Below are 113,868 nucleotides of genomic sequence, written 5' to 3' on the forward strand. Positions count from 1 at the left end.
CGAACTCGGCCGTGAAAAGCCTCTGCGCCGATGGTACTGCATCTTAAGATGTGGGAGAGTAGGTCGCCGCCAGGTCACTCAGGCACAAGAGACGCCTTCCCAAACACGCTGCGCAATCATCTTCACGATCTCCATTCCCTCAGCACAGGACATCCGCGGGGTGGAGCAGCCCGGTAGCTCGTCAGGCTCATAACCTGAAGGCCGCAGGTTCAAATCCTGCCCCCGCAACCAAATCACCAAAGCCCGACGGAGCCGACGCTCCGGCGGGCTTTTGCTATGGGCGAAGTGCTACGCCGTAAGCGTAACACCGACCGACGGTGCCGCCCTTTCATGCGTCGCGGCCACCATCATCAGGCGCAACGTCGCGGCCGTTCGCCTGTCTAGGAAGGGCAAGGCAGCCCTTGTGTCCAAGCGTCGAGGCTGCCGGTTTCCCTTCCGCGCCCAGCCCGAGGCGGCGATCCGATGGACTTTGAAGCAGACTGCCTGATCGTCGGCGGCGGGCCGGCCGGCCTGACCGCCGCGATCTACCTCGCCCGCTACCGCCGCAGCGTCCTTGTGGTGGACGAGGCGAAAAGCCGCTGCGCCTGGATCCCGACCTCGCACAACCTCGCCGGCTTCACCGGCGGCATCAGCGGCACCGACCTGCTGCAGCGCATCCGCGCCCAGGCCGTCCTCTATGGCGCGCGGATCGAAACCGCATCGGTCACGGCGCTGGAGCGCCAACCTTCCGGCACCGGCTACCGTGCGCTTCTCGACGACCGGCGGGCGGTCGAGGCCGCCACCGTCCTGCTCGCCACCGGGGTGATCGATGGGCAGCCGCGCATGCCGTATCTCTACGAGGCGATGCAGCGCGGATTGATCCGGGTCTGTCCGATCTGCGACGCCTTCGAGGTGATCGACCGCCGCATCGCCGTCCTCGGCCATGCCGGGCAGGCGGTCGGGGAGGCGCGCTTCATCCGTGGCTACAGCCCGGCGGTTACCCTGCTGACCCTGGGCGAACCGATGACCCTGACACTGGAGGAGCGCCAGGGACTGGATGCCGACGGGATCGCCGTGGTCGAGGACCCGGTCGTCGCCGTCGGGATGGACGAGGACCGGTCCGCGCGCGTGACCCTGCAGGGCGGCCGCATCCTCGTCTTCGACACCCTCTACTCGGCATTGGGCATCAGCGCCCGCTCGGCCCTGGCCGGACGGATCGGGGCGGAGATGGACGTGGACGGGCGGTTGATCGTCGACCGGCACCAGCGAAGCTCGGTTCCTGGCTTCTACGCCGCCGGCGACGTCGTCTCCACCCTCAACCAGATCGCGGTGGCGATGGGCGAGGCGGCGATGGCCGCCACCGCGATCCACAACGACCTGCGCCGCCAACGCCCATCCTCATGATCCGAGGTAATGGGCGATCGCCGGAGCGGCCAGCACGTTCAGCAGGCCGACCAGCACCATGACCAGCCCGGCGATCGATCCCTCCTCCCGCCCGATCTCCAGCGCCTTGGCGGTCCCGGCGCCATGGGCGCCGACGCCGAACAGGGCGCCGCGGGCAAGCGCGGTGCGGACGGGCAGCCAGGCCAGCAGCAGCTCGCCGAACACTGCGCCGAGCACGCCGGTCACCACCACGAACACCGCGGTCAGGTCCGGGATGCCGCCGATCTCGCCGCTGACGGTCATCGCGAAGGGCGTGCTGATGGAGCGCGGCAGCAGGCTCAACCGCAGGGCACCGTCCAGCCCCAGCAGGGTCGACAGCGCCCAGCCCGTCAGGAAGGCGGTGGTGCTGCCGGCCAGCATGCCGACGGCAAGCACCGGCCAGTGGCGGCGGATGACCGCGCGCTGTTCGTAGATCGGCAGGGCGAAGGCCACCGTCGCCGGCCCGAGCAGGCCGATCAGCCAGCCGGTACCGCGGATGTAGTCGCGGTAGCTGACATGGAGCGCCAGCGCCACCAGGATCAGGGCCGCCGGGGTCACCAGCAGCGGCATCAGCCAGGGAACCGGCCGCCAGCGATAGAGCCGCTTTGCCACCACATAGAAGCCGATGGTGACGGCCGACCAGACCGCCGCCTGGGCGAGCGGTTCATCCCACAAGGGTATCGGCAGCGCCATGTTTCGATCTCCAGCGATAGAAGAGTTCGACGGTCAGCGCGGTGACGGCCATGACCGCCAGCGTGCCGCCGGCGATCACCGCCAGGATCTTCAGCCCCAGCAGGCCGAGGAACTCCCGGTGGTTCATCAGGGCCAGCACGGCCGGAACGAAGAACAGCAGCATCTCGGCCAGCAGCCATTCCGCGCCGCGCCGCATGCTTCCGGGATTGAGGCGATGGCTGGCGAGCAGCAGCAGCACGATGGCCATCCCGACGATGCCGCCGGGAAGCGGCAGGCCGGTCAGGCGGACCAGCGCCTCGCCGGCCAGCCAGAACAGGCCGATCAGTCCGACCTGCAGGATGCGGCTGTCGCGGAAGGTTCGGGATCGCGGGAAATGGGCGGAAAGCATCGGAGTGGCTGCGGTCGTCGATGAAGCTTGTCCAAATCTATGCCGCGGCGCAGTATGAGTAAAATGACTTATATGACTGCAATTCAGTCCAATAAGGAATGGACATGGAGCTCAGGACGCTGCGGGCCTTCGTGGAAGTGGTCCGCCAGGGCGGGTTTTCGCAGGCCGCCAAGGTGGTCTTCGCCACCCAGTCGACCGTCAGCAAGGCGGTGAAGCAGCTCGAGGAGGAACTCGGGGTGCCGCTGCTGGACCGCATCGGGCACCGCAGCACGGTGACCGCCGCCGGCGACATCGTCTACCGGCAGGGCCTGAGGATGCTGGCCCAGCGTGACGAACTCCTGGCCGAACTGGACGATCTGCGCGGGCTGCGGCGCGGCACCCTGCGCCTCGGACTGCCGCCGATCGGTTCCAGCACGCTGATGGCGCCGCTCTTCGTCACCTACCGGCAACGCCATCCCGGCATCGACATCCGCCTCGTCGAGCATGGCAGCGACCGGCTGGAGGAGATCCTGCTGGCCGGCGACATCGACATCGCCGGCTCGCTGCTGCCGGTGTCCGCGGAGTTCGACTGGCAGGAGATGTGCCGCGAGCCGCTGGTGGCGCTGCTCCCCGCCGGCCACCCGCTCGCCGGCCGGCCTGCGGTCACCCTGCCGGATTTGAAGGAGCTGCCCTTCCTGCTGTTCGAGCGCGGCTTCGCGCTGAACCGGATCATCCTCGGGGCCTGCCGCGGCCGCGGCTTCGAGCCGGTGGTCGCCGTGCGCAGCAGCCAGATCGACTTCCTGGTGGAACTCGCCGCCGCCCGGCTGGGTGTCGCCTTCCTGCCGCGGATGATCGCGCTGCAGCGCCAGCATCCGGCGGTGGTCCGCGTGCCGCTGGCGGAGCCGGACACCGACTGGATCATGGCCATGGTGTGGCGGCGCGGCGCCTACCTGTCGACCGCGGCCAGGGCCTGGCTCGATCTCGTCCAAGAGGAATCCCCTCTTGGCGCGGCGGGGACATCGCCGCTGATGAGGGGGTGATGGAAAAGACCAAGCCTCGTGCGGCTTGGTCGTCGCCGGTACCGGCCGGGGAGACGGTTGAAAAGCGCCTTCCAGATGGTGTCTTTGCAGCCATGGCTACAACACGTGCTGCCCGGCAGTTGACAGATGTTGTTCCCAGCCGGGCCGCCGCACGGCTGAGAGCCTTCCGCCGCGAGGTGGATCAAGCATTGCCGGGCAAGGTGGCGCGCGTGGTCTTGTTCGGGTCCCGCGCCCGCGGCGATGCGAAGCATGACTCCGACTATGACGTGGCGGTCTTCGTCAGAGATTTGACCGGGCGCCGCTCCATTGATCACGCACTGGCGGACACCGCTTATCGCCATATTCTGGCCGGTTTTCACATACGGCCGTTCTCGGTGCCGGCGGAATTCCTGGATTCCGACTCTCCGGGTACCTTGGCCAGGAATATTGCCCGGGACGGGATAGCTGTTCCGTGAGCCGCGGGAGCAACGCTCATCCGCCGAAAAAGAAGCACCCCAACCGGCCCCGGCCGGAACCGGGAATTGCATTCTCCCGTCGCGGACGATGTCGACTGAATTGAAGCGGCTCTGACGAAGGGCATGCCAAAGGCGGCCGCCGCAAAATAAAGGCGAGGTGGGATGTTGCACCCGCCTCGCCTCACATCACCTAGCGTGTGATCGTTTCAAGCGGTATCGCTTGAAACGTGACTCACACGGAAAACCAAAGCTTAGCGTCTGTCTGGTGCTTCAATAAGCACCAGACAGACGCTAATCCCGGTCTTGCCGATAGTCCGCGTTCAGGACTCACACGTCCAGGTTCGCCACCTTCAGGGCGTTGTCCTGGATGAACTCGCGCCGCGGCTCGACGATGTCGCCCATCAGGGTGGAGAACACCTCCTCCGCCTGGTCGGCGTGGCTGACGCGGACCTGCAGCAGCGAGCGCTTCGCCGGGTCCAGCGTGGTCTCCCAAAGCTGGTCCGGGTTCATCTCGCCCAGCCCCTTGTAGCGCTGGATGGTCACGCCGCGCCGGCCCAGCTCCATCACCGTCTCGAACAGGGCGCCCGGCCCGGTCAGGGCGCGGGTTTCCTTCTGCTTCTCGAACGCCTTGCCCGGCGTGCCGTAGACCCGCTTGAGGTCGGCGGCCGGGGCGTCGAGGCGGCGGGCCTCCACGCTCTTCAACAGGTCGGTGTCGAACAGGTGGCGGTGGGTGACGCCGCGACGCGTGCGGATCACCGCATAGCCGCCCTGGGGCAGCGCCTCGCCGCGCCAGCCGCCCTCGGCGTCCAGCGCGTTCATCCGCTCGGCGACGGTCTGGGCCATCGCCTGGGCGGCGGCCTTGTCCTCGGCCAGGGCGCTGGACAGGGCGCCGGCGACCGCCGCCTGCTCCACCACCATGGCGCTGCCGACCTTGCGCGCCAGCGTGTCGATCGCCGGCCGCGCGGTGCGGGCCTGCTCGACCAGCCCGGCGAGCTGCTCGCCGATCAGCAGGCTGCCGTCCGCCAGACGGACCGACAGGTCGCCCAGCGCCGCCTCGACCAGATACTCTTCGAGCGCCCGGTCATCCTTCAGGTAACGCTCCTTGGCGTTGCCGCGCTTGATGCGGTAGAGCGGCGGCTGGGCGATGTAGAGATAGCCGCGCTCGATCAGGTCGGGCATCTGCCGGAAGAAGAAGGTCAGCAGCAGGGTGCGGATGTGGCTGCCGTCCACGTCCGCGTCGGTCATGATGATGATCTTGTGGTAGCGCGCCTTGTCGGCGTTGAACTCGTCGCTGATGCCGGTGCCCAGCGCCGCGATCAGCGTGCCGATCTCCGCCGACGACAGCATCTTGTCCAGCCGCGCCCGCTCCACGTTCAGGATCTTGCCGCGCAGCGGCAGGATGGCCTGGGACTGGCGCGAGCGGCCCTGCTTGGCGGAACCGCCGGCCGAATCGCCCTCGACGATGAACAGTTCCGACAGCGCCGGATCGCGCTCCTGGCAGTCGGCCAGCTTGCCCGGCAGCGACGACATGCTGAGCGAGCTCTTGCGCGTCATCTCGCGCGCCTTGCGGGCGGCCTCGCGGGCGGCGGCGGCTTCCACCACCTTCTGGACGACGCGGCGTGCGTCGGCCGGATGCTCCTCGAAATACTGGGCCAGCGCCTCGCCGACCACCGCCTCGACGACGGGACGGACCTCCGACGAAACCAGCTTGTCCTTGGTCTGGCTGGAGAATTTCGGGTCCGGCACCTTCACCGACAGGACGCAGGTCAGGCCCTCACGGGCGTCGTCGCCCGACAGGTTGACCTTCTCCTTCTTGGCGATGCCGGATTCGGCGGCGTAGTTGTTGATGGCGCGGGTCAGCGCCGCCCGGAAGCCGGCAAGATGGGTGCCGCCGTCCTTCTGCGGGATGTTGTTGGTGAAGCAGAGCGTCGTCTCGTGGTAGCTGTCGTTCCACTGCAGCGCGCATTCCACCGTCACCAGGCCGCCATGCTCGGTCTCGCGCTCGGACTTCAGGGTGATCGCCGGCTTGTGCAGCGGCACCTTGGAGCGGTCGAGCCAGCTCACGAAGGCGTCCAGCCCGCCCTCGTAATGCAGGTCCTGCACCTTGGGCTCGACGCCGCGGGCGTCGGTCAGCACCAGCCGGACGCCGGAGTTGAGGAAGGCCAGCTCGCGCAGCCGGTGCTCCAGCGTGGCGTAGTCGAACTCGATGTTGCTGAAGGTCTCCTTCGACGGCAGGAAGGTGACCTCGGTGCCCGACAACGGCTTGCCCTTCTCCTCGACCATCGGCGCCTCGCCGACGTCCGAGAGCGGCGCCTCGGCGACGCCGTGGCGGAAGCGCATGGTCCAGGTGCGGCCGCTGCGCCAGATGCGCAGGTCCAGCGTCTCCGACAGCGCGTTGACGACCGAGACGCCGACGCCGTGCAGGCCGCCCGACACCTTGTAGCTGTTCTGGTTGAACTTGCCGCCGGCGTGGAGCTGGGTCATCACGACCTCGGCCGCCGAGACGCCCTCTTCCGGATGGATGTCGGTGGGGATGCCGCGGCCGTTGTCGCGGACCGTCACCGAGCCGTCGGCGTTCAGCAGCACCTCGACCTTGTCGCAATAGCCGGCCAGCGCCTCGTCGATGGCGTTGTCGACCACCTCGTACACCATGTGGTGCAGGCCGGATCCGTCATCGGTGTCGCCGATGTACATGCCTGGGCGTTTGCGCACGGCGTCGAGCCCGCGCAGAACGGTGATCGACTCGGCACCGTAGTCCGGCTTCTGGGAATCCGGCTGCGGGAGGTCGTTCTTCAATGCTTCCTGTGCCATGCGTCGACTATAACAGATTCGGTTGCGGATTCGGCGGTTTCGCGCGGGTCGGCGCGTATTTTTTAGGGCTCCGGCGTCCCGTTTCCGCCCCTATCCCGGCCGGATGTGGGCGTCTTCGATGCGAAAGCGCTGGGCATCCTCGCCCAAGGGGTCGAAAACCCCCTCGTCGGTGCCGGTCATCCAGGCCTGGGCCCCCAATGCCAGGATCTCGCCGAACAGCGCCTCGCGCCGGCCGGGGTCGAGATGGGCCGCCACCTCGTCCAGCAGCAGCATGGGGGCGGCGCCGCGCTCGGCCGCCAGCAGGCGGGCGTTGGCCAGCACCACGGCGATCAGCAGCGCCTTCTGCTCGCCGGTGGAGCAGAGCGCCGCCGGCATGTCCTTGGGCGCGTGGCGGACGGCAAGGTCGCTCTTGTGCGGCCCCAGGGTGGCGCCGCCGGCCTCGGCGTCGGCGCGGCGGCCGGAGCGCAGGGACGAGCGCAGCGCGTCCTCCGCCGCCAGCGCCGGGCCTTCGTCCAGCCAGCGCTCCACCGTGCCGGCGACCGCGAGGTCGGCGCCGGGGAAGGGGCCGACCGAACGGGCGCAGGCGGCGCGCAGCCGCTGCACCACCTCGCGCCTCGCGGCGGCGACGGCGATGCCGGTGGTCGCCATCTGGTCCTCCAGCGCGCCCAGCCAGCCCTCGTCGAACCGGCCGTCCTTCAGCAGTCGGGCCCGCTCGCGCAGGGCATGCTCGTAGCGCGACAGCCGCCCGGCATGGGCGGGGTCGAAGCCGAAGACCAGACGGTCGAGGAAGCGGCGGCGCCCGCTCGCCCCCTCGATGAACAGCCGGTCCATCTGCGGGGTCAGCCAGACCATGGCGACATGCTCGGCCAGCGCCGTCTGCCCCTTGGCGGCATGGCCGTCGATGCGCACCAGCCGGCGGTCGCGGTCCGACGCGCGTTCCCCCGACTGCGGCTCGCGGCCGGTGCCGATCTCCACCGCCCCGAGGGGGGTGTCGAGCATCGCCGCCACCGCCCAGCCGGCGCCGGGGGGCGAGCCGATGCGCTCGACCTCCGCCAGCCGGGCGCCGCGCAGGCCGCGGCCGGGGGCGAGGAAGCTGACGGCTTCCAGCAGGTTGGTCTTGCCGGCGCCGTTGGGGCCGATCAGCGCGACGGGCCGGCGGTCGGGCTCCAGCCGCGCGGAGTCGTAGCCGCGGAACCGCGTCAGCGTCATCCGCCGCACGGCAAGAGCCGGCGCCGGGCCCGACGCCGGGGCGCCGCTCATCGAAACTGCGGTGTGCTGCAAGGAATCCGTTCCGCCCGGGGCGGGGACGATCCCCGGACCCCTCCCAAACATGCCTTACTCAGACACGCATCGGCATCAGGACATAGAGCGCGGTCTGGTCGGCGACGTCGCGGACGATGGTCGGCGATGCGGCGTCGGCCAGCGTGAACTGGGCGCCCTCGCCCTCGATCTGCTGCGTGATGTCCAGGAGATAGCGAGAGTTGAAGCCGATTTCCAGCGGAGCCTCGGCGTAATTGACCTCCAGCTCCTCGGTGGCGCTGCCGGATTCCGGGCTGGTCGCCGACAGGGTCAGGCTGCCGCGGACCAGCGACAGCTTCACCGCACGGCTCTTCTCGGTGGAGATGGTGGCGACGCGGTCGACGGCGGCGGCGAACAGCTTGGCGTCGACCTCCATCACCTTGTCGTTGCCGACCGGGATCACCCGCTCATAGTCGGGGAAGGTGCCGTCGATCAGCTTGGAGGTGACGACGACGCTGTCGAAGCCGAAGCGGATCTTGTTGTCGGACAGCGACAGCTCGATGCGGTCGGCGGCCTCGTCGACAAGCTTGCGGATCTCGGTGACCGTCTTGCGCGGGATGATGACGCCGGGGATGCCGTCGGCGCCGTCGGGCAGGGCCATCTCGACGCGGGCCAGCCGGTGGCCGTCGGTGGCGACCGCGCGCAGCACGTTGCCCTCCAGCCCGCCGGTCTTGCTGCGGGTGGCGTGCAGGTAGATGCCGTTCAGGTAGTAGCGCGTCTCCTCGGTGGAGATCGCGAAGCGGGTGCGGTCGATCAGCGCCCGCAGGTCGGCGGCGGCGACCGAGAAATTGTGCTTCAGCTCGCCGCTGGAGAGCTGCGGGAAATCCTCCACCGGCAGGCAGGACAGCTTGAACTGCGAGCGGCCGGAGCGCAGCGTCAGGATGGTGCCGTCGCCGGCGATGTCCAGCTCCACCTGGCTGCCGTCGGGCAGCTTGCGGACGATGTCGAACAGCGTGTGCGCCGGCGCCGTGGTGCCGCCCGGCCGGCCGACCGTCGCCGGCACCGTCTCCACGATCTCCAGGTCCATGTCGGTGGCGGCCAGCGACAGTTCGCCGTCGCCCGCGCGCAACAGGACGTTGGAGAGGATCGGAATGGTGTTCCGCCGCTCGACCACACTCTGCACGTGACCCAGGGAACGGAGAAGGGCGGCGCGTTCGATGGTGATGTTCATGCTGGCGTCGTCTCGGCGGGACTGAGTTCAAGGAGCCGGCCGGGGGCGAGGGGCCGGTGACCGGCCGTACCGCCCCGAGCGGGCGCGCATCATACCACATCGACGGGGTCGTCGAACCAAATTGTTGCGGCTAGGGCTATCGTCGGAGGGGGTCGGGGGCCGGGCCGGCCGCCCGTCCGCCGGCCGGCGCTTTGCCGCCGCCGTCACCGCCGCTGTTGTCGCCGCCGCCGCTGTTGTCGCCGTCATCGCTGCGCCGCCGCGCGTCGTGCAGGCGCAGGATGTCGACGAAGTCGGCGCTCTGCCAGTTGCGCGAGCGGGCGAGCTCGCCGCGCACCGAGTCCACGAAGGCGTCGATGACCGCCCACTCGTCCGCCCCGATCTCCGCCTCGCCGTCGAGATAGCCGTGGACCATCCGGTGCAGGCCCTGGCTGACCGGGCTGATCCAGCCGTCCACCGGCTCGCCCATCGCCGCCATCAGCCGGCGGATGCGCAGCAGGTGGGCCATGCGGTGGGCGGGACGCTCCTGCTCCTCCGCCTTCATCGCCTGGACGAAGGCGACCCGGCCGGTCTCCACCGCATAGAGTCGCAGCGACTTCAGCTCCGGATTGGCGTAGCCGGCGTTGCCGAGGTAGCGGCCCCAGCGCCACACCAGCTCCAGCAGCCAGACGATGTCCTCATGGTCGGGCACCGGCATGTGGCGGGCGGCCATCGCCTCCTGCAGGCGGGCGGCCAGCGCCGGCATCACCGTGCCGGTCAGGCAGCGGCTGACCCCGGCAAGCTCGGCGCGGATCGCCGGCCCGGTCGAGCGGCTCGACAGGAAGCCGGTGCCGGCCAGCGCCGTCAGCGCCCGGTCGAGCCGCTCCACCGCCTCGTCCAGCAGCACGCGGGTCGGGCCGGGGGCCGCCAGGACCCCGCCCCGCGGGATGTCCATGTCGCCGAACATGCCGTCCACCACCTCGCGGATGGTGGTGCAGGCGGCGTTGAAGTGGCAGAGCAGGGCGCGCAGCAGCGGGTGGGATTCCCGCACCGCCGGGCCGGCATGCTCGCGCACGTGGCGCAGGAACACGTCGTAGCGGCGCTTGACGTTCAGCCCGTAGAGCGGGGCGAACCAGGCCAGGACCTGCGACTGGTCGCGGAAGGGCAGCCCCAGGTCGCGCACCCGGCGCACGAACCCGACCATCAGCGCCGACTGGCAGTCGATCTCGGCCGGGCGGGGGCCGGCCTGCGCCTCGCCGTGCCGCATCTCCCCCCGCTGCATCTCCCCCCGCTGCATCTCGTCGATGTCGCGGCGCATCCGCTCGGTCAGCGGGACCAGTGCGGCGTTGTGTTCCAGCAGGGCGCGGACGAAGCCGAGCAGGTCGCCGTCGATCGCCGCCTTGCAGCCGAGATGGCGGGTGCGCAGCGCCGCGTCGTGGTGCGCCTCCTCGTTGGCCAGCGCCAGGAAGCGGTCGGCCAGCTTGCGGTCGCCGGCCAGGGCGTAGAGGAAGTCGAGCGCCTCCTTGCGCATCAGCTCGCGCATGACCAGCGCGTCGGGGCTGGTCATCACCGCGTCCAGCATGGCGTCGCGCGCCATCGCGTCCAGCCGGCCCTGCACCTCGGCCGCCAGGCCGGGAAAGGCGAACCGCGTCAGCGCCGCCCAGATGCCGCCCATGTCGACCCGCTGGATCAGCGCCGGCACCGCCTCGGGCGCGCGGTAGAGGATGGGGTCGTCGACCAGGAAGGGCTCGAACAGGCTGGTGAAAAGCCGGCGGGCCTTCATCGGCCGCAGGCGGTTGAAATGCTCGACCAGCGCCTCGCGCAGGTGGCGGGCCCGCTCGCCGTTCGGGCTCGACGCCCCTTCCACCGCATCCAGCACCGGGCGGATGGCGTGCATCGGGATGCGGGCGACGACCTCGTCCATCTGGCGGCGGAACGCGGCCGGCTCGCCGCCGCCCGCCTTGGCGGCACCGGCGGCGGAATGGCTGGAAGTCGTGACCGTCGGCGTGCCGTCCATGCGCCAAACACCTCCCGGGATAGCCGTCGTCCCGGCACCCATGATCACGGGAGATTATTAAATAACCTTTGCCATTTCCATCCGCGGCTTGGTGGAGGTTCCATGATTGCGGGAATATGCCGCGCCCTTGCTTTGTGATCTCCGGTTGCTTTGCGCGCCGGGGGCGGTGAGGTGCCGGCCGCCGCGTCACAGCCCGGCGGCGAGCTGGGCCTCCAGCCCGGCTCGGAAGTCGGGATAGGCCAGCGCGACGCCGAGCTGCCGCTTGATCCGGTCGTTCTTCACCCGCCGGCAATCGGCATAGAAGCTGGCGGCCATCGGCGACAGGTCCGCCTGGTCGAAGGGCACCAGCGGCGGCGGCTCGACGCCGAGGAGGCGGCAGGCATGCTCGACCACCTCGTGCGACGGGCTGGGCAGGTCGTCGGCGACGTTGTAGACCGCACCCGGCGTCGGCCGGGCGATGGAGGCGCGCAGCGTGGCGGCGATGTCGGCGACATGGATCCGGCAGAAGACCTGCCCCGGCTTGTCGACCCGCCGGGCGGTGCCGTCGCGCACGGAATCGATGGCGCTGCGGCCGGGGCCGTAGATCCCGGCCAGCCGGAACAGGTGCATCGGCACGCCGTACTGCCGGTACAGGCCCAGCCAGCCGCGTTCCGCCTCCACCCGCCGCTTCTGGCGCTCGCCGGTCGGCTTCAGCCAGGCGGCCTCGCTGACCCAGTCGCCGCCAGTGTCGCCATAGACCCCGGTGGTGGACAGGTACCCGGCCCATTCCAGCGTGCGCAGGTCGGCCAGGTCGCGGGCCTGCTGGTCCAGCACCGGGTCGCCCTTGGCGTCGGGCGGGATGCTGACCAGCAGGTGGGTGGTTCCCTCCAGTGCCGCGCGGGCATCCTTCAGCGGGCGGCCGCGGTCGAACAGGAAGGCGTCGATGCCCTGCGCCTCCAGCTCCGCCTTCCTGTCCTCGCTGCGGCAGGTGGCGGCGACGCGCCAGCCTTCGGCGCGCAGCAGGTCGGCGAAGACGCTGGCGCTGTAGCCGGGGCCGAATACGAACAGGCGGGGAGCGGTCATCGCGGAGGGTTCCAGTCTTGACTCGTCTGGCCGGCCGGCCGTCCCCCGTCGTGCGGAGGCTTGCGCCGGACCCGGCGATGGCGGAGTGTAAAGGCACCATGACCCGACGCAATGCTTACCTGCCTGCCGTCCTCGCGGCTCTGTCCATGGGGGTTGCGGCAACCTCCGCCCCGGCGGTTGCCGCAACCTCCGCCGACAGCCGCCCCGGCCTCTTCCGGCCCGGTCCCGGCCGCGACCTCCAGGCCTGCGCCGCCAAGGCGGAGGCCGATCCGGACGGCGCCATGGCGGAGGCCAAGGCCTGGGGGGATCGGGGCGGCGGCGACCAGGCCAGGCTCTGCGAGGCGCTGGCGATGTTCCACAAGGGCGACTTCAAGGCCGCCGGCACCCGGCTGGAGGCGCTGGTCCCCACCCTGGGCAGGGACGATCCCAAGGCCGCGGCCTCGCTGCTCGGCCGCGCCGGCTGGGCCTGGCTGCGGGCCGGCGATGCCGGGCGGGCGGAGCGGCTCTACGGCAAGGCGCTGGAAAAGGTGCCGGGCGACGTCGACCTGCTGATCGACCGCGCCTTCGCCCGCGCCGAGGGCGAGCATTTCTGGGACGCCGTCACCGACCTCGACGCGGCGCTCGCCCGCGACCCGACGCGCGCGGACGCCTATCTCTACCGCGCCTCCGCCCACAAGGCGCTGTCGAACTACCGGCAGGCGGTGGCCGACATCGACCATGCGCTGGAACTGAAGCCGCGGGACCCGGAGGCGATCCTGCTGCGCGGCAACGTCAAGGCGCTGGCCGGCAACCTGGCCGCCGCCCGCGACGACTGGATGCTGGTCCGCCGCCTCTCCCCCGAGGGCGAATGGGGCCGCGCCGCCGCGGACAACCTCTCCCGCACCGCCGCCGGGGCGCCCGACACCGGTAAGGATGCCGGCAAGGATACAGGTAAGGATAAGGCGAAGCAGAAGGCGCCCTGACGGGGCGGTGCCCGGCGGAAAACGGCCGTTTTCCGAGGATTTCCGCCGCTGCCGCCGGCCGGGAGCTGTCCGCCCGCCCACCCCGTTTCGCCGTCCATCCTTACCCGCGCCGCCACCGTCGGGGGTGGTGACCGGGTCTTGGGAACCTGCCGGGCGCGCCGCGGTTCTCCCGGTCACCGCGCAACCACCGGGGACGGCGATGTTCGAAGGATTCACGCTCGAGACCATCGGCCTGCCCGACGCCACCCTGCGGGTCCGCCATGGCGGGCGGGGAAGCCCGGTCCTGCTGCTCCACGGCCATCCGCGCACCCACGCGACCTGGCATCGGGTGGCGCCGCTGCTGGCGGCAAGCCACACCGTCGTCTGCCCGGACCTGCGGGGATTCGGCGGCTCGTCGAAGCCGGCGGACCGGCCCGACCATGCCAACTCCTCCAAGCGGGCCAAGGCGCTGGATTGCCTCGCCCTGATGCGGCACCTCGGCTTCGAGCGGTTCGCCGTCGTCGGCCATGACCGCGGCTCCTACACCGCCTTCCGCCTGGCGATGGACCATCCCGCCGCCGTCACCCGCCTCGCGGTGCTCGACGGCGTGCCGATCCTGGAGGCGCTGGAGCGCTGCGATGCCCGCTTCGCCCGGGCATGGTGGCACTGGTTCTTCTTCGCCCAGCCGGACAAGCCGGAGCGCGCCATCCTGGCCGACCCCGACGCCTGGTACGGCGGCTCGCCGGCGGCGATGGGAGAGGAGGCCTACCGCGACTTCCGGCAGGCCATCCATGATCCGGCCACCGTGCACGGCATGCTGGAGGACTACCGCGCCGGGCTCGGGATCGACCGCGAGCACGACGCCGCCGACCGCGCGGCCGGACGGCGGCTGGCCTGCCCGGTGCTGGCCCTGTGGTCGTTGCGCGACGATCTGGAGGCGCTCTACGGCGACGTGCTGGCGGTCTGGCGGCCCTGGGCGCCGGACGTGGGCGGCCGCGGCCTGGACTGCGGCCACCACATGGCGGAGGAGGCGCCGGAAGAGCTGGCGCGGGAACTGCTGCGCTTCCTGGACGCTCCGCCGGCCGGCTGAGGCGGAAAGCCGGACCATGCGGGCGGGTTTGGGCGCTTCAGAGCGGCGCACATGAAAAAGCCCCGCCGCGGCGACCGCGGCGGGGCTTTCCCGATCCGGAAGGAGGGTCCGGAGAGACCGCCGCTTACAGCGCCGACTCGACCCACTGGAACAGCGCACCCTTCGGCAGGGCGCCGATCTTGGTGGCGGCGACGCTGCCGTCCTTGAACAGCATCAGCGTCGGGATGCCGCGCACGCCGTACTTGGTCGGGGTGTTGGGGTTCTCGTCGATGTTCAGCTTGGCGATCGTGACCTTGCCGTCGTACTCGCCGGCCAGTTCGTCGAGCGCCGGGGCGATCATCTTGCAGGGGCCGCACCATTCCGCCCAGAAGTCGACCAGGACCGGGCCGGCGGCCTGCAGAACGTCCTGCTCGAAGCTGTCGTCGGTAACCTTGATGGTGGTGCTCATGTGACCTCGTACCTGGGTTCGGAACGGCCGCGGGGTGGTTGAGAAGGCCCCGCGGACATCGGCCCGTCAGTGGAATTGAGCAAAATGTAGGGCGGAGGCGCCCGGCCGGTCAAGTCACCCCATCTTTCGCGCTGGCCGCCGGCCGGCTCTCAGCCCGGCCGCCTCGCCAGTCCCGAGGCCGCGGCGTCGAGGAGGTCGGCCGGCAGCTCCATGGTGAAGGGGCCGTCGGTCCACAGCAGCACGCAGCGGACCCGCCGGCCGGGATAGACCGCCCGCAACGCCTCGCGGTAGGCCGCCATCTGGCGCCGGTAAACCATTGGAACGTCTTCAAGATCGCGCGGCGGCGGCCGGTTGGTCTTGTAGTCGACGATCCACACCGTGTCGCCGGTCACCGCCAGCCGGTCGATGCGGCCGGCGATGGTGCGGGTGCCGTCGCCGAGGGTGACGACGCCGACCAGCGGCACCTCGGCCCGGGTGTCGGGGCCGAACAGATGCGCGAACTCCGCATGGCTCAGCACCGCCATCGTCTCGCGCGCGATGGCGTCCTGCTGCTCCTCGCTCAACTTGTGGGCGGGGCGGGCGAGGAAGCGGCGGCAGGCCGCCTCGCGCGCCGCCTCGCCCAGGGCGGGCAGGGTCTGCAGCAGCCGGTGGACCAGCAGGCCGCGGCGGAAGCGCTGCCCGTCGTCCTCGCCCAGCGGCGAGCGCACCGCCGGCTCCTCGCCGTCGGGACGCGACGGGGTGAGGGGGCGCGAGGGCTCCGGCTCGGACGGGGCGGGGGCGGCGATCCAGGGCGGCGGCGGGTCGGCGGCGACGGCGTCCTCGGTCTCGACATGGCGCGGAACCACGGCGGTCTGGGCGCCGACCAGCCGCCAGCCGTCGCCGCTCCAGCCGTCGGGGCACAGGCCGGTGAAGTCGAAGGCGTGCGGCACGCCGTTGTCGCGCATCGCCTCCTCGACCAGCCGGTACCAGCAGTCGGCCGCCGGCTCGCGCCGGCCCTGGTGGCCGCAGATGTAGAGCCGGTCCTCCGCCCGCGTCAGCGCGACGTAGAGCAGCCGGCGGTATTCCTGGTCGCGCCGGCGGTTGGCCCGCGCCCGCGCCTCGGCGCTCAGCGCGTCCTCCTGGCTCCGGCGGGCGGCGAAGAGCGGCACCGGGCAGCTTTCGTCCGGCCACAGGATCGGCGGGCTCTGCGTCGGGCTGCCCAGCGTGTCGGGCAGGAAGACGATCGGCGCCTGCAACCCCTTGGAGCCGTGGACGGTCATGATCCGCACGGTGCCGCCGCCCTGTTCCAGCTCGCGCTTGATCTCGGCGTCGCTGGCGGCCAGCCAGGCGAGGAAGTTCTGCAGCGACGGCGGCTCGGTCTTCTCGAAGGCGAGGCAGACGGCCAGGAACTCCTCCAGCGGGTCCTGGGCGTCGGGGCCGAGCCGCTTGAGGATCGCCCGCCGGCCGGAGCGGGTGTCGGTCGGGCAGGGCCGGTTCAAGAGCCCGGCGAACAGCTCGTAGGGGGCGGAGAAGTCGGTGCGCGCCAGCAGGTCGCCGAGATAGCGCCGGGCCGGGCGGAAGGCCGGCTCGGTCTCGGCCAGCGCCACCAGCGAGCGCCACAGCGTGCCGCGCCGGCCGTGGGCGACGCGGAACAGCTCCTCCTCGGTCAGGCCGACCAGCGGCCCCTTCAGCACGGTGGCCAGCGTCAGGTCGTCGTCGGGCAGCAGCAGGAAGTTGGCCAGCGCCACCAGGTCCATCACCGCAAGCTGCTCGGTCAGCACCATGCGGTCGACGCCGGCCACCGGCACGCCGCGGTCCTTCAGCGCGCGCACCAGCTCGGTGACGAAGGCGGTGCGGCGGCGCACCAGCACCATGACGTCGCCGGGCCGCACCGGGCGGCCCTTGGCCTCCAGCCGCTCGCCGCCGTCGATCCAGCGCTGCACGGTGGCGGCGATCACCGCGGCGAGGCGGGCCGAGGGCGAGTCGGCGGACTCGCGGGCCACCGGCGGCGCCCAGGCCTGGGCCTCGGCGACCTCGGCCGGCTTGACCGGCGGCCACAGCTCGACCAGCCCGGCCTGGCCGCGGCGGAAGGCGCGGTGGCGGATGACCGGGCTCGCCTCCGACGCCACGCCGTCGCTGGCGCGCTCGATGGCGAACACCGCGTCGACCGTCTCCAGCACCGCGGCGGTGGAGCGGAAGGAGATGTCGAGGGCGACGCCGGCCCACAGGCGCTGCGCCGCCTCGGCCTTGTCCTGGAAATGGCGGCGCATCCGCGCGAACTCGGCCGGGTCGGCGCGCTGGAAGCTGAAGATCGACTGCTTCTCGTCGCCGACCGCGAAGACGGTGCGGATGCGGCCGTCGGGGTTCGCCGCCTCCAGCTCGGTGAAGAACTCGCCGGCGAGCGCGGCGACGATCGCCCACTGGTCGGGGTTGGTGTCCTGCGCCTCGTCGATCAGGATATGGTCGAGGCCGCCGTCCAGCTTGTAGAGCACCCAGGGAACCCGCGGCGCGCCGTCCTCGCCGCTGAGCAGGCGGTTGGCCGCCAGGATCAGGTCGTCATAGTCCAGCAGGGCGCGGGCCGCCTTGCGCTCGCGGTAGGCAGCCAGCATCGCCTCGGCCAGCGTCAGCAGGGCGGCGGTGGAGGCGGCGACGCCAGCGGCCTTGACCCGCTCGGCGATCGCCACCAGCCGTTCCGCCTCCTTCTGCAGGCAGGTCAGTGCCTGGGGATAGGCGGTGGCCGGCTTCTTGGTGATCAGGGTCTTGCGCGGGCTGCCCTCGACCGTCAGGAACAGGCGCTTGTAGGCGTCGAAGGCGCGCACGCGGCGCTCGGCGGCATCCAGCCACTGCTGGATGGCGATGCCGCGCTCCTGGTCGCTGCCGCTGCCGCCGGACAAGGCGCGGCAGGCCTCGCGCAGGGCCGGCGCGTCACAGTCGTCGTCGTGGCAGGCGCCGGTGAGGATCGACTCCTCGGTGGTGCCGGGCGGCACCTTCAGCGTGTCGTGGATGGCGGCGATCACCCCCTCCAGCCCGTCATGCGCCTTCAGCAGCTTCTCGATCCGGCCGCGCTGGCCGGCCAGCTCGGCCAGCAGCTCGGCGAAGTCCTCGGCGCTGAGGTCGGCGGTCAGCCGCCCCATGGCGCGGCCGAGCGGGCTGTCCGGCCCGGTCCGGCCGGCATGCAGCACGGCGTCGCGCGCTTCGGTCAGCAGCCCGTCGGCGGTGCGCTCGTCCATCACGTCGAAATGCGGGGCGAGCTCGGCCTCCAGCGGGAAGCGGCGCAGCAGCGACTGGCAGAAGGCGTGGATGGTCTGGATCTTCATGCCGCCGGGGCAGTCCACCACCTGGGCGAACAGGCGCCGGGCGTTCAGCCGCGCCTCGACGCCGGGCCGCTCGCCGCACAGGTCGGCCAGCCGGTCCTCCAGCTCGTCGTCGGGCAGGGTGGCCCACAGGCCGAGCGTACGGTTGATGCGGATCGCCATCTCCGCCGCCGCCGCCTTGGTGAAGGTCAGGCAGAGGATGCGCGCCGGCGGCGTGCCGGCCAGCATCAGCCGCAGCACCCGGTCGGTCAGCACCTTGGTCTTGCCCGACCCGGCCGACGCCCCCACCCACACCGAGGCGGTCGGGTCGGACGCCCGGCGCTGCGCGACGTTGGGGTCGAGCGGCAGGCTGCGGGCGATCAGGTCGGTCATGGTCATGAGCGGGGGGTCCGGTGCCGGTACAACATGCTCCCTCTCCCGTCCCGGGAGAGGGAAGGGGCCCATGCGAAGCATGGGAAGGGTGAGGGGTGATCCAAGAAGCCCTGCGGTTCTAGCGTCTTGGGCCACCCCTCACCCTCCCCACGCCTGCGGCGCGGGTCGCCTCCCTCTCCCGGGGCTCTCAGCGGATCTTTGATCCGCCTGACGCCGTCAGCACAAACGAAGTTTGTGCGAGAGGCGGGAGAGGGCAATCTATCCTCAAACCCGACCACCCCCATCATTCCCCCTCCCCGCCGCCCGACGACCATTCCTGGACGCGGGCCAGATGGGCGTAGTCGGTGTAGCGGGGCGCCAGCGCCGGGCGGGGGCGGGAGCGGTAGGGGGTGTCCGGGTCGTCGAAGCGGTAGACCAGCGCCTCCAGCCCGGCCCTGGCCTCCTCGCCCAGCGTCGCGGGGTCGGCCTTGACCGGCTTTTCCTCGCCGGCCGGGTCGCCGCCGGACAGCCGCCAGAAGGTCAGCTCGGCCACCGGCCCGGCATCGACGCCGCTGAAGCCGCCCGCCGCGGCGATGGCGGCCTCCAGCGGGAGCTGCGGGGCGAAGCCAAGCTCGATCTCGCGGCCGCTCGGCGGCGTGCCGGTCTTGTAGTCGATCACCACCAGCCCGTCGGGCGAGCGGTCGATGCGGTCGGCCTTGGCGGTCAGCACGAAGGGGCCGCCGGGTGCCTGCAGCTCCAGCCGCCCCGGCACCTCGGTGGCCAGCGGGCGGGTGCGGGGGCGGCGTTCGCGCTCCAGCTCGAGGAACCAGGCGGCGACCCGCTCGAAGCGTGGCCACCAGAAGGCCCAGACGTCGGGATGGCTGCGCAGCAGCGGCCCGAAACGGTCGCGCCCCAGCGCGATCAGCCGGTCGAGCGCATCGAAGGGCAGCGGGCCGGGGAACTCGCGGACGAAGGCGTCGAGCGTGTCGTGGATGATCTGGCCGCGGTCGGCGGCGCCGGGATCGGCGGCGATCGGGTCTAGGGCGCGCAGCCGCAGGCAGTGGCGGGCATAGATGGCGTAGGGGTCGCGCATCCAGGTCTCGATCTCCGTCACCGACAGCTTGCGCGGCCGGGCGGCGACCGGCGGGCGTGGCTCCGGCGCGGCGGCCGGCTGCACCCGGTCCGGCTCGTCCAGCCCGCGCGCCCAGGCGAGCCAGTGCGCGCCGCGCTCCTCGATCAGCCCGTCCAGGTCCAGCGCCTTCAGCACGGTTTCCAGCCGCAGCAGCCAGCGCGACGGCACGGTCGGCGTGCCCTCCACCCGGGCGGCGCGGGTCAGCACCACCTCCGGCGCGCCGCAGGCGTGGGCGAAGTCGTGGGCCGACATGCCGACCAGCCGTTCCGGGCTGGGCAGGCCGAAGTCGCGCCGCATCGGCCGCGACATCCAGGGGTCGGCGGATGCCGCCGGCGGCCAGGTGCCCTCGTTCAGCCCGCCGAGGATGGTGAGGTCGAGATGCTGGAGGCGGGCCTCCATCGGGCCGAGGATGAACAGGCGCGGGTGCAGGCCGTAGCGCGGGCGCACCGCGCGCGCGCTCATCAGCGCATCCAGCAGGGCCGGATAATCCTTGGTGGGGATCGCCGGGAAGCCGTCGGCGGCATTCAGCAGGTCGTGGACGAAGCGCGCCGCCTCCTCGCCGTCGTCCTGGCGCCACAGGCGGGCGGCGCCCTCCATCTCGTCGTCGGCCGCCAGCGCCTCGCAGAAGGCGACATGGGCGCGCAGCAGCTCGGCCAGCGGCGTCTCGCCGCTCATCGCCTCCAGGAAGGGGGCGGCGCGGCGGCCGAGGTCGACCAGCCAGTCGCGCAGGACCTCCTGCTGCTCCTCATGGTCGAAATGCTCGGCCTGCTCCAGCGCCGACAGCACGCCGTCGAAGCCCTCCGCCGGCCGTGGGCCGCGCAGGACGACGCGCTCCAGCGCGCGGGCGGCGGCGCGGAAATCCGCCGAGTCGCGGCCGCCCGCCGCCATCGGGTGCTTGGCCAGGGCCAGCAGGGCCAGCGGGTGGACGCGGCTCGCCGCCAGCTCGGCGGTCAGGCGCAGGTAGGTGCCGACGGCGGTGTGGGCGAGCGGCTGGCCGCCCGAGTCGTTGACCTCGATGCCCCAGCGCGCCAGCGCCATGCCGACGCGGCGGCCGAGGTTGCGGTCGGGGGTGATCAGCGCCGCGGTCTTGTCCGGCGTCTCCAGCGCATGGCGCATCAGCAAGGCGATGACCTGCGCCTCCTCCTCCGAGGTGGCGGCGTCGATGCGGGTCAGGCCGGCGAGCGCCCCGGCATCCAGCCCGGTCAGCCCGCGCCAGCCCTCGGTGGTGGCGGCGGGGCGCATCGCCTCGGCGATCAGGCGGGCACGGGCGCCGCGCGGCTCCGTAGCGTCGCTCGCCGCGTCGCTCGCCGCCTCGCTCGCCGCCTCGCTCCAAGACCGCACCTCGGCACGGCTGACGCCGAGATGGCGGACAAGCTGCGACAGCCCGTGCTGCGGGTGGGATTCGTCCTGCTCGATGGCTTCCCAGATGGCGTCGTCGGCCGCCTGGTCGAGGCCGGGCAGCACCACCGAGCCGTTCGGCAGCCGGGCGATCACCGCCAGCAGGTCCGACGCCGCGGCGATCGAGCCGGTGGAGCCGGCGGCGATCACCATGCCCGGCGGCGGGGCGGACCGCCACAGCGCCGCCTGGGTCTCCAGCGCCAGGTTGCGGCGCCGCGCCGGGTCGGTCTCCGCGGTCGTCGCCAGGATGGCCGGCCACAGCTCGGTGACGATGGTCAGGAACTTCAGCGTCACCTGCCAGTGCTCGGCGTAGTCGGCCGGCACCAGCAGCGGGAGCTTCTCGAAGCCGACGCGCTCGGTCCACACCGCGTCGATCAGCCGTCCGAGGTCGCCGCTCAGCCGCACCGCCTGCGCGGTGGTCGCCGACAGTCCTTCGGCGCCCAGGATCAGGCGGGCCAGCGTCATCTGCCGGTTCAGCGGCGAGATCGCCTCGGGCAGGTCGAGCGGGACGTCGGGCAGCTCCTCCTCGGTCAGGCTGAGGTCGCCGGCGTCGAGCTCGCCCAGCGGCGCCATCCGCGGCAGCAGCGTCGGCTGCCCGCCCGAGCGGCGCAGGAAGGCCTGCTGCAGCGACCGGCAGGCGCGCCGGGTCGGCAGCAGGACCGTCACGCCGGCCAGCGCCAGCGGATCGCCCTCCACCCGCTCCATGATCCCCGCCGCCAGCGTGTCGACGAAGGGCGCGCCGGCGGGGATGCTGTAGACCTTGGGGCTGTCGGGAGTCATGGGCGGTCCGTACTTGGTGCATCATGCCGCGGCGCCGGTTCCCCCCTCCCTATCCCTTATCCGCTCTCGGCGGACCGAAGGTCCGTCCGATCGTGGTGGAGGGGACTGCCGCCGCTTTGGCGCGTGCTCCCTCTCCCGCAAAGCGGGGGAGGGGTGGGGAGGGGGCAGCCGGCGCTGCCGCTAAGAGGGATGATACCGGAACCCGGCGCTCAATGCGCGACCGTGCGCATGCCGCCGATGGCGAGCAGATCCTCCGCCTCCTTCAGCCCCTGGGGCGTGCCGACATGGAACCACAGCCCGTCATGGGCGAGGCCGTAGAGGCGGCCGGCCTCCTGGGCGCGGTCCCAGATCAGGTTGGTGGAGAAGGCGCCGTCGGGCGTGCCGGCGGCGAACAGCTCCGGCTTCACGATCTGCAGGCCGGCATAGACGAAGGGGGCGATCTCGCCCTCGCGGCGACGGGTCAGGCGGCCGAGCGGGTCCATGTGGTAGTCGCCCGCCCCGTCATAGCCGACCGCCCTGGTCGTCGCCATCAGCAGCAGCAGCGCGTCCATCTCCGCCGGGTTCCAGTGGGCGGCCAGCCGGCGCAGGGCCGGCACCGGGCCGTCCAGCCAGAAGATGTCGGCGTTCACCGTGTAGACCGGCGCCGTGCCGAGGAGGGGCAGCGCCTTCTTCACCCCGCCGCCGGTCTCCAGCAGCGTGTCCTCCGGCGACAGGACGATCGCCGGCGCGGCGCGGCCCTTCAGGTGCTCGCCGATCATGGCGCCGAGATAGTGGCTGTTGACCACGGCGGTGCCGACGCCGGACTCGGCCAGCCGGTCGAGCGCATGGTCGAGCATCGGCTTGCCCGCCACCGGGATCAGCGGCTTCGGCCGGTCGTTGGTCAGCGGGCGCATGCGCAGGCCCTGGCCGGCGGCCAGCACCATGGCGGTGGTGGGGGCAGGGAAGGGAACGGGTGCGGTCATGTCAGGTCGTCTCCGGAACGACGAAGGCGGCGCGCGCGGCGGGCGGCAGGTGGCGGTCGAACCAGGCGGCCACCGGGCCGAGCGCCGGCTTCGCCAACTGGGCCTCCAGCAGGCGCCAGACCCGCGGCAGATGGACGAGGTAGGAGCGGCGCCCCTGCGTCACGGCAAGGCGGACGAAGATGGCGACGATCCGCGTGTGGCGCGCCGCCCCCAGCACCGCCATGGCGCGCCGGAAGGTGTCGGCATCGGTTTCGGGGAAGGCGGCGAGATAGCGCGCGGCCATCGCCTCGGCCAGGTCGGGCGCCACGTCGCGGCGGGCGTCCTCCAGCAGGGACACCAGGTCGTAGGCGCGTGGCCCCCAGCCGGCGCTCTGGAAGTCGATCAGGCCGGCCGCTGCGGTGCCCGGCCGTGGCAGCCGCATCAGGTTGTCGACATGGTAGTCGCGCAGCAGCAGCGACGGCGCGCCGGCGCAGACCGGCTCCAGCACGGCGCTCCAGGCCGTTTCGAACCCGGACCGTTCATCGCCGTTCAACGGCCGGCCCAGCGCCACCGGGCAGTAGGCGTCGAGGAACAGGCGGGTCTGCTCGACGAACAGGGCGGCGTCGTAGGCCGGCAGCCGCAGGCGCGGCGCCGCCCCGGCCGGCCAGCCGCGGTGGAGGACGATCAGCGCGTCGGTCGCCAGCGCGTAGAGCGGCCGGGGGTCGGCCCCGCCGGCCAGCAGCCGGGAAAAGGTTTCGTTGCCGAAATCCTCCTGCAAAGCCAACCCACGGTCCACATCGGCGGCGAGGATCGCCGGCACCGACAGGCCGATGGCGGCCAGTTCGGCGCCGATGGCGACGAAGGGCACGAGATCCTCGGCCGGGACGGGGGTGTCGACCAGGATCAGGGTGGAGCCGTCGGGCCGGCGCAGCCGCTCGTAGCGGCGGGCCGAGGCATCGCCGGCCAGCGGCTCGCGCGCCGCGTCCGCCAGTCCATGGGCGGCCAGGAAGGCGGCGGTCTCCGCCTCCCGCGCATCGCTGCGGATGGTCATGCAAGGGTCCAGTCGGTGCCGGCGAGCCGGGCGGCGAGCGTGCCGTGGCCGGTCAGGCTGGCGCGGCGGGCATCCGGTCCGTCGTGGGAAAGCGTCACCTCCAGCCGGTCGGGCGGCAGCAGCGGCCCGAGCCGGTCCGGCCATTCCACCAGCATCACCGCCTCGGCCCGCGCCTCGTCCCAGCCGAGTTCGTAAACCTCGTCCGGCCCCGACAGCCGGTAGAGGTCGAAATGCCAGACCGGGCCGATGGCGGTGTCGTAGGTCTGCACCAGCGTGAAGGTGGGCGAGGGCACCTCGGCGTCCTCGTGGGTGACGCCGCGGATCAGCGCCCGCGACAGGGCGGTCTTGCCGGCGCCGAGGTCGCCGCGCAGCGCCACGAGGTCGCCCGGCCGCAGCAGGGCGGCCAGCCGGCGGCCCAGCGCCGCGGTGGCGGCCTCGTCGGGCAGCGGGACGGCGACGGTGAAGGAGGGGAGATCCGACATGGCGCGGATACTGTGCGAAGCCGCCGTCCGCCCGCAAGCCGGAAAGAAGGGCAGGGGGGGAGCGCCGCCTTCGCCCCGGCGGGCTCCGTCGCGGGTCCCCAGCCCTCTGCCACCGCGGAACCGTTCAGCCGGCCGCGTCCTGAAGAGCGTCCAGCCCGTCGAACGTGATCCGGCCGCCCGCCTCTTCCTTGAAGGTGACCACGGTGATGGCGAGGTCCGCCAGCACCTTCTGGAAGTTCGGGTCGCTGCGCAGCGCCGGGCAGACCAGCACCCGCCGCGGGGCCGGCGTGCTTCCGGCCCCATACACCAGGAGCTGCCCGATCGCGGTGAACCAGCTTTGCGTGTCGGACGAGGCCTTCACTTCGAAGAGCAGCGTCATGCTCTTGCCGGGGCCAAGAACATAGAGGTCGGGACGCATTTCGGAGTGGGTGCCGTTGACGGCCTTTTTGCCGAGCTTTTTCCGCAACGCGTTGACGACCCGGCCATGCACCCGCCGGATGGAGTGGATGTCACCGGGATGGCCGCTGCCGGTGCCGTCCAGGGCGTTCTCCGGTGTGAACCCTCCCTCGCCGTCGTCCTCGTCGTTTTCGTCCGTACCGGTTCCAGCGGAATTCCCGGCAGCGGACTCCCCGGCAGCGGCAGCCCTGGCTTTGGCAAAGGCCCGCAGGCGTGCGCATTCCTGCACGTAGGCGCGCAGGCGGATCAGGAAGTCGGGATCCTCAAGCGCGCCGACAACGAAGACCCGGTCTTCCCTGTCTCCCGGCAGCAGTATCGGTTCCCGCACGAAGCCCTTGATCCGGGCGGCGAATTCCTCCATGCGCATCTGACCGCCACGGCCGCCGCCCAATCCTCCCTTGTGTCCCAGATAGAGCTTGCCGGACGCGTCGACCAGGGAGCGGCCGGCGATCTGGCGGTTGCCGGGATCGAGGGGCAGGTTGATTTCGATGCTGGGTCCTATCGTCTGGCCGCTCTCGCCGATCTCTCTGCCGAACCAGCAGAGCCAGCGGGGCTGCCCGCCTTCCGGCTCTTCAGAGAAATAGGCCCAGAGTTTTTCCCGGGGACGCCAATACAGCTCGGCTTGATCGAAGGCGCCGCCGGGCCAGGTGAGGCGGCGGACGACGATCTCATGGCCGGGGGCCGCGAACAGCGACCGCAATCCATTCCTCAGAGCCTCGACCTGCCGGCGATTGACTGTGCGAAGCATCCTATCCGCTTCTCTTCCTTGCGCATCGTCCCCCGGCATGATCCCAGAAGGGAAGGCATGCGGCAATGCACAACTCACCGCTGGAGGAAGGATGGTGTCTTCGCGCGGATCGCCCGGCGCCCGCAGGCGATGCCCCCACAAGCCATGCGCCCGCAAGTCATGCGCCCACAGTCATATGTGGCCGGGAGGCTAGCGCCCGCCCCGCCGCTGCGGCGGCCGGCGGTCGGGCGCCGCCGGCCCCGCACCTGCATCCCCCGGTCCGCCTTGCATCACCAGCCGAGGCGCCTTGTTGAAGTTCATGGTGATCATCAGCGTCAGCGCACCGTTGATGAGGTGCAGCATCTTGTCCGACGCCACCGGCAGGGGAATGCGCCGGCCCATGCAGTGCCCGATCAGGGCGGCGGTCACTTCCGCCTCGGACATCACCAGCTCGGTGACGGTGCCGTCGTCGGCGGTGACGCTCAGGCGGGTTTCGATCCCGTCCCGCTCGCGATGGGCGATCCCGGACACCGTGCCGACCGGCAGGGGATCCTTCACCCGGCGCCGGCGGTCCAGCACGGCGCGGATGACCTCCTGGTCGGTGAAGACCAGGCAGCGCAGCTCCTTCATTCCGGACCTCCCTCCGCGGGCCGCGGGCCGGCCGTCCGGCGGGGAGCGCCGGGGCGTGCGGCATCCAGCGACTGTCCGCCCCACCGGAGGCGCGGGCAATCGACAAATTCAGGCAAATCCCTTCGAAATCCGGCGGACGGCCGCCTTCCTCTTGCTGGGGGTTGACCGGACGGGGAAATGCGGACAATGGAAGGGCGATCATCCATCGCCCCTCCGTCCTCCACCCGGCACACCGTCTCAAGGAATTGGCTTCCATGTCGCAGACCGCAAGCATGTCGCAGACCGCGAGCAGCAGCGATGTCCTCACCACCGACGTCGTCATCGTCGGCGCCGGCCCCGTCGGGCTGTTCGCCGTGTTCGAATGCGGCATGCTGAAGATGCGCTGCCATGTGGTGGACGCGCTCGACATGGTCGGCGGCCAGTGCACCGCGCTCTACCCGGAAAAGCCGATCTACGACATCCCGGCCCATCCCTCGATCGAGGCGGCCGACCTGATCGACAAGCTGGCGGCCCAGGCGGCGCCCTTCGCGCCCACCTACCATCTGGGCCAGCAGGTGGAGAAGCTGACGCAGCTCGACGGCGGCCGCTGGCTGGTCGAGACCAGCATCGGCACGAAGATCGACACCCGGGCGGTGGTCATCGCCGCCGGCAGCGGCGCCTTCGGCCCCAACCGCCCGCCGCTCGACGGGCTGGAGGCCTATGAGGGCAAGTCGGTCTTCTACATGGTGCGCCGCCGCCAGGACTTCGCCGGCAAGCGGGTGGTGATCGCCGGCGGCGGCGATTCCGCGGTCGACTGGGCGCTGTCGCTGGCCGACGTCGCCGAGCGGGTCTATGTCGTCCACCGCCGGCCGAAGTTCCGCGCCGCGCCGGAGAGCGTCGCCCGCATGGACGCACTGGCGCGCGAGGGCCGGATCGAGATGGTGGTGCCCTATCAGCTCTCCGGCCTCGACGGTGCCGACGGCCAGCTCTCGGCGGTGCGCGTCGCCACGCTGGACGGCGAGGAGAAGGCGCTGCCGGCCGACGCCATGCTGGCCTTCTTCGGCCTGTCGATGAATCTCGGGCCCATCGCCGACTGGGGGCTGGGGGTGGAGCGCAGCCACATCGCCGTGGCGCAGCCGGGCTGCGCCACCAACCTGCCGGGCGTCTTCGCCATCGGCGACATCGCGACATATCCGGGCAAGCTGAAGCTGATCCTCTGCGGCTTCGCCGAGGCGGCGCAGGCGGCCCACGCCATCCGGCCGCTGGTCTATCCCGGCGAGGCGCTGCACTTCGAATATTCCACCTCCAAGGGCGTGCCCGGCGCCGCCTGATCCGGCCGCGGACCGGGGGCGGGCAGGCGTCCCGCCGGCGGAAAAGCCCGCCCGCCCCGCTTGCGCTCCCCCGCGCCGCACCGCATCATCGCGGCAACGAGACCGTCGGCAACGACGAGAGGGGGGAGTTTGCCACCATGCCGATCACACCGCAGCGCCTTGCCCTGACCGCCGCCACCGCCACCGCCGTCTTCGCCGCGCTGGCGCTGACCGCCGGCAGCGGCCGGGCGCAGCCGCGCACCGACCTGGTCGTCGGCATGCAACTGGAGCCGCCGCACCTCGACCCCACCGCCGGGGCGGCCGGCGCCATCAAGGAGGTCACCTACGCCAACCTGTTCGAGCCGCTGCTGCGGGTCGACGGCGACGGCAGGCTGGTCCCCGGCCTGGCGGAGCGCTGGAGCGTGTCGGAGGACGGGCTGACCTACCGCTTCAGCCTGCGGCCGCACGCCAAGTTCCATGACGGCACCACCGCCGATTCCGCCGACGTGAAGTTCACGCTGGACCGGGCGCGGGCGGCGGACTCGGTCAACGCGCAGAAGGCCTATTTCGCCCCGATCGCCACGGTCGAGACGCCGGACCCGCAGACGGTGGTTGTCACCCTGTCGCGGCCCGACGGGCTCTTCCTCTTCCACATGGCCAGCGGCGACGCCGTCATCGTCGCGCCGGAATCGGCGGCAACCAACAAGCAGAAGCCGGTCGGCACCGGCCCCTTCCGGTTCGAGCGCTGGGTCGCCGGCGACCGCGTCGTGCTGGCGCGCAACCCCGACTATGACGGGCCGGCGCCTCGGATCGACCGCGTTTCCTTCCGCTTCATCAGCGACCCGGCCGCCCAGGTGGCGGCGCTGAAGGCCGGCGACGTCGATGCCTTCACCCTGTTCAGCACCTACGAGGCGCTGCCGGAGTTCCGCAACGATCCCGCCTTCGCGGTGACGGTCGGCACCACCGAGGGCGAGACGATCCTGTCCACCAACAACGCCCGCAAGCCCTTCGACGACGTCCGCGTCCGCCGCGCCATGGCCCATGCCATCGACCGCGGCACGCTGATCGAGGGGGTGCTGTACGGCAACGGCGTCGCCATCGGCAGCCATTTCCCGCCGCACCGCCAGGGCTATGTCGACCTGACCGGGATGTACCCCTACGACCCGGCGAAGGCCAGGGCGCTGCTGGCAGAGGCCGGCTACCCGAACGGCTTCGACACCACGCTCGCCCTGCCGCCGCCGCCCTATGCCCGGCGCGGCGGCGAGCTGGTCGCCGCCATGCTGGCCGAGGTCGGCATCCGCGCCCGGATCGAGCCGATGGAATGGGCGGCCTGGCTGGAGAAGGTGTTCAAGGGCAAGGACTACGACCTGACGATGATCGCCCATACTGAGCCGCTGGACATCGACATCTATGCCCGGCCCGACTACTACTTCAACTACAGGAGCGCCCGCTTCACCGCGCTGAACGACGAGCTGAACCGCACCCAGGACCAGGCCAGGCGCGACGCGCTCTACGGCGAGGAGCAGCGGGTGCTGGCGGAGGACGCGGTCAACGGCTTCCTGTTCATGCTGCCGTCGGTGACGGTGCAGAAGGCCGGCCTGACCGGCCTGTGGGTGAACCGTCCGGTCCAGGCCAACGACGTCACCGCCGCCGCCTGGAAGTGACGGCTCCGTGCTTGCCTTCCTGCTGCGACGGCTGTTCGGTCTGATCGTCACCGCCTGGCTGGCCACCGTCGTCGTCTTCGCGGTGCTGCAGCTCGTGCCCGGCGACCCGGCGCTGCTGATGCTGGGCGTCGACGCCCGGCCGGACACGCTGGCCGCCCTGCGCGCCCAGATGGGCCTGGACCTGCCGGTCCTTGCCCGCTACCTGCACTGGGCCGGCGGGCTGGCCGGCGGCGACCTCGGCGTCAGCCTCACCTACGGCCGCCCGGTCGCCGGGCTGGTGGCGGAGCGGCTGGCGGTCACCCTGCCGCTCGCCCTGCTGGCGCTGGCCGTCAGCACCGCGCTCGCCATCCCGCTCGGCCTGCTGGCGGCGGCGCGGCGGGGGCGGGGGGGCGACTGGGCGGTGCTGGGCTTCACCCAGCTCGGCGTGTCGATGCCCAGCTTCTGGATCGCCATCCTGCTGATCCTCGTCTTCTCGCTGACCCTGCACTGGTTCCCGGCCGGCGGCTTTCCCGGCTGGGGCGGCGGCCTCGGCCCGGCGCTGCATGCGCTGGTGCTGCCGGCGCTGGCGCTGGCGCTGCCGGAGGCCGCCATCCTCGCCCGCGTCACCCGCACCGCCGTGCTCGACACGCTGGGCGAGGACCATGTCCGCACCGCCCGCGCCAAGGGGGTGGGGCGGGCCGCCGTGCTGCTGCGCCACGCCCTGCCCAACGCGCTGATCCCGGTGGCGACGGTGCTGGGCCTGCAGATCTCCTTCCTGGTGGCGGGGGCGGTGGTGGTGGAGAACGTCTTCACCCTGCCGGGCCTCGGCCGCCTGCTCTACCAGGCGATCGGCCAGCGCGACCTGATCGTGGTGCAGGGGGTGGTGGTCCTGCTGGCGCTGTTCGTGGTGGCGGTCAACGCCCTGGTCGACATCGCCTGCGCCCTGGCCGACCCGCGCCCGAGGGGCGAGGCATGAGCATCCTCAATGCCCCCTCAACCATCCTCCATCCCCCCTCCCTAACCCTCCCCCGCCTGTCGGCGGGAGAGGGAACTCCGCCGAACGCCGACAAGCATCCCGCCCCCTCTCCCGCCAACGGCGGGGGAGGGATGGGGAGGGGGCATCGGCGATGGGCGAGGGAGCCGCTTCGGGTGGACCTGCCATGACCCGCCGCTCCCCCTGGCCCGTCTCCCTCTGGCTGGGCGCGGCGCTGACCGCGCTGCTGGTCGCGCTGGCGCTGGCCTCCTTCCTGTGGACGCCCTATCCGGCCGAGCAGGTGCGCGTGCTCGCCCGGCTGAAGCCGCCGAGCGCCGCCCACTGGCTCGGCACCGACCATTTCGGCCGCGACGTCCTGTCGATGATCATGGTCGGCGCCCGCAACTCGCTGGCGGTCGGGGCGGCGGCGGTGGGGCTCGGGCTGCTGGGCGGCGTGCCGCTCGGGCTGCTGGCGGCGGGGCTCGGCCGCTGGGGGGACGAGGTGCTGGCGCGGCTCGGCGACCTGGTCTTCGCCTTTCCCTCGGTGCTGACGGCGATCCTGCTGACCGCGGTGCTGGGGGCCGGCGCGGTGAACGTCGTGCTGGCGCTGGCGCTTTTCAACGCCGCGGTGCTGGCCCGCGTCACCCGCGGGGCGGCGCTGGCAGCGTGGCGGCGGCCCTTCGTCGGGGCGGCGCTGGCGCTGGGCCGCGGGCCGCTGTCGGTGACGCTGGTGCATGTGCTGCCCAACATCGCCGGGATCGTCGTGGTCCAGGCCACCGTCCTGTTCGCCGTCGCCATCGTCAACGAGGCGGCGCTGAGCTATCTCGGCCTCGGCATCCAGCCACCGAGCCCGAGCTGGGGCAAGATGCTGGGCGACGCCCAGACCTACCTGTTCACCGCCCCGCTGCAGGCGGTGTTCCCCGGCCTGGCGATCGCGCTCGCCGTGATGGGGCTGACGATGCTGGGCGACGGCCTGCGCGACTGGCTGGACCCCCGCCACCGCTCCTCCGGGGTGCTGTGACCGGCCGTCACGCCACCGGCCCCTTACCCGACGGGACGGGCGCGCTCCGACAGCTCGATCAGGTCCATCAGCTCGTTGCTCTTCCAATAGCGCGACTTGCCGACCTCGGCGCGGGCGGTGGCGACGAGGTCGTCGATGATCGCCCGCTCGTCCTCGCCGAAGTCGCCGCCGCGCTCCAGGCGGTGGGACAGCAGGCGCGTCATGTTGTGGCTGAAGGTGGGGATCCAGGCGCTGACCCGCTGGCCGAACACCGCGGCCAGCGCGTTGATGCGCAGCAGGTGGGCCATCCGCTCGTCGAAGGGATCGGACTCCTCGAACTTCATCGCCTTCTCGACGTTGGCGCGCAGCTCCTCCAGCAGGGTCTCGCGCCATTTGACCAGGTCGTAGGTCTCGAAGCCGAAGTCGCGGGACATCTCCTGCCAGCGCCACAGCAGCCGGTTCAGCCAGATGATGTCGGCATGGTCGATGACCGTCTGGCGCCGGGAGGCGGCGGCCTGGCTGGAGCGCTCCAGCGCCACCGCGGCGACGCGGGAGCCGATGATCCTCGCCGCCTGGGTCCAGGCGTTGCGGAAGGCCGGCTCGCTGCGCCGGTCCTCCATCAGCCCGGCGGACGTCGCGGCATGGACGAGCCGGTCCAGGCGCTGCACCAGCGCCTCCAGCCGCGCCTTCTCCTTGGCGCTGGGCCGGATGGCGGAGCCGGGGACCCGCTCGTTCAGCTTCAGCACGACGGCCAGCGCCGCGGTCAGGGCGCGGGTGACCCCGATGAAATGGCCGGTCAGCGCCGCGGTCATGGCGTCGCCGCGTCCGGGATCGACGCCGCTCAGCCGGACGTAGAGCGCCGAGACGGCATAGTTGCCCTTCACCGTCAGCACCGACAGCGGCAGCAGGCTGGCGACCTCGTCGCCGCAGCGGTCGCGCAGGGCGTCCACCGCATCGAGCAGCCGGTCGGCCAGCCGGTTCGCCTCCAGCTCCCCGGCCGCCGCCGACGGGAAGTCCTCCAGCCGGTCGGCGACCAGCTTCACCGGCCCGTCGGCCCCGCTGAGGACGAGATGCATCAGCCGCAGCGTGCCGGCGTCGACCGGGGGCGTCTTCTCCAGGAAACCCGACATCAGGCGGGTGCGCCGCGGCCGGTTGCGCGACAGGCCGGCCAGCAGCTCGTCCGTCGCCCTCTTGCTGGCCAGCACGGCGTCGAGATGCTTCACCGCCGCGGCGCGCATCCGCCCGCGCATCGCCAGCGCGACGGGGGAGCGCAGCACGCGGTCGATCACCTCGCCCCTGGCCATCTCGTCGAGCGTCTCCTGCGCCTCGACCGCCAGCAGCGGGAAGGCATCGCGGCTCAGCGCCTCCCACAGGGCGCCGACGTCGACGCGCTGCAACATGCCGGGGATGGAGACGCCGCCGTGGTAGAGCGCGTCGTCGTCGATCAGGAAGGACTCGAACAGGCTGGTGAACAGGCGCCTGGCGCGGTTGGTGCGCTGGCGGTTCAGGTATTCGATGACGTATTGGCGGACCAGTTGCAGGCGGTCGCTCGGTTCGCCGTCCATGCCCTCGATCTCGCTGAGGAGATTGTAGACGAGGCTGGCCGGCAGGCGGGTGACGAGGTCGTCGATCTTCCGCCGCAAATCGTCCTGGTGCAGCTCGTCCCGCAGGTCCGGGCGCTGGGCGCCTGAGAGGTCGTCGATCATGGGCGGGCTGCAACCCGGTTGTGGCGCGGTCGTGGCACAGGCCGGCGCATCGGACCGGCTGCGGCGCAAACCGTCCGGCAGGCCGGAGGAGGCGTCCGGAAGGCCGGGAGGCCCGGCGTTCCCGCCCGGCCCGCCCGTGCACCACCCGTTTCTAGCCCGGCAACGGTAAATTTTTGCGTAATGCCGCAGCCCGGAACGGCCCCGACGGCCCCCGCGGCCGGCGGGAGCCGTTCCGAAGCCGTCCTGCGGGCGGTGCCGCCGGCTAGCTGTTGCGCTGCTTGGCGATCGGCTGCGAGAACTGCAGCTCGATGTCCCAGGGGAAGTGGATCCAGGTGTCCTGGCTGACCTCGGTGATGAAGGTGTCGACCAGCGGCCGGCCGGCCGGCTTGGCGTAGACGGTGGCGAAATGCGCCTTCGGCAGCATCTTGCGCACCACTTCCGCCGTCTTGCCGGTGTCGACCAGGTCGTCGATGATCAGCCAGCCCTCGCCGTCGCCGGCCTTGGCGCCCTCGACGCCCTTCAGCACCGTCGCGCTGCGCTGCTGCTGGTGGTCGTAGCTGGAGACGCAGACCGTGTCGATCATGCGGATTTCCAGTTCGCGCGCGATGATCGCCGCCGGAACCATGCCGCCGCGCGTGATGGCGATGATGCCCTTCCACGGGCCACGGTCGATCAGGCGCCAGGCCAGCGCCTTGGCGTTGCGGTGGAGCTCTTCCCAGGACACCGGGAAATGCTTGTTGAAGGGGGCTTCGGCCACGGGACTGACTCTCCAAAAACAGAAGGGGACTGTATAACCCAGCCGCCGCCGCCCGGCAATCCGGGGGCTGCCGCCGGGCCGGGCCGGCGGGCGCCGGCAAATCACTGAAAAAAGCGCTTGCGCCGGGGAAATGTTTTGAGTAGGTTGCGCGCCTCGACGCCGGGGGGCTTCCACCGGTGCCGGGAACAAGGTGGTAGGACAAGGCGCCCGTAGCTCAGCTGGATAGAGCATCAGACTACGAATCTGAGGGTCAGGAGTTCGAATCTCTTCGGGCGCGCCATCCTCTCCATCCGACACAGAAGGCCACCTCCGGGTGGCCTTTGTCGTTTCCGGCGTCGTTTCCGGGCCGCCGCATCCCCGATCCGGAAACTGCGGTTCCCCTGAAAAAAAGCGCTTGCGCCGGGTAATCGTTTTGAGTAGGTTGCGCGCCTCGACGCCGGGGGCTTCCACCGGTGCCGGGAACAAGATGGTGGACAAGGCGCCCGTAGCTCAGCTGGATAGAGCATCAGACTACGAATCTGAGGGTCAGGAGTTCGAATCTCTTCGGGCGCGCCATCCTCTCCATCCGACACAAAAGGCCACCTCCGGGTGGCCTTTGTCGTTTCCGGCTTTTCCTTCCGATCCCCACCCTCCGGGCGTTCCCCGGTACGCCGCCGCAACCGGGGCTGGATAAATGGCCGGCGGCTCCTCTACACTCGTGCTCCGCATCAATGGACGCATGGCCATGCCCCGCAGCGACTTCTATCCGCCCATCGACCCGTTCCAGACCGGCACCCTCGCCGTCGACGGGATCCACACGGTCTATTGGGAGCAGGCGGGCAACCCGCGGGGCGTCCCGGTGATGTTCCTGCATGGCGGGCCGGGGGCCGGCGCCTCGCCGACGCACCGGCGCTTCTTCGATCCGGCCCATTACCGCATCATCGTGATGGACCAGCGCGGCGCCGGCCGCTCGACGCCGCTCGGCGAGACGCGCGAGAACACCACCGAACGGCTGGTGGAGGACATCGAGACGCTGCGCCGCCATCTCGGCATCGAGCGCTGGCACCTGTTCGGCGGCTCCTGGGGCTCGACCCTGGCGCTCGCCTATGCCGAGACGCATCCGGAGCGCTGCCTGGGCCTGATCCTGCGCGGCATCTTCCTGATGCGGAAGAGCGAGATCGACTGGTTCCTCTATTCCATGCGCATCCTCTTCCCCGAGGCCTGGGCCGCCTTCGCCGGCCACATCCCGGAGGCGGAGCGCGGCGACCTGCTGGAGGCCTACTGGAAGCGGCTCGACTCGCCCGATCCGGCGGCGCGGATGGCCGCCGCCCGGGTGTGGAGCGTCTATGAGGGAAGCTGCTCCTCGCTGCTGCCGTCGCCGGAGCTGATCGCCGCCAGCGGCGAGGACCGCCACGCGCTCGGTCTGGCGCGGATCGAGGCGCATTACTTCCGCTCCAACCGCTTCACGCCGGAGGACAAGCTGCTGCGCGACGTCCACCGCATCCGCCACCTGCCGGGCGTGATCGTCCAGGGCCGCTACGACGTCGTCTGCCCGACCGTCTCCGCCGACGAGCTGCACCGCGCCTGGCCGGAGGCCGACTACCGGGTCATCCCCGATGCCGGCCATTCCGCCATGGAGCCCGGCATCCGCGCCGCCCTGATCCAGGCGACGGAGCGCTTCAAGGAGTACCGGTGACGGGGGGTCCGGGGAGTCGCCGGAACGGACGCCGCTGACATGGCGGGCAGGATCGCCCTCTCCACCGACCGCTCGCCACCGGCACCCTTGCGCCGATCCCCTTCCCACCCCACAGTCTGCCGATGCCCGAACTTCCCGAAGTCGAGACGGTGTGCCGGGGCCTCGCCCCGCATCTCGAAGGCCGGCGGCTGGTCCGTGTGGAGCAGCGCCGGCCGAACCTGCGCACCCCCTTTCCCCCGCGCTTCTGCGAAAGGCTGACCGGACGCCTGGTCCAGTCGGTGCGGCGGCGGGCCAAATACATCCTGATCCACCTGGATGACGGCGGCGTGCTGATCGCCCATCTCGGCATGTCCGGGCGGATGATCATCTCGCCGGAAGCGCCCGACTCCTACGGCAAGCACGACCATGTGGTGTTCGAGACCGATGTCGGCACCGTCGTCACCTTCAACGACGCGCGCCGCTTCGGCCTGATGGACCTGACGGTCGCCGATGCGCTGGGCGACCACCCGATGCTGCGCAACCTCGGGCCGGAACCGCTCGGCAACGAGTTCTCCGGCCCGGAACTGGCGGCCCGGCTGGCGGGAAAGGCGACGCCGGTCAAGGCGGCGCTGCTCGACCAGAGCGTCGTCGCCGGGCTCGGCAACATCTATGTGTCGGAGGCGCTGTTCCAGTCGGGCATCCTCCCCACCCGCAGCGCCGCCAGCCTGACCCCCGCGGAGGCCGACCGCCTCGCCGCCGCGGTGCGCGAGGTGCTGGAACGCGCCATCGCCGCCGGCGGGTCGTCGCTGCGCGACTACCGGCAGGCGTCGGGGGAGCTGGGCTATTTCCAGCACCAGTTCGCCGTCTACGACAGGGAAGGGCAGGGGTGCCCCGGCTGCGATTGCGACCGCGCCCGCACCGGCGGGGTGCGGCGGATCGTGCAGGCCGGCCGCTCGACTTTCTATTGTGCGACGCGCCAACGATGATATAGCTGGGGCATGACGGCTTTTCCGGCCCTGCTCCGGGCGGCGTCCGCCGCTCTTCTCCTTGCCGGCCCCGCGGTCGCGGGCCTGGGGAGCCTCCCCTTTCCCATTCCCCCTCTGGTCTCCCCGGCGGCCGCGGCCGAAGCCGGCCCGTTCGTGCCGGGGCTGACCGACGTGCCGGTGATGCCGGGACTGGCCTCGGCCGAATCCGAGCCGCTGGTCTTCGACAAGCCGGGCGGGCGGATCGTCCAGGCCGTGCTGGCGGGCCGGGTGCCGCGCCCGGCGGTGCTGGCCTTCTACGACCAGACCCTGCCGCAGCTCGGCTGGCGCCGCACCAGGGACCGCATCTATGTGCGGGAGGGCGAGGAGCTGCGCCTGGAATTCCCGGCGGCGGCGCCCGACACCGCCGTCCGCTTCATCCTGACACCACGCTGACGGGGGGCCGCCCTCCGCCCGCATTCCCGCCCTCTGGCCGGGTGCGGCCGCGGGCCGGGACGCCACACGACCAACGGACAACCACGGGCTCCGGAACTAACCGGACCCGCTTCATCGGGAGAGTGCTGCAGCCATGTCGTACGAAACGATCCTCGTCGAGACCCGCGGGCCGGTCGGCCTGATCACCCTGAACCGTCCGAAGGCGCTGAACGCCCTGTGCGACCAGCTCGTCACCGAGCTGGGCCAGGCGCTCGACGATTTCGAGGCCGACGCCGCCATCGGCGCCATCGTCGTCACCGGGTCGGAGCGCGCCTTCGCCGCCGGCGCCGACATCAAGGAGATGGCCGGCTTCTCCTACATGGAGGTCTACACCTCCAACTTCATCACCGCGAAGTGGGAGCGGCTGGCCAAGTGCCGCAAGCCGACCATCGCCGCGGTCGCCGGCTTCGCGCTCGGCGGCGGCTGCGAGCTGGCGATGATGGCCGACTTCATCCTGGCCGCCGACACCGCCAAGTTCGGCCAGCCCGAGGTCACCATCGGCACCATCCCCGGCGCCGGCGGCACCCAGCGCCTGACCCGATTCGTCGGCAAGTCCAAGGCGATGGAGATGGTCCTGACCGGCCGCATGATCGACGCCGCCGAGGCCGAGCGCTGCGGCCTGGTCAGCCGCGTCGTCCCGGCGGCCGAGCTGGTCGAGGAGGCGGTGAAGGTCGCCACCAAGATCGCCTCGCTGTCCCAGCCGGTCATCGCCATGGCCAAGGAGGCGGTCAACGCCGCCTACGAGACGACGCTCGCCGAGGGCATCCGCTTCGAGCGCCGCCTCTTCCATTCGACCTTCGCCAGCGAAGACCAGAAGGAAGGCATGGCCGCCTTCGCCGAGAAGCGCCAGCCGGCCTGGAAGAATCGCTGATTCATCCGTCTGCCGTCCCCTGCATCTTGCGGGGGACGGCGCAGATCCCATCAAGATGTCGTCAGTCGTCGATTAGTCCAAGTCAATGGACGACCACGCCTTGACTCGCGATGCGGTGGCGCGTATAAGGCGCGCTCGCATCACGACAGCCGTGTCGTTCGGAGTAGGGTTTTCCATGGCCAATCATAAGTCCGCTGAAAAGCGCATTCGTCAGACCGAGCGTCGCACGGAAGTCAACCGTGCCCGCATGAGCCGCATCCGTTCCTTCGTGAAGAAGGTCGAGGGCGCGATCGAGAGCGGCGACAAGTCCGCTGCCGCCGAGGCCTTCAAGTCCGCTCAGCCGGAACTGATGCGCGGCGTGTCGAAGGGCGTTCTGCACAAGAACACCGTGTCGCGCAAGCTGTCGCGCATGTCGGCCGCCATCAAGGCTCTGTAAGAGCCTTCATACGCCGGTTTCAAAGAGCCGCGCCCGGGATTCGGGGCGCGGCTCTTTGCGTTTTAAGTAATGAACGAATATTTGGGAATTGTCTCAGATTGTCCTTGGGAATCTCCGGAAGTGCCTATGAGATCCGGCATCGGCTATATGGACAAAGCGAACGATTTTATCTTTTTACCCTGTTCGCCATCTGTCCCATTGCCAGATTTCATAAGGGCGATTAGACTTTTAAACCATTCGGAGGGGCGATACGGGGTGGTGCAACACTCTGTGGCCGGCCGAACACAGCAATGAAATACTGAAGGTCTTCCTTCGATCCGGGCTTGTTGAATCCCGGTCGGGCGCGCGATCTTCTTTTACTTACAAGCTGTCGCGCTTATGGCGGGATTTACAGTCCCGTCGACTCGGGCGCGTGCTTTTTTGGTATGTATTCCGTTCGGGGTCATCCGTGCTTGGAGTCTTCCGGGCAGGAACAAGCGGAAGGCCGGGCCACCATCTGTCTGACCACCGTCCCGCGTGACGGCCGGGATGGCGGAGCGTCCGGCGGCGGTTCCAACAGCGGGGCGATCCCGCGTCGCCCTGGCTGCCGGGCCGGCAGGCGCCGCCTGGACGGACCCAGCCGTGGGGAAGGAGCGGGGGAAAGGGAGCATGTCGGTCGGCGTGTCGTTGGATCAGCAGTGGGCGCGCATTCGCGGGCGCCTGAAGGAAGAGGTGGGCGAGATCGCCTACCGGAGCTGGCTTCAGCCGCTGTCCGTCGCCAGCCTTGTCGGCGGCGAGGTGTGCATCGTCGTGCCCACGCGCTTCATGCGCGACTGGGTGCTGACCCACTATGCCGACCGCATCCGGGCGCTCTGGGCCGGTGAGAATCCGGAAGTCCAGTCCATCGACGTGATCGTCGCCTCCACCAGCCCGCCCTCGGCCCTGGTCGCCGACAACGACGACCGGGACGACCCGGCCTCCGTCCCGGGATCGCCGGCCGGCCGCGGCGCCGACCGGCGCCCGGCGCCGTCGCGGTCCGCCGATCCCGCCCCCGGCCAGCCCGCCGGTGCCGATCCGTCCTCCGCCTTCGGCTCGGCCGTGCCGTCGGCCGCCTCCTACACCTCGGCCTCCTACGGAGCCCCCTATGGCGGCGCTCCCTATGGCGGCGCCTCCGACGAGTCGCCGACCGCCGTGCCGGCGATCCTGGAGGACCGCTCCGACCTGTCGGCGGCGCTCGACCCGCGATTCACCTTCGACAACTTCGTCGTCGGCAAGCCGAACGAGCTGGCCCACGCCGCCGCCCGCCGCGTCGCCGACGCCACCACCGTGACCTTCAACCCGCTGTTCCTCTATGGCGGGGTGGGCCTGGGCAAGACCCACCTGATGCACGCCCTGGCCTGGCAGATCCGCAAGAACGACCCGAACCGCAAGGTGCTCTACCTGTCGGCCGAGAAGTTCATGTACCAGTTCATCCGGGCGCTGCGCTTCAAGGACACCATGGCCTTCAAGCAGCAGTTCCGCTCGGTCGACGTGCTGATGATCGACGACGTGCAGTTCATCAGCGGCAAGGACAGCACCCAGGAGGAGTTCTTCCACACCTTCAACGCGCTGGTCGACCAGAACCGCCAGGTGGTGATCTCCGCCGACAAGAGCCCGTCCGACCTGGAGGGGATGGAGGAGCGGCTGCGCTCGCGGCTCGGCTGGGGCCTGGTCGCCGACATCCACCCGACCACCTACGAGCTGCGGCTCGGCATCCTCCAGGCCAAGGCCGATGCGCTCCAGGCCAGCATCCCGCTGAAGGTGCTGGAGTTCCTGGCCCACAAGATCACCTCGAACGTCCGCGAGCTGGAAGGGGCGCTGAACCGCATCGTCGCCCATGCCGAGCTGGTCGGCCGCTCCATCTCGCTGGAGACGACGCAGGAGGTGCTGCACGACCTGCTGCGCGCCAACGACCGCCGCGTCACCATCGACGAGATCCAGAAGCGGGTGGCCGAGCACTACAACATCCGCGTCGCCGACATGCATTCGGCCCGCCGCGCCCGCGCCGTCGCCCGGCCGCGCCAGATCGCCATGTACCTGGCCAAGCAGTTGACCGCCCGGTCCCTGCCGGAGATCGGCCGCAAGTTCGGCGGCCGCGACCACACCACCGTCATGCACGCGGTCAAGAAGGTGGAGGAGCTGCGGACCACCGACCCCTCCTTCGCCGAGGACGTCGAGCTGCTCCGCCGCATGCTGGAGAGCTGACCGGCCGCTCCCCCGGACGAGGACCCACTTGGGTCCGGTCCGGCCGGATTGGGCCGGATTGGGCCGAATTGGTGGGATGTGACGGCTCTATGAAGTTTGGCGAAGCCCCGGTTTAGGCCGTGGACGGAGTGCCTTCGCGCGGGCACACTCCAGGCCTTGAACGGGGCATCAGAGGTCCCGTCTCCGCAGACCCAACCGCCGCCAAGAGTCAGGGAGTATGGGCGTCATGCCGAAGACCGCATCCGAGCTGTCGAGCGCCGAGACCCAGCGCGCCGCCAAGAGCTTCACCCGCCGCCTCCTGCTGCAGGGCGCAGCGGCGGCGGCCGGCGTCGCCTCCACCGGTCCCTTCGTGCTGCGCGAAGGCCGCGCCGCGTCGGGCTCGGTGAAGATCTTCTCCTGGGCCGGCTACATCAGCCCCGACATGCTGGCCGACTTCGAGAAGAAGACCGGCATCAAGGCGACGCTCACCGAATACGGCACCAACGACGAGCTGCTCAACCAGCTCAAGGCCACCGGCGGCGCCGGCTTCGACATCATCCACCCCACCGTGGACCGCGTGCCGAACTACGTCGAGTTCGAGCTGGTGCAGCCGATCGACGAGTCGAAGGTGAAGTGGGACGGCTGCCTGAAGTCCTCGGTCGAGGGCTCCGCCGGCATGGGCGGCGTCGTCGGCGGCAAGCGCTATTTCGCCCCGGCCGACTGGGGGACCGAGGCGCTGGCCTACGACATGAAGAAGGCGCCGCTCGGCTACGGCACGGCCAGCTACGGCGACCTGTGGGCGCCGGCCAACGCCGGCAAGGTGACCGTCCGCGGCCATTCCTCGCTGATCGGCATCGCGCTGTGGCTGGAGGCCGAGGGCAAGCTGCCGCATCCCGTGCGCGAGCAGTTCCAGGACGAGAAGAAGGCGCGCGCCAACTTCGACGCCATCCTGAAGGTGGCGACCGAGCACAAGAAGTCGGTCGCCCAGTTCTGGAGCAACGAGAACGAGGCGCAGGGCGCCTTCCGCACCAACGGCTGCGTCATCGGCCAGACCTGGGACTCGACCGCGGTGGCGCTGCGCAAGGAAGGCCTGCCCGTCCGCTTCATCGCGCCCAAGGAAGGCGCGCTGGCCTGGATGGAGGGCTTCGCCATCCCGAAGAAGGCCGACAGCCTGGAAAACGCCTACGCCTGGATCAACTGGTTCTACACGCCGGAGGCGGGCGCCCTCTACACCAACCATTCCGGCATCTCCAGCACCGCGGTCGGCGCCGAGGCGCACCTGTCCGACCTCAACAAGCAGTTCTTCGCCGACGCCTATCCCGGCGACGCGCTGCAGAAGCTGTGGTGGTGGCCGATCCAGGAGGCGTGGTACGTCTCCATCCGCAATGAGTACCAGGACCGCTTCCTGGCGGCGTGATCCAGTCCTCCCCCTCCCGCCTCTCGCGCAAACGACGTTCGTGCGAGAGGCGGGACGGGGAGATACGTCTCCATTCCGGCAGGATACATGAGCCAAGACGTCCAACTCGACTCGGTCACCATGCGCTTCGGCGACACCGTCGCCGTGCGCGAGGTGTCGCTGACCATCCGGGCCGGGGAGTTCTTCAGCTTCCTCGGGCCGTCGGGCTGCGGCAAGACCACCATCCTGCGCATGATCTCCGGCTTCATGGAGCCGACCTCCGGCGCCGTGCGCATCGGCGGCAGGGACATGCGGGGGATCGGGCCGAACAGGCGCCCGACCGCCCTGATCTTCCAGAACCTCGCCTTGTTCCCGCTGATGACGGTGGCGGAGAACATCGGCTTCGGGCTGGAGGTGCGCGGCGTGCCGGCCGGCGACCGCAAGCGCCGGGTGGCGGAGCTGCTGGAGCTGGTGGCGCTGCCCGGCACCGCCGACAAGCGGGTGACCGACCTCTCCGGCGGGCAGCGCCAGCGCATCGCCATCGCCCGCGCGCTGGCGGTCGAGCCGGCGGTTCTGCTGCTGGACGAGCCGCTGTCGGCGCTCGACCTCAAGCTGCGCCAGCACATGCGGGCCGAGCTGCGCGAGCTGCAGAAGCGCACGGGCGTCACCTTCATCTACATCACCCACGACCAGGGCGAGGCCCTGACCATGTCCGACCGCATCGGCGTGATGTCGCGCGGCGTGCTGGAGCAGGTGGGCGACGGCCAAGCCATCTACGACCACCCGGAAACCGCCTTCGTCGCCTCCTTCGTCGGCGAGTCCAACCGCTTCGCCGGCCCGGTGGTGGAGGCGGCCGACGGCTGGGCGGTGCTCGACACCGGTTTCGGCCGCCTGCGCGGGCGCAACCCGCGCCGTCTGGCGCCCGGCGACCACGCGACGCTGTTCGTCCGGCCGGAGCGGCTGTCCCTGGGCTGGAGCGAAAATACCCTCAACAACGTCCTGGATGCCCGCGTCAGCCACCGCGATTTCGAGGGCGCCTTCGTCAACGCCTTCCTCGACGGCGGCCTGACCGTCCAGGTGCCGCACCTCGGTCAGGAGCCGGCCTTCGTGCCGGGCGAAACCGTCCGGCTCGGCTTCCGGGCCGAGGACGCGGTGGCCCTGCCGGGGGCCTGACACCTCTCCTGCGTCGCGGGAGAGGGAGCAAGTGCTTGTCACGACAAGCGGCGGCAGTCCCTCTCCCGCGAAGCTCTCGCACAAAGCTCCGCTTTGTGCTGACGCGGCAGGCGGACCTTCGGTCCGCTGAGAGCGGGGGAGGTTAGGAGGGGGTTAAAGTCAGCGCCCATACCGCCATCACGGGTACGAGCGGCACAAACGAAAACGCCCCGGCCGACCGGCCGGGGCGTTTCGCGTTTCGGAAGGAACTGGCGTCAGCTCGCCTGCTGGATCGCAGAGAGCTGCCACTGGCCGCCGCGCGGGCGGACGAAGGTCCACAGCTCCGTCGCCTCGGTGGGCTGGGACGGGTTGCCCTCGACCACCCGGCCGCTGGCACGGTCCACCGTGGTGTCGATCAGCGAGAAGCGCATGGCGACGGTGGCGTAGTCCTGCGCCCCCTCGCGCCAGCCCTCGGCGAGGTCGCCCTGGAGCAGGCGGACGTCGCTGATCTTGTTGACCACGCCGCGGTTGCGGTTCTCGGTCAGGTCCTCGGTGAAGTAGGACAGCATCTCCGGCGTCGTGACGGCGCGCAGCGCCTCCACATCCTCACGCCCATAGGCGGTCTGGACGGTGTTCAGCAGCCGCTCGAACGCCTCGAAGTCGGCCGCCTGGATGCCGATCTCGTCCGCGGCCTGACGGCGCTGGGCCGGGCCACCCATGCCGCTGCCGCCCATCCCGGCACCCGTGCCACCACCCATGGGGTTGTAGCGGACGTCGGCCGCATCGCGGTTCAGCGGACCGCCGGCATAGGCCGGCCGGTTGCCGCCCATCTGGCCGAGCGGCCCGCCGCCGGCCGGCGCGGTGTTCGCCGTCTGGGAGCGGTTGCGGAAGAAGCGCATGGCCAGCCGGACCAGGAAGACCACCAGCAGGATCTGCAGGAGGAAGCCCAGGATGCCGGAGAAGCTGCCCAGCCCGTCGAAGAAGCCGCCGCCGAACAGCATCGCGCCGATGCCGGCGCCGATCAGGCCACCCATCAGGCCGGACATGAAGCCGCCGCCGAAGAAGCCGCGCGAGGGCGCGGCGGCCGGGGCGGTGGCCTGCGAGCCGGGACGCTGCATGCCCGGCGACATCTGCGGGGCGGTCGACCGCTCCATCGGCGACACCGCGCTGGGGGCGGTGGTGGTGGCGGCCGGCGCATCATAGGTGCGGCTGCCGCGGCTGCCGGCCGAGCCGCTCTTGCCGGCGCGGGCGTCGGCGGTGCCGGCGGCCAGCGCCATCACCAGCGCAACGGCCACCGCGGTCGCCGCGCGGGCGCCCCGGCCGGTGGAGGTGCCGGTGGAGGTGGTGGCGGAAAGGCTCGTAGGTCGGGTCTTCTCGCTCATGGTCGTGCTCGCTCGTCGCATCTGGTCGGTTTTCCAGCCTTCCCAGATGGGGGTGTCGGCACCCCGGTTTAAGAGGCGGTCTCACTTTTTTCGAGCGATCATCCGCCTTGTCCCCTAATCGGTCTCACTTTGCAGGACATCGCCCTTCAGGGCGTCCATCGCCCGGCGGTCGCGCTTGGTCGGCCGTCCGGCGCCCGGCGGGCGGAAGGGATCCTGCAGCCGCTCCTCCGGCACCGGCGGCGACAGGTCCTCGTACAGCGCCTGCGCCTCCGGCGCCGGCCCGCGGCGGCTGCCCAGCGCCACCACCTTGATGACGCGGATGTGGCGGCCCTGCGCGAAGGTCAGCACGTCACCCGGCTTGACCGAGGCATGGGCCTTGGTCACCACCGTCCCCGACATCCGCACGCCGCCGTCGTTGCACAGCTTCGCCGCCAGGCTGCGCGTCTTGAAGAAGCGCGCGTACCACAGCCACTTGTCGATGCGCAGCCGGCCGGGGGTGCCGCTGCCGCCAGTGTCGTCGGTGTCGTCGGTGTCGGTCATGGGCGTTTCCGTGTGTAAATTCGGTTTTGGTCTTCGTCGGTTGCCCCCACCCCAACCCTCCCCCGCTCTCAGCGGACCGAAGGTCCGCCTGCCGCGTCAGCACAAGGCGGAGCTTTGTGCGAGAGCTGGGCGGGGGAGGGGGTAAGTACTTGTTGGGAACGGCGGCGGCAGTCCCTCCCCCGCCCAGCGGGGGAGGATAGGCGGGGGTCCGGCGTCATGACACTCACATTCCCGAAAGTTGCCGCAACTTGGCGAAGGGATGGTCCTCGTTCGTCGGCTTCTCGCGCCGGGTCCGCGGCCCTTGCGGGCGCCGGCGCTTCCAGGTCACGGCGCCGTCCTCAGCCACCGCGCGGACATAGCCGAGTCCGGCCAGCACCGCCCCCAGCTCCTCCGCCGACAGGCCGAGGCGCTGGCCGAGCGCGACCTCGCGGACCGGGGCTCCCGCCCTGGACGCCGTCAGCAGCTCGGTCTCCAGCCGGTCGAGCATGTCGACCCGCAAGGCCCGCCCGCCGGCCAGCGGATAGCCGATGGCTTCCCAGAAGGCGGGCGGCGCGCCGGCCGCCTCGACCGAGACGCGGCCCGGCGCCGGCACCGGGACAGGCAGAGCATGGCCCTTGGCCACCGCCCACAGCAGCCCGCGCAGCGCCACCGCCGCCGGCTTGGCCAGTGCCGTCAGGTAGAGGTGCGACACCCCCAGCCGCACGCCCAGCCGGGTCAGCGCCTTGCGGTCCTCGCGCTCCAGACGCTCGACCATGGCGGCGACGGGCTGGCGCGGCAGCACCCCCAGCCCCTCGACAAGCTGGAAGGCGAGGCCGCGGGCGGCGCCCGACAGCGCGTCGGCGGCCGACAGCGCGAAGAGCGGCTTCAACCGGGCGGCGACATGGTCCTTCAGCCAGCGCTCCAGCCGCGCCCGCACCCGGTCGCGCTGGGTCTGGTCGAGCAGCCCCTCGTCGAAGGGGACCACCAGCGGCGCCAGCACCGACGGGCCGGCGGCCAGCCGCGCCACCGCGACGCCGTCGGCGCTCAGCACCCCCTCGGGCGACAGGGCGAAGACGTCGTCGGGCTCGGCCTCGAAGGCGCGCAGCCGCTTGGCCAGCTCGTCGCGCAGCGCGCGGCGCGCGGCGGACAGCAGCGACTTGGCCTCCTCCGAGCGGTCGGGGGCGTCGGGGACGAAGCGGAAGCCCTCCAGCCGGCCGACGACGTGCCCCTCGACCACCACCTCGCCGTCGGCGCGCACGCCGCCCAGCAGCGAGCGCCCGTCCCGCAGCGTGCGGGCCAGCGTGGCGGAGCGGCGGTCGATGAAGCGCTGGGTCAGCCGCTCGTGCAGCGCGTCCGACAGCCGGTCCTCGATGGCGCGGGTGCGCTCCTGCCAGTGCAGCGGGTCCTTCAGCCAGCTCGGCCGGTTGGAGATGTAGGTCCAGGTGCGGATGTGGGCGATGCGGGCGACCAGCGCGTCGATGTCGCCTTCCGTCCGGTCGAGCCGCGCGATCTGCCGTGCCACCCAGTCCTCGTCCAGCCGGCGCAGCGGGCCGCGCAGGTTGCGGTAGACCTGCCCCAGCAGGCGGGTGTGGGCGTCGGACAGCACCTTGCGGAAGTCGGGGACCTGGCAGACCTCCCACAGCAGCCGCACGGCGTCGCGCCCGCGCGCCAGATCCATGATCTCGGGGTCGCGCACCAGCGCCTGCAGCGCCAGATGGTCGTCGGCCTCGCGCACCCGGCTCAGCTCCTGGATCGGCGCCCGCTCCTCCAGCGACTTCAGCAGGAAGCCCGGCGTGTCGAAGCGCAGGTCGCTGTTGCGCCAGGACAGCGCCTTGACCGTCTCGAACTCGTGGTTCTCGACGCGGGTGACCAGGTCGGCGTCCAGCTCCCCCACCTCGTCGGTGGTGCCGAAGGTGCCGTCGCGCATGTGCCGCCCGGCGCGGCCGGCGATCTGCGCCACCTCGGCGGCGCGCAGGCGGCGCGGGGCGAAGCCGTCGAACTTGACGATGCGGGCGAAGGCGACATGGTCGACGTCCATGTTCAGCCCCATGCCGATGGCGTCGGTCGCCACCAGGTAATCGACCTCGCCGGCCTGGTACAGCTCGACCTGGGCGTTGCGGGTGCGCGGGCTGAGCGCGCCCAGCACCACGGCGGTGCCGCCGCGCTGGCGGCGGATCAGCTCGGCGATGGCGTAGACGTCGGTGGCGGAGAAGGCGACGACCGCCGAGCGCGGCGGCAGGCGCGTCAGCTTCTTGTATCCGGCATAGGTGAGCTGCGAGAAGCGCGGCCGGCTGATGAACTCGGCCTTGGGCACCAGCCGGCGGATCATCGGCTGCATCGAGTCCGAGCCCAGCACCATCGTCTCGACCAGGCCGCGGGCGTTCAGCAGCCGGTCGGTGAAGATGTGCCCGCGCTCCGGATCGGCGCAGAGCTGGATCTCGTCGACCGCCAGGAAGTCGACGGCGCGGTCGAGCGGCATCGATTCGACGGTGCAGACCCAGTAGGCCGGGTTGGGGGGCAGGATCTTCTCCTCCCCCGTCACCAGGGCCACGGCGTTCCGGCCCTTGATCTTGACGATGCGGTCGTAGTTCTCCCGCGCCAGCAGGCGCAGGGGGAAGCCGATCATGCCGGACCGGTGGCCGAGCATGCGCTCGATCGCCAGGTAGGTCTTGCCGGTGTTGGTGGGGCCCAGCACGGCGACCACACGGCCCCCCCGCCCGAAACCGCCGCCCGCCGAAGCGTGAGAGGACGTCATGGGGTAAGCTTTGGTGTGCGGAGCCCGGCAATGCAAGCGGCAGCGCGGCTTTTGCCAACCCTTTCCCCGGAAGGGGCTACGGCTATCGCATATGGCTCCCTCTCCCGTCCCGGGAGAGGGCATGGAACCGACGGCCGCAGGCCGGACGACTGCAAGGCAGTCGTAGGTGGAATGCGGTCGCGAGCCTTGCGAGCGACCTCGGGGCCCATGCAAAGCATGGGAAGGGTGAGGGGTGATCCAAGAAACCCTGCGGTTCTGGCGTCTTGGACCACCCCTCACCCTCCCCACTTCGTGGGTCCCCTCCCTCTCCCGGGGCGGGAGAGGGCGATTATCGTCATATGCGATTGCCCTGCGGAGGGGGCTACCCGCATGACGGCGCCGGCATCCGGCAGGGGGAAGGGCCGCCCCGGCAGGCACCCCGACAAACGCCCCGACAGACCCCTCAACGGACGAGGGCCGCCGGACGGGATGTCCGGCGGCCCAGGTGTCGCGGCGGCGTGCGGTGGGGGGCGTTGCCCGCCGCCGCGAGCCCGTCTGTTACGTTAGTTCTTGGGCGCGTCCTGCGGGGCGGGCAGCGGGGCCGGGGGCGGGGCCGGCGGCATGCCCGGGCCGTGATGACGCGGGCCGTCATGGTCCCAGCCGCCCGGCCCGCCATGGTGCCCCATCCGGCCCATGCCGCCGGGTCCGCCCATCCCCTGGTGCAGGATGCGCTCGGCCTGCTTCTGCTGGTCGGGCGTCAACTGGGCGTAGAGGTCGGTCAGGGCCGGCTTGACGGTCTGGATCTGCTGCAGGTGGGCCTGCATCATCTGCTCGACGCGGTCGAGGCGCTGCGGCAGGGCGGCCGGGGGCGGCTGGTCCTTGAACTTGACGCACAGGTCCTGCATCGGCTTCAGGCTGGTGCGGGCGGCGTCGGCGAACTTGGTCCAGGCGGCGCGCTGCTGCTCGGTGATGTTCAGCTTCTTCTCCGCATAGGCCAGCTTGCCGGCCAGACGGGCTTCCTGGTCCTCGCACATGCGGGCGAAGTGGCGGTCCGGACCCGGCCCGGGACCTCCGGGCTGCGGGCCGCCCTGGGCGAAGACCGGAACGGCCACGCCGAGACCGGCAACCAGCAGGGCGGACGTCAGAAGGGCGCGTTTCATGAGGACACTCCTTTGGATGGAACCGTGCGGGACGGTTTTGCCTAAACCCCGGATGGGCGGGGTTTATTCCGTTCGGGACCCGGCGTCGTCTCCGGCGTCTCCCCGGGGCCTTGCCCTGGGCTCCCGCCGTGAGGCCGCCGCCGTCCCGATGACCAGACGATGGCCCCCCAACGTTGCCGCCGCATGTCGGCGAACCGGTCATTTGGTAACAGTGTGTAACCGCGGGCCGGCCGGTAACCGGGCGTTACACATTTCCCCTTCACCGCCGCCGCCGCTCGCCCGATCATGGCCGCCATGGACAGAACCCCGCATCTCCTCGTCGTCGACGACGACCGCGAAATCCGCTCCCTCGTCGCCCAGTTCCTGACCAAGCACGGCTTCCGGGTCACCGGCGCCAGGGACGGGGCGGAGATGATGCGCACGCTCGACGGCGCCCGCGTCGACCTGATCGTGCTCGACCTCATGCTGCCGGGGGAGGACGGGCTGTCGCTGTGCCGCCGCCTGCGCGCCACGCCGCAGACCGCGCAGACGCCGGTCATCATGCTGACGGCGATGGGCGAGGAGACCGATCGCGTCGTCGGGCTGGAGATGGGCGCCGACGACTATCTGGCCAAACCCTTCAGCCCGCGCGAGCTGCTGGCCCGCATCAAGGCGGTGCTGCGCCGCGCCCAGGCGCCGCTGACGGCGGGGGCGCCCGCCGCCGGCGCGGTGCTGCGCTTCGAGGGCTGGTCGCTCGACCTGACCAAGCGCGAGCTGCATTCGCCCGACGGGGTGCTGGTCCAGCTCTCGGCCGGCGAGTACGACCTGCTGGTCGCCTTCGCCGAGCATCCGCAGCGGGTGCTGACCCGCGACCAGCTCCTCGACCTGGCGCGCGGCCGCTCCGCCGTGCCCTTCGACCGCTCGATCGACGTGCAGGTCAGCCGGCTGCGCCGCAAGATCGAGCCCGACCCGGCGGAACCGGCCCTGATCAAGACGGTGCGCGGCGGCGGCTACCTGTTCACGCCGTCGGTGAGCAGCGGCGGGCTGGCGCCATGACGGCGCGCCCCGGAGAGGACTCCGGAAGCCCGCCGCAGGACCGGGCGGCGGCACTCGCCTCCCTCGGCCGCCGCCTGCGCCTGCGCGTCCCCGACAGCCTCGCGGCGCGGATCGCGCTGACGGTGGTGCTGGCGCTGCTGCTGACCCAGGCGATCAGCGCCCTGGTCTACCTGACCGACCGCAGCGAAGGGCCGCCGATCCACGGCCCCAACGTGCTGGTCCAGCGGGTCACCGCCATCGTCCAGCTCGTGGAAAGCACGCCGGCGCCCGGCCGCGAGCGGGTGGTGCGCGCCATCGACGACCCGGTCCTGCGCGTCGAATGGCACCCCGACCGCCCGCCGCCGCTCGCCGACTATGCCGGCATGCGCTTCGACCAGTTGAAGCGGCGGCTGCGCGATTCGCTGGACAGCCCCGACCGCGCCATCCTCGTCGAGGTCCAGCGCCTCCCCCACGACGACGACCGGCCGGCGCCGCCCTTCGCCCGCGGCGACGAGCCCCGCCGCTGGGGACCGCATGTCCGGCTGTCGGTGCGGCTGGCCGACGGCACCTGGCTCAGCTTCACCGGCGGCGACCCGCTGCCCGGCCCGTTCGGCGTCCTGCGCTTCGTGCTGTGGATGGGGGCGGTGGTGGCGGTGATCCTGCTGGTGTCGCTGCTCGCCGCCCGCCGGGTGACCGCCCCGCTCGCCGGCTTCGCCGCCGCCGCCGAGCGCCTCAGCGTCGACGGCGAGGCCGCCCCCCTGCCGGAGGAGGGGCCGTCGGAGCTGCGCGCCGCCACCCGCGCCTTCAACCGCATGCAGGCCCGCCTCGCCCGCTTCGTCGCCGACCGCACCCAGATGCTGGCGGCGATCGGCCATGACCTGCGCACGCCGATCACCCGCCTGCGCCTGCGCGCCGAGCTGGTCGACGATCCGGAGATGCAGCGGCGGATGCTGGCCGACCTCGACGAGATGGAGGCGATGATCTCCGCCACGCTCGCCTTCGCCCGTGACGACGCCCAGCGCGAGCCGCGCGGCCGCCTCGACCTCGCCGACCTGCTGCAGAGCCTGTGCGACGACCGCATCGACGCCGGCCACCGCGCCGTCTATGACGGCCCGGCCCATGTGGTGGCGGAGGGGAGGCCGGTGGCGCTGCGCCGCGCCTTCGCCAACCTGATGGACAACGCCATCGCCTATGGCGGCGGCTTCACCGCCCGGCTGGAGCCCGGGCAGGCGGATTTGGGGCGTCCGGATTTGGGGCGCGCCGACGGCCATGCCCTCATCCACATCGACGACGACGGCCCCGGCATCCCGGAGGCGGAGTTCGAGAAGGTCTTCGCCCCCTTCTACCGGCTGGAGCGCTCGCGCTCGCGCGACACCGGCGGCGTCGGGCTCGGCCTGTCCACCGCCCGCACCATCATCCGCGGCCATGGCGGCGACGTGACCCTGGCGAACCGCCCCGAGGGGGGATTGCGGGTGACGGTGACGCTGCCCCTGTGACACTGCTCCTGTGACGCTCGCCCGGTCAGGAATCTCCCTGGCCGGCGCCGTCCCCCAGATCGATCCGCCCGATCAGGAAGTCCAGGAAGGAGCGCACCTTCGGCGGCTGGATCCGCCCGCCGGGAAAGACCGCATGCAGGTCGACGTCCGATCCCCTCCAGCCGTCGAGCACCCGCGTCACCTGTCCGGCCGACCGGTAGGGCCGCATGGCGAAATCGGTGGCCAGCACCAGCCCGCCGCCGGCCAGCAGCGTCGGGACCAGCATCTCCGGGTCGTCGGCCGTCATCACCGGGTCGATGGCCGCATCGATTTCCTCCCTCTGCTCCTCCCTCTGCTCCTCCCTCTGCTCCTCCCTGGGCAAGCCCCCCCGGCCGGCCCCGGCGGTCCGGAACAGGCGCCAGCCATAGCCGGAGGGGCGCCGGGCGCTCATGTTCGCCAGGGTGAGGTGCCGGACCAGCTCGTCGGGGTGGGCCGGCATGCCATGGACGGCACAATAGGACGGGGCGGCATAGACATGGCGGCGCAGGACGCCCAGCTTGCGGGCCGCCATGCTGGAGTCCGGCAGCGTCCCCATCCGGATCGCCAGGTCGATGGTCCGCGCCACCAGATCCAGGTTCTCGTGGCTCAGCACCAGATCGATGCGGACATCGGGGCAGAGGGTCCGGAAGTCGGGCAGGAGCGGTGCGATGACCTTCATCCCGAAGGACGGCGGGGTGGTGATCCGCAGCCAGCCGCGCGGCGCGTCGCGAAGCTGGGCCACGGCGCTTTCGGCCTGCTCCATCTCCTCGGCGATGCGCCGGCAATGCTCGTAATAGACGGTTCCCGCCTCGGTCAGGCCGATGCGCCGGGTGGTGCGGTGCAGGAGCTGGATGCCGAGCCGGCCTTCGAGATCGCGCACCCTGCGGCTCAGCGTCGTCTTGGGCAGTCGCAGCCGCCGGGCGGCCTTGGTGAAGCTGCCTTCCTGCACCACCGTGACGAAGGCGACGGTGTCGTTCAGATCCTGCATCCGCCCCCGCCGATTGGATCGGAAAACGGCACAATGTTGCCCAAGCCCGACGGGTAATCAAGGCCGGCTCCGGATGCTACGTGGTGGTCCTGCGCGGCGGCAGGAACGCTGGTCGCCGCGGGAGTCGAGCAACACCCCAAGGACAGGACAATGAAACCGCATATGCTCGTGCTGGCCGCCGGCCTGCTGTTCGCGGCCATCCCGGCCGGACATGCCGCCGACACCGCCGCCCAGCCCACCCCGCAATCGGCGACCCAACCCTCCTCCGCAGGCGTCTACCGCTTCGCCGTCGGCGACCTCCGCGTCGCGGCGCTCAGCGACGGCACCCTGCCGCTCGGCATCAAGCCGCTGGTCAAGGGGCTGCCGCCGGAGCGCATCGACGCGCTGCTGGCCGAGCGGTTCGAGCGCGACCCGCTGGAGACCTCCATCAACGCCTTCCTGATCGAGGCGGGGCCGCGCCTGCTGCTGGTCGACACCGGCGCCGGGCAACTGTTCGGCCCCTATGGCGGCAAGCTTCCGGCCAGTCTGGCGGCGGCCGGATACCGCCCCGATCAGGTGACCGACATCCTCCTCACCCACATCCACACCGATCATTCCGGTGGGCTGGCGCTGGATGGGCGGATGGTCTTCCCGAACGCCACGGTCCATGTCGGCCAGGCCGACGTCGACTTCTTCCTCGACCGCGGCAACCTCGCCAGGGGATTGCAGGCCCGCCATTATGACGAGGCGGTCGCCACGGTCGGCCTCTACCTCAAGGCCGGCAAGGTGAAGCCCTTCGCCGAACAGTCCGAAATCCTGCCGGGCGTCACGGCGATCCCCACCCCCGGCCACACGCCCGGCCATGCCTTCTACCGGGTGGCCAGCCGGGGCGAGACCATCGAGTTCTGGGGCGACATCATCCATGTCGGCCCGGTGCAGTTCCCGCATCCGGAAGCCACCGTCGCCTTCGACATCGACCAGGACGCCGCCCGCGCCCAGCGCCTGAAGCGCTTCGCCGAGGAGGCCGGCAGCGGGCAGTTGACCGCCGCCGCCCATCTCGGCTTCCCCGGCCTCGGCCGCCTGCGGCGCGACGACGACGCCTATCGCTGGGTGCCGGTGGAATACCGCAACCGCGAGTGAGGCGGCCCGGCGGGGGAGGCGGGGTGCTACGGGACGCGGTCTCGCGGCGGGCCGGGGCGACCACCCTTTCACCCCCGCAATTGCGGATAGCGTCATCCTTTCGCCACGGTCGGGAGACAAATAATCGCCGGTCCGCCGCCGGCCTTCCGGGCAGGCGGCTGTGAGCGTATGAGGATCGAAGCGGGAACATTTCGTCCGTGCCCAGGCGCGGACGGGCCGATCGTCTTCCGCACTCCTCATACCGACCTGCCAGGGCTAGCGAGCGCGCCGTGACCGCCGACCGACCGGACCACCAGACAGACCGCTGGCAGACGGAGCAACGCGCGGGCCAACGCGCGGGCCAGCTCTATGCCGGCCCCCGCCCGCTCCGCACCCGCGAGGACCCGTCGCCGCTCGACCGGCTGACGGCGGGCGACGCCGCCCGCGCGCTGGCCGCCAAGGCGGTCGACCTCGCCCGCGACCGGCTGGCGGCGCTCGGCAAAGGCAAGACCCGCCGCCGGCAGCCGCCCCCCTCCGCCGCCCCGCCGCCGACCCCCTACAAGCAGCCCCGCCGGCCGCGCCGCTCCCTGCTGCCTGCTTTCGCGCTGCCATCGTTCACGCTGCCAAGGATCTCCTTGCCCAAACTCACCGCGCCCAAATTCAAGGCGCCCAAACTCGCCGCGTCCAGGCCGTCCGCCCGCCGGTCCGGCGGCTCCCAGCCGCCGCAACCCCCGGCCCTGTCCGCCGGCCGGCCCGGCCGGGCGCCGCAGCCCTCCCGCAAGGGCGGCTGGCTCAACCGGCTGGTGCAATGGGGGCTGGTCGCCGCGATCTGGTGCGGCATCGGGCTGGGCGCGGTCCTGGCCTGGTTCGCGCTCGACCTGCCGGACATCTCCAAGGTGGCGCAGTTCGAGCGGCGGGCCTCCATCACCGTGCTGGCCGCCGACGGCAGCGAGTTCGCCCGCTTCGGCGACCTGCACGGCACCACGCTCAGCGTGGCGGACCTGCCGCCGCACCTGGTCGAGGCCGTGCTGGCGATCGAGGACCGCCGCTTCTACAGCCATTTCGGCATCGACCCGCTCGGCCTGGCCCGCGCCGTCTACGTCAACTGGCGCTCCGGCCGGGCGGTGCAGGGCGGCTCCACCATCACCCAGCAGCTCGCCAAGAACCTGTTCCTGACCCCCGAGAAGTCGCTGAAGCGCAAGATCCAGGAGGCCATGCTGGCGCTCTGGCTGGAGAGCCGCTTCAGCAAGGACCAGATCCTCACCGCCTACCTGAACCGCGTCTATCTCGGCGCCGGCACCTTCGGGGTGGACGCCGCCGCCCGCACCTATTTCGGCAAGCCGGCGACCGAGGTCGACATCCGCGAATCGGCGGTGCTGGCCGGCCTGCTGAAGGCGCCGTCGCGCTACGCCCCCAGCTCCAACCCCGACGAATCGGCGGAGCGGGCGCGGGTGGTGATGGCGGCGATGCTCGACGCCGGCTACCTGACCCAGGCGCAGTACGAGGCGGCGCGCACCGCCAAGCCGTCGCCCCGGCGCAAGCCGGGCGGCGACGGCCGCTATTTCGCCGACTGGGTGACCGAGCTGGTGCCGGGCTTCGCCGGCCCCGACCACGGCGACGTCATCGTCCGCACCACGCTGGACCTGAAGATGCAGCGCGCCGCCGAACAGCGGCTGGAGGCGCTGCTGGCCGGTCCCGGCGCCGCCGCCAACGTCCATCAGGGCGCCCTGGTCGCCATGAGCCCGGACGGCGCGGTGCGCGCCCTGGTCGGCGGCCGCGACTATGACGGCAGCGAGTTCAACCGCGCCACCCAGGCGCTGCGCCAGCCGGGCTCCGCCTTCAAGCCCTTCGTCTATCTGGCGGCGCTGGAGGCCGGCTGGACCCCCGACAGCCTGATCGACGACGCCCCGGTCCAGCTCGCCAACTGGAGCCCCGGCAACTATGACGGCAAGTACCGCGGCAGCATCACGCTGGCCTCGGCGCTGGCCCATTCCTCCAACACCGCGACGGCGCGGCTGATCGACCGGGTCGGCACCGACCGGGTGCGGCGCATCGCCTCGAACCTCGGCATCTCCTCGCCGCTGACCCGCGACCTGTCGCTGGCGCTCGGCACCAGCGAGGTGACGCCGCTGGAGCTGGTGCGCGCCTATGCCGGCATCGCCAACCGCGGCGTGCCCGTCTGGGCCTATGCCATCACCGAGATCAAGAGCCGCGACGGCACCGTGCTGTACCGGCGCCAGGGCGGCGGCGGCGGCGCGGTGGTCAACCCGGCCTACGCGGTGCAGCTCGCCCAGATGATGACCGGCGTGCTCGACTACGGCACCGGCCGCAGCGCCAGGCTGAACCGGCCGGCGGCGGCCAAGTCCGGCACCACCCAGGACTATCACGACGCCTGGTTCGTCGGCTTCACCGCCGACCTCGTCGCCGGGGTCTGGCTCGGCAACGACAACAACGACGCGATGAAGAAGGTCACCGGCGGCACCCTGCCGGCCAAGCTGTGGCGCGACTTCATGACCGACGCCCATGCCGGCCGGCCCGCCCGCCCGCTGCCCGGCCTGGAGGGCGCCCCGGCCTGGACGCTCCCGCCCGGAACCGCGCCCGGCGGCGTGCCGGTGGCCGCGGCGCCCGAGGCGGTGCACGCGACCAGCGTGATGCAGCGGGTGGACAGCGGCATCGGCTCGCTGATCGACAAGCTGGCCGGCCCTGGCGGCGCCGGTGGCCGGAGCGGCGGCACTGCGCCGAAGGTGCAGTACGACTACAGCAACAGCGGCGTGCGGTAGGGCCGGCCCCATCCCCATCCCCATCCCCATGCCCGCCAACCCCACACCCGTGCCGGCCCGTTCCGCACGGTTTCGCTCACGGTGGCCGGGCTGCTATACCTCCCCGGGTTTCGCACTTCGGCAGTGTTGGCATGGGTGATGGGGACATGACGGCGGAGGAGCGGCTGGACCGGACGGCGGGGGAGACGCAGGCGCGGAACCGCCCGCCCGGCCCTGCATCGACCGGCCCCACATCGACCGGCCCGGCATCTACCGGTCCCGCCGGCCCGCTCGCAGGCCCGCTCGCCGCCGCGCTGACGGCCGCGCGGCCGGCCCCGGCGGACGGCGGGGAGGCCGAGCCGCCGCCGCGCTTCGCGCCGCGCCATGCCGACGCCCTCAACCCGCTGCTCACCATCGCCGCCCCGGTGCTGGCGCTGGCCGGCGGGCTGCGCGACCGCCCCGCTCCCGCCCCCGCCCTCGCCGCCCCCGCCATGGCGGCGCTGGAGCGGTTCGACCGCGAGGCCGAGGCCGCCGGGCTGGACCCCGGGGAAAGGCGGGCGGCCCGCGTCGCGCTGGCCGCCACGCTGGACGACGTCGCCCGCGCCGCCGGCCATGGCGGGCTCGCGGTGGGCGAGCCGGGAGCCGGGGTGCGCTTCTTCGACCTGCTCGACGGCATGCTCGGCGACCCGCGCCGCCACCGCCACGCGCTGGAGCTGTTCTACGCCTGCCTGTCGCTGGGGTTCGAGGGGCGCTACCGCGACCGGCCGGGCGGCGCCCACGACCTCGCCCACCTGCGCGACGAGCTGTACCGCGTGCTGCGCCGCGCCCGCGGCGAGGCGGCGGCGGAGCTGTCGCCGGCCTGGCGGGGCGTCGCCGAGCCGTTCCGGCCGCTGGGCGGCACGCTGCCGGCCTGGATCGTCTGGACGGTGGTGGCGCTGGCGCTGTCGGGCCTCTACGTGCATCTGGCCGCCTCGCTCGACGGGCAGGCGGCGCCGGTCGCGGCCCGCGTCGCGGCGCTGCTGCCCGACCGCCCGGTCGAGATCGCCCGCCAGGTGCCGGCCCCGCCGCCGGCCGCCGGGCCGGCGCTGGTCGCCCGCGTCACCGGGCTGCTGGAGCCGGAGATCCGCGGCGGCGCCGTGGAGGTGCTGGCCGGCGGCGACGGGGCGCTGGTGATCCGCATCCCGGCCGCCGCCATGTTCGCCACCGCCGGCGACGCGGTGAAGGCCCGCCACCGGGCGGTGGTGGAGCGGGTCGCGCAGGCGCTGGCGCCGGAGGCCGGGCGCGTCGTGGTGGTCGGCCACACCGACGCCACCATGCCCCATGGCGGGCGCCTCGCCGACCCGCAGGCCCTGAGCGAGGCGCGGGCCGAGGCGGTGCGCCGGCTGCTGGAGCGCAGCGTGGCGCCCGCCCGCCTGTCCGCCGAGGGCCGCGGCGACCGCGAGCCGATCGCCGCCGACGAGACGCCGGCCGGCCGCGATGCCAACCGGCGGATCGACATCCGCCTCTATCCGGAATAGGGCGCCGCCGATGGCCGATACCCGCAAGGCAGCCCCCGCCCGCGGCACGAAGCCCGGCCGGCGCAAGGCCGCCGCCCGCTCCCGGTCCTTGCCGCCGGCCCTGCCGCCGTCCTTGCCGCCGTCCTTGCCGTCCCCGCATCTCGGGGTCCTCACCCGCTGGGCGGTGTCGCTGGGCGGCGCGCTGGCGCTGGGGCTGATCGGCTGGCTGCTGCTGCCGCGGCTGGCCGCCGCCCTGCTGCCGCCGCTGCTGCCCCTGGTGGCGGCCGACTGGACCCTGCGGCTGCTGCCGCTGCTGCTGGCGCTGGCCGGCTGGGTCGCGGTCAACCGCGCCATCGACCGGCGCGGGCGCGCCGCCAACGCCCGCCTGGTCGAAGCGCTGGCGGCGGCGCGCGACCCCGAGCTGAAGGCGTCGCTGGAGGAGATCGCCGCCGTCCGCCAGCGGCTCGACGCCGCGCTGGCGCGGCTGCGCGGCGGCGGGCGCTACCTCTACCGGCTGCCCTGGTACCTGGTGATCGGCGCCCCCGGCTCGGGCAAGACCACGGCGCTGGCCAATTCCGGCCTGGCGTCCCTGCCGGGCGCCGGCAAATCGGCCGCCACCGAAGCGGGCGGCGGGCCGGTGCGGGGGCTGGGCGGCACCCGCAACTGCGACTGGTGGTTCACCGACCGCGCCGTGCTGATCGACACCGCCGGGCGCTACACCACCCAGGACAGCCGGCGGGCGGTGGACGGGCGGGTGTGGTCCGGCCTGCTCGACCTGCTGAAGGAGCACCGGCCGCGCCAGCCCGTCAACGGCGTGCTGCTGACGCTGAGCCTGCCCGACCTCGCCGCCTGGAGCGCGGCGGAGCGGCGCGACCACGCCATCCTGGTCCGCCGGCGCTTGGCGGAGCTGCGCACCCACCTGGGCGTCCGGCTGCCGGTCTACCTGCTGCTGACCAAGACCGACCTGGTGGAGGGCTTCGCCACCTTCTTCGACCCGCTCGACCGCGAGGGGCGGCGGCAGGTCTGGGGCCTGACCCTGCCGGCCGCCGAGCGGGCGGGCGGGCCCCTGCCGGACGTCCGCGACCTCTATGCCGGGCTGGTGCGGCGGCTGGACGAACGGCTGCTCGACCGCCTGCACCAGGAGCCGGACCTGCGCCGCCGCGCCGCCGCCTTCGCCTTCCCGCAGCGCATCGCCGCGCTGGAGCCGGCGCTGGCCGACATCGTCGACACCGTCTTCGGCTCGGAGCGGGGGGAGGAGGTGCTGCGGCTGCGCGGCCTCTACCTGACCAGCGCCACCCGGACCGACGGGCCGCTCGGCCTGGCGGAGCCGGCGCCGGACGAGCCGGCGCCCACCCATTTCCTCGCCCGGCTGCTGCCCGAACTGGTGTTCCCGGAAGCCAACCTCGTCCGCGTCGACGAGGCGGTGGAGCGGCGGCGCCGCCGGCGCACCGCGCTGTCGGGCGCGGCGGCGCTGGCGGCCGGGCTGCTGCTCGGCGGCTGGTGGCTGGCCAGCGCCCGCGGCAACGCCGCCCTGCTGGAGCGCGCCGACGCCGGCGCCGCGGCGGTGGAGGCGGCGTTGCGCCCGCTCGACACGCCGCCGCTCTCGCTGGGGCGGGTGGAGTCCGCCGACGCCGCGGCGATCCTGCCGGCGCTGGACGGGCTGCGGCGGCTGGCGGAGGACCATGGCGCGCCGGCGTCCTGGACATCGGCGTCCTGGACCTCGGTGGCCGGGGCATCGGTGTCCTGGGCGAATGGCGGCAGCGGCGGCTGGATCGACCCGGCGCTGGCCGGCGGGCTCTACCAGGGCGGCAGGATCGCCGGCCCGGCGCTCGACGCCTACCGCCGGGCGCTGCGCACCCAGTTCCTCGCCCGCATCGCCCTGCGGCTGGAAGACCGCCTGCGCGCCGACTGGGCGCTGCCCGACCAGCTCGCCCGGACGCTCGCCGCCTACCGCATGGTCGGCGGCACGGCGCCGATGGATCCGGCGGCGCTGGCGGAATGGCTGGCGCTCGACTGGCAGCGGGTGCTGCCCGGTCCGGGCAACGAGGGCCGGCGGCGGGCGCTCGGCGACCATCTGGCGGCGCTGTTCGCCGTCGGCTTCGCCCCCGTTCCGCCCGACGAGGCGCTGGTCGCCCGCGTCGGGGAGGTGCTGGCGCAGTCCACCCCGTCCCAGGGCCGGGCGGCGGCGCCATGACCGGCGGACCCGCGGCAGGCCGGGGCGGGCCGGGGAAGGGGGGGCCGGGGAAAGGGGGACTGGGCGCCTTCCTGCGGCCGCAGGACCCGAACGGCCCCGCCGCCCCCGCCGGCATGCCCGCAGAGATGGCCGCCGGCCGCGCGCCGTCAGGCGGAACCGACTCCAACCGCGTGGTCGGCTTCCACGGCAAGGTGCCGGCGCGCGGCGACTTCATCGCCCACGGCCTGCCGCCGGCGGTGCTCGGCCCCTGGGACCGCTGGCTGTCGGCGGCGCTGGGCGAGGCCGGGCGGCGGCTGGGCGGCGAGTGGGAGAGCCTGTTCGGCCAGGCGCCGGCCTGGCGCTTCGCTTTGTCCGCCGGCCTGTGCGGCCCCGCCCCGCTGGTCGGCGTGTGGATGCCCAGCGCCGACCGGGTCGGGCGGCTCTATCCCTTCACCATCGCCGCCAGCCTGCCCACCGCTGCCGACCTCGCCGGGGTGCCGGCCGCCTGCGCCGGCTGGCTGGGCCGGGCCGAGGCGCTGGCCCTCGACGCCTGCCGGGCCGGCACCGACGTCGAGGGTCTGCCGGCGCGGCTGGCCATCCTCGGCCGGCCGGAGCCGGACCGCGTGCCGGCGGCCACCCGCGCGCTGCTCGGCCGGCTGTCCGGCCCGCTGCCGGCCGGCGCCAGCCTGTGGTGGACCCGCGGCGGCGGCCGGGTCTCGCCCTCGCTGCTGTCCTGCGCCGGGCTGCCGGCCGGCCCGCGGCTCGCCGCCTTCCTCGACGGCGCCTGGGAGCGCTGGGGCTGGGAGAACGCAGGCGGCGAGTAGCCGCACCCGCCGCACCCGCCGCCCTGGCCGGAGGGCCGGTGCGAAAGGCTGTAGCCCTTCCGCTTTTCCGCTATGGTGCGCAAACCTTCCGCCACCCGTTCCCGCCGATCCGGAGCCGATGCGATGACCGACACGCCGCCCCCCACCCTGGTCGATGCGGCCAAGCGTTTCCGCAGCAACGATCTGGCCGGGGCGGAAGAGGTCTGCCGGGCGCTGCTGGCGGCCGACCCGCATGATGCCGGCGCCCTGCACCTGCTGGGGCTGGTCGCCGCCCACACCGACCATCCGGAGCGGGCGCTCGACCTGTTCGCCCAGGCGATCGCCGAGGACGGGGCCGACCCCTCCTTCCACAACAGCCGCGGCAGCCTGCTCTTCCAGCAGGCGCGGCCGGCCGAGGCGGAGGAGGCGTTCCGCGCCGGCCTCGCCCTCAACCCCCGCCTGCCGGAGCTGCACGGCAACCTCGGCAACGCGCTGAAGGCGCAGAACCGGCTGGAGGAGGCGGCCGACTGCTTCCGCGCCGCGCTGGCGCTGCGCTCCGAGTCGCCGGAGATGCACCATTTCCTCGCCGCCACCCTGCGCGACCTCGGCGCGCTGGAGGAGGCGGAGAGCCACTTCCGCCAGGCGCTGGCGCAGGCCCCCGACTATCTCGACGTCCACTACAGCCTGGCGGAGCTGCTGTCGACCGGCGGCCGGCTGGAGGAGGCGGCGGCCGAGTTCCGCATCGTGCTGGAGGCCGCCCCCCGCTTCGTCCCGGCGCAGGTCGGGCTCGCCCATGTGCTGCAGAGCCTGGACCGCGCCGGCGAGGCGATCGAGGTGATCGAGTCGGCGCGCGGGCAGGCGCCCGACCACCCGCTGGTGAAATTCACCCGCCGGCTGATCTATTCCAGCGCGGTGCCCGGCTGGCACCTGCCGATGATCAACGACTTCGAGCGCAACGAGGCCTACCGGCGCTCGCTGGAACGGGCGGTGACGCCCACGTCGCTGGTGCTGGAGATCGGCACCGGCTCCGGCATCGTCGCCATGATGGCGGCGCGGGCCGGGGCGAGGAAGGTGGTGACCTGCGAGGTCAACCCGATCCTCGCCCGCGTCGCCAAGGAGACGGTGGCCCGCAACGGCTATGCCGGCCGCATCGACGTGGTGCCGCGCCTGTCGACGCAGCTCACGGTGGGCGAGGGCGGCGACCTGCCGGAGAAGGCCGACGTCTTCGTGTCGGAGCTGATCAACATCGGCATGCTGGCCCCGCGCATGCTGTCGGTGCTGCAGCATGCCCGCACTCATCTGGTGAAGCCCGGCGGCGCCATCATCCCGCGCGCCTCCACCGTCTACGCCATGCTGGTCGAGACGCCGGAGCTGGCCCGCATCAACCCGGTGGAGACCATCGACGGCTTCGACATGGGCAGCTTCGACGTCTTCCGCTCGCCCGGCTACCAGCAGCTCGACCTCGGCGCCGACGCCCACACCCCGCTGTCGCGGCCCTTCACCGCGCTGGAGTTCGACTTCACCCGCAACATGCCGGAGGAGGGCGAGCGGGTGATCGACGTGACCGTCACCACCGCCGGCACCTGCCACGGCGTCGCCTTCTGGTTCGACCTCTTCATGGACGAGGAGGTGGTCTACAGGTCGGAAAGCCGGTCGCGCACCAACCACTGGAAGCAGGCGATGACCTTCCTGGAGAAGCCGATCACGCTGTCGGCCGGCGACCGCCTGCGCATCGTCGCCCGCTACGACAACAACCAGATCTCCTTCGGGGTGGACGGGCTGACGGGAGGCGGGCAGGGGTAGGCGGGCAAACGGCGGGCCGGCAAAACTATATGACCGCCAAACCCGTGTGAGACGTCCCTGAACCGGCTGCCGTCCTGCCGTCGCGGGAAGGACGGGTTTCCCTTGCGGAGGATCGGATTTGTCGACTGCGGTTGCCCTGCCGTCCGGGGAGGCCCCTTCCCGCCGCGCCATCGTCTCCTGGTGCCTCTACGACTGGGCGAACTCGGCCTACAACACCATCATCACCACCTTCGTCTTCGCGGTCTATTTCGCCCGCGGCGTGGTCGGCGACCCCGTCGAGGGCACCGCGCGCTGGAGTGCGGCGATGACCGTGGCCGGCGTCGCCATCGCGGTGCTGAGCCCGCTGCTCGGCGCCATCGCCGACCGCTCCGGCCGGCGCAAGCCGTGGATGGCGCTGTTCACGCTGGTGACCGTGCTGTTCACCGCCGCCCTCTGGTGGGTGCGCCCGGACCCGGCCGACGCCGGCTTCGCGCTCGCCTGCGTCGTCGTCGCCACCGTGGCGTTCGAGCTGGCCAACGTCTTCTACAACGCCACCCTGCCGGGGCTGGTGCCGCAGCGGCTGCTCGGCCGGGTGTCGGGCTGGGGCTGGGGCATCGGCTATTTCGGCGGGCTGGCCTGCCTGGTGCTGGCGCTGGTCGGCTTCGTCAAGGCGCCGGCCCCGCTGTTCGGGCTGTTCGGCCTGGAATGGGCCGACTGGGGGCCGCAGGCCGGCGTCCGCGCCACCGCCCTGCTGGCCGCCGGCTGGTACGGGCTGTTCGCGCTGCCCTATTTCCTGTGGGTGCCGGACGAGCCGTCGACCGGCCACGGCCTGCTGCGGGCGGCGCGCGAGGGGGTGGCGACGCTGGCCGCCACGCTGCGCGAGGTCCGGCGCTACCGCGAGGTGGTGCGCTTCCTGGTCGCCAGCGCCTTCTACCGCGACGGCATCAACACCATCACCGCCTTCGGCGGCCTGTTCGCCGCCGGCAGCTTCGGCATGGGCTTCGAGGAGATCCTGGTCTTCGCCATCGCGCTGAACGTGGTGGCCGGGGCGGGCGCCATCGGCTTCGCCTGGATGGACGACCGGGCGGGGGCCAGGCCGGTGATCCTGATCGCGCTGGCCGGCATGGCCGCCTGCGGCCTGCCGCTGCTTCTGGCGACCGACAGGCTGTGGTTCTGGGTCTTCGCGCTCGGGCTCGGGCTGTTCTTCGGCCCGGCCCAGGCGGCCGGCCGCTCGATGATGGCGCGGCTGGCCCCGCCGGGCATGGCGGGGGAGATGTTCGGGCTCTACGGCCTGACCGGCCGCTTCGTCGGCTTCTTCGGGCCGCTGCTGTTCGGACTGGCGACCCACCTGTTCGACAGCCAGCGCGCCGGCATGGCGACGGTTCTGGCTTTCTTCGTGATCGGCTTCGGGCTTATGCTGGCGGTCCGCGAACCGGCCCGCTGAAGACGGGGCCGCGCCACAGCGCCGCACACGAGAGCATTCGAGGGCAGAACTGTTACCTTCGTTTTTGCTGCGACGCACAAATGTCGAAGCCGAGGGATACGGACCATGCTGCACATCAAGGACATCGAGGCGTTCGCCCGCATCAACGAGGCGCTGAACGAGGACCCCGCCGCCGGATCGGCCAAGAGCGGCTCGGCCAAGGGCGGCTCGGCCAAGAACGGTCTGGAAGGCGAGGGAAGCCCTGACGCCGCCACCGGCGGCCCGGCGCATCCGGCGCTGGTGATGGCGATGCTGGCGACCGGCCGCCTTCCCCTCTCCGCCATGCCGAAGACCTCCGCTCCGTCGAGGCCGGAGATGCCGGCGCCCTGGGGCCGGCTGTTCCGCCGCTCCTGACCCGCGCCGTGCCGCTGCCGCCAGCGCTGCTGACACGCTGCTGCCAGGACGGCGGCTTGCGGATGCCTCACGCTTGCCTAGGGGTGCGCGCCGGTTTCCGCAGGGTTGGGGACTGGCCGTGAGGACGCGCCTTTGCGTGTTTTCCCGACTTTTCAAAGAGATAATTGCGGGTAAACGGCTGGCGCGGATAACTGCTTGAGGGCATGATTGTGCCCGACAGCGGGACCGACGGTGACCTTGTTCCCGGCGCTGCCCCATCCCCCACGCCAGAAAACGGCCGGGTCTGGGTGGCTGTTTCTTTGACAAAGTGAACAGAGTCAGTGCTTTACAAGGCAGAGGTTGCCCCGCACAGGCGGGGATAGACCCCCCCTCGCCGTCGTGCGCAAACTGGACCTCGAGGTTGCCCCGCACAGGCGGGGATAGACCCCGGTGCACCGCGGACTGCCGGCACCTCGAACGGGTTGCCCCGCACAGGCGGGGATAGACCCATCCGTCCTGGCTGGACGGTAAGCTCACCGAGGGTTGCCCCGCACAGGCGGGGATAGACCCCATCCCCGCACACGCAAAAGGTTTTGCCCGCGGGTTGCCCCGCACAGGCGGGGATAGACCCATCCAGGGCGCGCTGACGGATTTCGATCTGTCGGTTGCCCCGCACAGGCGGGGATAGACCCTATGCTCGCCCGCCGGCCCTCGAAACCCTGCGGGTTGCCCCGCACAGGCGGGGATAGACCCCGCGAACATGTCCAGCAGGAAAGACCGCATCGGGTTGCCCCGCACAGGCGGGGATAGACCCATGGGCTTGTTCGCGGTGTAGAAATCGCGGTCGGTTGCCCCGCACAGGCGGGGATAGACCCTTGTCATTTGCGGCATGATGTCCTTTGACAAAGGTTGCCCCGCACAGGCGGGGATAGACCCTCGGCGACGCTGATTTGCAGCGGCGTTTCCGCGGTTGCCCCGCACAGGCGGGGATAGACCCACCCCGGCGGCTGGGCAGTGGGACTACTATCTGGTTGCCCCGCACAGGCGGGGATAGACCCCACCATCGGCCGCGTGTCGGAGGCTTTGGCTGGGTTGCCCCGCACAGGCGGGGATAGACCCCAGATAGCCGCAGCAATCAGGCATCCGGAAAAGGTTGCCCCGCACAGGCGGGGATAGACCCTGAGCTAGGCTGCCGCATCCGCCTGCGCGAGCGGTTGCCCCGCACAGGCGGGGATAGACCCCGCGCCATCAAACCCAACCGTCTCATACCGACGGTTGCCCCGCACAGGCGGGGATAGACCCTGCTGCTGGACCTGGAGTGCCTGCAGGCGGGCGGTTCCCCCGCACATGCGGGGATAGGCCTATGGCGGACGCCTTGGACTCCTCGTACCGCCCGGTTGCCCCGCACAGGCGGGGATAGACCCTACGCGATGCTGCTCGCCAAGGGACCGTGCCCGGTTGCCCCGCACTTGCGGGGAAAATTCCCATCAAACTGTGCCCGCCCTGACCCCCGCACGCCCCCACCTCGTCCAGATTACCTCTTCCGCTTTGGTTGAAACGTGCTATCCATCCATCGTCTTGCGGTAACCGGATGATGGCGCAGGCTTCAATGGGCGGGAAACGGCGAGAACCCTGGGGAAAATCGGGAGAGCTGCCGGGCGACTTCCATCATCTCGCGCATCATTGCGCCGATGTCGCCGCCTGTTTCGAGGCCATCACGGCGCTTCCCACCATTCGCGCGCGCCTGGAGGCCGCCGCCGGCGCTCCGCTGTCGGCGCGTTGCCTCGCGCGGCTGACCGCCCTCGTCTTCCTCCACGACATCGGCAAGCTGCATCCTGGCTTCCAGGCCAAGGGCTGGCTGCCGGCCGAGCGGCCGGCGCTGCTGCGCGGGCATGTCGCCGAGGGGCTGGCTCTCCTGATGAGGCTATCGTCGCAGGGGGCCGGCGACGCAGCCCGCGTCCGGCTTCAGCTCGGCCTGCCCGACCTGGACTGGTGGGACGACCTCCACCCCTTCATCCTGGCGTCCCTCTCCCATCACGGCCGGCCGCTGGACGCACCGGCCGTGGCGACCGGCTGGGAAGCGGCCGCGCCATCGGGCACCACCTACGACCCGGCCGAAGGCGCCCGCATCATCGGCACCGCGATGCGGTCATGGTTTCCCGACGCCTTTGCCGGCAGCCCCGCCGCAGACAGCCCCGCCGCCGGCCTGTCGGCCGACGATGACGACAACCCGCCGCTCGCCCCCCGGCTCCAGCACCTGTTCGCCGGCCTCGTGGCGCTGTCGGACTGGCTGGGGTCGGACAGGGACTTCTTCGACTTCGAGGCGGCGTTCCGCGACGATTACATCGACACGGCCCGCGCCCGGGCGCTGAAGGCGGTGGCGGCGATCCGGCTCGACGTCGAGGCGATGCGCCGTCCGGCCGCCGGGCGCACCGGCTTCACGGCGCTCACCGGCTTCGCCGTCCCGGCCGCCCACCAGCAGGCGACGGCCGAGGTGCCGGCCGACCGGCGCCTCGTCATCCTGGAGGCGGAGACCGGGGCGGGCAAGACCGAGGCGGCGGTCTGGCGCTTCGCCCGGCTGTTCGCGGCGGGCGCCGTCGACGGCCTCTATTTCGCCCTGCCGACCCGGTCGGCCGCCCTCCAGATCCATGGCCGGGTGAACCGCCTGCTGGAACGGCTGACCGGGCCGGACGGGCTGAAGGCGGTGCTGGCGGTCCCCGGCTACCTCAAGGTCGGCGACGCGGTGGGCACGGCGCTGCCCCACTGGCGGGTGCGCTGGGACGACGAGGGCGAACGGGCCGAGGACGAGCTTGCCGCCCGCTGGGCCGCCGAAAACGCCCGGCGCTTCCTTGCCGCCCCCGTCGCGGTGGGAACCGTCGATCAGGCGATGCTGGCCGCCTTGCAGGTCAAGCACGCCCATCTGCGCGGCGCCTGCCTGTCCCGCAGCCTGCTGGTGGTCGACGAGGTGCACGCCAGCGACCGCTACATGGGCGAGATCCTGGCGAAGCTGCTGGACATCCATCTCGGTGCCGGCGGCCACGCGCTGCTGATGTCGGCGACGCTGGGGTCACGGGCGCGGACGCGCTGGCTTGGCGGCACGCGGGCACCGGATTTCGCCGCCGCGGTCGCCGCCCCCTATCCGGCGGTGTGGGCGGCCAGGGGAGCGTCGAAGGGCGCGGCCTCCGCCAGCCCCGCCGCGTCGCCCGCCGCGTCGCCCACCGCATCCGCCGACGATCCGCGGGCGCGCCGCAAGACGGTGGCGATGTCGCTGGCCCCCGGCTGGTCGGCACAGGAGGCCGCGGACCGCGCGCTGGCCGCCGCCCGGTCGAAGGCGAAGGTGCTGGTCATCCGCAACACCGTCACCGCCGCCGTGGCGACCTGGGAGGCGGTGCGCGCAGCCGGCGGTGACGACGTGTTGCTGCAACTTTCCAGCGGCCCGGCGCTGCACCACGGCCGCTTCGCCGCCGAGGACCGCGAGGCGCTGGACGACGCGGTGGAAAAGGCGCTTTCTCCGGGTCCCGAACGCCCCGACGGCGGCATGATCGTCATCGGGACGCAGACGCTCGAACAGTCGCTGGACATCGACGCCGACCATCTGGTCACCGACCTCTGCCCGGTCGACGTGTTGCTGCAACGGCTGGGCCGTCTGCACCGCCATGCCGGGGTGGCGCGCCCGACCGGCTTCGCCGCGCCCTCCTGCGTCGTGCTGGCGCCGGGCGACGGCCTGGAACCGTTGCTGGCCCCGCGCTTCGAAAACGGCCTCGGCGCCTTCCAGGCGGACAGCTCGCTGTCCGGGGTCTACATGGATCTCTCGGTGCTGGAACTGACCCGGCGGCTGGTGGCCGGCCAGGCGAAATGGACGATCCCCGACCACAACCGCCTGCTGGTCGAAAGCGCCCTGCACGAGGACCGGATCGAGGACCTGCACGCCGAGCTCGGCGGCGGCTGGAGCGCCTACCGCGACAAACTTCTCGGCATCATCGGCGCCATGGCCCAGGCAGCGCACGGGGTGGTGGTGTCGGCGAAGGCGCCCTTCGGCGAGGAGCGCTTTCCCGGCGACGATGCGGCGATCCGCACCCGGTTGGGAGCGGAGGGCGCGCGGCTGACCTTCCCCGCGCCGGTCAACAGTCCGTTCGGTCACCCGGTTTCCGCGCTGACCCTGCCCGCCCACTGGTCGCGCGGCCTCGACCCCGCCGCCCCGGTGACGGTGGAGCGCGATGGCGACGCCCTGCGGGTTGCCGTCGACGGGCGCCGATTCCGCTACGACCGCCGCGGCGTGACGAAGGAGGGCGGGAAGTAAGGGGAACGGAGCCAGAGGAAAATTCTGGGTTGAGCCTTGACGAGGGATGGCACGCCTCCGACCTTGGACTCATGCGGACCGCGCACACGTCCCTTAGGCAATTCAGACGTTCATCAAAATCAAACTCCCAGAGGCCCACCGATGATGCTGCGCTTCTCGTTCGAGGTTCATGTCGGTCACGTCAGCTTGTTCGTGTTGCTGGGCTTTCGCAAGCCCAACAAGGACGCTAAGGTTCTGCCTCCCCCGGACGATTCCGGGAATAGCCCGGTCTGCATTGAAAAGGGCTCGACTAAGGGCACGTTTCCCCCGCATTCGTGGGGTCAGGAGGCCGGCTGGGAGAGGGAGGATGACTAACCTCCTCACCCAGCCCGTCTTCACCCTGTCCCACGCCGGGCGGGCGACCAGCCGCGCCACCCTGCCGGGCGTCATGGCCGCTCTGGCCACCGATGCGGTGGACGGCTTCCCGGCGCTGCGCCCATTCCAGGAACCGTCCTGGCACATGGCCCTGGTGCAGATCGCGGCCATCGCCCTGCACCGGGCGGAGCGCCCCGACCTGCCGCCGGACGAGGAGTCCTGGCGGGACCTGCTGCGCGCCCTGACCACCGGCTTTCCCGATGACGAGCCCTGGCGGCTGGTGGTGGCGGACGGCGGCAAGCCGGCCTTTTTCCAGCCGCCGCTGCCGCCGGGGACGACGCTGCGCAATCTGGTGGAGACGCCCGACGCCATCGACCTGCTGATCACCGCCAAGAACCACGACCTGAAGCAGGCAGTGGCCCATGACGCCGGGGCGGAGGATTGGGTGTTCGCGCTGGTCTCCGTCCAGACCGGCGACGGCTACGGCGGCGCCGGCAACTACGGCATATCGAGGATGAATGGCGGATCGTCGTCGCGGCCGCTGCTGGGCCTGGCCCCGGCCGGTCCCGGCAAGCTGATGACCCCGCGCCCCGGCGCCTGGTTCCAGCGCGACGTCCGGGCGCTGCTGGCGGCCCGTGCCGACGGGCTGGACGGCATCGACCCGGCGCTGTTCGCCGAGGAGGACGGCCATGCGCTGCTGTGGCTGCCGCCCTGGCCGGAGGGCGAACAGCTCCGCCTGTCGCAGCTCGACCCCTGGTACGTCGAAGTCTGCCGCCGCATCCGCCTGGAGCGGGCCGGGGACCGCATCCTCGCCCGCAAGGGAACCTCCAAGGCGGCACGGGTGGCCGCCAAGGACCGCAACGGCGTCGTCGGCGATCCCTGGGCGCCGGTCCACAAGACCGAGAACAAGAGCCTGACCCTGTCGGAGCGTGACTTCAGCTATCGCCTCCTGAGCGACCTGCTGTTCTCCGGCGACTGGGTCCTGCCGCTGCTGGCCCGGCCCACCGCGCGTGAGCCGGCCAGAACCTCGTTCCTGCTGGTCGCGGCGGCGCTGGCGCGCGGCAACAGCACGACGGATGGATTCAAGCGCCGCGACCTGCCGCTGAACGGCCGCATCGCCCAGGCGATGGCCGACGCGCAAGGACGGCTCAGGCTCGCCGACCTCGCCAAGCGGCAGGTCGAGGAGATCCGGATGTTCGACAAGGCGCTGCGCGGCGCGCTGGCGCTGGTCGCGGCCGGCGGCGATGCGGATACCGTCGCCAAGGAGCATTTCGCCCACGCCAAGCCCGCCGCCCTCGGCTTCGACCGCGCCGCCGACGGCCTGTTCTTCCGCCATCTCTGGGACCGGTTCGAGGCGCAGGCGGCCGACCGTGAGGCTGCCTGTCATGCCGCCTTCGCCCGCGACCTGTGGGCGGCGGCACAGACGCAGTTCGAGGCGGCGTTGCCCTCCATCCCCTGCCACGCGCGTTTCCGGCCGCGGGCCGAGGCGCGGGCGCGCCGCCGGCTGTGGGGCGACCGCGACCTGCGCACCCATTTCCCCATCCTGTTCGACGCCCCGGCCGGAAAGGGGGACCCTGATGCAGACGATGCCAATGCAAACCATGCCGAAGCAGAACACGCTGACCTCGACCATGCCGACGCTTGATGAACCCGTGGCGAAGATCGCCAACCGCCTCCTGGCGCTGAAGCCCGGCTCGCTGGCGGAGCTGCGGCGCATGGAAGCCGAAAGCGGCGCAGGAACGCCTGAGTTCTGGCGTCTTGCTGCCGAACTGGACCTGCCGCAGGAGAGGAGCGACACATGGATGCGGATCGTCCGCATCATGGCGATCCTGTCGGACAAGGGGGCGCCTGGAACACGCAAGACCCTGCATGACCGGCGGCGCCCGCTCGGCGCCGCGCTGGCCGACGGCGGCGACCGGGACTGGAAGCCGCCGCCCGGCGAGGAGCCTTATCCGGTGCTGTCGGAGGCCCGCCTCACCCGTTTCCTCGCCCTGCCGGCCGGCCGGCGGGCGGAGGCTCTGGAACGGATGGCCCGCGCGCTGGCCGGCAGCCGCCGGCCCGGCCACGGCCTGGACTGTACCGACATCGCCGCCCTGCTGCTGGACCCCGCCGATCCGCGGCCCGTGCGCAAGCTCGCCCGCGCCTATTACAACCGCCTCGACGGTGCCCGGCCCCGCGCCGGGAAGGCCGAAGCCGGCAAGACCGAAAACGACAAGAACGAAGAGGAAGGAGCCGCCTGATGACCAGCCCCCGCTTCCTGCAAATCCACACGCTGCACAGCTACACCGCCGCCCTGCTGAACCGCGACGACACCGGGCAGGCCAAGCAGCTTCCCTATGGCGGCACCCTGCGCACGCGGATTTCCTCGCAATGCCTGAAGCGGCACTGGCGGATGGCCGACGACGTCCATGCCCTCTCCCGCATCGACGGTGTGGAGGAGTCCTTCCGCTCGCGCGAGCTGGTGACGAGGCTGGTGATCGACCCGCTACGCGACCGCTTCCCCGACGCCGCCGCCGCGCTGGAGCCGGAATTCCAGAAGGCGGTCTATGGCGAGAAGGCCGACAAGGGCAAGCAGAGCCGCCAGACCCTGCTGCTCGGCGCCCCCGAACTGGCGTGGCTGGCGCGCGAGGCCGAAGGGCTGGCCGCCGCGGCCCGCAACGACGCCAAGGCGGCGAAGGCCGCCGCCGCCGACTGGCTGAAGGGCTTCAAGGACAACATCAAGGCGCTGCGCGAGGCGACGGCGCTGCCCGGCGGGCTGGCCGCCGCCCTGTTCGGCCGGATGGTGACCTCCGACCCGGCGGCCAACATCGACGCCCCGATCCATGTCGCCCATTCCTTCACCGTCCATGCCGAGGAAAGCGAGATCGACTATTTCACCGCGGTGGACGACCTGAAGCGCGACGCGGACGAGGCCGGCGCCGACACCATCCAGGAAACCGAACTGACCTCCGGCCTCTATTACGGCTATGTGGTGATCGACCTGCCGGGTCTGGTCGCCAATTGCGGCGGCGATGCCGCCCTGGCCGGCCGCATCGTCCACAACCTCGTCCATCTGATCGCCGAGGTGTCGCCGGGGGCCAAGCTCGGCTCCACCGCCCCCTACGGCCGGGCGGAACTGATGCTGCTGGAGGCCGGCGACCGCCAGCCGCGCAGCCTCGCCGCCGCCTTCCGCAAGGCGATCCCCCACGACCTCGACGCCGCGGCGGCCAGCCTGTCCGACCACCTCCGGCGGATGGACGAGGCCTACGCGACCGGCGAGGCGAGGCGCCACCTGTCGCTGGCCGATGGCGCCCCGCCCGCGTCGGACCGCGGATCGCTGGTCGATCTCGCCGCCTGGGCGCAGGCTCAAACGGTCGGGGCGGCGCGATGAGCGGCGATCCGGCCGACCTGGACCGACCTGCGGACCATCCCCCCGGCCATCCCCCAACCAATTCCCCCGGCCATCCCCCCAACCATCGCTGGCTGGTCCTGCGGCTGGAGGCGCCGCTGGTCGCCTTCGGCGGCGTGACCATCGACGCGGTGGGGGTGACGCGCGACTTTCCCGCCGCCTCGATGCTGACCGGCCTGTTCGCCAACGCGCTCGGCTGGTCGCGGACCCAGGTTGCGGCGCATCAGGCGTTGCAGGACCGTCTGGTCTTCGGCGCGCGCTGGGAGCGGCGGGACCCCGCCGGCATCCTCACCGACAGCCAGAACGCGCAGCTCGAAGCACGGGAGCGCGGCTGGACCACCCGCGGCCGGCCGGAGGAGCGCGGCGGCGGCGGGCTGGGCATCCACCGCCGGCGGCGCGACTACCATCCCGACGCCTGCGTCCGGCTGGTGGTCCGGCTCGGCCCGGCGGCGCAGGCACCCGATCCCGCCGCTCCCGACCTCGACACCCTGGCGGCGGCGCTGGTCCGGCCGGCCCGGCCGCTGTTCATCGGCCGCAAGCCCTGCCTGCCCAGCCATCCGATCTGGAAGCCGGGGGCGGAGGTGACGGCGCCGACGGTTCATGCGGCGCTGGCCCTGCTGCCCCCGCTGGACCCGCCCCTTGATCCTCCCCTTGACCCGTGCCTTGACCCGTCCCTGGAGCAGCCGGATGAGGCCCGGACGGCCGCCCCGCCCTGGCCGGCGCTGTGGCCGGTGGGCGAGGGGCCGGAAACCGGCGACGGGGTCGACCGCGTCATCGCGCTGGCCGACCTGCGCAACTGGCGCACCGGCCTGCATGGCGGCACCCGTCTGGTGGTGGAGGGGCGGATCGGCCCCGCTCCGGCGGCGCTTGCCGCGGCTCCCGACGGGGGGACGCCATGACGGCGGCCCTGCACCTGATCCGCCTGCCCGTCGATGTCCGGGCGCTGTCGCGCTGGGCTGCCGAACGCCGGCTCGGCCAGACCGACGGCGGCGGTTTCGACGATGGCCGGGCGCTGCACCATCTGCTGTCGGAAACCTTCGGCAAGGGGCGGCTCCAGCCCTTCCGGCTGCTCGTCCCGCCCGGACAGGCCGGCGGGGGCGGCCGGGGCAGCCTGTACGCCTATTGCCGCGCCGATGCCGCTGCCCTGCGCGACGAGGCCCATGCCGTCGCTCCGCCGGAACATCTGGCCGTGATCGATCTGGCGGCGCTGGCGGACAAGCCGATGCCAGACGACTGGCGCGCCGGCCGCCGGTTGGGCTTCGAGATCCGCGCCCGCCCGGTGCGCCGCCTGCTGGCGCCGCTGCCCGGCGAACCGGCCGAAGGGCCGGGTGAAGGGCAGGAAAGCGGCCAGGGAATCGGGCAGCGAAGCGGACCGCCCGCCCGCCCCTTCGCCAAGGGCGACGAGGTGGACGCTTTCCTGGTCGCCGCCCTGCGCCGCTCCCCGGACGGCGGCGGCAAGGGAACCGCCGCGGCCGATGGCGATGGAACGGCTCTCAGCCGCGAAGCGGTCTATGCCGGCTGGCTGGCCGAGCGGCTGGCCGGGGCGGCCACGCTGACGGCGGTGCGGCTCGCCTCCTTCCGGCGCCATGCCGCCAGCCGCAAGGGGAACCGGCGCGGTGCGGTGACCCTGGACGGGCCGGATGCGCTGCTCCAGGGCGAACTGGAGGTCGCGGATCCCGCCGCCTTCCGGCTGGCGCTGGAAAAGGGGGTCGGGCGCCACCGCGCCTATGGCTTCGGCATGCTGCTGCTGCGCCCGGCTTCTGCCGAGCGGTTGGGGGCCGAGCGATTGGAAGCCGAGCGGGGCGTTGAACGGGCGTCGGAGCGGGCTTGATGCTGGTCGGGCGGCTCGGGCTGGAAAAGGCCCGCATTCCTCATTCCGACCGGCACGGCCTGCTCTGGCTCGACCGTGGCCGGCTGGAGGTGGAAAGCGGCTGCCTGCGCTTCGTCACCGCGGGGGGCGGCGAGCTGGCGGCCGGCGACTACCAGATCCCGCACCAGGGCGTGTCGATCGTCCTGCTCGGCCCCGGCTCCAGCGTCACCCACGATGCGCTGCGGCTGCTCGCCCGCCACGGCTGCGGCCTCGTGGCGATCGGCGAGGGAGCGGTGCGCGTCTACACGGCACCGCCGCTGATGCCGGACAGTTCCGCCGCTGCACGGGCGCAGGTGACGCTGTGGGCCGACCGCGACACGAGGATGGAGGTGGCCCGCGCGATGTACGCGATCCGCTTCGGCGAGATCGTCCGCACCCGTGACATCGAGAGCCTGCGCGGCCGGGAAGGGGCGCGGATCAAGGAGAGTTACCGTCTGGCCGCCCAGCGCTACGGCGTTCCCTGGCGGGGCCGCGACTATGACCGCGCCGCGCCGGACTCCGCCGATCCCGCCAACCAGGCGATCAACCACGCCGCCACCACCATGACGGCCGCCGCGTCGGTGGCGGTGGCGGCGGTTGGGGCGATCCCGCAGCTCGGTTTCGTCCACGAGGATTCGGGCCAGTCCTTCGTCCTCGACATCGCCGACCTGTTCCGCCACGACGTGACCCTGGACATTGCCTTCGGCGCGGCGAAGGAGTCGATGACGTCGACCGACTCCATCGACCGCCTCGTCCGCCGCCGCGCCGCCCGGCTGTTCCGCCAGAAGGCGGTGATCCCGACGATGATCGACCGCATCAAGACGCTGCTGCGACTGTCGGGGACGGATGGCGATGGCGGTCCCGACGGCGGCCCCGACGGCGACGGCATCGGGGATGGCGGCAGCGATGGCAGTAGGAGTGGCAGCATGTCTGGCAGCAGCCGGGAGGCGGGCTGATGCCGATGGTGGTCGTCGTCACCCGTGACGTCGAAGACCGCTACCGCGGCTTTCTCGGATCGGTGATGCTCGAACTCGCCCCCGGAGTCTACGCCCACCCACGCATGAGCGCGGGCGTGCGCGGGCGGATTTGGTCTGTGCTGGCCGACTGGTACGGGTCTTTGAACCGCGGCGCCATCATGATGACCTGGGCGGACCGCAGCGCCGACGGCGGCCTTGGCCTCGCCAGCCTCGGCAACCCGCCCAAGGACATCGTGGCCCATGACGCTTTTCTTCTCGTCCGCCGCCCCTTACGGGGCCAGTGGCGGCAGGTTCTTTGACAAAGTGAATGAAGTCAGTATCTTACGTGGCAGAGGTTCCCCCGCACATGCGGGGATAGACCCTGTCGGTTTCTGCGTCCCAAGCGCCGCCATGAGGTTCCCCCGCACATGCGGGGATAGACCTCTTGAGCTTCCCATTGTCTTCCTCCAACCCACGGTTCCCCCGCACATGCGGGGATAGACCCCTGCGCCTCGTAGCCGTCGGGCAGGGCGATGCGGTTCCCCCGCACATGCGGGGATAGACCCCAGTCGGCGACCTCCTGACCGGCCCGCCCGGCGGTTCCCCCGCACATGCGGGGATAGACCCTCGTCGTCAGAGAGAGCCCGGTCCCTTGGCTCGGTTCCCCCGCACATGCGGGGATAGACCCTACGCGCGGGACTTCAGCGACGCTTCGGAGGCGGTTCCCCCGCACATGCGGGGATAGACCCGGCGAAAATATGCCGGTGGCTATCAAGGAAGCGGTTCCCCCGCACATGCGGGGATAGACCTGTCGGCGACGTATGGGGCGTGGACCAACTCAAGGTTCCCCCGCACATGCGGGGATAGACCCGTCGGCAATCCGCCGACCGACGCGGAATGGCCGGTTCCCCCGCACATGCGGGGATAGACCCTCGGGGGACACGATGACGACGTAGTCCTGAGCGGTTCCCCCGCACATGCGGGGATAGACCCTCCTGGCCCAGCCGCAACATCCGCTGCTTCCCGGTTCCCCCGCACATGCGGGGATAGACCCTGGAGTGCGTCAAGGCCGCCCTTGGTCATCCCGGTTCCCCCGCACATGCGGGGATAGACCCCCGGGCGACGTGGTAGCCAGAGCCGCAAAGGTGGTTCCCCCGCACATGCGGGGATAGACCCCAGCTTGGCGTGGCTGCCGGCATGATCGCCGGGGTTCCCCCGCACATGCGGGGATAGACCCTGACGGACGCGCTGTTGACGCTGGTGCGCCAGGGTTCCCCCGCACATGCGGGGATAGACCCTGATCACACCGTGACCACGGTCACGCTGCGGCGGTTCCCCCGCACATGCGGAGATAGACCCCACTTGCGGCTCAAGCCGGCCGTAGTGCCGTCGGTTCCCCCGCACATGCGGGGATAGACCCCAGGCTGGCGGCAGCCGGCAGGACCAGAGCGCGGTTCCCCCGCACATGCGGGGATAGACCCCGCTCACCCCTGAGTAGAACAAAATAGGAACAGGTTCCCCCGCACATGCGGGGATAGACCCATGGCGCGGTAGACCTCGCTGACCTTGAAGCGGGTTCCCCCGCACATGCGGGGATAGACCCGTGACGATAAATATTTTGATATCTGTGTAGACGGTTCCCCCGCACATGCGGGGATAGACCCTGGAATTCAAAACGAGTCCGATCAACTTGAAAGGTTCCCCCGCACATGCGGGGATAGACCCAGTCAGACCCAGCACTCCAAGAGGCAAAGAAAGGTTCCCCCGCACATGCGGGGATAGACCCCAGCCGGAGAGCGTCAAAGCGATTGCCCGTCAGGTTCCCCCGCACATGCGGGGATAGACCCCGATCGGCCACGCCCGCGCATTCCTCCACCACGGTTCCCCCGCACATGCGGGGATAGACCCGAGAAGTACCAGCGAAAGCACCGGCATCATCAGGTTCCCCCGCACATGCGGGGATAGACCCTTCTTAGAACGCTTCGTATCCACGCGGATTAGGGTTCCCCCGCACATGCGGGGATAGACCCCTCATCCGGATACACACACGATGCCGAACCGCGGTTCCCCCGCACATGCGGGGATAGACCCGAATGGTTCAAGGGCACCCTGTCAGAAGCGAAGGTTCCCCCGCACATGCGGGGATAGACCCAACGCCAAAGCCCGCGTGAAGTCCTTCATCGAGGTTCCCCCGCACATGCGGGGATAGACCCAAGCTGGCGGGTGACATGGCGCAGGCTGGCGTGGTTCCCCCGCACATGCGGGGATAGACCCGTTATCGGGTGCCGATGCTGGCGACAGGTCAGGGTTCCCCCGCACATGCGGGGATAGACCCTTAATCCAATCAATGTTGAAATGTTGAGTGGCGGTTCCCCCGCACATGCGGGGATAGACCCGACGCGGTCGTGATCGATCAGATCCGCCACGCGGTTCCCCCGCACATGCGGGGATAGACCCCTCCCTTTCATCGACCGCACCGTCTGGCCTGAGGTTCCCCCGCACATGCGGGGATAGACCCCAGTCCGGATGCGTGGGCCGCGCGCCAGGGCCGGTTCCCCCGCACATGCGGGGATAGACCCGCGCTCGACCTGACCGAAGGCACGGTCAAGGTGGTTCCCCCGCACATGCGGGGATAGACCCACAGCGCCACCGGCACGGAGGGCGTTGAAGGCGGTTTCCCCGCACATGCGGGGATAGACCCGGGACGGCGCAGTGGACCAAGCGGCACATGCTGATTCCCCCGCACATGCGGGGATAGACCCGCCAAGGTGGTGGCGATGCGCCCCCTGCGTTCGGTTCCCCCGCATATGCGGGCAGGGCAATCGCATATGGCGATAATCGCCCTCTCCTGGGACGGGAGAGGGAGCCATATGCGATAGCCGTGCACATGCGGGGATAGACCCTGGGTTGTCGTCTCCCCGACTGCCCTGACGATGGTTCCCCCGTACATGCGGGGATAGACCCTTCCGGCAAGTCTCTTCGGTCAGTTTCCGGGCGGTTCCCCCGCACATGCGCGGATAGACCCCTCGCCGGCTTGATGATATGGGAAGCCGAGCCGCTTCCCCTGCACATGTGGGGATAGACCCCGGCGACCTGCTGTTCCCGAAACAGCCGCGCTGGTTCCCCCGCACAAGTGGGGATAGTCCTTGCCACGGCGCGTGCCACGGCGAATGCTATGGGTTTCCCCCGCACATGCGGGGATAGGGTCCGCCCAGGACGGCCCATGGTTCATGCCCGCCGGTTCCGCCCGACGGTGCATGGACGCAATGGGTGGTGCGACAGTTGCTCCCGCCTTCCTCCTCCTCTGGATGGGGAAGGGACCACCGCCGGCTTTCCGGACAGGCATTCACACCCGTCCACCCGGCGGTGCCGGGGGGCTTTCCCAAGCCGATGCCTGCCCTAGGCGGTGGCACCCGCCGGGGAGGCCGACCGTCCGGGACGCCGGGACGAGCCAGCCGTCTTGGTCACGACGTGCCATCGCCGGTCCCTGCTATCTTCGGCCTTGCGGCATGGTCGGCCGATGCCGTGGGGACCGTGGGGGGTGGCAGGGGCCGAGCCGGGCTCGGATCGGCTGCGTGGGATCCATCCCCCCTCCCATGCGGATCGCGGCAGCCGCGCCGGGACCATGCAACAGCAACTTGCCTCGACGGCTCTTCAGGGTGACGGATGTGCGGGACGGACGAATGAAGCGGACCCTTCGGGCCGGCATGGCGTGCCTGGTGGCTTGCGTTGCCGTCGCTGTCGGCGTTCCCGACCTCTCCGGTGCCGCGGCGCCTGTGCCAGGTCTCACGGCGCAGGATTGCGGAGACTTTCTTGCCGGGAATTCGAAGAAGCCTCCCAACCTCGTCTATGACGGATGCCTCTATCTGCCCGACAGGCAAGGCAAGCCGCTCCAGGCGACCTACCATGTGCAGGGGCGTTTCGCCGCGCGCGTGGAATCCTATTTCGTGAAGACCGTCGGGATGGACGCCTTGAAGCGGGTATGCTGCCAATGGAGTTCCAGGCCGACGCAGTTCACGGGCAAGGCGGGCGCCGAATTCTCGATCACGATGTCTTCAGGCGAAACCATCGTCGGCAGCCGGTCGGAATGGGCGAGCATTCCTCGTTTCGAGATCGTCGTGGAGACCTTTACCGAGGAGATTTGACGCCGCGCCGGAGGGGCCGCGCGGACGCGCATGGCCGCACCCGCCTGATGGTGGAGGGGCGGACCGGCCCCGCTCCGCCGGCTCCCGCCGCGGCCCCGGCCGGGAGGACGCCATGACGGCGGCCCTGCACCTGATCCGCCTGCCTGCCGATGTCCGGGCTCCGTCGCGCCGGGCTGCCGAACGCCGGCTCGGCCAGACCGAGGGCGGCGGCTTCGACGACGGCCGGGCGCTGCACCAGCGGCCACCCACTCTCTTCGGGTTAGGCTCTCAGAGAGATCGCGCCTGGGTTGACCAGATCTTTGAGATACCATAAAATTTCGACGCTATTCGAATAATGAAGATGAACTCTGTACCAGTCAAAGCCATCCATCGAGTCTTTCCCACAGAGCAAGTCATTCCGGTTGCCGCCCATCAGATAAAGGATCCGACATGCGACGCCTATCCGTTGTCCTGGTCTGCCTCGCACTTCAAGGATGCGCGGGTTCTCCCTTGTCCAATTTGGTCTCGGGCCAGCGTTATCAAACCACGTCGGACATCACGGCGTCCTGGGTGGGATCGTCCGAAGACGATCTGGTCCTCTCATGGGGCTCGCCGCAGAACAGCCACGTGATGAACAACGGATCGAAGATGATCGGCTATCAATATTCGTGGCTGACGAACGGGAGCCATTCGCAAGAGTGGGGGTACGTGCCCGATTACGCGCTTTGCGAGCAGCGCTTCCTGGTCGAAGACGGCATCATCACGCGCTGGTATTCTTCCGGCGATTGCCCCAAGCGGCCCAAGGGAGCCAAGCTGATTCCGGCCAGCACCCCGGTCCCCAAGCCGACCCTGTGACCTCGTCGCCCGAGGCGCGAAGCACCGGCCATGGTTTCCCGCCTTCACCTTGAACTGCGCGAAACCATGGCCGCAATTCTCACGGCCGGCTTTCACCCGCTCCGATCTATTCGCTGGCGAACGACCTGGCGGCGTCGGCGATCGGGCCGCTCAGGGACGGGGCGTTGGGCGGATGCGGCACGCCGTCGCAGGACAGCGGGCGGCCGAGCCGACCTATGGCGGCAGGCCCTCCACCGCCGACGCTTCGCGGCATCGGGAGAGCGCGGCCGGTGGCCGAGGGTCTGCGATGCGCGGCCGGGCAGGGGGCCGGTGCGGCCATGCCGGCCGGCGCGAAGAACGGGCTCAGCCTTGCTGCTCCGGTTCTTCCCAGGGAAGCAGGCATGTCCGGATGGTCTCGGCCAGCAGGGCATAGGTGCTCTGGCGAGGCGATGAGCGCCGCCAGACCATCATGATGTCACGGACCGGAGCGCCCCTGGTCAGGGGACGTGCCACGACCAGCTTCTCGCGCAGGACGTCCGAACGCACATACAGCGCCGGCAGCAGCGAGAGGCCCATTCCCGTCGCCACCATCTGGCGCAGGGTATCCAAGGTGGTCCCGGCATAGTCGCGGGCATGGATGGCGCCCACCTCGCGGCAGAGCGCCGCGATCCGGTCATGCAGGCGATGCCCCCGCTCCATGGTCAGGATGGTCTCTCCCGCCAGATCCTCAGGCCGCACCGTCTCCCGGGCAGCCAGGCGATGGTCGGCCGGAAGCACCAGGTGCAGAGGCTCGCGGATCAGGCGGACCGACGTGAAGTCCGCATGGTTGGGGTCGTCCGGCAGGAGCAGGACGTCATGGACGCCGTCGGACAGCTTCCTCGGCAGGGTCTCCAGCCGATCCTCGCGGACGACGACGCGCAGATGCGGGAAGGATCCGCGCAGCGAGGGCATGGCCAGCGAGAGGACGTAGGCTCCCACGGTTTGCACCACCCCCATCTGCAGCGTTCCCTGCAGGGCGTTCGGGTCGTCGCGGCGGGCGATCTCGCGGATGTCCTCCACCTCGGCGAGGATGCTTCGCGCCCGGCGGGCGATTTCCGAGCCGACGGGCGTCAGAAAGACCCGCGCGCGCGTCCGCTCCACCAGTTGGCTTCCCAGCCGCGCCTCCAGTTCCTTCACCTGCATGCTCAGTGTCGGTTGGGTGACATGGCAGAACTCCGCCGCCCGGCTGAAGCTCAGGGTGTCGGCCACGGCGACGAGATAGCGCAACTGCTGGATGCTGGGCATGCGGCTATCTTATAGAAAATCCCTATAACCAACAACGATGATATCGATTTTCCATTTCCTCCCCGCTGTGCTGTTTGTGGGACAGGGCCGCTGTTCGCCGGCCGGGCAAAGTCTCGGCGGCAAGAACGCGGCGGCAAGAACTCTATGGCCAAACCCTGTTGAAGGCGTGTGCTGCGTGCGCCGGGCGAACCCCAGAAACGGAGACGTGGATCAACCCTGTCCAGGAAGCGCAGTCCCATGTATGAAAATCAGGCATCGCAGCCGAAAGTTCATAAGGCCCGGCTCATCATCCGGCAGTTTCTTGAAAATTCATCCTCGGGCGGCATTGTTCTCATCGCGGCCGCCCTGCTGGCCTTGCTTGTCGCCAACTCGCCGCTCCACGGCCTGTATGTGGATGGCCTCGCTGCTTACATCGGCGGCCTTTCGGTGCTGCATTGGGTCAATGACGGGCTGATGGCCCTCTTCTTCCTCATGGTCGGGCTGGAGATCAAACGCGAGATGATCGACGGCCAGTTGTCGACATGGTCCAGGCGGATCCTTCCCGGTTCGGCCGCCATCGGGGGCATGATCGGACCCGCGGTGATCTATCTTGCGTGCAATCTTGGTGGGAACGGCCAGCCCGGCGGATGGGCGATTCCGGCCGCGACCGACATCGCCTTCGCACTCGGCGTGCTGTCCCTGCTCGGCCCGCGCGTGCCGATGTCCCTCAAGGTGTTTCTGACGGCTCTGGCCATCATCGACGACCTGGGGGCCGTGATCATCATCGCGCTGTTCTACACCGGCAACCTGGACGCCACGGCGCTCGGTGCGGCCGGCGTGGTCACCGCGATCCTGATCGGCCTGAACCGGTCCGGCGTCAGGGCGCTGTCGCCCTATCTCGGGCTCGGCGCGGTTCTGTGGTTCCTCATCCTGAGGTCGGGCGTGCATGCGACGCTGGCGGGCGTCGTGCTGGCCCTGACCATCCCGCTGCGGCCGGGGCCGGCGGCCTCGGACGGCACCGACTCGCCGCTGCACAGGCTTGAGCACGCCATCATGCCGTGGGTAACCTTCGCCATCGTTCCGGTTTTCGGCTTTGCCAACGCCGGTGTTTCGTTTGCGGGAACCTCGCTCGCCTCGCTGGTCCAACCCGTGCCGCTGGGCATCGCGCTCGGCCTTTTCCTCGGCAAGCAGAGCGCCATCTTCCTGACCGTGTTCGCCGTGGTCCGGCTCGGTTGGGCCGATCTGCCCCTCCACGCGACCTGGCGCCAGGTCTACGGTGTCTCGCTCCTGTGCGGCATCGGCTTCACCATGAGCCTGTTCATCGGCCTGCTCGCCTTTCCGGACAGCCCCGCCATGCAGAACGACCTGAAGCTCGGCGTCATTCTGGGGTCCGTGCTCTCCGCCTTCAGCGGGGCATTGCTCCTGCGGACGGCACGGCCGGCAGCGGAGAAGGCGGTGCCATCGGCCCGACGGTAGGGCGCTCTCCAAGCGGCATCCGTCGCCGCATCACGGAGGGCAAGGCGGCCGGGACGTCCGGCCGCCGCCATCGCGGAACGGGGATTCCGCACGGGCCGCGATGTTCCCCGGCGGGCCTCATCGCCTGCCGGCATTTCTCGGTGGCCGACGGAAAGGTCTTTGCACCAAAATCCCAATTTCAGAAAAAATTCCTATAACCTCTCCGCAAGTCGCCTCTTGCGGAGCCACGCCATGCCGATCGACGCCAGTGCCCTCACCCAGGACCGTCTCCCCCGCTGGGCGGAGGAGCCGCCGGTTCCCTCCGGCGGCTCGCTGGTCCCCGGATCGCAGTTCCATGAGGACCAGTGGATCATGGCCGCCGGCATGCTGGCCCGCGGCAACTCCTTCCTTCAGGTTTCCCGCGCCATGGGCTGCAGCCGCACCACGCTCTGGCGGGCCTACTACGGGTCGAAGGATCTCCGCATCCGTGTCTGGTGGGAGCGCGAGGCGCTGAACCGCGAGGCCGAGTTGCGCCTGTCCTCGCTGCGCGCCCTGGTGGCCGAGCAGATCGAGCGGCTGGTCTCGGCCGGCGATCCCTCGACCGTGCGCTGGCTGGCCGAGCGGCTCGGCCTGTTCGCCGGCCTCGACGCCCCGGCTGCCGGCGACCGGCGCCGCCCCCCGTCGCCGTCCCCCGCGCTCTCCACCGCGGCCGGCCTTGCCCCGGCCGCGTCCGCCGAAGCCGTTTCCGATCCGGCCGGCCGACGGCCTTCCCCTCCACGCCGCGACCCCGGCGTTCCCGCCGACCGGCCGGCGGTCACCGTTCCCGAACTCGACGACGAACATCCCGGCGCCTGGCGCGAGCGCACGCCGCGCGATCCCGCCATCGTCGCCGCCATCCTGGCCCGTCCGGAGGCCGCCGGGCCGAAGGCCGTCCATCCCTGGGCCTTCAACCCGCAGGAGGATTTCCCCAACCTTGTCCCGGAACCGGTGAGCCGCCGCGGGGCCGGCGCCTTCCCGCGCACCCTGTAGGCGGCCGGGATGGAACAGCGGCAGGAAAAACGTTCCATGCCGTTCCAGCCGCCGGCGCTCCCCTCGACGCCCGTCTCCACGCTCCCTTTAAGGCTTCCCTCGACGCCGGAACGGGCATCACGGCCGCACCCCTCACAGCAGCGACAACTGGTCGCCCTTGGCCGGCGGCGGACGGAAGCGCGTGCAGTCCAGCCGCCAGCTCCGCTCGCCCAGCCCCAGCCTGCGGCAGGCCAGCCTGAAGCGGTGGCGCAGCAGCTCGGCATAGGGGCCGGTGCCGGTCATCCGCGTGCCGAAGCCGGAGCGGTAGAGCGCGCCGTCGCGGCTCTGCCGCATCAGGCTCAGCACGCGGTCGGCGCGGTCGGGCGCGTGGACGCGCAGCCACTCCTCGAACAGGGTGGCGATCTCCAGCGGCAGGCGCAGCAGGATGGTGCTGGCGGCGGTCGCCCCGGCTTCGGCCGCCGCCTCCAGGATCGCCTCCAGCTCGTGGTCGTTCAGCGCCGGGATCATCGGGCTGGCCAGCACCGACACCGGCACGCCGGCGCGGGCGAGGTCGCGGATGGCGTCCAGCCGGCGCGGCGGCGTGCTGGCCCGCGGCTCCATCACGCGGGCGAGGCCGCGGTCGAGCGTCGTCACCGACAGCGACACCGCGGCCAGCCCCTCGGCCGCCATCGGTGCCAGGATGTCGAGGTCGCGCAGCACCAGCGCCGACTTGGTGATGATGCTGACCGGCTGGTTGAAGGCGCGGCAGACCTCCAGCACGCGCCGGGTGATGCCCTCCGTCCGCTCGACCGGCTGGTAGGGGTCGGTGTTGGCGCCCAGCGCCAGCGGTTTGCAGGCGTAGGACTTCGCCCGCAGCTCCCTGGCCAGCAGCTCCGCCGCGTTGCGCTTGGCGAACAGCTTCGTCTCGAAATCCAGCCCCGGCGACAGGTTGAGATAGGCGTGGGTCGGCCGGGCGAAGCAGTAGATGCAGGCGTGCTCGCAGCCCTGGTAGGGGTTCACCGACTGGTCGAAGGCGACGTCCGGCGACTGGTTGCGCGCGATGATCGAGCGGGCCGAGGCCGGCGAGACGGTGGTGCGGACGGGATCGGACAGCGCCCCGTTGCCGCCCTCCTCATAGCCGGTCCAGCCGTCGTCGGTCAGGGCGCGGGTCTCGCGCTCGTAGCGGCCGGTGGCGTTGCTGACCGCGCCGCGGCCCTTGACCGGCGGCCGCCGGATCTCGTCCGGCGGCTCGTGCCACTCATCGTCCGGCAGCTCGCGCCACGCATCGTCCGGGGTCTCGTCCATGCCCGCCAGCTTAGCCGCGGCGGATTGGAACGTAAAGGGAACAAACGGTCCGAGGGAAAGGTCGCATATATAAAGATATCTTTATGCTTGCATGGATGTCCGCCCGCTGATAGATCCACGGTCAATTCATGTCGGCATGGCCGGACGTCCGGCCGATCCCTCACCGCCGCCGCACCACCGCTCTCATCACCGCCCTCCAGGAGTTTTCCCCGCATGGCCGCCGAATTCACGGACTACAAGGTCAAGGACATCAGCCTCGCGACCTGGGGCCGCAAGGAGATCACCATCGCCGAGACCGAGATGCCGGGCCTGATGGCCCTGCGGTCCGAATTCGGCGATGCCAAGCCGCTGGCCGGCGCCCGCATCGTCGGCTGCCTGCACATGACCATCCAGACCGCCGTGCTGATCGAGACGCTGACGGCGCTCGGCGCCACCGTGCGCTGGTCGTCCTGCAACATCTTCTCCACCCAGGACCAGGCCGCCGCCGCCATCGCCGCCGCCGGCATCCCGGTCTTCGCCTGGAAGGGCGAGACGGAGGAGGAGTTCTGGTGGTGCATCGAGCAGACCCTGCGCGGGCCTGACGGCTGGACCCCGAACATGATCCTGGACGATGGCGGCGACGTCACCCAGATCATGCACGACAAGTATCCGGAGATGCTGGCCGGCGTCCGCGGCCTGTCGGAGGAGACCACCACCGGCGTCCACCGTCTCTACGAGATGATGAAGAAGGGCACGCTGAAGGTCCCGGCCATCAACGTGAACGACAGCGTCACCAAGTCGAAGTTCGACAACCTCTACGGCTGCCGCGAGTCGCTGGTCGACGGCATCAAGCGCGCCACCGACGTCATGGTCGCCGGCAAGGTCGCCGTGGTCGCCGGCTACGGCGACGTCGGCAAGGGCTCGGCCGCCAGCTTGCGTTCGCAGGGCGCCCGCGTCCTGGTGACGGAGATCGACCCGATCAACGCGCTCCAGGCCGCGATGGAAGGCTACCAGGTCGTGACGATGGACGAGGCGGCGCCGCAGGGCGACATCTTCGTCACCGCCACCGGCAACGTCGACGTCATCACGCTCGACCACATGCGCGTCATGAAGGACCGGGCCATCGTCTGCAACATCGGCCACTTCGACAGCGAGATCCAGATCGAGGCTCTCCGCAACTACAAGTGGGAAGAGGTCAAGCCGCAGGTCGACGAGGTCGTCTTCCCCGACGGCAAGCGCCTGATCGTGCTCGCCCAGGGCCGCCTGGTGAACCTGGGCTGCGCCACCGGCCACCCCAGCTTCGTGATGAGCGCCAGCTTCACCAACCAGGTGCTGGCCCAGATCGAGCTGTGGGCCAACCACGCCAACTACGAGAACAAGGTCTACGTCCTGCCCAAGCACCTGGACGAGAAGGTGGCCCGCCTGCACCTCGACAAGATCGGCGCCCGGCTGACCACTCTGACCGACAAGCAGGCCGAATACATCGGCGTCAAGGCCACCGGCCCCTACAAGCCGGACCACTACCGCTACTAAAGCGGCCGTGGGGTTGAGCGGAAAAAAAAGAGGGCCGTCCCGTCAGGGCGGCCCTTTTTTCTTGGAAGGCTTGACGGGGTGCCGGCTTTCGCCGACCCTCGCAACGCCATTTCAGCCGGTGGCCGTCCGCTCCAGCCACTCCACCATTCCCTTGCCGGCCGCCACCCCCATGGCGAAGCAGCCCTGCAGCAGGTAGCCGCCGGTCGGGGCCTCCCAGTCCAGCATCTCGCCGGCCAGGAACAGGCCGGGGCGGCGGGCCAGCATCAGCCGCTCGTCCAGCTCGGACAGCCGCACGCCGCCGGCCGAGGAGATGGCGCGCTCGATCGGGCGCACGCCGGTCAGCACCACCGGCAGCTCCTTGATCCGGCGGGCGAGCGCCGCCGGGTCGGCCAGCTCGGCGGCGGGGGCGAACTCGCGCAGCAGGGCGGCGCGCGGGCCGGCCAGCGACAGCGCCTTCTTCAGGAAGGTCGCCAGCGATTCCGCACCGCGGCGGCGCAGGCGCCGGGCCAGTTCGGCCTCCGGCATGTCCGGCAGCAGGTCCAGCGTCAGGGTCGCCCAGCCCTCCGCCGCGATGGCGTCCCGCAAGGGCGCGCTCAGGGCGTAGACGGCGCCGCCCTCGATGCCGGCCTCGGTGATGACGAACTCGCCCTTCAGCCGGCGGCGGGTGCCGGACCGGTCGATGGCCGACAGGCCGACGCTCTTGACCGGCTGGCCGGCGAAGCGCCCGCGCAGGTGGTCGGACCACGGCACCTCGAAGCCCATGTTGGACGGCGCCAGCGGCGCCACCCCCACCCCCAGCCCCTCCAGCAGCGGCACCCAGCCACCGTCGGACCCCGTGCGCGGCCAGCTCGCCCCGCCCAGCGCCAGCAGGGCGGCGCGCGGAGCGGCGGTGACGGCTTCCCCGCCATGGCGGAAGGCCAGCGCGCCGTCCCCGGTCCAGCCGGTCCAGCGGTGGCGGCCGTGCAGGGTGACGCCGAGCCCGTCCAGCCGCCGCAGCCAGGCCCGCACCAGGGTCGAGGCCTTCATCTGCACCGGGAAGACGCGGCCGCTGCTGCCGACGAAGGTCTCGATGCCCAGCCCGGCCGCCCAGCCGCGCAGGTCGTCGGGCGTGAAGCCGGCCAGCAGGCGGCGGAACAGCGGCTCGGCCGTGCCGTAGCGCGGCAGGAAGCGGTCGGGCGGTTCGGAATGGGTCAGGTTCAGCCCGCCGCGCCCGGCCAGCAGCAGCTTGCGCGCCGGGGTCGGGGTGTGGTCGAACACGGCGACCCGCAGGCCGGCACCCGCGGCGATCTCCGCCGCCATCAGCCCGGCGGGGCCGGCACCGACGATGGCCACGTCAGGGGTGTGGTGGGGCACTGGAAACGGCTTTCGGCGGTTGGTGGGCGCATCCGCCCCCTCCCTCCCGCGTCCGGGCGGAGGAAGGGGGCGCCGGGAACTGGAGCCGCCTCAGTCGTCGTAATCCTGGTCCTGGGCGACCTCTTCGGCGAGGTCGGCGGCGAGATCGGCGAAATAGCCGGCGTCGACCTCCAGGCCGTTCTCCTCGCAGATGCGCATGAAGATGCGGTAGGCGTGCAGGATGGCGACGTCGAGGACGACGAGATCGCCTTCCTCGCTGTGACGGTCGGCGACGTCCCGTTCCTGAAGGGTGGCGACGATGTCGTGAGCGGCGGCCTGCAGGACCGCGTCCATGGCTTGTTTGTGTTGGGTCGACATCGTGGTGGATCCTTAGTGCCGGTCGAGCTTCGCGCCCCCGCCCGGCCGGACCGGCGCCGCATGGCCGGCGGGGGTGGCCGAACCGTCGGAGGGGACGGGCGCGTCGGGGGCTCCGTTCGTCCGCGAAAGTTCGGCCTCCCCTTTGTTGTAGAATCCTTTTTCGGGGCCGAACAAGCCCCTTCACGGCGACCGCCGGGCGGCCTTCGGGGTAACCGCCTGCCCTCCGGGTCAGCGCCCCACCGGCGCCAGCAGGGCGCTGCCGACATAGCCCAGCGCCCGCCCGTCGCGCCCCACCCTGTACCAGGTGCCGGCGGCCTCCAGCACGGTGACCCGGTCGCCGGCCTCCAGCACGTCCAGCACCTTGGCGTCGCAGGCCGGCGCGACCCGCAGGTTGCCCGCCGCGCGCAGCCGGGCGAGGCTGCCGGCGGCGAGGCCGGGGCGGCGCGCCGCCGTGAGGGCGTCCGGCAGGGCGCAGCCGCGGTCCTCCGCGGCGGCCTTGGCGTAGGGGGCGGCCGCCGGCGGCGGCTTTGCCGGGGGCGGGGTGGGGGAGGGGGAAGGCTCCGCCGCTCCGGGGGCAGTGACCGGGGACAGCGGCGGCGCCGGTTCCGGCGGATGCTCCCACAGGATGCCGGGCTCCAGCGGGGGAGAGGCCGGCGCGGCCAGGGTCAGGCGGGGCAGGTCGACGATCGGCGCGGCGGTCGGGGTGGCGTGTTCGGCCGGTGCCGCGGCGGCGCTCCGGCCCGCCGGCACCAGTGCCAGCAGCAGCGCCAGCGCCACCCATCCAAGTCCGCAGAGGTTTCGCATCGCCCGCCTCCGTCCGTCGGTCCCTTGTCAGTCCAGCGTGATGCGGGCGATCAGCGTCGGCAGGGTCTGGCAGCGCAGCAGCCCGTCCAGCGTCTGGTGGGCGGTCAGCCGCAGCGTCAGGGCGCAGCCGAACGAGTTCACCGCCAGCTCGGTCTGGGCCAGCGTGCCGGCGATGCTGGACGGCCGCGCGATGCTGTAGCCGGGCGCGCCGAGCTTGCCGGCCAGTGCGCCGTTGACCGGGGTGAAGCCGTCGACCTCCAGCGTCATCGGTCCCATGTTGCGCACCACCGCTTCGGAGCCGGGATCCTCCTTGGTGGCGTAGAGCTGGACCGGGATGGCGCGGCGCCGCGCAATCCAGTCCTTCAGGGCCAGGTTGGCCAGGACCGCGTCGCGGCTCTGCAGCGCCGCCTCCATCGCCAGTTGGCGCAGCGCCGGGTCGTTGCCGCCGAGCGCCGCCTCGAAGGCGGCGAGGCGCACCGCCCGGTCGGGGCCGGTCATCCTGCCCCGCAGCTCGGTGATCTGGGCGGCGCGCGCAGCCTCCTCGGCCGCCCGCTGCGCGCTGTCGCGGTCGATCTGGTCGCGCATGCTCTTCGCCTCCGGCGTCCCGGCCATCACAATGCGGCCGGGCAGTTCGGCGGCCGGCCGGCCGATGCCGTCGAGGACCTCGGGGTTCTGCGGCGCGAGCGCGAGAGTCCAGCCGCCGTCGGCACGGGTGGCGAGCGCGGTGGCGATCCAGCTTTTGACCAGGCCGGGCTCCGCCGCCGGGCGCAGGACGGTGACCGGCCCGTCCCGGGCCTCGACGAGATAGGTCGGCGCCCCCAGCACCACCCTTGCCGTCACCCGCGCCACGGCTTGGGGCTCAGCCTGGGTCCGGGATGTGGGCGTGGCGGGGGCGGGCGGTGCCGGCAGCGGCTCGACCGCCACCGATTCGACGCGCCAGGGAGGCGGAACGAGCCGTTCGACCTGGGTGCGGATGGCGCTGTTGGTGAACGGGGTGGTGCCGTCGTCGGACGGCCCGGCGGCCTCTGCGGCGGCCGCGAACCAGAGGGCGGCCATGACCATCGCGACGCATCCCGTGAATCGCCCATGTGTCGGTCGCACCATCGTCGATCCCTTCCGCGCCGATCCCTTCCGCCGTCGCCGCGCTCCCTTCGCCCCTGCGGCGGAGCGCGCCCGGATCCGACGGGGGCACGCCGGCACTGGTATAGCGAAGGCGAAGGCAAGGGAAGCGGCATTTCCCGGCAACCGCTCGTCCGTCGGGTGTCTTCATTGCGCGCATGCGCCGGATTGTCGCGGCAATCCGCGACCATGGGTCGAAAAGGGCTTGGACGGCACACGCCGCTTGCAATATCGTCACACAAATGGATGTATTGGCCCCGCGAGAGCGGGCAAGTAACGCACAACGGATGGGGAACAGGATTTCCGATGGCGGGCACGGGCGGAGGTAAGGACGGGCCGGGGTTGGTCTGCCGCAACGTGAAAGTGAGCGGCCGCCGCACAAGCCTGAGAATGGAACCGTATATCTGGGATTCGTTGAAGGAAATCTGCGAGCGCGAAGGACTGACGCTGAACGACCTCTGTACCCAGATCGACGAACGGAAGGGGGAGGCGAATCTTACCGCGTCCATCCGCGTCTTCATCGTCAGCTATTATCGCACCGCCGTCGTCACCCGCGGCTTTTCCGAGGACGGCCCATCGCCCCTGCTGCGCAAGGCGCTCGACGACGCGGTCCCGCTGGACTGACGGTGGGCGGGGCGGTGGTCGCCCCGCTCCCCGCTGCAGCCGAACCGCGCGGCCGGCTCACCAGCGCAGGCTCGGCGTCGCGTAGGTCGGCATGTGGCCGGTGGCATCCGCCAGGGCGCGCAGGTTGACCGGGTTCACAGCTTCGCCCCACGCGGCCCCGCCCAGCTCTTCCTGGTGGATGCCGGCGGTGACCAGCGCCACGTCGATGCCGGCGGCGTTCGCCCCGGCGACGTCGGTGCGCAGGCTGTCGCCCACCGCCAGGATGCGGCTCTTGTCGGCGATGCCCAGCAACTCGAAGCAGCGCTGATAGACCGGGGCATGCGGCTTGCCGTGCTGGCGCACGTCGCCCCCCATCTGCTCGTAGCGGGCGGCCAGCGTGCCGGCGCAGATCACCATCATCGGCCCGACCATCACCACCAGATCGGGATTGGCGCAGACCATCGGCAGGTTGGCGGCGCGGCAGGCGTCGAGCTGCGGCTGGTAGTCCTCCAGCGTCTCGCCGAAGGTGACGATGCCGGTGTTGACGACGAAGTCGGCCTCCTCCGGACGCTCCACCACCTCGTAGCCGAGCCCATCGTAAATGTCGGTGTCGCGCGCCGGGCCGATGTGGAGGAGGCGCCGGCCGAGGGCGGCATGCCAGGGATCGTTGCGGTCGCGCAGGGCCTCGTAGGTCGCCTCGCCCGACGTCATGACATGGTGGTAGCGCTCGCGCCCCATCCCCATGCCGGCCAGCTTCTCGACCGCACCGGGGGTGCGGCGCGGCGCGTTGGACAGCAGGCACAGGGTCTTGCCGGCGTCGCGCATGCGGTCCACGCAGTCGGCGACGCCGGGATAGAGCTGTTCGCCGTCGTGCAGCACGCCCCACAGGTCGAGGATGAAGCCGTCGTAGCGGTCGATGACCTCGGCGATGCCGGAAATCTGTCGGATGTCGGCCATGGTGTCCGGTCGGTTGATGGAGGGGAAGCGGCGGGGAGGATCAGCGGGGTTGCAGCAACTCCGCATAGACCGCCAGGGTGTCGGCGCACATGCGGTCCTTGGTGTAACGGTCGGCGACGAAGGCCATGGCGCGGGCGCCGATGGCGTCGCGCTGCTCCGGCGTCAGCGACAGCGCCTCGTCCAGCGCGCGGGCAAGCGCGTCCGCGTCGTCCGGCGGCACCACCCAGGCGGTCTCGCCGGGGATGACGGTCTCCTGGTAGGCGCCGATCGCCGAGACGATCACCGGCTTGCCCATCGCCTGCGCCTCGACGATCACCCGCCCGAAGGCTTCCGGCTCGCGCGAGGCGGAGACCACCACCGTGGACAACAGGTAGGCCGCCGCCATGTCGCTGCAATGGTCGGTCATCCGCACCACCCCGCGCAGGCCGGCGGCGGCGATGCGGTTCTCCAACTCCCCGCGGTAGCCGCTGCGGCCCTGGTCGGAGCCGACCAGCAGGGCGAGCACGTCCTTGCGCCCCAGCTTGGCCAACGCGTCGATCAGCACGGTCTGACCCTTCCAGCGGGTCAGCCGGCCGGGCAGCAGGATGACCGGCCGGTCGTCGGGCAGGTTCCACTGCTTGGCCAGCGTGACCAGCCGCGCCGGGCTGACCCGGTCGGGGGCGAAGACGGCACGGTCGATGCCGCGGTGGATGACGCGCACCCGCTGCGGGTCGACGTCGTAGTTGGACAGCACATGGTCGCGGATGAAGCCGGAGATGGCGATCACCCGCTCCCCGCGCGCCATCACCGAATTGTACCAGCGCTTCAGCCGGCCGCCAAAATTGTAGGGGGCATGGAAGGTGGTCATGTAGCGCGCGCCGGTGGCGCGGCAGGCCAGCCAGGCACTCCAGGCCGGGGCACGGGAGCGGGCATGGACGATGTCCACCTTGTACCGGCGGATGATGGCGGCGAGCCGGCGGGCATTGCGGCGGATGACCAGCGGGTTCTTGGAACCGAGCGGCAGCGTCAGGTGGGTGATGCGTGCCCGGTCCAGCTCCCGCACCATAGGTCCGCCTTCCGACGCCACCAAGGGCGTGCCGCCTGCGGCCTGCAGCGCCAGCGCCATGTCGATGCAGCCGCGCTCGGCCCCGCCGGTGACCAGGGTCGGCACCACCTGCAGCACCGTCGGCGCCCGTCCGCCGGGCCAGGGTCCGCCCGCACCGGCGGGTTTCCCGTCGGCAGTGGCGTCGTTGCCGGGGAAAGGAGCGGTGGTAAGGTGGGGATCTAAGTCCATGATGCCGGCTGCTCGCAAGGGGCGGCCCCGGAGGAATAGCGGGCCCGGCGCACCCGGTTCCGTCGAGGCCGGAGGTCCGGACCTTGAGGCCGGTGTCCGTTGTCGAGGGGGTACCGAATGACCGAATCCGCAGCCGCCGCGGGCGGCGCGCACCATAGCCTAACGCGCGGTGCGGCGACCATAGCCTATTGCCACACCCCTGCCGGCCCGGCCGGGCAGGGGCTTCCCGGCGTGATGTTCCTGGGCGGCTTCATGTCCGACATGACCGGCGGCAAGGCAACCGCGTTGGAAAGATGGGCAGTGGCGCAGGGGCTGTCCTTCACCCGCTTCGACTACCAGGGCCACGGCGCTTCGAGCGGCCGCTTCGCCGACGGCACCATCGGGCTGTGGGCCGACGACGCGTTGGCTGTGCTGGACCAGGTGACCAGCGGACCGCAGATCCTGGTGGGCTCCTCGATGGGCGGTTGGATGATGCTGCTGACGGCCTTGCGCCGGCCCGAGCGGGTCGCCGGGCTGGTCGGCATCGCGCCGGCCCCCGACTTCACCGAAGAGCTCATGTGGGACATCTTCGACGAGGGCGTCCGTCGGCAGATCCTGGAAGACGGTGTCTGGAACCGTCCCTCGGACTATGGGCCGGAACCGCAACCGATCACCCGTGCCCTGATCGAGGACGGCCGCAGCCATCTGCTGCTGCGCAACCCCGGTGGCGGTCCCAGTGGTGCCAGTATCGCGTTCGACGGCCCCGTCCGGCTGCTGCACGGCCAACGTGATCCGGACGTTCCCTGGCAGCTCAGCCTGCGAATAGCCGAAGCGCTGACCGGTGACGACGTGAGCGTCACCCTGGTGAAGGACGGCGACCACCGTCTGTCCCGTCCCCAGGACCTTGATCTCCTATGCCGTACCGTAGGCGCCCTGGTGCACCAAAGCGCCGGCGTGACGGGAAAGGCATAAAAATCGTCGGAACGATGCAATCGAGGGCTTGCATCGCCGAAAGCCTCTGGCTATAAACCGGGCCTCTGCGGAGGGGTGGCCGAGTGGTTGAAGGCGCACGCCTGGAAAGTGTGTATACGTCAAAAGCGTATCGAGGGTTCGAATCCCTCTCCCTCCGCCACGAAATTAGCCCAAGCAATTGATTTGCTTGGGCTTTTTCGTATCCAGAAAACGCCTTCCCCACAGTTTACCCCACATTTTTCGACGGATTGACGCCGCTGTCAGCGGACGTTCGCGGACGGAAGCCCCTTTCCCACGGATCGCCGGAAGCTTCGCCTGCATTGGTGTTGCGCACCGCGGAGAGGGCAAGGCTAGAGAGTAGGGGCAAAACAGCGTCCCCAGCGTCCGCAGCGTTCCCGCACTGGCTATCTAGTTCAAAAGGCTTGATAATACTGGGGACGTAGGTCGGAGTGGCAGCGTCCCCGCCAGCGTCCCCATTTCGTTCCCTTGAAATCCACACGCGGAAGATGCATTCTACTGAGCGTGGACGCTTACGGGGACAGTAGTCTCCGGGCTGTCAGTGTCAGCTTGTTGCGCAGTGTCGCCTATAATGTTCCTCGGCGGGATCTTCATTCTTACAATGGTAATGCTGGTCATCAGCGACCGGAAGGGAGAGGTCACCATGGGAACTAACGGAAACCTGTCAAACTTTGTTGTCGGTTACATCGCCAGCATCGCCGCAACTCTGACTCTGTCACCGTAAGCGCCTACAATACTTAAACGTGACAACATGAGTAGCTTCGATCAGACGAAGAACTCATCGTCCGGCAAATCCAGATCGTAGATCGAGCCTCCGGCCTCGCCGTGCTGCGCCAGCGACACAGCGATGGCGCAGGCCACGGCACCGTCGATCCGCTCCCGTGCCTTGCCCTTGCTGAACAGCCGGTTGCCGGCCCGGTCGGTCTCCACCTGGATGTTGTCGAAGCACCAGCGCAGCACCTCATGCCCGCCGTGCTGGAACTGCCGCCCGATGATGGCGCGCTCCAGCTCCTTGATCGCCGGCGCCATCGTCACCCACCCCTGCCGCACCTCCACGGCCGGATAGCCGTCCTCGGTTAGCGTATTCAGCGTGGAGCGGGCCAAGTGCGGGTCGATGCCCACCGACACCACGTTGAAGCGGTCGCACAGGTCGCGGATGCAGTCCTCCACCGCGCGGAAGTCGACCACGTTGCCCGGGGTCGGCTCGATCAGCCCGTCATCGGCCCAGCGGACATAGGGCACCCCATCCCGGTCTTGCCGGCCGCGCAGGTTGTCACCTGGGCAGAAGAAGTGGGGCAGCACCGCATAGCCGGTGCCAACCCGCCAGCACGCCACCACCACCGTCAGATCCGAGTTGCTGGAGAGGTCCACCCCGAGCCAGCACGGGGCGCCCGCCAGCGCGTCGAGGTCGAGCGGCGCCGCGCCCGCGTCATAGACGGGCATCTCCACGAACGGGTCGGTCGAGTGGTCGAGCCAGACGTTCAGATGCAGTTGCCGGAACGCCTCCCGATCGGCCGGCCGGTTCTCCGCCTCGCGGGCAAGCTGGCGTAGCCCCTCGATGTCGGGGAAGCCGTGGGCCAAGCCCGGGTTGGCCCGGTACCAGACCGCTTCATCCCGCCAATCGGCATCGGCCGCCGTCTCGAACAGCACCGGCAGGGTGCCGGGGTCGTCGATCTCTCCGCGGGCGACTCGGCGGGCATAGTCTACGATGTCGTGGGCGACGTTCTGCTGGCCCCGGCCGGCCGTGCTGATGACGACGCACAGGGAGCCGGGCACCTTCACCAGACCGGTGCGGATCACGTCCCACAGGTCGCGTTTGGGCCAAGCGTGCAGCTCGTCCACCAGGGCGAAGGTGGGGGTGGTGCCGTGGGAGCGGGCCGCGTCGCAGGAGATGGCGCGAAGCTGGCACCCGCTTTTGGGATGTTCGATCCGGTGCCGGTAGTCGATGAAGCGCAGCCGGTCGCCGATGCGTGGGTCCTCTCTGCAGATCCCGGCAGCCTCCTCGAAGCCAATGCGGGCCTGTTCGCGATCCGACGCGGCGAACAGCGCCAGCCCGCCGGGCACCCGCTCCGGGCCGATGGTGTGCAGCAGCCCCAGGCCGGCGCCCAGGCTGGTCTTGCGGCCGCCGCGGGGCAGCAGCATGACGACGTTGCGGACGATCCGCCGGCCGTCCGGGTGGCGCGGGCCGTAGATGCGGCGGACCAGGCGCTCCTGAAAGTCGGCAAGCTGGAAGCCGCGCTTGCGCAGGGTCGATTTCGGGTGGCGCAGCACGCGCAGGAAGTCGACGGCGCGTTGCCCATAGCCCAGCGGGTCGGGGATGTCGGAGCCGTCAGAGATCCAGGCCGGAAAGGTCGTCATCGTCGTTTTCCGTGGGAGCGGCCTTGTTGCGGCTGGCCGGGGTCAAGCCCAGCTCGGCCGCCAGCCGGCGGCTTTCGGTCAGGGCCTGGAACATGGTCTGGAAGGCGGGATGCCGCCGCACCTCGCCCTTCGCGCTGGTGATGGTGTCGCCCTCGCTGGCAAGCGTCGCCTGCATGCGGCGCACGGTGCCGGCGGCCAAACAGTAGGCTTCCAGCATGGGCAGGTCTTCACGGGTCAGCGTCTTGCGGGCACGCAGGCCGGGCACCACCCGGCGCCATTCGGCCTTGGCCTCGGCCGGCAGCCAGGACGGGGCCGGCGGCAGCCGGGCCAGCCCGCCGTCGATCGCCTTCAACTCTGGTTTCCGTCCACGCATCGCCCCATCCCCTTATCCGATTTGCTCAATTCGCCTCTCTCGCGAGCGAGACCCCACACCGGTACCCGGCCCCATCCCAGGAAATTGGAGACCCCCTATCCCCAACCCCTTGCTATTCCTGCATTTTGCCGTGGGTCTTGCGATTGTGATGCAGCCGACAGAGCGTTTGCAGGTTGGACGGGGCAAGCCGCAGCTCGGGACGCTCCCGGATGCTGGCCTTGTGGTCCACGTCCACGCCCTCGGTCGATCCGCACACCACGCAGCCAGGATGCGTCTCCAGATGACGGCGACGCAGCCGGTACCAATCCGAGTCATAGCCGCGCTGGTGCCGGTTGGGCCGGGCGGCCTCGGCAGCCTTGGAGCAACGCGGGCACGCCCGGCCGGCAGGGACCAGGGCGCCGCATTTGCAGATGCGAGGGGGAGCGTACGGCATGCCGAAGCGGCCTCGTCAGCCCGGCGGGTTGGCGGTGGGGGCGTTGACCGGGTGCCCCAGGATCGCCACGGCCCCCAGGTTCGCCGCACTGGCGTTGCCGGCCGGGGTGACGGTCAGGCGCTGGTACCGCTTGCCGCCGACATAGCCCAGCTTGCGGGCCTTGCCGTCGTCGGCCGCGGTGAAGCCGGCCAGGGCCTCGGTGCCCACCAACAGCGCGTCGGGCACCTCCTCCGCATCGGACAGGTTCGGCGCGTCGCCATGCTCCAGCTTCACGGCGAAGGTGGCGTCCGCATCGGCCAGCGTGCCGGTGAGGATGACGAAGGTCACGGAGCCGAAGCCCAGCCGATCCACGATGGACGAGACGATGGCGGTGTTGTCGGTCGGCGCCGTGCCGGGCGGGATGACGGTGACGGGGTGGATGTTGCTCATCAGGTCGCGCATGGTCGCTCCTCCCTCAGTTCGCCGCGATGTGCAGCTTGCGCAGGGCTTCCGACTTGCGGACCCCGCCGGCCACCCGCTTGCGGGCATGGAAGCGGCACTTGCCCTTGGTGCGCTGCGTCAGGTCGTCGCGCAGCAGGGAGAAGCCCACCCGATCGAACACCCGGTAGCCCTGCGCGAAGTCGCCGAACACCAGGGGCACGGCGCCGCCGGCCACGTCGGGCATATCGGGCAGCTCCACCACCGGTCGGCCCAGGATGGTGGTGACGGGCGAGCCGGCCAGCCCCGACATGGACAGCAGGTATTCGCCTCCCGTGGTCTTCAGCTTGCGGATCGCCCCGAGCGTGGTCGAGTTCATCCCCCACACCGCGTTGGTGCGGTAGGGCGACGGCAGGGCGTGGAACAGGTCGATCAGCGAGTCGGCGGTGATCTTGGTCGCGTCGCCGCTCGCCACGGTGGGGATGGTGGTGTCCGACATGAAGCCCATCGGGCGCTTCACGCCGTTGCCCAGGACAAACGCCTCACCCTCGGCCTGCCCGAACTCTCCAGCCAAATCGCTGGCAACCTCGGCAAAGATGTCGACCGCGGCGTCCTCCAGGGTGGAGAACGCGACATCGACATAGGCCACGATCTCCTTCACCTCCCAGGTGGACTTGCCGTAGCGGCTGCCGGTCTCGGTGTCCTCCCGATCCTCCAGCTCCTCCACCCACGTCGCGGTGGGACGGCCGATGCGCTTGGGCAGCTCCACCGATCCGCGCGCCGTGTTGCGCACCGTCGCCAGTTGGCGCACGGGCGACCACAGGACGATGTTCTTGTCCACTTCGGCGATGAACTCGGCCGGGGCGAGGTAGCCGGCGCTGGGATCGTCGCCGGTACGCATCGCCTTCACCTCCGTGAACTCCATGCCGGCCGTGCCGTGACGGAGGTACGACTCGAACGCCTTGCGCTCCGGGGCATCGGTGCCCTTGGTCTCGGCGGGTGCGGTGCCCGGCCGGCGGAGCGTGGTCTCCACCTTGCCCAGCCGGTCGGTGATCGGTGCCAGCGCCGCGGTGATGGCAGCGGTCATCTTGGTCTCGACCCCGGCGACCAGCTCGGCCGTCTTGGTCTCCAGCGCGGCCAGATCGGGCGCGGTGGTCTCGTCTTCCATGGTGCTCTCCTCGGTGATGGCCGCACCTGCGGCCGGGGCAGACTTCACACTCAGCACCCGTGCCCGGCTCGATGCCGGCCGGCGCACGATGCTGACTTCCTGCAAGTTGACTTCGACCAGCACCCGCCGGCCGGTGGTGTCGCGGTGGGCCTTGGTGGCGACGTAGCCGATGGACAGCCCATCCAGCCGGCCGCCCCGCAGGTCCGCCAGCGTCGCCGGATCGGTGACGATGCCGCGGACCTTCAGGCCGATGTCGTCCTCTGCGGCTTCGATCCACTGGCCGATGGGCACGCCCTTGTGCTCGCGCAGCATGAGCGGCAGCCCAATGGCGAGGCTGCCGTGATAGGCGCCCGGCTGCACCACGTCGTTGACCGCATCGGCCGGGCCGCCGAACAGGCTGGCGTACCCGATCACCTCGCCCTCGGGGGAGACCTTCACCTCAAGCATCGGTCGCCCCCATGGTTCCGCCAGCGCCGCCGGTTGTCGGAGCGGGCGCGGTGTTGACCGGCCGCATGAAGGTCTCGCCACCCTCATAGCCGGGCATGTTTTCCTTCCCCCGCGCCTCGTTCGGGTTCAGCACGCCGCTGTTGATCGCCTTGCTGTAGGCTTCAAAGCGGGCGGCGATGTCGGCGCGGGCGATGTCGTTCACCTCAAATTCGAAGTAGTGGGTTTCGCGCTCCACAGGCGTCAGGAGGGTGATCGCCATGGCGTCACACCACAGCCGCAGGATCGGCAGCATGCAGAAGGTCAGGAACTGCTGCCCCATGCTCTCGGCATTGGCATGGGTGGCGCGGTCCATCTCGTTGACCAGATGCAGCGGCACCCGCCAGAAGCGGCTCACTTCCTCCACCTGAAAGCGGCGCATCTCCAGGGTCTGCGAGTCGACGCTGGTCAACTGGACCTGTTGGAAGTCCATGGCGTCGCTCAGGATCATGATCCGCTTGCCGGTCACGCCCTGGTAGAAGTTGGAGAACATGGCGCGGACCCGCCGGAACTGCTCCTCCCCCAGCGTCCCCTTGACCTTCAGCAGCCCCGACGGCTTGGCGCCGTTGCCGAACAGGGAGCCGCAGTGGCTTTCCAGGGTCAGGGCAAGGCCGATAGCCTCCCGGCCCAGCGTGACGGGCGAGGCGCCCTTGTGGACGTCCAGCCCGACGCCGCGGATGTGCAGGATCTCGGAGCGGTCATACTCGCGGGCGGGCAGTGCCGTGTTGCTGGTGCCGACCATGTAGACCGGCGCCATGGTGCGCGGGTCCTGGCGGACGGAGACGGCGCGGGGATCGAGCGGGATCAACTCCACCACCCGGCCGGCGGTGTCCCGGTTCACGAAGGCATAGGCGTTGCCGTGGGTGGCGAAGTGGGTTCCAAGCACCAGGCGGAACTCGCTGGCCGGCGTCCAGTCGTTCGCGGCCTTGGTCACCAGCGCGGAGACGGGATGGTCGGTAGCGCGCTCCCGGTCGTCGCCCGTCCGGCGGTACAGGTGCGGCGTCAGTTGCTCGATGGTCTCGGCAATGACCTTGATGCAGGCGAAGGAGACCGAACAGCGCATGGCGGACTCGGGCGAGACCGACACTCCCGCGGCCGTGGGCAGGGCGCCGCCGGTCAGCAGCTCATAGCCGTCGTCGCTCTTGCGTTCGGTGAAGAGGCTGTTCTTGATCCACCCAAGCATATGGCATCCACCACAAGAGAGAAGGCGGCCATATTCTACAGGATCAAGGAATTGTTTCCAGAAAATGCGATGAAATTCCGCTAATGTCCGCCGCTGTACGCTTATGTGTTTCTTTGTCCGATACAGCGAGTTCTAAGGGAACACATCATGAGAATTTCCAAAAATATCATCCCAGGCTTTCCTCTCGGCTTCTGAGCGGGATAGATGCCCGCCGAATTCCAAGATGGCTGCACGCTCTTCGAAGTCGTCCAGACGGTCGAGAGCGTCCGCATGTCCGGACAGCAGCCGGATCAACCCGGGCTTCTCCGCACGGACGGCGGAGACAAGAGCCGGCGGCAGGGGCGCGGGTGCCCGCAGACGGAGGTTGCCGCCGTCGAGGGAGACCGTACCTCCCTCGGAGCGCAGGGCACGCAGGACGGCCAGCGCACTCATATCGTCTCCTCCCATTCTACCGCCGGGGCGGGATCGTCCTTGACCCGCCGGATCTGGATTACCCGGCGACGCTCGGTCCCGCGTCCTTCGCGAAGGTCCAGAACGATCTCGATGCCGAGTGATCGAAGGGCCGGTGCCACGCGACGGAGCCGGTTGGACAACCGGGTGCCATCCTTCGGCCACGTTTTGTCCCGCGACACCTCCAGGGCCACCTTGAGGTTGATATCCGACAGAAGGTCCGTCGCCGTTCCGTTCCAGACGTCCCGGTCAGCCATCACCTCGAGCACGGCAGATGCCACGGGATCGGCCTCCACAGCCTCGGCTACGCCTTGAGCGCGGTTGGTCTCATAGGCGTCAACGAACTGGTCGGGCAGCCACGCGAAGGAGGGAAAGGCAGCAGCAGCCCACAAGGCGAAATCGGCCATGCGCGGCAGGCGGGAGAGTTTCACCGTGGCGCGGTTGCGCAGCGCGGTCGACACGCCGTCGAACAGCGCACCCAGGATGCGCGGCGCCGCGGCGTCGAACTCGGTCCAGAAGGTGCCCTCGGGCCGGCGGGCTTCCGCCGTCATCGCCGGCAGGGTCAGGGCAACGGCACGGTCGGCCAGATCGGGGCGGGATGCCAGCGCCGGAATGCCGTTCAGCAGCACCGGGCGGCACACGTCGATCAAGACTTCCTCGTTGTTCGTGTAGAGCGCCCGCGTGGCGAAGCCGCCCCCGGTGGCGATGCGGCAGAACCAATCCGACTGGTCGCCGTCGATGAAGGACAGGTTGTCGTAACCCAGCACCCAGCCGTTGCGCGCGGCCAGCAGTGCGTCCCGCTCGTCCTTCGGCGGGGATCGCAGGTCAGCGGCGTTCGGGTCGATCAGCCGGCGCAGCACGCGGCAGAAGGTGGACTTGGCCGCGCCCTGTTCGCCGTTCACCACCATGACGGGGAACGGCCCGTTGCGCTTCAGGCACGCCACGATCCAGGCGACGGCGAGTCGGAAGTCCTCATCGCTCCCGATGTTCAGGAAGGGGCGCAGCTCGGTAATGCGGCCTCCTTTCACCGGCACCGGCAATGGGCGCAGACCGGCCGGCCGGATGAAGGGTACAGGCGGGTGCGCGACAACCTTCCAGCCATCCGGCCCGATCACCACAGCGGACCAGTCGCTTGTCCCCAGGTCGATCACCACGCAGCCGTCATGCTCACCCACCCGGACGGCGGGCACCTTCTCCGGCCCGTTGCCGGCGATGGCCTCGATGCTGTTCATCGCGTCGGCCAGCGCTTGCGACGATGGCGAGCCGGGAATGGTGTGCTTCGTGTCGCCCTCGGCGATCACCTGTTGATAGCGGGAGCCGTAGATCTTCAGCAGATGACGGCGGTAGGCGATGGACCGGACGGCGAAGCTCTCAAGGTGCCCGTCTACCTCCACCGTGGCATAGGCGGCATGATCGGCATCCCGCCACAGCTCGCCCCGCGTCGCGCACAGGATCAGCCGGTCGCGCTGGGGAAGGTCGTCGTCGTCCGGTTCCGGTGCAGGCTTCCTGCTGGGCTTGGCCGTCGTCGGTGCCGGCGGCTCCCAAGGTGCGGCGGCCTCGATCATGGTGCGCAATGTGTCAACCGTGACCCCGGCCGGCGTTTCGTCGGCAAGGTCCCATCCGGTCGGCCAGTCGGTGGGCACGTCCACCATGGCGATGCTGGCGGCTCCCGCCTCGGTCGCCAGGGCGGCGACGGCTTGGCCGAACGCGGCGCCCGGCTCGTCTTGGTCGGACCAGATCGCCACCCGGCGGCCCGCCAACGGCGACCAATCCGTCTTGTGGGGTGACTTGGCGCCGTGCATCGGTGTAGTAGCAACCAACTCGGGGAACCGCTCGGCGGCGGCATCGGCGGCCTTCTCTCCCTCGGTGACGATCACCAGGGCGTCATGCCGGGCGGTCAGCTCGGGCAGCTTGTAGAGCGGGCGCGGATCGGGAATGCCCTTCGAGCGCCAACCGCGCTTTCCCTTGCCCAGGTCGCAGAAGGTCAGCGGCAGCACATCCTTGCCCGGCGTGCCATCGCTGGCGGAGAAGTCGAAGCGCGCCGCATAGCCCAGCAGCCGGCCGGCGGCGTCATGGTAGGGCCATGTCCGGGATGGCTCGCCATATTTGGGATGCTTGAACCGCAGCTCCGGGGCGTCATCGGGAACCGGCAGGATCGGCACCTTGACGGCAGTGGTCGCCTTCCCGGCCGGTTGGCTGGTGGCGGTTTCCTCGGGGGTCAACGGCGCGAACATGCCGGCGTGATCGTCAGGCGTCATTTCGTTCCCAGCATGTCGGCAAGGTTTCGGGCCGCCTCGGCTTGGGTGCAGCCGGCCAGGAAGGCGGCCAGGGACACCACGTCGCCGCCTCGGTCCCCGGTGGCGAAGTCGCTCCACTTGCCGGTGGTGAGGTTCACCTTGAAGGAGCCGGGCTTGTGGTCCGCACGGCGCGGGTTGAGCGCGACCCATTCCCCGCCGGCTCGGTGCCCGTCCGGGAGCCAACGGGCCACCAGCGCCGGCAGCACGGCCAGCGCATCGTCGTTGATCCGGTCGAAGTCGAGTCGGGCGCGCATGGTCAGTTTCCGGCGTTGCCGGCCAGCCCTGCCAGGAACTCGGCGGGGGACGTGGTGATGATCCGGCGGCGGCCAAGCGTGACGAAGCTGATGCGCTTTTCCTTCATCAGGTCGTACGCCTTGGATCGGCCGATGCCGGCCCCGAAGCAGAACTCCGAGACGGAAAAGCCCGCCTTCTGCACGGTCTGCGAAAGGCAAGGCTTGGGTGTTTGCGGCCGAGCATCGCCCGGCCGGTTGTTCAAATCCGCCATTTTCAGATCACCTATTCAGAAAGAAAGCGGGGGCACTCCGGCCCCCGGCCGGATCAATCGCGCTCGCCGACGACGGAACGCTCTTCATCGGTGTAGTGCGCGATTAGCCTGCGGAGATGGGTGATGTTGAAAGTCGTGGTCTTGCGGATATTGGTGCCGCCGAAAAACGCATGGTCCCATTCAGAGGAGGCCGGAACCTGATCCGCCGGAACTGCATTGCCGCCGCGCGGCTCGAAGTAATCCTCAACAAAGGTGATCGCGCCAGCTTCAGGATGTCGCCGCGCGGCGTTGGCTACCTCACACGCGATGGAGCCGGCTTTGGCAGCCTCGTAGCCGTCATCCATCAGGTCGCGGAACAGCCACAGCGCGATCATGTCATCCGGATCGAACAGACGGGAGCGGCCGGGGACCGTGCATGGAGCGCAGCGGAAACGGCCCGCTGCGACATGTTCGTTGAAACGGTCTCGGTCGATACGGGCCACCCGACAGGCGGCGGCGGTGGTCAACTTCGGGATCATGGCATCCTCTCACCTCTTGCGATTTCCAAGAGGTACCCTAGCCTCTTGTGAAAATCAAGAGGTGAGACAAGAAGGCAGGAAAGTCCCTCTGCGCATGCGCGCTCTGCTATCCGTCCATGCTGGAACCGCCTCCTTTTTGGACACTCTCCAGCACCAGGGCTGCCAGGAAGTCACGCAGCAGTACGACGGCCACGGACATTTCCCCTCCGGGGATCAGGCCGCAGCGCAGGCCGGTTTCCTTGCAGGCCAGCCGGTTCAGCATCGCCAGCGCGTCGGCCAGTGTGCGGGGCGGGGTGGTCAAGATGGCGTCGCGCAGCTCGCACGCCACGGTGACGTTGAAGTCCGCTTCCTGTTCGGCCTCCTCACCCTTGCCCCGCTTGCTGTTGGCGGCGGCCAGCAAGGCGACCACCTCGGCGTCGGCATCGGCAAAGGTCATGATCTCGACGGAGGGAAGGCGCGTCGATCCGGTCAGGATCGGAGCGGCGGACAAAGCGGGGGTGTTCGCGCCCTTTGGCGCGTTGTTGGGGATCGACATGGGGATGCTCCAATGGGTGTCCGCCAGATGTGGCGGATGGGGTGAGTTGTCCGATTTCCGCGGACAACTGTCCGATCAGGGCGGACGGTTGGTGATCAGGCGGAAGGGGCGGAAGAGTGGTCCGGCCCCTTGGCCGGCTTTTCCTGGCCCAGCCGGGCGATGCGCGCCGCCGGGCTGTCAATGGCCTGGATCACGTGCCAGATCATGCCAGCGTGAGGATCGTTGCCGACAATGTGGCGAAAGTCCTGCTCCATATCCTCGGACAGCACGAGCACGTTCCAGGCGCAATCCGCGTCGATGTACTTGGTCAGCGCATAGCGAAGCTGGATCGCGACCCCTTCCAGGGTCTTCGGGCTGAATGCTTCGATACGCTCGCCGATGGTGTCCACCATCTCGCAGTACCGGTCGGTCTCGCCATCCGGGGCGCACTGGTAGGCTGTGGCGGCGGCCTGGAAGGCATCCCAGGCGAACAACAGCTCGATGTCGGCATGAGCGCCCCGCGGGACACCACGCTTGGGCATGCCGTTCACGGACGCAGGGATGACGTAGCTGCCAGCGCCGTTGGTGTTCGGCTCCGGCGGCGTGTCGGCCAGCAGCCGGCGGGCCTTGCACTCGGCGGCGGCCTTGCCGTCATCGGTGCTGTCCAGCACTCCCTCCACCAGGCGCCTGCCGTCCTTCTCGACGGTCCACAGGACGATGCGGGGCCAGCCGCTACGGGATTGGGAGTCGTGAACCTCCAGGGCATAGGGGCCGGCCTGTGCGGTGGAGATGGTCACGGAGCCGCCACCGGGGCCGGGAAGCTGGCGGGTGGTCCAGGTGATGGATAAAGCGGGGGCGTTCACGCCCTCGGGCGCGTTGGTCGGGTTCGTCATCGGGAAAGCTCCAGGCGAAGGGCCGGCCGGCTGGCGGGCCTGTGGGCGATCAGGCGGTGGTGGTGGCGTTGGGCAGATGGTCGAGTTCGCCCCGTTCCTCTTCCGGCTCCAGGTCCGGATCGCCGTCGCGGGCGTCCAGCTCGGCCAGGAGGGCGTCTATGGCGGCTTCGATCATGGGGCGGGGCCAGCGCGCCAGCAGGGCCGGCGGGCAAGGCTTGGGCGTGGCGAGAAATGCTCGCATGAGGGTGCCTCTGATGTTGCGTTTCGTACTGTTTTCGGTATATTGTACCGATACCATTATCTCATCGGCACATCAACAGGAAATCGGTACAAGGTCATGACGATTGTCGCCGTGCAGAGCAAAATGGCTCGGGCTGCCGTAGGCTGGGGAGTGCGTGACCTCGCTAAAGAAGCTGGCGTGTCGGTTGACACCGTGTCACGACTGGAGCGCGGCGAAGAGCTTCAACCGCGCACCCTCGCAGCGATTCAAGCAGCCCTTGAAGCGGCCGGAGTGATTTTCATCATCAGCAACGGTGAGGGCCCCGGGGTGCGGCTGCGAAAGCTGGCTGCTTTCCATGATGCGGGGAAGGAGAGCGATGCTTTCCAACAAATGGATTCCTCGCAAAGACCCGAAAAATGAAACGGCCGGTGTTGAGTTCATCCCAGAGAATGGGAGTGGAGCGGGGATTAGGTTGAAAGGCTCTTAGCGCTAACGTAAAATACTTGGAGGAAATTCGTGGCCGTCAGATCAAAATCTTTTGTTATTTTTGTCATTATTCTAGAGGCTATCATTTTTTTAGGGTGGTTCTATTTCATGAAGCCACAAGTAGAAAAGGAACACCTTTTATTAGCTTTGGCGTTTTTTGCTTTACTCTCTACGGCGTCAACATTTATCAAACTTATCGCAAAATATGAGAAAAGAAATAGCAAAGGAGAGAAGGAAAAACTATCTTACGCCAATGATATGGATGAGTGGTCAATAATGATTGATTTATGGGCAAAATGCGGTGGCTTAGCATTTGCCATATCGGCTTACATTTGGGGAAAGATAGTTTAATGGCTAGTTGGGAACTCGTCATTTTATTATAAACACCACTTATAGTTTCCATAGCATTTCTTGTGATCTAATAATAACCATGATTACAAAGAATATATGGTCCACTCAACACGATAAATCCCGCCCGGTTCATACCGAGGCGGGCTTTTTACTTTTCGGGCGTTAATGGCTGCATTTCCTGCACATCCACGTATGCCGTCAAGAACTTTTGGAAAGCATGGGTAGCAGAAAACACGCGCCAATCCATATGGTAACTTCAACGTGGCCCTTGTTTGAACGGTGCCCAAAACGCAATAATGCTTGTGTGCGGACCGGGGCGATTCACTTTGGCAGGTGAGCACCAAGCCGGCCACTGCACATCCTCTGCGTCGCTGGATGTAGAACCCGTGGATTCGGGCCATCGAACCCAGAGGACGAGCCAACGGAGGGCTACTGGCGACGAGCGTACGGCGTCAAAGGTAGGCCTATCATGTCGTAACGGGTGGCTCATCCCGTTGTCGGCCGCGTAAAACCGCAACCTTCAAGGTCTGCGGCGCCGTGGACCTGGAGGCTCAACATGAGCATTCAGGTCAAAGTCCACGTGAAGATCGACGTTGCTGCGATCATCGCGGCCATCGCCGTATTTTTCATGTGAGGCAAGGGGAGGCTGGGCAACCAGCCTCCTCGCTTTTCCAATCCTCAACACCACAGCCAACCACACCAGAAAGCCGCCAATCCGCCGGGCTGAAGGTCACCCCGGCGCGTTTCCGCTTATTCGCAGCGGGCAATGCGGACGGAGACGGCTCCCTATCGGGGCTGGGGACGCTAATGGGGACGCTGGGGACGCTGTGGGGACGCTGAAACCACACTCAGCGTCCCCACGATTTCCCCAATGAAATCAGTCACTTTAAACCCACAAAAGTTTTGGGGGACGCTGGGGACGCTCTTTTCTACTAAGAAAGGAAGGGAAGGGAGGGGGGAAGAGACATTGAAAGCCCTGTGAAAGCCCTGTGGAAGCCCCTCAGCCCTTGCCCTTCCTCCCCGCGGTGATGGGCACCACAGCCCCCGTTGCCCCCTGGCAGAAGTCGGCCCACAGCTTCATCAGGACGCGCCGCTTCTCCAGCAGGTCGCCGCGCCGATAGGCGGCCTCCACCTTGTTCTTGATGGTGTGGGCCAGTGCCATCTCGGCCACGTCGCTGGGGGTGTTCGTCGTCTCGGCCGTCCAGTCGCGGAAGGCCGAGCGGAAGCCGTGGGCGGTCGCCTCGATCTTCATCCGGCGCAGCACCATGGTCAGCGTCATGTCGGACATGGGCTTGTCGGGCTTGCTGCCCTCGAACACCAGGGCGTCGAGGTCGTCGGGCTTGCGGGCCAGCTTGCGGGCTTCCTCCAGCAGCTCGACGGCGCGCGGTGCCAGCGGCACCACATGCGGCTTGCCTGCCTTCATCCGCTCGGCCGGGATCGTCCACAGCTTGGCCTCGGTGTCGATCTCCCGCCACATGGCGCCGCGCATCTCCCCCGACCGCACCGCGGTCAGGATCAGGAACTCCATCGCCAGCTTGACCACCGGGCCGGTCTGGTCGGTCGCCCGCAGCTTGGTCAGGAAGGCCGGTACGTCGTCGTAGGGGAGGGCAGCGAAGTGCTCGCCGGAGTCCTTCTGTTTCGGCAGCCCCTTGGCGACGGAGCGCACCGGGTTCTCGCCTTCGCGGAAACCCTTGGTCGCAGCCCAGTCCAGCACCGTCCCGATCCTCTGGCGCACCCGGCGGGCCGTCTCGGGCTTCTCCAGCCAGATCGGCAAGAGCACGTCCCGCACTTCGGGCGTGCCGATCCTGTCCACCGTCATTGTGCCGATCACCGGGAAGGCGTGGGTTTCCAGAGTGGTGAGCCACTGGTCAGCGTGTTTTCCGTTCTTCCACGAGTCTTTGTGCTCGGTGTGGCAGGTGCGGGCCGCGCTCTCGAAAGTCGGCACGATGCGCAGAGCCTTTTGACGCTCGGCCACGGGATCGCCGCCGGCCCGGGCCACCTTGCGCATGGCTATCGCCGTATCCCGCGCCTCGGCCAGCGACACCAGTGTGGTGGACCCCAGGCCGATGTCCCGCCGTCTCCCCTGCACCATGATCCGCAGGAGCCAGCGCCGGGCGCCGGACTCGTCCACCTCCAGATACAGCCCGTTGCCGTCCGCATACCGGCCGGGCTTGGCGTTGCGCACCGTAACCGCCGTCAGGGCCTTCTCGGGGTGCCTCCCGGTTCGCTTGGTCATTTCGAATCCCTGCCAATCCTACCCCACACCTCGCCCCACATTCTGTATCGGGTGTGGGCGGATGGCAACGGACAGTCACGGACGCAGGCGCAAGAGAGTATTTTGTAAGTCAATGGCTTAGGAGGCATGCGCGGACACCAGAAAACACCGGCGGATCTCGTTTCTAATCCCTCTCCCTCCGCCACTGAATGCCTGGACCTTCTGTCCGGCAAAAAGGCCCAGCCAGCTTGGTTGGGCCTTTTTGTTTTCCCGTATCCTAGGATGGGTTGCCTATAGCGTTCAGGAATGCCAGCGAGAGGTTGGATGCTTTCCAGAGACTGTCTGGAGCTTTACTTGGAACAAGGACCAGAGGCGGCCAGGAAGGATGAGGGCTTGGCCCCGGTCATTGTTCGTGCAGCGCTCCTGCGAGCGTCGGTACCCTGGCGCCCAGCGAAATGAGGCGGTCAGGCCGGCAGGCGCATGCCGGTCAGTGTTTCGCTCAGCATCCATAGCCTCTCCGCTGCCGCCGGGTCGATGGCATGTGGAAAGACGCCGCCCTGACCCAGCGTATCACCCAGCACGTAATCGCCGTCGGGCGGAGCCAGAACCACAGCAATGTCGCAGTCCTCGCAATAGACGCCGCCTTCGGTGGCAAGCGCAGGGCTGGTGGCGCACCATACCTGTGTGGCCGCTCCCATCGCCGGTGTCTTGAAGCCGCGATCGGGGTCGATGATCGCCTTGCCTTCGGAGTCGACGGCTCCAAGGTCCCGCAGCATTGTCGGGTCGATATGCTTGCCGAGGTTGGTCTCGACGATGCCGCCGGGATGGACCGCGAAGGCCCGGACTCCATCCGGCGCGCCACGGCGATCGAGTTCAACCGCGAAGAGGGCGTTTGCGGTTTTCGACTGGCCGTAGGCGGAAAATGGATTGTAGGTGCGCTGGTGGAAGTCCACGTCCTCGAACACCACGCGAGAGAAGCGATGGCCGAGGGATGACAGCGCGACCACCCGTGCGCCGTGGGCACTCTTCAGCGCGGGCCACAGGCGAAGTGCCAACTGGAAATGCCCAAGGTGATTGGTGGCGAACTGCAGTTCGTGTCCACGTGTGTCGCGGGTCAACTCGGGCAGGGCCATGATGCCAGCGTTGTTGACCAAGATGTGGAGCGGCGTGTGTTCGGCAAGGAAGCGCTCGGCGAAGGCGTCGATCGACTCGGGGGCGAGCAGGTCCATCGGCCAGACTTCGGCTGTCGGATGGCTGGCCAGCGCCCGCCGTGCCCGCTCGACGTCGCGTGCCGGCACGATCACCCGCGCACCGGCAGCTAGGAAGACGCGCACGGTTTCGAGGCCGAGCCCGGAATAGCCGCCGGTGACGACCGCCGTCCGGCCGGAAAGATCGATACCGGCGATCACGTCGTCAGCCGTGCTGGTCCTGCCGAAGCCGGAACGGATTGGGGTCTGGGGTGTGCTCATGAAAAACGGTCTCCATGTCGTTGACCGCCCTGAGATGGGATGGTACCCGTGAACGACGAATAATCCATCGTCCTGGATTCTTGCGCGTGCGTTCAAATCATGGGCAACGATCCCTTCTCCGCCGTCCTGTCGCTTGTTGACGCCCAAGCGGTCTGCGCGGGAGGATTTACCGTCGGCGGAGCCTGGGCGATCGCCTTCCCGCCGCCGGAGCAACTCAAGTTCTTCGTGATTGCCCGGGGGCGCTGCTGGTTGGCGGTCGAGGGGCTGGAGGCGCCGCTCCGGATGACGGAGGGCGATGCGCTCATGCTGGCCGCTCCACGGTCCTTCGTCGCGTTCAGCGATCCCGCGGTTCCGCCGCGTCCGGCGCGTGAACTCTTTGCCGGAGCAACCTCCGGCATCTTCCCCTTGGGTGGGGGAGACGAGATGCTGTTCCTCGGCGGGCATGTGGACATGGCCGCAGGTTGCGGCTCGCTGCTGCTGGATGGGCTGCCGGATGTCATCCACATCGGCGGCAATTCGACCGAGGCGCCGCGCTTGGCGTCGCTGATCGTTCAGTTGGCCGAAGAGTGCGGCACCAGCCGCGAGGGAGCGGACTTTGCGTGCAAGGCGCTGGCGCAGTTGATCTTTCTGCAGATCCTGCGGGTCCATCTTGCGCGCCATGGTGACCTCGCCCCCGGCATGCTGCGCGTTCTGGCCGACCGGCGGTTGGCTCCGGCGCTGCGGCTGATGCATGCCGAGCCGGCGAGGAACTGGCATTTGCCGGAACTGGCGAGTGCCGCCGCGATGTCGCGAACCGCCTTCGCAACACGCTTCAAGGCGCTGGCCGGGATGGCGCCGCTCGCCTACCTGGCGCATTGGCGCCTGCGCTTGGCTCAACGCTGGCTGTCCACCGGGACGATGACCATCAGTCAGGTCGCGCGTGCCACCGGCTTCGGCTCGGAATCGGCCTTTTCCAATGCCTTCAAGCGAACGACAGGGGTATCGCCATCGCAGTTCCGGTCGATGTCGCGGCTCGCTGCCGAGTGAAAGGGGAGCGATGGACACGATGCTGCGGCAGCGCAGCAGCCTGTGGAATGACACGGACTTGCACGAAGGAGCGGTTCCGCCGGCTTCAGGCAGCCGAAATAGAAAAGCCCGCCCCCATCCGGCCAAGACCGACGGGGGCGGGCTGCTGAGTCGTCTCCGGTGCCTGGAACGCGAAGCGTTACTTCGCGCGCGACACGCGGCGCAGGAAGTCGATGAACTGCGCCTGCTCATCCGGGGACAGGTCCTTGACCATGCCCTGGTCATGGGCCTGCACGCGCGGGATCAGGTCGTCCATCAGGCTCTGTCCTTCCGGCGACAGACGCAGCGCATAGGAGCGGCGGTCGTTCGGCGACGGAGCACGGACGACGAGCCCGCGCGACTCGAGCCGGTCGATCACGGCCACCATGGTCGAGCGGTCGATGCCGACCGCCGTGCCCAGGTCGGACTGGGACAGGCCTTCGTTCTCGCGGATCATGATCAGCACGCCGAACTGGCCGGGCGTGATGTCATGCGGGGAGACCGCGGTCTGGAAGCTCTGAAACACCGCGATCTGCGCCCGGCGCAGGTTGTAGCCCACAAGGTCGGGGAGAGGGCCGAGGGCGAGCTTGCCGTTCTTGCCGGGCCGCAGTCGCGAACGCCGGTCGGCGGGGGTATTACGCTCGTTGTCAGTCACCGTGGATGCCATGTTTGGATGAATTATCGGATGAACGGATAAAATGCGGCCAAGGTCTTCGTTTGTCAGCAAGAACCGCACATTCCATAGGTTCCGCATATCAGATATGCGCGAAACGTATTGGTTGGGCCACACACAAATTCCATCTTGAAGAGTCAAGAAGTGGTCGACGCCAATTCAGCGCCGATCGCCCGCATGGCGGTTTCCCCTGCCGCGCGCGGGTTCCCGAATCGGAGCTTCCGACGCCCGGTCCCCCCCAGACCGGGCGTCTTCGTATCCTCATGCCGCCACGCCCCGGGCTGTGGTTCCTTCGGGCCGTGAAGTGCGGAGCGCCGATGCAGGGCAGGGCGGATGGTTGGGCACTTGGTCTTGCCGCCGCTTTCGGGTTAGCTGTCGGCCGGTCCCATCCGGCGACCTTCGAATCCGACAGCCCCAACCGGAGAGCCGAAGCCATGGCCTTCGCCATTCCCCTGTGGTCCCAGCCGGCCGTGCCCGTCACGGGCGGCGATCCGTTCCCGGTGCGCCGCATCTATTGCGTGGGCCGGAATTATGCCGCCCATGCCCGCGAAATGGGCGCCGACCCCGACCGGGAGCCGCCCTTCTTCTTCATGAAGCCGGCCGACGCCATCGTTCCCGACAACGCCACCATTCCCTATCCGTCCAAGACCGCCAACCTGCATCACGAGATCGAACTGGTCGTCGCCATCGGCACCGGCGGGCGCGACATCCCGGTCGACCAAGCGCTCGGCCATGTGTTCGGCTATGCGGTCGGGCTCGACATGACCCGCCGCGACCTGCAGAACGCCGCGAAAAAGGAAGGCAAGCCCTGGGACATGGGCAAGGGCTTCGACCGTTCGGCCCCCTGCTCGGCCATCCGCACCGTGGGTGATGTTGGGCATCCGGACAAGGGCGCCGTCACTCTGGAGGTGAATGGCGAACCGCGGCAGAAGGGCGATCTCGCCGACCTGATCTGGTCGGTGGCGGAGACGATCTCCTACCTGTCGGCCTTCGTCGAGCTGCAGCCGGGCGATCTCATCTACACCGGCACGCCGGAAGGCGTCGGCCCGGTGGCGGCGGGGGACGTGCTGACCGGCAAGGTCGAAGGCGTCGGCACCCTGACGCTGACCATCGCCTGAGCCGCCGGCATGCGCATCGCGACCTGGAACATCAATTCGGTCCGCATGCGTCTGGACCTCCTCCTCCGCCTGATGGAGGAGGAAAGCCCGGACGTGATCTGCCTGCAGGAAACCAAGGTGGTGGACCCCGACTTCCCGCTCGGCCCGCTGGCTGAGCGTGGCTATGTCCATGCCCACGTCCATGGGATGAAGAGCTACAACGGCGTAGCCATCCTGTCGCGACTGCCCTTCGAGTCGCACGACGTCCAGCACTGGTGCGGCAAGCAGGACTGCCGTCACGCACTGGCCCATCTGCCGGGCGGGATCGAGCTGCACTGTGTCTACATACCCGCCGGCGGCGACATTCCCGATCCGGCGGTGAACGAGAAGTTCGCCCACAAGCTCCAGTTCCTCGACGAAATGACCCACTGGCTGCGGACGGAGCGCACTCCCGACCGCCGCATGGTGCTGGTCGGAGACCTCAACATCGCCCCGTTGGAGCAGGACGTCTGGAGCCACAAGGAGCTGCTGTCCGTCGTCTCCCACACGCCCATCGAGGTGGAGAAGCTGAGCGCCATGCAGGACTCGGCCGGTTGGGTCGATGCCATGCGGCGGTTCGTGCCGCCGAGCGAGAAGCTCTATACCTGGTGGAGCTACCGGGCCAAGGACTGGGAGGCATCGAACCGCGGACGTCGCTTGGACCATGTCTGGGTGACGCCGCCTTTGGCTGGGGCGCTGACCGGCGTTACAGTCCGCCGCGACGCCCGTGGCTGGGAGCCCAAGCCGTCCGACCATGTGCCGGTGATCGTCGACCTCGACGTGTGAGACGCCGGCGGCCCCAACGGAGCCCCGGCGGGCGGTGTCCCTCTACTCCACCAGGGGGATGTTCAACCGCAGCAGCGACAGGACGCTGCCGGGGCCGAGAGCGAACAGGTGGGCGCAGCCGTCGGCCAGCTCCTCGGCCGGCGGTCCCCGCATGTCCCAGCCGGTGGCGAGGGCATAGAGCGCGCGCAGGATGCCGTTGTGGGCAACCGCGCCCGCCGGGCGGCCGTCCGTTGCCAAATCCGTCAGCCAGGGACGCAAGCGGGCCTGCACCTCGCGCGGGCTTTCTCCACCGGGCGCCTTGAAGTCCAATCCCAGCCGGTCGTGGCG

At 70.3% G+C, this 113,868-nt stretch carries 97 protein-coding genes, 4 tRNA genes and 2 CRISPR repeat arrays (1 of these 103 only partly in view); of the genes, 53 read left to right on the top strand and 48 right to left on the bottom strand.

Annotated features, from left to right (window positions below):
• The first annotated feature begins 154 nt into the window (after window positions 1–154).
• Both J2850_RS22810 and J2850_RS22815 read left to right on the top strand, forming a co-directional pair.
• Window positions 155–231: transfer RNA gene (locus tag J2850_RS22810), tRNA-Met, on the top strand.
• 231 nt (window positions 232–462) lie between these two features.
• Window positions 463–1,383: an NAD(P)/FAD-dependent oxidoreductase gene (locus tag J2850_RS22815; protein WP_209986806.1), complete on the top strand. Its 921-nt coding sequence runs from the start codon at window positions 463–465 to the stop codon at window positions 1,381–1,383.
• On the opposite strand, the gene J2850_RS22820 is transcribed toward J2850_RS22815, so the two are convergent.
• Window positions 1,378–2,094: an LrgB family protein gene (locus J2850_RS22820; RefSeq protein WP_209986809.1), complete on the bottom strand. Its 717-nt coding sequence runs from the start codon at window positions 2,092–2,094 to the stop codon at window positions 1,378–1,380. The two genes, J2850_RS22815 and J2850_RS22820, sit on opposite strands and share 6 nt — an antisense overlap.
• Window positions 2,066–2,482 carry a CidA/LrgA family protein gene (locus tag J2850_RS22825; protein WP_209986813.1) on the bottom strand — a complete coding sequence of 139 codons (417 nt, stop codon included), beginning with the start codon at window positions 2,480–2,482 and terminating at the stop codon, window positions 2,066–2,068. The genes J2850_RS22820 and J2850_RS22825 overlap by 29 nt, the downstream gene beginning before the upstream one ends.
• 104 nt (window positions 2,483–2,586) lie before the next feature.
• Here J2850_RS22825 and J2850_RS22830 point away from each other — a divergent pair, with 104 nt between their 5' ends.
• Complete coding sequence (locus J2850_RS22830) at window positions 2,587–3,501, top strand: LysR family transcriptional regulator (RefSeq protein WP_209986816.1); 915 nt, start codon at window positions 2,587–2,589, stop codon at window positions 3,499–3,501.
• Window positions 3,501–3,956: a nucleotidyltransferase domain-containing protein gene (locus J2850_RS22835; protein ID WP_246513393.1), complete on the top strand. Its 456-nt coding sequence runs from the start codon at window positions 3,501–3,503 to the stop codon at window positions 3,954–3,956. Before J2850_RS22830 ends, J2850_RS22835 begins: the two co-directional genes overlap by 1 nt.
• 327 nt (window positions 3,957–4,283) lie before the next feature.
• Here J2850_RS22835 and gyrB read toward each other — a convergent pair whose 3' ends face one another.
• The 5 genes from gyrB to J2850_RS22860 form a co-directional block, all read right to left on the bottom strand.
• Entirely contained in the window at window positions 4,284–6,767 is a 2,484-nt protein-coding gene (gene gyrB, locus J2850_RS22840; RefSeq protein ID WP_209986819.1) for a DNA topoisomerase (ATP-hydrolyzing) subunit B, read from the bottom strand.
• Between the two features lie 90 nt (window positions 6,768–6,857).
• A complete protein-coding gene (gene recF / locus J2850_RS22845; RefSeq protein ID WP_209987136.1) occupies window positions 6,858–8,027 on the bottom strand; it encodes a DNA replication/repair protein RecF in 1,170 nt (389 codons plus the stop codon).
• Between the two features lie 79 nt (window positions 8,028–8,106).
• The gene (dnaN, locus tag J2850_RS22850) at window positions 8,107–9,237 is read right to left on the bottom strand and encodes a DNA polymerase III subunit beta (RefSeq protein ID WP_209986822.1); all 1,131 of its coding nucleotides are present in this window, start codon (window positions 9,235–9,237) and stop codon (window positions 8,107–8,109) included.
• 136 nt (window positions 9,238–9,373) lie between these two features.
• Window positions 9,374–11,230, bottom strand: coding sequence for a hypothetical protein (locus tag J2850_RS22855; RefSeq protein WP_246513395.1), 1,857 nt, complete (start codon window positions 11,228–11,230; stop codon window positions 9,374–9,376).
• A gap of 186 nt (window positions 11,231–11,416) precedes the next feature.
• A complete protein-coding gene (locus J2850_RS22860; RefSeq protein ID WP_209986824.1) occupies window positions 11,417–12,292 on the bottom strand; it encodes an SDR family oxidoreductase in 876 nt (291 codons plus the stop codon).
• Window positions 12,293–12,390: 98 nt separating this feature from the next.
• Between J2850_RS22860 and J2850_RS22865 the strand changes: the two genes are divergently transcribed.
• Together J2850_RS22865 and J2850_RS22870 are read left to right on the top strand one after the other, a co-directional pair.
• Entirely contained in the window at window positions 12,391–13,254 is an 864-nt protein-coding gene (locus J2850_RS22865) for a tetratricopeptide repeat protein (RefSeq protein WP_246513397.1), read from the top strand.
• A gap of 199 nt (window positions 13,255–13,453) precedes the next feature.
• Window positions 13,454–14,323, top strand: coding sequence for an alpha/beta fold hydrolase (locus J2850_RS22870; protein ID WP_209986830.1), 870 nt, complete (start codon window positions 13,454–13,456; stop codon window positions 14,321–14,323).
• 124 nt (window positions 14,324–14,447) lie between these two features.
• Here the strand turns inward: J2850_RS22870 and trxA are convergent, their stop codons facing one another.
• The 8 genes from trxA to J2850_RS22910 form a co-directional block, all read right to left on the bottom strand.
• Window positions 14,448–14,771 carry a thioredoxin TrxA gene (trxA, locus tag J2850_RS22875; RefSeq protein ID WP_209986832.1) on the bottom strand — a complete coding sequence of 108 codons (324 nt, stop codon included), beginning with the start codon at window positions 14,769–14,771 and terminating at the stop codon, window positions 14,448–14,450.
• A gap of 149 nt (window positions 14,772–14,920) precedes the next feature.
• Window positions 14,921–18,442, bottom strand: a complete 3,522-nt coding sequence (gene addA, locus J2850_RS22880; protein WP_209986835.1) for a double-strand break repair helicase AddA — start codon at window positions 18,440–18,442, stop codon at window positions 14,921–14,923.
• Between the two features lie 277 nt (window positions 18,443–18,719).
• On the bottom strand, window positions 18,720–21,725 hold the full coding sequence (addB, locus tag J2850_RS22885) for a double-strand break repair protein AddB (RefSeq protein ID WP_209986838.1): 3,006 nt from the start codon (window positions 21,723–21,725) through the stop codon (window positions 18,720–18,722).
• Between the two features lie 209 nt (window positions 21,726–21,934).
• On the bottom strand, window positions 21,935–22,687 hold the full coding sequence (locus J2850_RS22890) for a nucleotidyltransferase family protein (RefSeq protein ID WP_209986840.1): 753 nt from the start codon (window positions 22,685–22,687) through the stop codon (window positions 21,935–21,937).
• A 1-nt stretch (window position 22,688) separates the two neighbouring features.
• The gene (locus tag J2850_RS22895) at window positions 22,689–23,717 is read right to left on the bottom strand and encodes an aminoglycoside phosphotransferase family protein (RefSeq protein ID WP_209986843.1); all 1,029 of its coding nucleotides are present in this window, start codon (window positions 23,715–23,717) and stop codon (window positions 22,689–22,691) included.
• Entirely contained in the window at window positions 23,714–24,199 is a 486-nt protein-coding gene (gene tsaE / locus J2850_RS22900; protein WP_209986846.1) for a tRNA (adenosine(37)-N6)-threonylcarbamoyltransferase complex ATPase subunit type 1 TsaE, read from the bottom strand. The genes J2850_RS22895 and tsaE overlap by 4 nt, the downstream gene beginning before the upstream one ends.
• Before the next feature lie 124 nt (window positions 24,200–24,323).
• Window positions 24,324–25,355 carry a hypothetical protein gene (locus J2850_RS22905; protein ID WP_246513399.1) on the bottom strand — a complete coding sequence of 344 codons (1,032 nt, stop codon included), beginning with the start codon at window positions 25,353–25,355 and terminating at the stop codon, window positions 24,324–24,326.
• Between the two features lie 237 nt (window positions 25,356–25,592).
• Window positions 25,593–26,012, bottom strand: coding sequence for a hypothetical protein (locus J2850_RS22910; protein WP_209986853.1), 420 nt, complete (start codon window positions 26,010–26,012; stop codon window positions 25,593–25,595).
• Window positions 26,013–26,284: 272 nt separating this feature from the next.
• Between J2850_RS22910 and J2850_RS22915 the strand changes: the two genes are divergently transcribed.
• From J2850_RS22915 to J2850_RS22930, 4 genes are all read left to right on the top strand, one after another.
• On the top strand, window positions 26,285–27,322 hold the full coding sequence (locus tag J2850_RS22915) for an NAD(P)/FAD-dependent oxidoreductase (RefSeq protein WP_209987139.1): 1,038 nt from the start codon (window positions 26,285–26,287) through the stop codon (window positions 27,320–27,322).
• 137 nt (window positions 27,323–27,459) lie between these two features.
• Window positions 27,460–28,965 (top strand): ABC transporter substrate-binding protein, encoded by a 1,506-nt coding sequence (locus J2850_RS22920; RefSeq protein ID WP_209986856.1) that lies wholly within the window; start codon window positions 27,460–27,462, stop codon window positions 28,963–28,965.
• Window positions 28,966–28,972: 7 nt separating this feature from the next.
• Window positions 28,973–29,920 (top strand): ABC transporter permease, encoded by a 948-nt coding sequence (locus tag J2850_RS22925; RefSeq protein ID WP_209986858.1) that lies wholly within the window; start codon window positions 28,973–28,975, stop codon window positions 29,918–29,920.
• A gap of 184 nt (window positions 29,921–30,104) precedes the next feature.
• Complete coding sequence (locus J2850_RS22930; RefSeq protein WP_209986861.1) at window positions 30,105–30,938, top strand: ABC transporter permease; 834 nt, start codon at window positions 30,105–30,107, stop codon at window positions 30,936–30,938.
• A 23-nt stretch (window positions 30,939–30,961) separates the two neighbouring features.
• Here J2850_RS22930 and J2850_RS22935 read toward each other — a convergent pair whose 3' ends face one another.
• A complete protein-coding gene (locus J2850_RS22935; RefSeq protein WP_209986864.1) occupies window positions 30,962–32,623 on the bottom strand; it encodes a hypothetical protein in 1,662 nt (553 codons plus the stop codon).
• Window positions 32,624–32,885: 262 nt separating this feature from the next.
• The gene (gene gpt, locus J2850_RS22940; protein WP_209986868.1) at window positions 32,886–33,380 is read right to left on the bottom strand and encodes a xanthine phosphoribosyltransferase; all 495 of its coding nucleotides are present in this window, start codon (window positions 33,378–33,380) and stop codon (window positions 32,886–32,888) included.
• 203 nt (window positions 33,381–33,583) lie between these two features.
• Here gpt and J2850_RS22945 point away from each other — a divergent pair.
• From J2850_RS22945 to J2850_RS22990, 10 genes are all read left to right on the top strand, one after another.
• Window positions 33,584–33,660 (top strand) — tRNA-Arg (locus tag J2850_RS22945).
• Between the two features lie 198 nt (window positions 33,661–33,858).
• Window positions 33,859–33,935: transfer RNA gene (locus tag J2850_RS22950), tRNA-Arg, on the top strand.
• A gap of 169 nt (window positions 33,936–34,104) precedes the next feature.
• On the top strand, window positions 34,105–35,055 hold the full coding sequence (gene pip / locus J2850_RS22955) for a prolyl aminopeptidase (RefSeq protein WP_209986870.1): 951 nt from the start codon (window positions 34,105–34,107) through the stop codon (window positions 35,053–35,055).
• Window positions 35,056–35,177: 122 nt separating this feature from the next.
• Window positions 35,178–36,020 (top strand): bifunctional DNA-formamidopyrimidine glycosylase/DNA-(apurinic or apyrimidinic site) lyase, encoded by an 843-nt coding sequence (gene mutM, locus J2850_RS22960; RefSeq protein WP_209986873.1) that lies wholly within the window; start codon window positions 35,178–35,180, stop codon window positions 36,018–36,020.
• A gap of 12 nt (window positions 36,021–36,032) precedes the next feature.
• Entirely contained in the window at window positions 36,033–36,452 is a 420-nt protein-coding gene (locus J2850_RS22965) for a hypothetical protein (protein WP_209986875.1), read from the top strand.
• Window positions 36,453–36,585: 133 nt separating this feature from the next.
• A complete protein-coding gene (locus J2850_RS22970) occupies window positions 36,586–37,362 on the top strand; it encodes an enoyl-CoA hydratase (RefSeq protein ID WP_209986878.1) in 777 nt (258 codons plus the stop codon).
• 175 nt (window positions 37,363–37,537) lie between these two features.
• Window positions 37,538–37,798, top strand: a complete 261-nt coding sequence (rpsT, locus tag J2850_RS22975) for a 30S ribosomal protein S20 (protein ID WP_209987142.1) — start codon at window positions 37,538–37,540, stop codon at window positions 37,796–37,798.
• Window positions 37,799–38,446: 648 nt separating this feature from the next.
• Complete coding sequence (dnaA, locus tag J2850_RS22980; protein WP_209986880.1) at window positions 38,447–40,021, top strand: chromosomal replication initiator protein DnaA; 1,575 nt, start codon at window positions 38,447–38,449, stop codon at window positions 40,019–40,021.
• A gap of 226 nt (window positions 40,022–40,247) precedes the next feature.
• A complete protein-coding gene (locus J2850_RS22985) occupies window positions 40,248–41,417 on the top strand; it encodes an extracellular solute-binding protein (protein WP_246513402.1) in 1,170 nt (389 codons plus the stop codon).
• An 87-nt stretch (window positions 41,418–41,504) separates the two neighbouring features.
• Window positions 41,505–42,569, top strand: a complete 1,065-nt coding sequence (locus tag J2850_RS22990) for an ABC transporter ATP-binding protein (protein WP_209986886.1) — start codon at window positions 41,505–41,507, stop codon at window positions 42,567–42,569.
• 254 nt (window positions 42,570–42,823) lie between these two features.
• On the opposite strand, the gene J2850_RS22995 is transcribed toward J2850_RS22990, so the two are convergent.
• The 4 genes from J2850_RS22995 to J2850_RS23010 all read right to left on the bottom strand — a co-directional run bounded on the left by J2850_RS22995 (window position 42,824) and on the right by J2850_RS23010 (window position 48,343).
• A complete protein-coding gene (locus J2850_RS22995) occupies window positions 42,824–43,930 on the bottom strand; it encodes a Tim44 domain-containing protein (protein WP_209986888.1) in 1,107 nt (368 codons plus the stop codon).
• 114 nt (window positions 43,931–44,044) lie between these two features.
• A complete protein-coding gene (locus J2850_RS23000) occupies window positions 44,045–44,470 on the bottom strand; it encodes an RNA-binding S4 domain-containing protein (RefSeq protein ID WP_209986892.1) in 426 nt (141 codons plus the stop codon).
• A 223-nt stretch (window positions 44,471–44,693) separates the two neighbouring features.
• Window positions 44,694–47,204: a DEAD/DEAH box helicase gene (locus J2850_RS23005; RefSeq protein ID WP_209986895.1), complete on the bottom strand. Its 2,511-nt coding sequence runs from the start codon at window positions 47,202–47,204 to the stop codon at window positions 44,694–44,696.
• A 542-nt stretch (window positions 47,205–47,746) separates the two neighbouring features.
• Entirely contained in the window at window positions 47,747–48,343 is a 597-nt protein-coding gene (locus J2850_RS23010; protein WP_209986897.1) for a Spy/CpxP family protein refolding chaperone, read from the bottom strand.
• Between the two features lie 294 nt (window positions 48,344–48,637).
• Here J2850_RS23010 and J2850_RS23015 point away from each other — a divergent pair, with 294 nt between their 5' ends.
• Entirely contained in the window at window positions 48,638–49,378 is a 741-nt protein-coding gene (locus tag J2850_RS23015; protein ID WP_209986900.1) for a response regulator, read from the top strand.
• Window positions 49,375–50,853 (top strand): ATP-binding protein, encoded by a 1,479-nt coding sequence (locus tag J2850_RS23020; protein WP_209986903.1) that lies wholly within the window; start codon window positions 49,375–49,377, stop codon window positions 50,851–50,853. The genes J2850_RS23015 and J2850_RS23020 overlap by 4 nt, the downstream gene beginning before the upstream one ends.
• A gap of 25 nt (window positions 50,854–50,878) precedes the next feature.
• Here J2850_RS23020 and J2850_RS23025 read toward each other — a convergent pair whose 3' ends face one another.
• The gene (locus tag J2850_RS23025; RefSeq protein WP_209986906.1) at window positions 50,879–51,859 is read right to left on the bottom strand and encodes a LysR family transcriptional regulator; all 981 of its coding nucleotides are present in this window, start codon (window positions 51,857–51,859) and stop codon (window positions 50,879–50,881) included.
• A 150-nt stretch (window positions 51,860–52,009) separates the two neighbouring features.
• Between J2850_RS23025 and J2850_RS23030 the strand changes: the two genes are divergently transcribed.
• From J2850_RS23030 to J2850_RS23125, 20 genes are all read left to right on the top strand, one after another.
• Window positions 52,010–52,978 carry an MBL fold metallo-hydrolase gene (locus J2850_RS23030; RefSeq protein WP_209986909.1) on the top strand — a complete coding sequence of 323 codons (969 nt, stop codon included), beginning with the start codon at window positions 52,010–52,012 and terminating at the stop codon, window positions 52,976–52,978.
• 269 nt (window positions 52,979–53,247) lie between these two features.
• Entirely contained in the window at window positions 53,248–55,737 is a 2,490-nt protein-coding gene (locus J2850_RS23035; protein ID WP_209986912.1) for a transglycosylase domain-containing protein, read from the top strand.
• A gap of 131 nt (window positions 55,738–55,868) precedes the next feature.
• Window positions 55,869–57,233: a type IVB secretion system protein IcmH/DotU gene (gene icmH, locus J2850_RS23040; RefSeq protein WP_246513404.1), complete on the top strand. Its 1,365-nt coding sequence runs from the start codon at window positions 55,869–55,871 to the stop codon at window positions 57,231–57,233.
• A gap of 10 nt (window positions 57,234–57,243) precedes the next feature.
• Entirely contained in the window at window positions 57,244–59,406 is a 2,163-nt protein-coding gene (gene tssM / locus J2850_RS23045) for a type VI secretion system membrane subunit TssM (protein WP_209986915.1), read from the top strand.
• A complete protein-coding gene (tagF, locus tag J2850_RS23050; RefSeq protein ID WP_281415020.1) occupies window positions 59,403–60,209 on the top strand; it encodes a type VI secretion system-associated protein TagF in 807 nt (268 codons plus the stop codon). The genes tssM and tagF overlap by 4 nt, the downstream gene beginning before the upstream one ends.
• 123 nt (window positions 60,210–60,332) lie before the next feature.
• A complete protein-coding gene (locus J2850_RS23055) occupies window positions 60,333–61,991 on the top strand; it encodes a tetratricopeptide repeat protein (RefSeq protein WP_209986918.1) in 1,659 nt (552 codons plus the stop codon).
• A 118-nt stretch (window positions 61,992–62,109) separates the two neighbouring features.
• Complete coding sequence (locus J2850_RS23060; RefSeq protein WP_246513406.1) at window positions 62,110–63,414, top strand: MFS transporter; 1,305 nt, start codon at window positions 62,110–62,112, stop codon at window positions 63,412–63,414.
• A 105-nt stretch (window positions 63,415–63,519) separates the two neighbouring features.
• Window positions 63,520–63,807, top strand: coding sequence for a hypothetical protein (locus J2850_RS23065; RefSeq protein ID WP_209986921.1), 288 nt, complete (start codon window positions 63,520–63,522; stop codon window positions 63,805–63,807).
• Between the two features lie 337 nt (window positions 63,808–64,144).
• Window positions 64,145–65,210: a CRISPR direct-repeat array (repeat unit 29 nt; unit sequence GGTTGCCCCGCACAGGCGGGGATAGACCC).
• A gap of 185 nt (window positions 65,211–65,395) precedes the next feature.
• Window positions 65,396–68,086: a CRISPR-associated helicase Cas3' gene (gene cas3 / locus J2850_RS23070; protein WP_246513408.1), complete on the top strand. Its 2,691-nt coding sequence runs from the start codon at window positions 65,396–65,398 to the stop codon at window positions 68,084–68,086.
• Between the two features lie 141 nt (window positions 68,087–68,227).
• On the top strand, window positions 68,228–68,440 hold the full coding sequence (locus tag J2850_RS23075) for a hypothetical protein (RefSeq protein WP_209986925.1): 213 nt from the start codon (window positions 68,228–68,230) through the stop codon (window positions 68,438–68,440).
• Window positions 68,433–70,085: a CRISPR-associated protein Cse1 gene (locus J2850_RS23080; RefSeq protein ID WP_209986928.1), complete on the top strand. Its 1,653-nt coding sequence runs from the start codon at window positions 68,433–68,435 to the stop codon at window positions 70,083–70,085. The genes J2850_RS23075 and J2850_RS23080 overlap by 8 nt, the downstream gene beginning before the upstream one ends.
• On the top strand, window positions 70,018–70,680 hold the full coding sequence (locus J2850_RS23085; RefSeq protein WP_209986931.1) for a type I-E CRISPR-associated protein Cse2/CasB: 663 nt from the start codon (window positions 70,018–70,020) through the stop codon (window positions 70,678–70,680). Before J2850_RS23080 ends, J2850_RS23085 begins: the two co-directional genes overlap by 68 nt.
• Window positions 70,680–71,810 (top strand): type I-E CRISPR-associated protein Cas7/Cse4/CasC, encoded by a 1,131-nt coding sequence (cas7e, locus tag J2850_RS23090; protein ID WP_209986934.1) that lies wholly within the window; start codon window positions 70,680–70,682, stop codon window positions 71,808–71,810. The genes J2850_RS23085 and cas7e overlap by 1 nt, the downstream gene beginning before the upstream one ends.
• Entirely contained in the window at window positions 71,807–72,727 is a 921-nt protein-coding gene (gene cas5e, locus J2850_RS23095) for a type I-E CRISPR-associated protein Cas5/CasD (protein ID WP_209986937.1), read from the top strand. The genes cas7e and cas5e overlap by 4 nt, the downstream gene beginning before the upstream one ends.
• Entirely contained in the window at window positions 72,724–73,659 is a 936-nt protein-coding gene (locus J2850_RS23100; protein ID WP_209986940.1) for a type I-E CRISPR-associated protein Cas6/Cse3/CasE, read from the top strand. Before cas5e ends, J2850_RS23100 begins: the two co-directional genes overlap by 4 nt.
• The gene (gene cas1e / locus J2850_RS23105) at window positions 73,659–74,633 is read left to right on the top strand and encodes a type I-E CRISPR-associated endonuclease Cas1e (RefSeq protein WP_209986945.1); all 975 of its coding nucleotides are present in this window, start codon (window positions 73,659–73,661) and stop codon (window positions 74,631–74,633) included. Before J2850_RS23100 ends, cas1e begins: the two co-directional genes overlap by 1 nt.
• Complete coding sequence (gene cas2e / locus J2850_RS23110; RefSeq protein ID WP_209986948.1) at window positions 74,633–74,953, top strand: type I-E CRISPR-associated endoribonuclease Cas2e; 321 nt, start codon at window positions 74,633–74,635, stop codon at window positions 74,951–74,953. The genes cas1e and cas2e overlap by 1 nt, the downstream gene beginning before the upstream one ends.
• Window positions 74,954–74,987: 34 nt before the next feature.
• Window positions 74,988–77,396: a CRISPR direct-repeat array (repeat unit 29 nt; unit sequence GGTTCCCCCGCACATGCGGGGATAGACCC).
• A gap of 920 nt (window positions 77,397–78,316) precedes the next feature.
• The gene (locus J2850_RS23115; protein ID WP_209986952.1) at window positions 78,317–78,778 is read left to right on the top strand and encodes a DUF4952 domain-containing protein; all 462 of its coding nucleotides are present in this window, start codon (window positions 78,317–78,319) and stop codon (window positions 78,776–78,778) included.
• A gap of 112 nt (window positions 78,779–78,890) precedes the next feature.
• Window positions 78,891–79,091, top strand: a complete 201-nt coding sequence (locus J2850_RS23120; protein ID WP_209986954.1) for a hypothetical protein — start codon at window positions 78,891–78,893, stop codon at window positions 79,089–79,091.
• Between the two features lie 116 nt (window positions 79,092–79,207).
• Entirely contained in the window at window positions 79,208–79,612 is a 405-nt protein-coding gene (locus J2850_RS23125; protein WP_209986958.1) for a hypothetical protein, read from the top strand.
• Between the two features lie 342 nt (window positions 79,613–79,954).
• On the opposite strand, the gene J2850_RS23130 is transcribed toward J2850_RS23125, so the two are convergent.
• Window positions 79,955–80,875: a hydrogen peroxide-inducible genes activator gene (locus J2850_RS23130; protein ID WP_209986962.1), complete on the bottom strand. Its 921-nt coding sequence runs from the start codon at window positions 80,873–80,875 to the stop codon at window positions 79,955–79,957.
• 237 nt (window positions 80,876–81,112) lie between these two features.
• Here J2850_RS23130 and nhaA point away from each other — a divergent pair, with 237 nt between their 5' ends.
• Window positions 81,113–82,330 carry a Na+/H+ antiporter NhaA gene (gene nhaA / locus J2850_RS23135; RefSeq protein WP_209987154.1) on the top strand — a complete coding sequence of 406 codons (1,218 nt, stop codon included), beginning with the start codon at window positions 81,113–81,115 and terminating at the stop codon, window positions 82,328–82,330.
• 231 nt (window positions 82,331–82,561) lie between these two features.
• On the top strand, window positions 82,562–83,338 hold the full coding sequence (locus J2850_RS23140; protein ID WP_209986964.1) for a hypothetical protein: 777 nt from the start codon (window positions 82,562–82,564) through the stop codon (window positions 83,336–83,338).
• Window positions 83,339–83,470: 132 nt separating this feature from the next.
• Here the strand turns inward: J2850_RS23140 and J2850_RS23145 are convergent, their stop codons facing one another.
• On the bottom strand, window positions 83,471–84,622 hold the full coding sequence (locus J2850_RS23145) for a PA0069 family radical SAM protein (RefSeq protein WP_209986967.1): 1,152 nt from the start codon (window positions 84,620–84,622) through the stop codon (window positions 83,471–83,473).
• Window positions 84,623–84,835: 213 nt separating this feature from the next.
• Here J2850_RS23145 and ahcY point away from each other — a divergent pair, with 213 nt between their 5' ends.
• Entirely contained in the window at window positions 84,836–86,134 is a 1,299-nt protein-coding gene (gene ahcY, locus J2850_RS23150) for an adenosylhomocysteinase (protein ID WP_209986970.1), read from the top strand.
• A 111-nt stretch (window positions 86,135–86,245) separates the two neighbouring features.
• Here the strand turns inward: ahcY and J2850_RS23155 are convergent, their stop codons facing one another.
• From J2850_RS23155 to J2850_RS23170, 4 genes are all read right to left on the bottom strand, one after another.
• On the bottom strand, window positions 86,246–87,433 hold the full coding sequence (locus J2850_RS23155; RefSeq protein ID WP_246513428.1) for a TIGR03862 family flavoprotein: 1,188 nt from the start codon (window positions 87,431–87,433) through the stop codon (window positions 86,246–86,248).
• Between the two features lie 144 nt (window positions 87,434–87,577).
• On the bottom strand, window positions 87,578–87,844 hold the full coding sequence (locus tag J2850_RS23160) for a hypothetical protein (RefSeq protein WP_209986973.1): 267 nt from the start codon (window positions 87,842–87,844) through the stop codon (window positions 87,578–87,580).
• A gap of 228 nt (window positions 87,845–88,072) precedes the next feature.
• Window positions 88,073–88,648: an SH3 domain-containing protein gene (locus J2850_RS23165; RefSeq protein ID WP_209986976.1), complete on the bottom strand. Its 576-nt coding sequence runs from the start codon at window positions 88,646–88,648 to the stop codon at window positions 88,073–88,075.
• Window positions 88,649–88,675: 27 nt separating this feature from the next.
• Window positions 88,676–89,710, bottom strand: a complete 1,035-nt coding sequence (locus J2850_RS23170; RefSeq protein WP_246513410.1) for a hypothetical protein — start codon at window positions 89,708–89,710, stop codon at window positions 88,676–88,678.
• Window positions 89,711–90,073: 363 nt separating this feature from the next.
• On the opposite strand from J2850_RS23170, the gene J2850_RS23175 reads away from it, so the two are divergent.
• Window positions 90,074–90,391: a ribbon-helix-helix domain-containing protein gene (locus tag J2850_RS23175; RefSeq protein WP_209986982.1), complete on the top strand. Its 318-nt coding sequence runs from the start codon at window positions 90,074–90,076 to the stop codon at window positions 90,389–90,391.
• A gap of 57 nt (window positions 90,392–90,448) precedes the next feature.
• On the opposite strand, the gene J2850_RS23180 is transcribed toward J2850_RS23175, so the two are convergent.
• Window positions 90,449–91,327 (bottom strand): TIGR01459 family HAD-type hydrolase, encoded by an 879-nt coding sequence (locus tag J2850_RS23180; RefSeq protein ID WP_209986985.1) that lies wholly within the window; start codon window positions 91,325–91,327, stop codon window positions 90,449–90,451.
• 40 nt (window positions 91,328–91,367) lie between these two features.
• Window positions 91,368–92,600 carry a glycosyltransferase family 4 protein gene (locus J2850_RS23185; protein ID WP_246513414.1) on the bottom strand — a complete coding sequence of 411 codons (1,233 nt, stop codon included), beginning with the start codon at window positions 92,598–92,600 and terminating at the stop codon, window positions 91,368–91,370.
• Window positions 92,601–92,717: 117 nt separating this feature from the next.
• Here J2850_RS23185 and J2850_RS23190 point away from each other — a divergent pair, with 117 nt between their 5' ends.
• Both J2850_RS23190 and J2850_RS23195 read left to right on the top strand, forming a co-directional pair.
• Complete coding sequence (locus J2850_RS23190) at window positions 92,718–93,551, top strand: alpha/beta hydrolase family protein (RefSeq protein WP_209986988.1); 834 nt, start codon at window positions 92,718–92,720, stop codon at window positions 93,549–93,551.
• A gap of 69 nt (window positions 93,552–93,620) precedes the next feature.
• Window positions 93,621–93,711: transfer RNA gene (locus tag J2850_RS23195), tRNA-Ser, on the top strand.
• A gap of 623 nt (window positions 93,712–94,334) precedes the next feature.
• Here the strand turns inward: J2850_RS23195 and J2850_RS23200 are convergent.
• The 14 genes from J2850_RS23200 to J2850_RS23265 form a co-directional block, all read right to left on the bottom strand.
• Window positions 94,335–95,927: a terminase large subunit gene (locus J2850_RS23200; RefSeq protein WP_209986990.1), complete on the bottom strand. Its 1,593-nt coding sequence runs from the start codon at window positions 95,925–95,927 to the stop codon at window positions 94,335–94,337.
• Window positions 95,899–96,279 carry a phage terminase small subunit P27 family gene (locus J2850_RS23205; protein WP_246513416.1) on the bottom strand — a complete coding sequence of 127 codons (381 nt, stop codon included), beginning with the start codon at window positions 96,277–96,279 and terminating at the stop codon, window positions 95,899–95,901. Before J2850_RS23205 ends, J2850_RS23200 begins: the two co-directional genes overlap by 29 nt.
• Window positions 96,280–96,412: 133 nt before the next feature.
• The gene (locus J2850_RS23210; protein WP_209986996.1) at window positions 96,413–96,733 is read right to left on the bottom strand and encodes an HNH endonuclease signature motif containing protein; all 321 of its coding nucleotides are present in this window, start codon (window positions 96,731–96,733) and stop codon (window positions 96,413–96,415) included.
• Window positions 96,734–96,748: 15 nt separating this feature from the next.
• Window positions 96,749–97,174, bottom strand: a complete 426-nt coding sequence (locus tag J2850_RS23215) for a hypothetical protein (RefSeq protein ID WP_209986998.1) — start codon at window positions 97,172–97,174, stop codon at window positions 96,749–96,751.
• A 13-nt stretch (window positions 97,175–97,187) separates the two neighbouring features.
• On the bottom strand, window positions 97,188–98,765 hold the full coding sequence (locus tag J2850_RS23220; RefSeq protein ID WP_209987000.1) for a phage major capsid protein: 1,578 nt from the start codon (window positions 98,763–98,765) through the stop codon (window positions 97,188–97,190).
• The gene (locus J2850_RS23225; protein ID WP_209987003.1) at window positions 98,758–99,984 is read right to left on the bottom strand and encodes a phage portal protein; all 1,227 of its coding nucleotides are present in this window, start codon (window positions 99,982–99,984) and stop codon (window positions 98,758–98,760) included. Before J2850_RS23225 ends, J2850_RS23220 begins: the two co-directional genes overlap by 8 nt.
• Window positions 99,985–100,116: 132 nt before the next feature.
• Complete coding sequence (locus J2850_RS23230; protein ID WP_209987006.1) at window positions 100,117–100,416, bottom strand: hypothetical protein; 300 nt, start codon at window positions 100,414–100,416, stop codon at window positions 100,117–100,119.
• A complete protein-coding gene (locus tag J2850_RS23235; RefSeq protein WP_209987009.1) occupies window positions 100,413–102,692 on the bottom strand; it encodes a hypothetical protein in 2,280 nt (759 codons plus the stop codon). The genes J2850_RS23230 and J2850_RS23235 overlap by 4 nt, the downstream gene beginning before the upstream one ends.
• A complete protein-coding gene (locus J2850_RS23240; protein ID WP_209987012.1) occupies window positions 102,689–102,985 on the bottom strand; it encodes a hypothetical protein in 297 nt (98 codons plus the stop codon). The genes J2850_RS23235 and J2850_RS23240 overlap by 4 nt, the downstream gene beginning before the upstream one ends.
• Before the next feature lie 2 nt (window positions 102,986–102,987).
• Complete coding sequence (locus J2850_RS23245) at window positions 102,988–103,236, bottom strand: hypothetical protein (RefSeq protein ID WP_209987015.1); 249 nt, start codon at window positions 103,234–103,236, stop codon at window positions 102,988–102,990.
• A gap of 53 nt (window positions 103,237–103,289) precedes the next feature.
• Window positions 103,290–103,754 carry a hypothetical protein gene (locus J2850_RS23250; RefSeq protein ID WP_209987018.1) on the bottom strand — a complete coding sequence of 155 codons (465 nt, stop codon included), beginning with the start codon at window positions 103,752–103,754 and terminating at the stop codon, window positions 103,290–103,292.
• 106 nt (window positions 103,755–103,860) lie between these two features.
• Window positions 103,861–104,289 carry a hypothetical protein gene (locus J2850_RS23255; protein WP_209987022.1) on the bottom strand — a complete coding sequence of 143 codons (429 nt, stop codon included), beginning with the start codon at window positions 104,287–104,289 and terminating at the stop codon, window positions 103,861–103,863.
• Window positions 104,290–104,384: 95 nt separating this feature from the next.
• The gene (locus tag J2850_RS23260; protein ID WP_209987025.1) at window positions 104,385–105,161 is read right to left on the bottom strand and encodes a hypothetical protein; all 777 of its coding nucleotides are present in this window, start codon (window positions 105,159–105,161) and stop codon (window positions 104,385–104,387) included.
• A gap of 49 nt (window positions 105,162–105,210) precedes the next feature.
• Complete coding sequence (locus tag J2850_RS23265; protein WP_209987028.1) at window positions 105,211–105,402, bottom strand: hypothetical protein; 192 nt, start codon at window positions 105,400–105,402, stop codon at window positions 105,211–105,213.
• A gap of 96 nt (window positions 105,403–105,498) precedes the next feature.
• Between J2850_RS23265 and J2850_RS23270 the strand changes: the two genes are divergently transcribed.
• Together J2850_RS23270 and J2850_RS23275 are read left to right on the top strand one after the other, a co-directional pair.
• A complete protein-coding gene (locus J2850_RS23270) occupies window positions 105,499–105,801 on the top strand; it encodes a helix-turn-helix domain-containing protein (protein WP_417281592.1) in 303 nt (100 codons plus the stop codon).
• Between the two features lie 96 nt (window positions 105,802–105,897).
• On the top strand, window positions 105,898–106,218 hold the full coding sequence (locus J2850_RS23275; RefSeq protein WP_209987031.1) for a hypothetical protein: 321 nt from the start codon (window positions 105,898–105,900) through the stop codon (window positions 106,216–106,218).
• Window positions 106,219–107,218: 1,000 nt separating this feature from the next.
• Here the strand turns inward: J2850_RS23275 and J2850_RS23280 are convergent.
• Both J2850_RS23280 and J2850_RS23285 read right to left on the bottom strand, forming a co-directional pair.
• The gene (locus tag J2850_RS23280; RefSeq protein ID WP_209987034.1) at window positions 107,219–108,454 is read right to left on the bottom strand and encodes a tyrosine-type recombinase/integrase; all 1,236 of its coding nucleotides are present in this window, start codon (window positions 108,452–108,454) and stop codon (window positions 107,219–107,221) included.
• 443 nt (window positions 108,455–108,897) lie between these two features.
• Window positions 108,898–109,902, bottom strand: coding sequence for an SDR family NAD(P)-dependent oxidoreductase (locus J2850_RS23285; RefSeq protein WP_209987037.1), 1,005 nt, complete (start codon window positions 109,900–109,902; stop codon window positions 108,898–108,900).
• Between the two features lie 99 nt (window positions 109,903–110,001).
• Here J2850_RS23285 and J2850_RS23290 point away from each other — a divergent pair, with 99 nt between their 5' ends.
• Complete coding sequence (locus J2850_RS23290) at window positions 110,002–110,928, top strand: AraC family transcriptional regulator (protein ID WP_209987040.1); 927 nt, start codon at window positions 110,002–110,004, stop codon at window positions 110,926–110,928.
• 178 nt (window positions 110,929–111,106) lie between these two features.
• On the opposite strand, the gene J2850_RS23295 is transcribed toward J2850_RS23290, so the two are convergent.
• Window positions 111,107–111,673 (bottom strand): MarR family winged helix-turn-helix transcriptional regulator, encoded by a 567-nt coding sequence (locus tag J2850_RS23295; RefSeq protein WP_246513417.1) that lies wholly within the window; start codon window positions 111,671–111,673, stop codon window positions 111,107–111,109.
• A 380-nt stretch (window positions 111,674–112,053) separates the two neighbouring features.
• On the opposite strand from J2850_RS23295, the gene J2850_RS23300 reads away from it, so the two are divergent.
• Both J2850_RS23300 and xth read left to right on the top strand, forming a co-directional pair.
• Entirely contained in the window at window positions 112,054–112,737 is a 684-nt protein-coding gene (locus tag J2850_RS23300) for a fumarylacetoacetate hydrolase family protein (protein WP_209987043.1), read from the top strand.
• 9 nt (window positions 112,738–112,746) lie between these two features.
• Window positions 112,747–113,541 (top strand): exodeoxyribonuclease III, encoded by a 795-nt coding sequence (gene xth, locus J2850_RS23305; protein ID WP_209987046.1) that lies wholly within the window; start codon window positions 112,747–112,749, stop codon window positions 113,539–113,541.
• Between the two features lie 42 nt (window positions 113,542–113,583).
• On the opposite strand, the gene J2850_RS23310 is transcribed toward xth, so the two are convergent.
• Window positions 113,584–113,868, bottom strand: the 3' portion of a protein-coding gene (locus J2850_RS23310) for a histidine phosphatase family protein (RefSeq protein ID WP_209987049.1). Its footprint extends 297 nt past the window's final position; 285 of the gene's 582 nt are visible here — the last part of the coding sequence; its start codon lies beyond the right edge, outside the window; it ends in the stop codon at window positions 113,584–113,586.

This window comes from Azospirillum picis (genome assembly GCF_017876115.1).
Classification (GTDB): domain Bacteria; phylum Pseudomonadota; class Alphaproteobacteria; order Azospirillales; family Azospirillaceae; genus Azospirillum; species Azospirillum picis.

Bases quoted from the DNA above. Each gene is read 5' to 3' on its own strand.
- rpsT (WP_209987142.1), top strand. From the start codon at position 37,538: ATGGCCAATCATAAGTCCGCTGAAAAGCGCATTCGTCAGACCGAGCGT.
- J2850_RS23180 (WP_209986985.1), bottom strand. From the start codon at position 91,327: ATGGCCGACATCCGACAGATTTCCGGCATCGCCGAGGTCATCGACCGC.
- J2850_RS23145 (WP_209986967.1), bottom strand. From the start codon at position 84,622: ATGGACGAGACCCCGGACGATGCGTGGCGCGAGCTGCCGGACGATGAG.
- J2850_RS22965 (WP_209986875.1), top strand. From the start codon at position 36,033: ATGACGGCTTTTCCGGCCCTGCTCCGGGCGGCGTCCGCCGCTCTTCTC.
- cas1e (WP_209986945.1), top strand. From the start codon at position 73,659: ATGCTGGTCGGGCGGCTCGGGCTGGAAAAGGCCCGCATTCCTCATTCC.
- J2850_RS22935 (WP_209986864.1), bottom strand. From the start codon at position 32,623: ATGATCGACGACCTCTCAGGCGCCCAGCGCCCGGACCTGCGGGACGAG.
- J2850_RS22910 (WP_209986853.1), bottom strand. From the start codon at position 26,012: ATGAAGGAGCTGCGCTGCCTGGTCTTCACCGACCAGGAGGTCATCCGC.
- J2850_RS23200 (WP_209986990.1), bottom strand. From the start codon at position 95,927: ATGACGACCTTTCCGGCCTGGATCTCTGACGGCTCCGACATCCCCGAC.
- J2850_RS22895 (WP_209986843.1), bottom strand. From the start codon at position 23,717: ATGACCATCCGCAGCGATGCGCGGGAGGCGGAGACCGCCGCCTTCCTG.
- dnaN (WP_209986822.1), bottom strand. From the start codon at position 9,237: ATGAACATCACCATCGAACGCGCCGCCCTTCTCCGTTCCCTGGGTCAC.
- J2850_RS23000 (WP_209986892.1), bottom strand. From the start codon at position 44,470: ATGACCGACACCGACGACACCGACGACACTGGCGGCAGCGGCACCCCC.
- J2850_RS23175 (WP_209986982.1), top strand. From the start codon at position 90,074: ATGGCGGGCACGGGCGGAGGTAAGGACGGGCCGGGGTTGGTCTGCCGC.
- J2850_RS23120 (WP_209986954.1), top strand. From the start codon at position 78,891: ATGACGGCGGCCCTGCACCTGATCCGCCTGCCTGCCGATGTCCGGGCT.
- J2850_RS23155 (WP_246513428.1), bottom strand. From the start codon at position 87,433: ATGGCGGCGGAGATCGCCGCGGGTGCCGGCCTGCGGGTCGCCGTGTTC.
- J2850_RS23010 (WP_209986897.1), bottom strand. From the start codon at position 48,343: ATGAAACGCGCCCTTCTGACGTCCGCCCTGCTGGTTGCCGGTCTCGGC.
- J2850_RS23065 (WP_209986921.1), top strand. From the start codon at position 63,520: ATGCTGCACATCAAGGACATCGAGGCGTTCGCCCGCATCAACGAGGCG.
- J2850_RS23280 (WP_209987034.1), bottom strand. From the start codon at position 108,454: ATGACCAAGCGAACCGGGAGGCACCCCGAGAAGGCCCTGACGGCGGTT.
- tagF (WP_281415020.1), top strand. From the start codon at position 59,403: ATGACCGGCGGACCCGCGGCAGGCCGGGGCGGGCCGGGGAAGGGGGGG.
- J2850_RS23075 (WP_209986925.1), top strand. From the start codon at position 68,228: ATGATGCTGCGCTTCTCGTTCGAGGTTCATGTCGGTCACGTCAGCTTG.
- J2850_RS23125 (WP_209986958.1), top strand. From the start codon at position 79,208: ATGCGACGCCTATCCGTTGTCCTGGTCTGCCTCGCACTTCAAGGATGC.
- J2850_RS23115 (WP_209986952.1), top strand. From the start codon at position 78,317: ATGAAGCGGACCCTTCGGGCCGGCATGGCGTGCCTGGTGGCTTGCGTT.
- J2850_RS23185 (WP_246513414.1), bottom strand. From the start codon at position 92,600: ATGGACTTAGATCCCCACCTTACCACCGCTCCTTTCCCCGGCAACGAC.
- pip (WP_209986870.1), top strand. From the start codon at position 34,105: ATGCCCCGCAGCGACTTCTATCCGCCCATCGACCCGTTCCAGACCGGC.
- J2850_RS23245 (WP_209987015.1), bottom strand. From the start codon at position 103,236: ATGGCGGATTTGAACAACCGGCCGGGCGATGCTCGGCCGCAAACACCC.
- J2850_RS23300 (WP_209987043.1), top strand. From the start codon at position 112,054: ATGGCCTTCGCCATTCCCCTGTGGTCCCAGCCGGCCGTGCCCGTCACG.
- J2850_RS23140 (WP_209986964.1), top strand. From the start codon at position 82,562: ATGCCGATCGACGCCAGTGCCCTCACCCAGGACCGTCTCCCCCGCTGG.
- cas3 (WP_246513408.1), top strand. From the start codon at position 65,396: ATGGGCGGGAAACGGCGAGAACCCTGGGGAAAATCGGGAGAGCTGCCG.
- recF (WP_209987136.1), bottom strand. From the start codon at position 8,027: ATGAGCGGCGCCCCGGCGTCGGGCCCGGCGCCGGCTCTTGCCGTGCGG.
- cas5e (WP_209986937.1), top strand. From the start codon at position 71,807: ATGAGCGGCGATCCGGCCGACCTGGACCGACCTGCGGACCATCCCCCC.
- J2850_RS23100 (WP_209986940.1), top strand. From the start codon at position 72,724: ATGACGGCGGCCCTGCACCTGATCCGCCTGCCCGTCGATGTCCGGGCG.
- J2850_RS22815 (WP_209986806.1), top strand. From the start codon at position 463: ATGGACTTTGAAGCAGACTGCCTGATCGTCGGCGGCGGGCCGGCCGGC.
- cas2e (WP_209986948.1), top strand. From the start codon at position 74,633: ATGCCGATGGTGGTCGTCGTCACCCGTGACGTCGAAGACCGCTACCGC.
- J2850_RS23165 (WP_209986976.1), bottom strand. From the start codon at position 88,648: ATGCGAAACCTCTGCGGACTTGGATGGGTGGCGCTGGCGCTGCTGCTG.
- J2850_RS22855 (WP_246513395.1), bottom strand. From the start codon at position 11,230: ATGGACGGCACGCCGACGGTCACGACTTCCAGCCATTCCGCCGCCGGT.
- J2850_RS23020 (WP_209986903.1), top strand. From the start codon at position 49,375: ATGACGGCGCGCCCCGGAGAGGACTCCGGAAGCCCGCCGCAGGACCGG.
- J2850_RS23270 (WP_417281592.1), top strand. From the start codon at position 105,499: ATGACGATTGTCGCCGTGCAGAGCAAAATGGCTCGGGCTGCCGTAGGC.
- J2850_RS23260 (WP_209987025.1), bottom strand. From the start codon at position 105,161: ATGACGAACCCGACCAACGCGCCCGAGGGCGTGAACGCCCCCGCTTTA.
- tssM (WP_209986915.1), top strand. From the start codon at position 57,244: ATGGCCGATACCCGCAAGGCAGCCCCCGCCCGCGGCACGAAGCCCGGC.
- J2850_RS23160 (WP_209986973.1), bottom strand. From the start codon at position 87,844: ATGTCGACCCAACACAAACAAGCCATGGACGCGGTCCTGCAGGCCGCC.
- J2850_RS22985 (WP_246513402.1), top strand. From the start codon at position 40,248: ATGCCGAAGACCGCATCCGAGCTGTCGAGCGCCGAGACCCAGCGCGCC.
- J2850_RS22860 (WP_209986824.1), bottom strand. From the start codon at position 12,292: ATGACCGCTCCCCGCCTGTTCGTATTCGGCCCCGGCTACAGCGCCAGC.
- J2850_RS23005 (WP_209986895.1), bottom strand. From the start codon at position 47,204: ATGACGTCCTCTCACGCTTCGGCGGGCGGCGGTTTCGGGCGGGGGGGC.
- J2850_RS22930 (WP_209986861.1), top strand. From the start codon at position 30,105: ATGACCCGCCGCTCCCCCTGGCCCGTCTCCCTCTGGCTGGGCGCGGCG.
- trxA (WP_209986832.1), bottom strand. From the start codon at position 14,771: ATGAGCACCACCATCAAGGTTACCGACGACAGCTTCGAGCAGGACGTT.
- J2850_RS22995 (WP_209986888.1), bottom strand. From the start codon at position 43,930: ATGAGCGAGAAGACCCGACCTACGAGCCTTTCCGCCACCACCTCCACC.
- J2850_RS23255 (WP_209987022.1), bottom strand. From the start codon at position 104,289: ATGTCGATCCCCAACAACGCGCCAAAGGGCGCGAACACCCCCGCTTTG.
- J2850_RS22890 (WP_209986840.1), bottom strand. From the start codon at position 22,687: ATGACCGCACCCGTTCCCTTCCCTGCCCCCACCACCGCCATGGTGCTG.
- J2850_RS22970 (WP_209986878.1), top strand. From the start codon at position 36,586: ATGTCGTACGAAACGATCCTCGTCGAGACCCGCGGGCCGGTCGGCCTG.
- J2850_RS22865 (WP_246513397.1), top strand. From the start codon at position 12,391: ATGACCCGACGCAATGCTTACCTGCCTGCCGTCCTCGCGGCTCTGTCC.
- J2850_RS23080 (WP_209986928.1), top strand. From the start codon at position 68,433: ATGACTAACCTCCTCACCCAGCCCGTCTTCACCCTGTCCCACGCCGGG.
- J2850_RS22915 (WP_209987139.1), top strand. From the start codon at position 26,285: ATGTCGCAGACCGCGAGCAGCAGCGATGTCCTCACCACCGACGTCGTC.
- J2850_RS22920 (WP_209986856.1), top strand. From the start codon at position 27,460: ATGCCGATCACACCGCAGCGCCTTGCCCTGACCGCCGCCACCGCCACC.
- J2850_RS22825 (WP_209986813.1), bottom strand. From the start codon at position 2,482: ATGCTTTCCGCCCATTTCCCGCGATCCCGAACCTTCCGCGACAGCCGC.
- J2850_RS22820 (WP_209986809.1), bottom strand. From the start codon at position 2,094: ATGGCGCTGCCGATACCCTTGTGGGATGAACCGCTCGCCCAGGCGGCG.
- J2850_RS23130 (WP_209986962.1), bottom strand. From the start codon at position 80,875: ATGCCCAGCATCCAGCAGTTGCGCTATCTCGTCGCCGTGGCCGACACC.
- ahcY (WP_209986970.1), top strand. From the start codon at position 84,836: ATGGCCGCCGAATTCACGGACTACAAGGTCAAGGACATCAGCCTCGCG.
- J2850_RS23215 (WP_209986998.1), bottom strand. From the start codon at position 97,174: ATGCGCGACCTGATGAGCAACATCCACCCCGTCACCGTCATCCCGCCC.
- J2850_RS23210 (WP_209986996.1), bottom strand. From the start codon at position 96,733: ATGCCGTACGCTCCCCCTCGCATCTGCAAATGCGGCGCCCTGGTCCCT.
- J2850_RS23250 (WP_209987018.1), bottom strand. From the start codon at position 103,754: ATGATCCCGAAGTTGACCACCGCCGCCGCCTGTCGGGTGGCCCGTATC.
- J2850_RS23015 (WP_209986900.1), top strand. From the start codon at position 48,638: ATGGACAGAACCCCGCATCTCCTCGTCGTCGACGACGACCGCGAAATC.
- J2850_RS22870 (WP_209986830.1), top strand. From the start codon at position 13,454: ATGTTCGAAGGATTCACGCTCGAGACCATCGGCCTGCCCGACGCCACC.
- J2850_RS23220 (WP_209987000.1), bottom strand. From the start codon at position 98,765: ATGCTTGAGGTGAAGGTCTCCCCCGAGGGCGAGGTGATCGGGTACGCC.
- J2850_RS23240 (WP_209987012.1), bottom strand. From the start codon at position 102,985: ATGCGCGCCCGACTCGACTTCGACCGGATCAACGACGATGCGCTGGCC.
- J2850_RS22990 (WP_209986886.1), top strand. From the start codon at position 41,505: ATGAGCCAAGACGTCCAACTCGACTCGGTCACCATGCGCTTCGGCGAC.
- icmH (WP_246513404.1), top strand. From the start codon at position 55,869: ATGGGTGATGGGGACATGACGGCGGAGGAGCGGCTGGACCGGACGGCG.
- xth (WP_209987046.1), top strand. From the start codon at position 112,747: ATGCGCATCGCGACCTGGAACATCAATTCGGTCCGCATGCGTCTGGAC.
- J2850_RS22835 (WP_246513393.1), top strand. From the start codon at position 3,501: ATGGAAAAGACCAAGCCTCGTGCGGCTTGGTCGTCGCCGGTACCGGCC.
- J2850_RS23265 (WP_209987028.1), bottom strand. From the start codon at position 105,402: ATGCGAGCATTTCTCGCCACGCCCAAGCCTTGCCCGCCGGCCCTGCTG.
- J2850_RS23055 (WP_209986918.1), top strand. From the start codon at position 60,333: ATGACCGACACGCCGCCCCCCACCCTGGTCGATGCGGCCAAGCGTTTC.
- J2850_RS23085 (WP_209986931.1), top strand. From the start codon at position 70,018: ATGCAGACGATGCCAATGCAAACCATGCCGAAGCAGAACACGCTGACC.
- addA (WP_209986835.1), bottom strand. From the start codon at position 18,442: ATGACCATGACCGACCTGATCGCCCGCAGCCTGCCGCTCGACCCCAAC.
- J2850_RS23235 (WP_209987009.1), bottom strand. From the start codon at position 102,692: ATGACGCCTGACGATCACGCCGGCATGTTCGCGCCGTTGACCCCCGAG.
- J2850_RS23225 (WP_209987003.1), bottom strand. From the start codon at position 99,984: ATGCTTGGGTGGATCAAGAACAGCCTCTTCACCGAACGCAAGAGCGAC.
- J2850_RS23030 (WP_209986909.1), top strand. From the start codon at position 52,010: ATGAAACCGCATATGCTCGTGCTGGCCGCCGGCCTGCTGTTCGCGGCC.
- mutM (WP_209986873.1), top strand. From the start codon at position 35,178: ATGCCCGAACTTCCCGAAGTCGAGACGGTGTGCCGGGGCCTCGCCCCG.
- J2850_RS23230 (WP_209987006.1), bottom strand. From the start codon at position 100,416: ATGAGTGCGCTGGCCGTCCTGCGTGCCCTGCGCTCCGAGGGAGGTACG.
- J2850_RS22830 (WP_209986816.1), top strand. From the start codon at position 2,587: ATGGAGCTCAGGACGCTGCGGGCCTTCGTGGAAGTGGTCCGCCAGGGC.
- J2850_RS23285 (WP_209987037.1), bottom strand. From the start codon at position 109,902: ATGAGCACACCCCAGACCCCAATCCGTTCCGGCTTCGGCAGGACCAGC.
- J2850_RS23025 (WP_209986906.1), bottom strand. From the start codon at position 51,859: ATGCAGGATCTGAACGACACCGTCGCCTTCGTCACGGTGGTGCAGGAA.
- J2850_RS23170 (WP_246513410.1), bottom strand. From the start codon at position 89,710: ATGGTCATGGCCGCCCTCTGGTTCGCGGCCGCCGCAGAGGCCGCCGGG.
- tsaE (WP_209986846.1), bottom strand. From the start codon at position 24,199: ATGTCGGATCTCCCCTCCTTCACCGTCGCCGTCCCGCTGCCCGACGAG.
- addB (WP_209986838.1), bottom strand. From the start codon at position 21,725: ATGACTCCCGACAGCCCCAAGGTCTACAGCATCCCCGCCGGCGCGCCC.
- gyrB (WP_209986819.1), bottom strand. From the start codon at position 6,767: ATGGCACAGGAAGCATTGAAGAACGACCTCCCGCAGCCGGATTCCCAG.
- cas7e (WP_209986934.1), top strand. From the start codon at position 70,680: ATGACCAGCCCCCGCTTCCTGCAAATCCACACGCTGCACAGCTACACC.
- dnaA (WP_209986880.1), top strand. From the start codon at position 38,447: ATGTCGGTCGGCGTGTCGTTGGATCAGCAGTGGGCGCGCATTCGCGGG.
- J2850_RS23290 (WP_209987040.1), top strand. From the start codon at position 110,002: ATGGGCAACGATCCCTTCTCCGCCGTCCTGTCGCTTGTTGACGCCCAA.
- J2850_RS23190 (WP_209986988.1), top strand. From the start codon at position 92,718: ATGACCGAATCCGCAGCCGCCGCGGGCGGCGCGCACCATAGCCTAACG.
- nhaA (WP_209987154.1), top strand. From the start codon at position 81,113: ATGTATGAAAATCAGGCATCGCAGCCGAAAGTTCATAAGGCCCGGCTC.